This window comes from Candidatus Margulisiibacteriota bacterium, from assembly GCA_041650855.1.
GTDB lineage: Bacteria > Margulisbacteria > WOR-1 > O2-12-FULL-45-9 > XYB2-FULL-48-7 > JALOPZ01.
This window is the reverse complement of record JBAZKJ010000002.1, coordinates 1-111434: the sequence shown is the minus strand read 5'-3', so window position 1 is coordinate 111434 and position 111434 is coordinate 1. Positions and strand designations below refer to the sequence as shown.

Sequence of the window (111434 nt, the reverse complement as noted above, 5' to 3'; positions counted from 1 at the left end):
ATCGACTTTTTCCAGCGCCGCCAGTTCTTTTAACGCCTGCTCCACCGTCAGGTCGGCTAAGCCGGCGTTATGCCCGTCCGGAAAGACCAGGGCGTGGAACGCCTTGATCCCCTCGGTTTTGATCCGTTTTTCTAACCGCCGCAGCAAAGCCAGCGGCAAACCGCCGGAGAAATCAGCGGACGCGATGAATTTGGGAGTGGTCGAGACCAGGACAAGTTGACCGACCTTCTCCGGATATCTTGCTGCGACCAGCAGCGCCACCATCCCCCCCATCGACCAGCCGATCACTCTCGTTCCCCTGCCCAACCCTTGGCCGACGCGTTCCGCCTCCCGCTCCAGATCGTCAAAATGGAGAACGGGGCCGCCCGCCGGCCAGATCGCCGGCGTCGTCGCGAAGCCGTGGAGGAAGATATCCATGTTATAATTATTTTAGCATGGATCACCAGGCATTAGCAGACCGGGTCGGCGCGGGAAGCCCCGTCACGCAGGGCGAAGCGGAACGCCTGATCGCCTGTCCCGACCGGGAGATCTGGTCGCTGCTGGCCGCCGCCGACCAGGTCCGCCGCCGTTTTCACGGCAACCAGGTCAAGCTCTGCGGCATCGTTAACGCCAAGTCGGGCCGCTGTTCCGAGAACTGCAGCTTCTGCGCCCAATCCGCCCACCACCAGACCGACTGCCGGGTTTACCCGTTAATGGCCGAGCCGGAATTGGTCAACGCCGCCAAACAAGCGGAACGGAACATGTCCGCCACCTGTTTCTCCTTTGTCACTTCGGGCAAAACGATCCACTCCGACGCGGAACTGGCGACGATCGGCGCCGCCCTGGCAGCCGTGACCAGGGAAACCAAGCTCAACCGCTGCGTTTCACTGGGGACTTTGGACCGGGAACAGATCAATAAGCTGAAAAAAGCCGGCCTGAAACGCCTGCATCATAATTTAGAAACGGCGGAGAGCTTCTTCCCGCAAATGTGCACCACCCATACCTACGCCGACCGGATCAAGACGATCAAGCTCGCTCAGGAAGCGGGCCTGGAGGTCTGTTCCGGCGGGATATTCGGCATCGGCGAAACGGCGGAGCAGCGGATCGAGCTGGCTTTCGCCCTGAAAGAGCTTAATGTCCAGTCTGTCCCCATTAACATCCTCCACCCGGTACCCGGCACCCCGGCGGCCAACAATCCCCCGCTCACCCCTTTTGCCGTCCTCAAGCTGGTCGCGGCCTACCGCTTTATCCTGCCGACCCAGGACCTCGGCGTCTTCGGCGGGCGGGAAAAAGCGCTCGGCACGCTGCAGCCGCTGATGTTCGCCGCCGGGGCCAACGTCACCCTGATCGGCGATTACCTGACAACCAAAGGCCAGGCACCGGAACGCGATCGGCAAATGCTCAAAGAGCTCGGCCTGGAGATCGATGCTCGAGTTCATTAACGCCGAGCTGGCAGCGCTGAAAGCCGCGGGTCTGTATCGCGAATTGAGGACCATCGACCGGGCAACCCACAAGATCTTTTGCTCCAACGACTATCTGGGGCTCTCCCGGCACCCGCTGGTCAGGGAGAAAGCCAAGTCTGCCATTGATGAATATGGTCTTGGCGCCGGCGCCTCGCGCCTGATCTCCGGCAACACGCCGCTCCACGAAGAATTGGAAAAAAAGATCGCCGCTTTCGAGAAACGCGAGGCCGCCCTCGTTTTTCCGACCGGTTACATGGCGAACCTCGGCACGATCAGCGCGCTGGTCGGCGAACATGACACCGTTATCATCGACCGGCTGGACCACGCCTCGATCATCGACGCCTGCCGGTTGTCCAAAGCAAAACTGCAAGTCTATCCGCATAAAGATGCCGCCGCCCTGGAAGAAATACTAAAAAAGGCCGCCAAGTCGCGCCGCCGGCTGATCGTGACCGACACCGTCTTCTCCATGGACGGCGACCTGGCGCCGCTCCCCGAACTCTCCCGGCTCGCTAAACGATACGACGCGATCTTAATGACCGACGACGCTCACGCGACCGGCGTGCTGGAGTTCAACAACCCCGCCGACGTCGTGATGGGAACATTGTCCAAGGCGGTCGGCAGCCTCGGCGGCTTCGTCGCCGGCAGCGCGGAGCTGATCGACTACCTGCGCAACAAGGCGCGCAGTTTTATTTACACGACCGCCCTCCCCCCCGCCGTTTGCGCCGCCTCCCTCGCCGCCCTGGCAATAATTGAAGCTCAACCGGAGCTCAGGCAAAAGCTCTGGGACAACATCCGCCTGCTTAGCCCGCGGGCGGAGAGCTCCGTCATTCCGCTGGTCATCGGCGACGCGGCGGAGACGCTGCGGCTCTCGGCCGAGTTGTTCGACCGCGGCTTTTTTGTCTCCGGCATCCGGCCGCCGACCGTCCCGGCCGGCGGCTCGCGTTTACGCATAACGATCACGGCGGCCCACACCAAGGAGGAGATCGAATGTCTGGCGTCTTTATTACGGGAACTGACACCGGCTGCGGCAAAACTTACGTAACGGTCTGGCTGGCGCGCTATTTAAGGCGTTGCGGCCTCGACATCGGCGTCATGAAGCCGATCTCCACGGGATCGGCCAGGGACGATGATGCCCGCTTTCTCAAAAATAAATTGAAGCTAAAAGATCCACTCCGCTTGATCAATCCGATCCACCTGAAGGCTCCCTTGGCCCCTCTGGCGGCAGCTAAACTCGAAAAACGAAACCTGAAACTCGAAACCGCGATCCAGGCTTATCGGCAATTGAAAAAAAGGCACGGGATCGTGCTGATTGAAGGGATCGGCGGAGTGCTGGTCCCGATCACGGGAAAGCTATTGGTCGTCGATCTGATCAAGCGGCTAAAACTGCCGGCCATTATCGTTGCCCGGGCGGGGCTGGGGACGATCAATCATACCCTGTTGACCGTGGAAGCTTTGCGCCGGCGGAATATTCCGATCATGGGAATAATCATTAACGGTTACCGGGGAAAAGACCGCGCGGAAAAAAGCAACGCGGCGATCATCGAACGACTGACCAACCTCCCCGTCCTCGCCCAGCTCCCCTGGCGTTAAGCCTGCAGGCTGAACTCGCAGCCGCAATATTTCTGCCGGTAGATCTCATGCTGTTGGGAAAGTTCTCTCCCCCGGCGGTGCGCCAGCCCGGGGTCAAGCTCCAGCGGCACGTAAGTCAACCAAAGTTTGTTGGCCAACTCCTTGCCGTACTGGTTAATAAAAACGACGTCCTTGAAACGGCTGACGCTCAGCGTGGTCGCAAAAGCAGTAAAACCGTGCTCCCGGGCAAAAAAAGCGGTCCGCTGCAGGCGGAACTTGAAACAGGCCCGGCAGCGCTCGCCGTTCTCGGGATATTTGGCCGGCGGCTGCTCCAGTTGGCCGGCGACGAACTTCAGCCAGGCCTCGTGCTCGTACTCCCCCGCCAGGAACTTAAGTTGATAGAGCTCGGCGACTCGGCGGGTCGCCGCCAGGCGCCGGTCGTATTCCGCCCGGGGAGCGATGTTGGGGCCGTCGAAGAAAAGCGTCAGCTCGCTCCCCGCGAGCGCCTCGATGATCGGCAGGCCGCAGGGGGCGCAGCAGACGTTGAGCAGCATTATTTTTTCTTGAGCGTCGACCGCCAGTAGACCAGGCCGACCAGCAGCGCCAGCACCGCCAGCAGCAGCCAGATGTTATGGGCGACGATCGCAATGATAACGGTCACGGCCGTTAAGACCAGCGCGACCGGGAAGGTAACGATCCCGATCGTCCAGCGGCCGGCGGTGCCGAGCCACGGCAGCACTTTCAAAACGGCATTGAGCGGATTGAGGAAAAGGAACAGTCCGCCCCACATCAGCAGGAAACCGACCAGCCTGACCGCCCAGACCGCGGCGCCGTGCTCCGCCGCCAGCTCCGCGATCGCTTCGTCGCGGCTCCCTTTCACGGCGCGGTATAGTTTGTCCCGCCCTTTATACAGGAAAGGGACCAGGCTGTCTTCTTCCAGCTTGCCGAAGGCGGTCACGCCGATCTTGTTCGGCACGACCGAGTAAGTGATCCGCAGGTCGCCGACCTGCGGCGACTGCGGCGTCCCACGCCCTTTAAAGATCAGGTTGCCGGAGAGCGCCTCGCCGGGCAGCAACATGTCGGCCCGCAGGTTGAGCGGCGCCGGCTTCGGCAGCTCCATGCTTTGCGGATCGACGCTGTAGACCCCGATCTTGCCGGTCAGGGCGGTGAACGTCATGCTTTCCACCGGCAGCGGCGGATTTTCGTGGCCGTCCGGCGCTTTAAAGCGGCTGGAATCCTTGGGATTGATCGTCCACCCTTTGACGTAAGTGTAAGTGGTTTTGGTCTCGCTCCCGCCGCCCAGCTGGTCTTTTGTCTCGCTCTGGCTTTTCTCCTGCCAGGCGTACATCTCCACCCGCCGGGACAATTGCAGGTAACTCCCCGGCTTCAGGAATTGCGGATCGCCGACCAGGTCGGCGGTGCTCAGTTTGCCGGAGAGGGAGACCAGCTTGCCGCTGGCGCCGCTCTCCAGCGCGCTGGCCGAGACCGGTACGCTGGTCCGGGCCACTTTGGAGAAATCGACCGAGCCTTCGTTGTTCCAGAGCACGATAAACGAAAGGATAAAGATCAGTATCCCGATCCCCGCCCCAACGAAAGAATCCAGGATATTGCTCCCCCAGCTTTTTCTAGTCGTCACCGTATATTGATCAGCCATTTGTTTTCCTCCTTGATCGGCGCCGGTTTGATTATAGACAAAATTGACGGCGGGGTAAATAGAATTTATACTAACAGTATGCCCGACTGGCAAAAGCTCGACAAGAAACACCTCTGGCACCCGTTCACCCAGATGCAAGACTGGGCGGCGCACGACCAGCTGGTGATCGCCCGCGGCGCCGGCTCGTACCTGTTCGACACCCGGGGGCGAAAATACTTAGACGGCGTCTCGTCGCTCTGGGTCACCGTGCACGGCCACCGCGCGCGGACCATCAACAACGCGATCAAGCGGCAGCTGGACAAGATCGCCCACTCCACTTTCCTCGGCTTAAGCCACGTACCGGCGATCGAGTTGGCTCAAGAGCTGGTCAAGATCGCGCCCCGGGGCCTGACCAGGGTCTTTTATTCGGACGACGGCTCGACCGCGGTCGAGATCGCGCTCAAGATCGCTTTCCAGTACCAGCAGCAGAGCGGGCGGAAAAATAAGACCAGGTTCGTCACGCTGGCCAACGCTTACCACGGCGACACGATCGGCTCGGTTTCGGTCGGCGGGATCGATCTTTTCCATAAAATGTACCGGCCCCTCCTTTTCAAATCGTTCAAGGTGCCGGTCGGGGATCTCCCGGCGCTGGAACGGACGTTGAAAAAACATCACCGCCAGGTCGCCGCCATGATCGTTGAACCGCTGATGCAGGCGGCCGCCGGCATGCTCCTGATGCCGCCCGGCTATCTAAAGGGGGTCCGCCGTCTCTGTACCAAATATAACGTCCTGCTGATCTGCGACGAGGTGGCGACCGGTTTCGGCCGGACCGGCAAGATGTTCGCTTGCGAACACGAAGGGATCAGGCCCGATATAATGTGTGTCGCCAAGGGTTTGACCGGCGGCTACCTGCCGGTCGCCGCGACGCTGACGACCGAAAAGGTTTATCGGGCGTTCCTCGGCTCGCACGAAAGCCAGCGCACGTTCTTCCACGGCCACACTTACACCGCCAACCCGCTCGGCTGCGCTGCCGCCCTCGCCTCGCTCCGGCTCTTCCGGCAGACCGCGCTGCTGCCAAAGGTCAACCGCTCGATCGCCTTGCTAAAAAAGGGACTGCCGCGCTTTTTCCGGCTCGCTCCGGTGGCGGAGATCCGCCAGCTGGGGCTGATGGTCGGCATCGAGCTCGCCGGATATCCCGCGGCGGCCCGCCTGGGGCACCGGGTCATTCTGGAAGCGCGGAAGCGGGGCGCTATTCTCCGCCCGCTCGGCGACGTGATCATCCTGATGCCGCCGCTTAATATCTCCCGGGCCGAGCTTGCGAAATTGCTGGCCATCACTTATGATTCCATCAAGGCGGCAACCCAACAATGAAGATCAGCGTGGTCATCGGCACCTATAACCAGAAACACGTCCTGAAAAAGACGCTGGAGTCGCTCTTCCACCAGACCCTCTCCCCCGAACTCTACGAGATCGAGCTGATCGACAGCTCATCGAACGACGGGACCGAGCAAATGGTCGAGGAATTGAAGCCAACCTGCCGCTTCAACTACCAGCGGGTGGAGAACAAGGGCAAGGCTTACGCCCGCAACCTTGGCATTAAACAAGCCACGGGCGACATTATTTTCCTGACCGACGCCGATATGGAGGCGGAACCGAACCTCCTGGAAGAGCACCTGAACGCCCACCACCGCAAACCGAACGGCGCGTTCGAAGGCCTGACCGTCAATCCGGACGGCAAACCGTACATCCGGGAAAAGTTCCGGCTGCTGCAAAAGCTGAAATGGTCGTATTTCCTGACCGGCAACCTCTCGATCCGCCGGTCAGCTTTGATCGACGCCGGCCTGTTTGACGAGAACTTCAAAGGGTACGGCTGGGAAGATGTTGAGCTCGGCTACCGCCTCGCCCAGATGCGGATCAAGCTCTATTACCTCCCCCCCGCGGTCAACCACCACCACCATCCAGTCTCCCGCGCAGGGATGCTGGAAAGGAAGTTCGCAATGGGGCGCTCGGCCGCCCTGTTCTACAAAAAACACCCGAATTTAACGATCAAACTGTTCCTCGGGTTGAACCCGCTGGCAATGGCGATCTACCGCCTCATTAAAAATTACCCGAACTTACTGGCGCGCATCGAAGCCAGGGCCAACTCCTCCCCTTTTTACCAATATTTGGCCGAAGAATATCATTATCGGCGCGGGCTAGAGAGCGAGTTGCCAAAGAACTGACCATATGATAAAATGAGCCTACATGAAACCGGACATTCATCCTAAATACTTCCAGACCACGGCGAAATGCGCCTGCGGGGCGGCTTTTGAGATCGGCTCCACCCGCCAGAACATCCACGTCGACATCTGCAGCAACTGCCACCCGCTTTTCACCGGCAAGCAGAAACTGATCGACGCCGAAGGCCGGGTCCAGAAGTTCCAGAAAAAGTACGCGGGCGTCGCCGCCAAAGCGAAGAAGCCGGTCAAGAAAAAGAAACCCGCCGCCAAGAAGACCGCCGGCAAGAAGTAGGCTCCCTTGCTCCCCGAAAAACTCGCCAAGATCGAACAGCATTACCTCGAACTGGAAAAGCTCGTCAGCGACCCCAAAGTGATCAACGACCACGACACCTTCGTCAAATACACCAAGGAATACAACAACCTCAAGGAGATCGTCGATAAGTACCGGGAATACCGGGCCGTGGTGCGGGAAACCGAGGACACGGAAGGGATGATGGAAGAAGAAGGGATGAAGGAGCTGGCCGAGGTCGAGCTCGACGACCTGAAAAAACGCAAAGAGGAACTGACCAAAGAACTGGAGACCCTTCTGCTGCCCAAGGACCAGCTTGACGAAAAGAACATCATCATGGAAGTCCGCGCCGGGACCGGCGGCGACGAGGCCGCCCTCTTCGCCGGCGACCTGCTCCGCATGTACCTGCGCTACGCCGAACGGAAAGGCTGGAAGACCGAAATGCTGGAGGTCAACGACACCGGCCTCGGCGGCTACAAGGAAGCGGTCTTCAATATCATCGGCAAAGGGGCGTACAGCCGTCTGAAATACGAAAGCGGCACCCACCGCGTCCAGCGCGTCCCCAAAACCGAGGCCAGCGGCCGGATCCACACCTCGGCGGCGACCGTCGCCGTCCTGCCGGAAGTCGACGAAGTCGACGTGAAGGTCGACGAAAAGGACATCAAGTTCGAGGCGTTCCGCTCCGGCGGCGCCGGCGGCCAGAACGTCAATAAGGTCTCCTCGGCCGTCCGGCTGACCCACCTGCCGACCGGCGTGATCGTGGAGTGCCGGGAAGAGCGGTCGCAGCTGCAGAACCGGGTCAAGGCGATGAAGCTGCTCCGTTCCCGCATTTACGAGGCGGAGATCGAAAAACAGCGGAAAGACCGGGAATCGACCCGCAAGATCATGGTCGGCACCGGCGACCGCTCGGAAAAGATCCGGACCTACAATTTCCCGCAGAGCCGGGTCACCGACCACCGGATCGGCTTTACCGTCCACCAGCTCAATAACGTCCTCGACGGCGAGCTCGACGAGATCATCGACGCGCTGGCCACCGCCGATCGCGCCGCCAAGCTGGCCAAAGCGGCATGAACCTGGGGGAAGCGCTCGACTGGGCGGCCGACCAGCTGGCCGGCAAGCGGATCGCCGATCCCCGGCTGGAAGCGGAACTGCTCTTGACCCACGCCCTCAACATTAAAAAAAGCGAGTTGATCCTCAACCAGAGCCTGACGATCGAGAAGAACGGCCTGGTCCGGTTCAAACAACTGCTGGCCCGCCGCCTGAAGCACGAACCGACCGCCTACCTCATCGGCGACCAACCCTTCCTTGGTCTCAATATCGCCGTCGACCGGCACGTCCTGATCCCCCGCCCCGAGACCGAACAGCTTGCCGAGCAAGTCTTGCGGGTCGCGGGCCGCGAGTCGCGGGTCGTCATCGCTGACATCGGGACCGGCAGCGGCTGCCTCGCCGTTGCGCTCGCCAAACACCTGCCGTTAGCCGAAGTTTACGGGATCGACGCTTCCGGCGATGCCTTGAAGCTGGCAAAAAAGAACGCGGAAAACAATAAAGTCGCCGCGCGCTGTCATTTTATGGGCGGCAACTTGCTGGAGCCTTTGCCGGAAAAGGTCAATATCATCGTGTCCAACCCGCCCTATATCCCGACGGCAGAGATCAATAAGCTGCAGCCGGAGGTCAAGGATTGGGAACCGCGGGGCGCGCTCGACGGCGGCCAGGACGGCCTAAAATTCCTGCGGGAAATAATTCAGAAAGCCCCCGAACACCTGACCACCCAGCCCCCCGGTTTGCTGTTTATCGAGATCGGTTTCGATCAGGGGAATGCGGTCAAGCAACTGGCAGCCGGCCTTTACCGGTCGGTAGAGATCAAAAAAGATCTGGCCGGGAAAGAACGGTTTCTCGTAGCGCGGCAATAAGCCGCGGGTCATACGGGGTCGCCACTTCGGTCGATCTCCCCCGCTCCTCGAACTTCTGCAGCGCCTCGCTCGCCGGTTTGGCCCGTCCGTTGCGCGAAGGCCGGGGGGTGGTCAGCGCGTCGTAGAAATCGGCCGCGGAGAGGACCTGTCCCGCCAGCGGCACCGGTTTACCCGCCACCCCGTTCGGATAGCCGTCGTAATAATGGTTGTAGTGAACGATCTTGGCCACTTCGGCAAAAGAGCGGATCGCCGAAACGGCCAGCAAACTCAGTTGCAGGTGGAACGGTTTGAGCTCTTTTTCGTCCTCCGTCCAGTGCCCCTTGTTCATAATGTCCCACGGCATCCCGATCTTGCCGAAATCGTGGGTCATCGCCGCCGTCATGATCGGTTCCCCGTCAAGGCCGAGACGGTCGGCCAGGTGGCCGCTAAGCAGGGTAACCCTGACCTGATGCTGATAAAGCGCCAGGTCGTAATACCGGGACGCTTCCAGGAGGCAATCGGCCACAAAGTTCTCGTCGCGGGAAAGCTGGTTAGCTAAAAAAATAAAACCGGCCAGGCGCCGGGAAAAAGCGACCTTGAGCGCGCTTTCGTCTTCCGCTTTTTTCAAGGCAACGGCCAGCGGCGTCGGCTGGGTCAGGCGCTGGCAAAGTTCGGCAGCGACGTCCTGAATCAACCGCCGCCGCGGATAACGGATCGTGCCCGGAGTCTCCCGGTCGATCGCGGTTAGCCCGCGCCGAAAACAATAATTGCTCAGCCAGTTAATGGGGCTGTACCGGCGGGCAGTGGTTTTACCGATCATTACCCCTGTTTTTCGGCCGTTGCCGCCGGCTATTTCAGGTAATTTTAACGGCTGGTTATGGTCCGGGCGATCAGGCGGGATAGCTGGGCGGAGCACCGGCGCATCATCGCCACGACGTGATCGGGATCGATCTTGCCGGCGGTCACGCCCGCGGCGTAGTTGGTGATCACGGCGATCGCCGCGTACGGGATCCCCGCCTCTGCCGCCAGCACCACCTCGGGAACCTGCGTCATGCCGACCACGTCGGCTCCGGCCTGGCCGTACATCCTGATCTCCGCTTTCGTTTCGAACCGGGGGCCTTCCGCGCAAGCGTAGACCGCGCCGGGATGCAGCTTGATCTTGAGCGCTTTAGCGGCTTTGGCGATCCTGCCGTTCAAACCCGGATCGTACGGCCGGCTCATATCAATAAATGAATGGCTGGTAAAGGTCTCTCTTTTCCCCCGGGTGAAATCGATAAAATCGGTCAGCAGGGAAAGATCGCCCGGCTTCATTTGCTGGTTAATGGCGCCGACCGCCGCCGAACTGATGATCCCGGTCACCCCGGCCAGTTTCAGGGCGGTAATGTTCGCCCGGTAGTTGATCTCGGACGGGAGCCGGTACTCCTTGCCGTGGCGCAGCAGGAAAACCACTTCCCGGCCGGCGACTTTGCCCAGCTCCACCGGCACGCTCCCGTACGGCGTGGTGACGATCAGCGGCCGCATCTTCCCGGCAAAATCGAGCTTCTCTACCCCGGAACCGCCGATGATCGCTATTTTAGGCATTGGCCACCTCCGCTTTGATCTTTTGAGCTAACCGGTTAGCCCGGTCCAGCACTTCGTCCTCGTCGATCGTCAGCATCTCCCGGTTTTCCATCACCAATTGGCCGTTGATGACCGCCGAATCGACCTCCGAGCCGCCGGCGCTGTAGACCAGGTGGGAATACGGATTATACATCGGCGTCAGCTGCGGCCGGGCCAGATCGATCGTGATCAGGTCCGCCGTTCTGCCGACCGCGAGCGAACCGAGCGCTTTTTCCCGCCCGATAACCTTGGCCGCGTCGGTCGTCACCATCCGGACCACGCTCTTCGCCTCCATCACCGTCGGGTCGTTCCGGATCAGCTTGTGGAACTTGGCGACCGAATCCATCTCGTCGAACATGTCGAGGTTGTTGTTGGACGCCGCCCCGTCGGTCCCCAGGGCGACCGTCAGGCCGGCGAACTGCATTTCGACGACCGGCGCGTAGCCGGACGCCAGCTTCATGTTGCTCTCCTGGCAGTGGACGATCTTGACGTCGTGCCGGCGCAGGATTTTCACGTCTGCCGGCGAGACATGGACGCAGTGAACGCCCATCACGTTCTCGCCCAGGAACTTCAGCCGGGCCAGGTACTCGACCGGGGTTTGGCCGTGCTTTTGCTGGAATTCGGCCACCTCGCCGGCCGTCTCGGCTATATGGATATGCAGCAACAAACCGTGCTTATCGGCCAGGGCTTTGGCCTTGCGCAGATTCTCCTCGCCGCAGGAATATGGGGCGTGCGGCGCGACGGAGAGGCCGATCAAGTCGTCCCCACCCCATTGCGCGAACAGTTCTTCCGTCAAGCGGTTGGTCGCGTCGGCGTTCGCCGCGTCCGGGGTGGCAAAATCGAGCACCGCTTCGCCCAGGATGGACCTGATCCCGATCCGCTTGTAGACCGGAGCGGCCGCCGCCTGGAAAAAGTACATGTCGGAAAAACAGGTCGTCCCCGATTTGATCATTTCGACCGCGGCCAGCGCCGCGCCGATCTCGACGAATTCCGGGTTCAGCAGCTTCTTTTCGATCGGAAAAATGAACTTATTCCACCAGATATCGAGCGGCATGTCGTCGGCCAGGCCGCGCATCATCACCATCGCCGAATGGGTGTGGCAGTTGATCAGGCCCGGCATCACCAGCTTGCCGGCGGCATCGAGCGTCTTCTTGGCCCGGTATTTGGTCCGCGGGGAAATATCGACGATCTTCGTCCCCTTGATCGCGACGTCGGCCTGGTCATGCAGGGTGAACTTGTCGTCCAGCGTCATGACCATCCCGCCCTTAATAATTAGATCGGCGTCCATTAATAGCGTTGATTATAGCAAACTTAGTGTTCTTTGTGTTCTTCGTGTCTTGGTGGTAAAATCCGGAAAGGGAATGACCACTAAGGCACTAAGCACACTAAGGGCGCAAAGGATATTAAAAGCGGGAGGAGTAATAGCTTTTCCGACCGAGACGGTCTACGGGATCGGCGCCCTGCTCTCGAAGCCCCGGGCGATCGCCAGGATATACAAAATAAAGAAAAGACCAAAGAACAAACCCTTGCAGGTACTGGTCAGCAGCTTAAGGCAGGCCAAAGAACTGGGGATATTTAACGCTCAAGCCTTGCGCTTAGCGAAAAAGCACTGGCCTGGGCCGTTAACTCTGGTCGTTCCCGGACGTCAGGGAAAAACGGTCGGTTTACGCGTCCCCGCCCACCGGACGATCATCGACCTGATCCGCAAAGTCGGCCCGATCGCCGCCACCTCGGCCAATCTTTCCGGGGAAAACCCGTTCCTCAACGCTCAACAAGTTTCGGCCGGGCTTAAAGGAATAAATTTCGTTCTCTCCGGACGCGTTAAACTGGGAAAACCGTCAAAAGTCATCGACGCGACTAAAACGCCTAAGACCCTACGCCCCTAGAAGCTCAGCCCGATCTCGTAGTACTGCGTCGCTTCGACCTGGCCGGTGACCGGGTTATAAGACTTCTTGTAATGGGTGATCAGGCTGGTATAAGGATTGAGCTTGTAAGCGACGTCCGCTCCCAGGACCGCCCCCTGCTCCAGCGTGATCGACCGGTAGTCGACAAAGTTCGGCTGCTTGTAGTACCCCCGGACCGTCAACTGGTCGGTGAATTTCGCGGTCAGGTCGCCGGTCAGCGTGGCGTTGCTGTCCTGATACGCTTCGTAGATCAGGCTTAAGCTCGCCAACCCGAGCGCGTTGACGCCCAGCTGGGCCAGATAACCGTTCTTCGTACTGCCCGAGGCTTCCGCCGAGGCCAGGTCGACCGGGTTGTTCTCGTAATCAGCGCTGAAATAAGCGGGGACAAAACCTTTATCCAGCACCCGGTACTCGGCCAGGAACGAGGCGTTCGCCACCATCAGGTCGTAACCCCAGGAGAGGCCGGCGGCGTAACCGTTGCCGTGGTTCATTAACTGGCCGGCTTCCGCGTATCCTTCGAGGTTCAGCGGCAGCGGCATGACCGCGTCGACGCCGACCGCGGAAACGGACGGGAACAGCCTGGTCGAGCCGTCGGTCTGGACGATCTTGCGGCCGGTCGAGTCGGTAACGTAATACCCGCCCAGCGTCAGCAACGGGTTAACTCGCTGTTCCAGGCGAAGGTAGTAAACATTGGACTTGGTCGCCATGGCGCGGACCACGTTCCTGTCGAGGTCGATGTAACCCCTGATGCCGGTCTGTTCATTGACCGGCAGGACCGAATTGCCGACCCGGGTCGAATAATTCTTCATGATCAGGCCGTGACCGAGTGTCACGCCGTCCAGGATCCCGTAGCGCAGCCCTTTCTTAAAGTCATCGTATTCCACGTAACGGAGCACGGCGGTTTCGTACCCTTCCGGCTTATTGTCGCCCAACGCCAGGTTGACGTCGAACCCGGCGCCCCAGGCGCCGAACTTGAAATCGGGGTGCCAGGCCAGGGTCGCGACCTCCCGGCTCCCGACCTTGATCCAGCCAAGGCTGATCCCGCCGATGTTCGAACGCAGCTGGGTCGGTCCGCCGGTCGAGCCGGTCACGGAGGTCGTCACCGGTAAGTCTAGCGCGTTGCAGAGTGACCAAGCCCCAAGCAATAAGCACCAAATAATGACCAATGACCAATTGCTCAATTTCATAAACTATCCCCTAGTGCCTAAAGTGCCGGCGGCCGGTAAAAACCATGGCGATCCCCGCTTCGTTCGCCTTGTCGATCGACGCCTGGTCGCGCTTGCTGCCGCCCGGCTGGATGATCGCCGTCACGCCGACCTTCGCGGCTAACTCGACCACGTCGGGGAACGGGAAGAAGGCGTCGGACGCCAGGACCGCGCCCTTGACCTTCCCTTGCGACTTCTTGACGCCGATCTCCGCCGAGTCGATCCGGCTCATCTGGCCGGCGCCGATCCCGACGGTGCGGCCGTCCTTGACGTAAACGATCGTGTTCGATTTGACGAACTTGGCGACCCCCCAGGCAAAAAAGAGGTCTTCCATCTCCGCCATGGTCGGTTCCCGCTTGGTCACCACCTTGATCTCGTTGATCCCAAGTTGGGCGATATCCGGGTCCTGGACCAGCACGCCGCCGCTGATCCGCTTGTAATCCAGCCCCTTGAACGGCTTATTGATCGACCTCTCCCCCATCTCCATGATCCGGATGTTCTGTTTCGCCTTCAGGATCTCCAGCGCTTTGGGCGTATAAGAAGGGGCGATGATCACTTCCACGAACAGGGCGGCGACTTCCCGGGCGGTCAGCTCGTCGATCCGCCGGTTGGCCGCGACGATCCCGCCGTAGGCCGAGACCGGATCGCACTCCAGGGCGCGCTGGTACGCTTCCACCAACGTGGCCGCCTTGGCGACGCCGCACGGGTTGTTATGTTTAACGATGCAGACCGTCGGATCGGCGAAATAATTGGCGCAGCTCCAGGCGGCGTCCATGTCGACGATGTTGTTGAACGACAGCTCTTTGCCGTGCAATTGTTTGGCTTCCGTCACCCGGCCCTCGCCTTTCGCCCCCCGTTCCCGGTAGAGCGCCGCCTGCTGGTGCGGGTTCTCGCCGTAACGGAGCGTCTGGATCTTTTCCAGCAGCACTTCCATCTCCTGCGGGAACCGCTCTTCCCCGCCGGCCCGCGCTTTCAGGTAGCGGACGATCAGCGTGTCGTACTGGGCGGTGTGCTCGTACGCTTTCAGGGCTAATCGCTCCCTGGTCGCGAGAGAGATGCCGCCGGCCGCTTTCAATTCGTCCAGGATAACCTGGTAATCATGCGGATCGACGACGATCGCCACGTTCTGGTGGTTCTTGGCCGCGGCGCGGACCATCGCCGGCCCGCCGATATCGATGTTCTCGATCGCCTCCGCGTGGGTAAAGTCTTTTTTGGCAATGACCGCTTCGAAGGGGTAGAGATTGCAAACGACCAGGTCGAACGGCTTGATCCCGTACTTTTTGATCTCTTTCAGGTGCGCTTTGTTGGTCCGGTCCGACAGGATCCCGCCGTGGATCATCGGATGCAGGGTCTTGACCCGGCCGTCGAACATGTGCGGGTATTTGGTGATCTTCTGGACCTCCGTCACCTTGATCTTATGCTGGTGGAGGAACTTGGCCGTGCCGCCCGAAGAGACCAGGTCGAAACCGAGCCGGGTCAGCTCCTTGGCGAACGGCGCCAAGCCCGCTTTATCATAGACCGAGACCAGGGCGTATCTTTTCTCCGCGGTTTTCTTTTTCATTTTAGTTTTACCTTTCTGCCATCAATTTTAAGTTTATCTTTGGCGACAAACTCAATAGCCAACGGATAAATGTGGTGCTCCTGTTCCAGTATCCTGGCCGAGAGCGTCTCTTCGGTGTCGTTCTCCTTAACCGGGACTGCCGACTGGACGATGATCGGCCCGGTATCACACCCGGAATCGACAAAATGGACGGTGCAGCCGGTCACCGTCACGCCGTGGTCCAGCGCCTGCCGCTGGGCGTGCAAGCCGGGGAACGACGGTAAAAGCGACGGGTGAATGTTGATGATCCGCTCCGGGAAATGTTCCAGCAACACCTCACCGACGATCCTCATGTAGCCGGCCAGGCAAACCAGGCCGACTTCGCGCTCTTTCAAGGTCTTAACGATCTCCAACTCGTAGGTATTCTTATCCTGGAAGTCGCGGTTGTCGATCACGACCGCCGGGATGTTGTGTTTTTTCGCCCGTTCCAGCCCGCCGGCGTCGGGATTATTGCTGATGACGACCGCCACTTTAGCCGGGATCTTCCCCGCCTCGCAAGCGTCGATGATCGCCTGCAGGTTCGAGCCTCTGCCCGAGATCAAAACCCCCAGCTTGAGCATTAGATTATAATAACTTCCCGGTTCCCCTTGCCGATCTCGCCGATGACGTAAGCGGTCTCTTTCTTCTTCTTAAGGTAAGCCATGATCCGGTCGGCCTGTTTCGCCTCCACCACCAGGACCATGCCGATCCCCATGTTGAACGTCTTGTACATCTCCTCGTGGTCAACGTCCCCCAGCCGCTGGATCAGCCGGAAGATCTTCGGGATCGGCCACGAATTGAGCTCGATCACCGCCTGGCGCTTGGGCGGAATGACCCGCCCCAGGTTTTCCGGCAGGCCGCCGCCGGTGATGTGCGCGATCCCCTTGATCTTGAACTTTTTGATCATTTCCAGGAGCAGCCCGGCGTAGATCCGGGTAGGTGTTAGCAGCTCTTCGCCGATCGGCTTGTCAAAGCCGTCGAGCTTGTCCTTGGGCTGGATCTGCGCCTGCTCAAAAATGACCTTGCGGGCCAGCGTGTAACCGTTGCTGTGCAGACCGGAAGAGGCCAGGCCGATGATCTTGTCCCCCTCCCTGATCTTCGCTCCGTTGATGACCTTGCTCTTTTCCACGATGCCGACCGCGAACCCGGCCAGGTCGTACTCCCCTTTCTGGTACAGATCGGAGAGCTCGGCCGTTTCGCCGCCGACCAGCTCGACGTCCGCCTGCTTGCAGCCTTCCACCATCCCCTTGACCAGTTTTTCCACCAGGTTCGGGTCAACCTTGTGCAAAGCGACGTAATCGAGAAAAAAGAGCGGCTTGGCCCCCATCGCCACCACGTCGTCGACGTTCATCGCCACCAGGTCGATCCCGACCGTGTGGTGCTTGTTGAGCATGAACGCCAGCTTCAGTTTGGTCCCGACCCCGTCGGTCGCGCCGACCAGGTAGTATTTGCCGAAGGGAAAAAGCCCGCCGAACAGGCCGATCCCCTTGGCGACCTTCTTGATCCGTTTGACAACCTCGTATCCGGCCTCGATATCAACGCCGGCTTGTTTATATGTGATCATTGTTCACCTCTTTCAAACTGATTTCCCGCCCCTTAACGGGCGGCCTCCGCCGTCGCGGTGCCGTAATAAACGTCGCCGCCGCGCAGCACGATAAAGAACCGGCAATCCTTGTTGGTGCAGGCCCACGCTTTGTACTTGATCGCGACCGCGTTATTGCTGAAATCGGACAGCGGGACCAACACGCCCTTTTCGCATTTCTCGCATTTCGGAAAACACGCATCCCCCATCACCAGTCACCTCCTACTTAAAGAACAGTTTTAATGATTCCATCCGCTCCGGCACTTTGACCGGGTATTCGCTGTTGAGACAGGCCAGGCACAGGTTCTTGCTCGGCAGGCTGATCGAGCGGATCAAATTCTTTAAACTAAGATAGCCGAGCGAGTCCGCCTCCAGGTACTTCCGGATCCCTTCGACCGACAGGTTCGCCGCGATCAGCTCCGCCCGGGTCGGCGTGTCGATCCCGTAAAAGCAGGAATTGAGCGTCGGCGGCGAGGAGATCCGCATGTGGACCTCGCGGGCGCCCGCCTCCCGGACCAGCTTGACGATCTGGCGCGAAGTGGTCCCCCGCACGATCGAGTCGTCGATCACGACGACTTTCTTGCCGCGGACCGCGTCGCGGATCGGGTTCAGTTTGATCTTGACCCCCAGGTCCCTGATCTCCTGGCTCGGCTGGATGAACGTCCGGCCGATGTAGCGGTTCTTGATCAACCCCTCGCCGTACGGGATCTTCGATTCGACGGAAAAACCGATCGCCGCCGGGACGCCCGACTCGGGCACCGGCATGATCATGTCGGCGTCGACCGGGTGCTCTTTGGCCAGGTATTTCCCCATGTTGTAGCGCGCTTCATAGATGTTGCGCCCGTGCATTACGCTGTCGGGCCGGGCGAAATAGATGTACTCGAAAACGCAGAGCGCTTCCCGCTCCGCCATTTCCCAGGTGCGCGACCGGACGCCGTCCTGATCGACCACGATCAGCTCGCCGTTGGCCACGTCGCGGACGTGCTGGGCGCCGAGCATGTCGAGGGCGCAGGTCTCGGAAGCGACCAGGTACGATTTGTCCAGCCGGCCGAGACAAAGCGGCCTGATCCCGTTCGGATCGCGCACGGCGATCAGCTTGTCACGGGTCATCACCAGCAGGGCGAACGCCCCCTTGCACTGCTTGAGCGCGTCGACTAAGGCGTCCTCGAGCTCCTGTTTCTTGGAAGTGGCGATCAGCGCCGCCATCACTTCCGAATCGGTCGTGCCGACGAAACTGATCCCCTTGTCCTTGAGCTGCTGCCGCAGGTCGTCCGCGTTGACCAGGTTGCCGTTGTGGGCGACCGCGATCGGGCCGTAGCGGGTATCGATCACGATCGGCTGGGCGTTCTCCATGACCGACGAACCGGTGGTGGAATAGCGGACGTGGCCGATCGCCAGCGTCCCTTTCAGCGCGGAGAGGTTCTTTTCGTTGAAGATCTGGTTGACCAGCCCCATCCCCTTGTGGTGGCCGATATCCTTGCCGTCGGAGACCGCGATCCCGGCCGATTCCTGGCCGCGGTGCTGCAGGGCGTACAGCCCGTAGTAGACCGACTTGGCCGGCGAATCCGGCGCGAAATTATAGATCCCGAAGACGCCGCAATATTCCTTCATACGCGATAAACGTCCGTCCAGCAGGAAGTGCAGAGCTGTTCCAGCGGTTTGCCGATCGACTGGCTCAGGTCTTCCAGCGTGGCATAGGCCAGGCCGTCGACCCCGATATATTCGCGCAGCTGTTCCACCGTCTTTTCGTGGGCGACCAGTTCCTTTTTGGAACGGGTGGCGACCCCGTAAAGGCACGGCGCCCTGAGCGGCGGGCAGGCGATCATGGCGTGGATCTCCTTGACCTTGTTCTTGCGCAGTTTCACGACCAGGTCGTTCTTCATCTGCGTGCCGCGGACGATCGAATCGTCGCAGATCACCACTTTTCGCCCTTCGATCTTGGCCGGGACCGGGATCAGCTTGATCTTCGCCTCGCGGTCGCGCTCCGCCTGGGTCGGCTGGGTGTAGCTCCGGCTGGCGTAATCGTACTTGATAAAAACGTTGTCGAACGGGATCTTCGATTCCTGGGAGTAGCCGATCGCGTGGCCAATCCCCGAATTGGGCACGGCACAGGCAATGTCGGCCTTGACCGGGTAGCGCCGGGCCAGGCAAGCGCCCAGGTTCCGCCGGGCGATATCGACGGCCATTCCGTCGATCGTCGAGGCGACGTTGGCCGTGTAGACCCACTCGAACGTGCAGTACTGGATCAGGTCGGAAGAGAGGACCTTGACCGTCTTGAACTCGCCGTCCTCTATTTCCAGGATCTCGCCCGGTTTGACGTCGCGGACGATATTGTAGCCGAGGTTGACGAACGAGCACGATTCCGAAGTGACCGCCACCGCCCCCTCTTTCTGGCCGATGATCATCGGCCGGAACCCGTGCTTGTCGCGGGCGGCGTAGATCTTGCCGCGGGAGAGGATAAGCAGGGCGTAGGCGCCGCGGATCTTCCCCGCCATATATTCGATCCCGGAAACGAAATCGTCCCCCTGGGCGATCAGCTTGGCGATCACTTCGATGTCGGAAGTGGTGTAGAACGAATGGCCCTGTTTCTTCAATTCGTCGGTCAGCTCGGCCAGATTAATGATGTTCCCCTCGAAGCAGATGGTGAACTCCCCCATCTTGGAATCAAGCTTGATCGGCTGCCGGTCCTTGAGCGCCGCGTGGCCGATCCCCATCCGCCCCTCCAGCCCGCCAAGGTCGTCGGTAAAAGTCGCCCGGACCAGCCCGCGGTGGGTCCGGATCTTGATCCCGTCGCCCGCGTAGGTGGACAGGCCGCAATACTGCTGCCCCCGGTGCTGGAGGTAAAAAGTCCCCAGAAAAAGGTCGTCTAAAATATTTTCTTTAGCCGCCGAGACCGCGAAAATACCGCACATTTGCTTATCTCCCTATCTTAGCCGCCACGCCGGCCGGTTCGGTCAGGACCGTCTCGCCGGTCCGCCGCGACTTGATCTCCACTTTACCTTCCTTGAGCGCCTTGCCGATGATCACTTTGTACGGGATGCCGATCAGGTCAATATCTTTTAATTTGACCCCGAGCCGGTCTTCCCGGTCGTCGAGCAGGACGGCGAACCCGGCGGCCGCCAGGTCGCGATAAAGCTTTTCCGCGACCGCGACCTGCTCTTTTTCCGCCGTATTGGCCGGCACCACGGCGACCTCGAAGGGGGCCAGCGGCATTGGCCAGATGATCCCGTCCTTGTCGTGGTTCTGCTCGATCGCGGCGGCCACCGTCCGGCTGACGCCGATCCCGTAGCACCCCATGATCATCACTTTTTCCTGGTTGTTCTCGTCCAGATAAACGCAGCGCATCTTGTCGGAATATTTAGTCCCCAGCTTGAAGATGTGGCCGACTTCGATCCCGCGGGAAACCTCGAACTTCCCCTCCGCGCAGCGCGGGCATTTATCGGCGTGCACCGCGTAACGGAGGTCGCCGGTCGTTTCCGCCTTGTAATCCCGGCCGTAGACAATGTTCACAACGTGGTAGTCGGCCTTGTTAGCGCCGGAAGCGCCGTCCGCGATCAATTCGACCGCGTTATCGGCCACGATCCTGACCCCTTTTAAACCGACCGGGCCGGCAAAACCGACCGGCGCGCCGGTCACTTTCTTGATCGTTTCGGCGTTCGCCAGGCGGAGCTCGTCCACCCCGGCGACTTTCTTCAGTTTGGCCTCATTAATGGCGTGGTCGCCGCGGACCAGCGCCGCCAGCGGCCCTTTTTCCGTCTCGTAGATCAGCGTCTTGATCAGCTGGGCCGGCTTGATCTTGAGAAAGGCGCTGACTTCTTCCACGGTCCTGGCGTTAGGCGTCGCGACCTCTTGGGTCCCGGGTACTTGGCCCCTGGTACCTGGGGCTTTATACTCCCCGACGCCGGCCGAGTCGCGGCTCGCGGAATAGTCGCAATGCGAGCAATGGAAGATCTCCTCTTCGCCGGTCTCGGCCAGGACCATGAACTCTTGGGAGTACCCGCCGCCGATCAGGCCGGAATCGGCCTCCACGACCCGGTATTTAAGGCCGAGCCGGTCGAAGATCCGGCAGTAGGCGTCGTACATGTTCCGGTACTCTTGGTCGAGCGATTCCTGGCTGGTGTGGAACGAATAGGCGTCTTTCATGACGAATTCGCGGCCTCTCATTAACCCGAAGCGGGGGCGAATTTCATCCCGGAATTTGGTCTGGATCTGGTATAGGTTGACCGGCAATTGCTTGTACGATTTAACGATGTTTCTGACCAGGTCGGTAATGCACTCTTCGTGGGTCGGACCCAGGCAAAACTCACGGTCATGGCGGTCCTTGATGCGGAAAAGTTCCTTGCCGTAGATGTTCCAGCGCCCGGTCTCCTGCCAGAGCTCGGCCGGCAAGAGGGTCGGCATCAGCACTTCCTGGGCCCCGGCCCGGTTCAGCTCTTCGCGGATAATGTTGGCGACCTTGTTCAGGACGCGGAAACCGAGGGGTAAAAATGTGTAGACTCCAGCGGCTACTTTGCGGATGTATCCTCCGCGCAGCATTAATTTGTGGGAAACTACCTCCGCCTCTGCCGGATCCTCCCGGAGCGTCGGCGCCACCACCTGAGACATTCTCATTTAGCTCAGCACCCTCCCCATCTGACAGGAGTAATTATAGCGGAAAAACCGGCAGATTTCAAGCCCCAACCGTTTTTACTTTTTTGGCCTAAATACGCTAAAAATTAAAGAACCGCGTGTTCGAATACGGGTCCGGTTTATCCGGTTTTTTAGGCGGCGGCGGGGGCGGCGGAGCCGCGGTTATCGGCTGCTGCGGCTGGACGACCGGCTTCGGCGCCGGTTTGTACAACGTTTTTTCTTCCTGTTTGAAGATCGAGGTCTGGTAGATCGGCTTTTTCGGTCCGGTCGGCTTGCTGATCATGATCCCCGAGGTCCGCGGCTGGGCGGCCAGGTCTTTCTCGGAACCGAGGTAAACCTTGTCGGTGTCCCGGACAAAATCTTTGATCTTCAGCCCGACGTCGTCCCCTTTTTTGGCCCGCGCAATCTCCTGGCGGTTGATCTGCAGCGAATCGACCCGCTGGTAAAAATTGGTGGTGTGCCCCATGATGTGGATGACGTCGCCGACCTTGAACGGCGCTTTGACCCTGATCGCCGCGACGGAGATCTTATCGAAGTAGTGGTCGATCAAGCCCAGGAGTTTTTCCTTCGACTTAACCGGCATCTTCGCCTTTGCCTTACTTCTGGCTTTCCTGGCGATCTTCTTGCTCTTTTTCGGCTTCGCCTTCCGGGCGACCTTCTTGGTTTTTTTCGCTTTCTTAACCATATCCCTCACCTCTTACGGTAATTTTATCACTTGGTCAGGGTCTTAAGCAAATCTTCCCGCTTAAGCATTTTCAACGCTTTTGCCACTAAACGATAGTTCTTGGCCAGCTGCGGCTGGAGGAGCGCTTTCTGAAAACTGCGCTCTTCCCCCTTGGGAATATGGACTGTCTTGCCGGTGAACGGATCGAGGCCGGTGTAATACAGGCAGGTCGAGACGGTCAGCGGCGTCGGGGTAAAGTTCTGCACCTGTTCGACCCTGATCCTGTTTTTCTTCAAAAATAAAGCCAACTCCAGAGCATGCTTGAGCGTCGATCCCGGGTGGGAAGAGATAAAATACGGGACGATGAACTGTTTCTTGCCGTGCTTTTGGCTTAACTGCTCGAAGCGCTCTTTAAATTCCAGGAATTTTTCCGCCTTCGGCTTCCCCATCATCAGCAGCACTTCTTCGCAAATGTGCTCCGGGGCGACGCTTAACTGCCCGCTGACGTGGTGTTTGACCAGCTCTTCCATATATTCGTCGTCGAGCAGCGCCAGGTCGTACCTGATCCCGGAACCGATGAACAGCTTTTTCACGCCGGGGATGTTCCTGATCTCTTTGAGCAGACCAATGGCCGGTTTGAGCGAAACTTTCAGATCCTTGCAGACCGTCGGATAATTACAGCTAGCCCGGGTGCACCCCCCTGCCCTGGCACACTCCATCCCGTACATGTTCGCCGTCGGCCCGCCGACGTCAAGGATGTTCCCCTTGAAGCCGGGGTCTTTGAGCATCGTAGCGCCGATCTCCTTTTTGATCGAGCCGAGGCTCCGGCTGGTAATGTATTTCCCCTGGTGCTGGGAGATGGCGCAGAACGAGCAGCCGCCAAAGCAGCCGCGGTGGGAAACCGTCGAGAAACGGACAAAATCCCAGGCAGGGATCGGTTCTTTGTAAGCAGGATGCGGAGCGCGGGCAAAAGGCAGGGAAAACAGATCGTCCAGCTCTTTGGCGCTCAGGTTTTCCGGCGGGAAGACGACGACATACCGCCCCTGGCACGGCTGGATGATCGTCCGCGGCTTCTTCTTCCGCCCTTCCGTGTATAATAACTTGAACGCCTCGGCATACTTCTTCTTATCCGCCGCCGCTTCTTCATAGCTGGGCAAAACTAAAGCATCCGGATATCCTGATATATCCTTTTCGATAATGGCGGTGTTGCCGGCCTTCTCCCCCTTGGCAATGCCTAATATCCCTTTTTCGCCCATTCCATAGACCAAGTAGTCCGCTTTCGCGTCGAACAAGAGCGGCCTGCGCACCTTATCATCCCAGTAATCATAATGAGCAAAGCGCCTTAAGCTCGCCTCCACTCCGCCCAAGACGACAGGGACGCCAGGGAAAAGCGCTTTGAGCTTATTGGTGTAGACAATAGTCGCTCGGTCGGGCCGTTTACCGCCGACATTGCCGGGCGTGTACATGTCGGTCCGGCGGACTTTCTTGTCGGCAGTGTAGTTCGCCACCATTGAATCGAGGTTGCCGGCCGAAACACCGAAGAACAAACGGGGTTTTCCCAGCTTTAAGAAGTCTGCGTCCTTGGTCCAGTCCGGCTGGGCAATGAGCCCGACGCTGAAGCCGTGCGCCTCCAGGTAGCGGGCGATCAGGACCGGGCCGAACGAAGGATGGTCGATATAAGCGTCGCCGGTAACGATGATGACGTCGAGCTGGCCGCCGAATTCCTCCTTACTGACCGGCAGGAATTTAGGCATTGATATTGAGGATCTTCGCCTTGGGGAAACCGTTGAACGTGGTAGCCGACCCGTTGGTGTAGGCGCCGCAGTTCTTGACGTAAAGCAGGTCGCCGATGTTCAGTTCCGGCAGCATCTCGGCGGTCGAAACGGTGTCCAGCGCGTCGCAGGTCGGGCCGACGACCGCGCTCAACTTCTGCTCTCCCCGCTTGAAGGCGGTAAAGTGGTACTGGATATGGTCAAAGATCACGCCGGACAGCGTGCCGTAAACGCCGTCGTTGACGTAGTAGACCCATTTATCGTCGCGGAACGACTTGCCGACCACTTCCACGACCAGCGTCGCCGCGGTGGCGACCAGGAAACGCCCCGGCTCGGCCACCACCTCGATCTTTTTCGGGAAGAGCCGGTCGATCTCCCGGCGCAGTTTCTTGGCCAGCCCCGCAAAGTCGGGCACGTTGCCGTCGTAGGGAACGGGAAAACCGCCGCCGATGTTCAAGAGGCGCATCTTAAAGCCGCGCTTGCCGACCTCCTTAAAGATCTGGGCGGACGCTTCCAGGGCGTTGAGATAATTATCGATGTTGCAGCACTGGCTGCCGACGTGGAAGCTTAAGCCCTCGACGGTCAGGCCCAGGTTGAACGCTTTTTCGATCAGGTTCGCCGCGTCCCCCGGCTCCACGCCGAACTTGCTCGACAGTTCCACGACCGAGCCGACGTTCTGGACCCTAAGGCGGCAGACCAGGCCGGCATCGGGGCAATGCTCCTTGATCTTGGTCAACTCGTCCGGGTTATCGAACGTCATCAGCGTGTTATAGCCGGTGATCTGCCGGAGCGTGGCGATCGGCTTGATCGTGTTGGCGACGATGATCTTGTCCCAGATAAAAGCGTTCCGTTTGTGGCCGCGCAGCGCCTTGGCCGGTACGTTGGCCAGGACCGCTTCGTACTCCTGCAGCGAGGCGACGTCAAAGCCGCTGTTGAGCGGATAAAGGGTCTGGATGATCTGCGGCTCGGGGTTCGCTTTGATCGCGAAATAAAGGCCGACGCGCGGCAGGTGCTTGCGCAGGCGCTCGTAATTCGCCCTGATCACGTCGTGGTCGATGATCAAGAGCGGCGTCCCCTCTTTCCCGGCCAGCTTCTTCAGTTTGGCTAACGTCAACAAATCACTTTACCAGGAAAGAACCGAACTGCCAGACGTCCTCTTCCTTGGGGAGCGCCATGTCGAACTTGGTGAACTTGGTGTTCAGGTTCTTGAGCGGCGTCCAGTCGACCGCCTTGGAAACAAATGGTTTGATATACGGCATGGCAACTTTGAGGATCTCTTCGTGATCGAGATCGTCCGGCAGCAGGAAACCGCGCCGCGGGTTCTTGATCATCCAGATCGCGGCGGCCACGACCGAGCAAGCTACCTGCATCGTCGTCGCCTGCTGGTGCGGGACCAGTTTGCGCGAGGTGTGGATATCGAGCAGGCTGCCGCACCACCACGACTTAAAGTCGTGGCCCATCAGCAGGACGCCGAGCTGGTCTTCACCGTCGATGATCTCGTCGGCCATGATCCGCATTTTCGGCTGCATCTGGTACTGGCGCATCTCCAGTTCGCGCAGCGAATTGATGGCGACATCCGACGGGCAGTAAGCATAGTGGACGGTCGGCCGGTAAACGGCTTTGCCGTTCTCCCAGACCGTCAGCCGATCGGAAATGCTGAACGCTTCGCCGTGGCGGATGACCATGCCGGTGATCTCGCCCTGCGGCACCCAGGAGCGGACCCAGGTCCGCATGCCGAGCGAACGGAGGCAGATCTGGTTGCGCGGGCCGGTCTCGTGGAAGAACGCCCCTTCCGGCACATATTTCTCGTGCGTCCCCCACCCGAGTTCCGCCGGGGCGACACCCTCTTCGTAAAAACCTTCGATCGACCAGGTATTGACGAACTCATTGACCTTTTTCGGCTCGTCGGTGATCTGAGTATCGCGCTCGGAGATATGAATGACCTTGGTCCCGGTCAACTGCGCCAGTTTGGCAAAATTCTTGGCTGCCAGCTGGTCCTTTAACTCCGGCACCCTTTTATCTTTCGGCTTCTCGTCGATGATCTTGCTCGCGATGCCGATCAGGGCATGCTTGGTGAAGTGGGAAACAAGCCCCGGATTGGCGCCGTGGTCGACGACCGCGGTCGTCCCGTTGTTGTCTTTCCAGACGTTCTTGATCATGTCGCGGATCTCCATGTGGCGGGCGTAGAGGGTATATTTGGTCGGGTCGTTCCGCTGTTCGTCCTTATAGGGGTCCCACTCCTCGACCGAAGTGTTGGTATACAGGACCTGGTTCTCGCGGCACCAGGTGGTGATGGCGCGGCAGTCGATGTTCCAGGCCAGGTCGATGATCAGGTCGCCCGGGCCGACGTATTTGGCCAGCAGTTTCTGGTAGTTCTTCTCGGTGACCCGGTCGTTAACGTACTTGACCCCTTTTTTCAGCGAACTGGCGACCCGCTTGCGGTTGTCGACGAAATCCATGATCGTGACGTTCCTGGCCGGGACATCGATCTGCTGTAACACTATTGGGATCGCGCACTGCGACACCGACCCGCAGCCGATGATCAGGATCTTGCCGCCGAACTTAACATGTTTTTTCATGATTTTATTCTAACACATAGAGTATAATAATATCAAACGCGCCCGTAGCTCATCTGGATTAGAGCGATTGCCTTCGAAGCAATAGGTAGCAGGTTCGACTCCTGCCGGGCGCAAATCTTACTTAATGATCGCCTTCAGCTTTTGCAGCGCCCGGCCCCGGTGGCTGATCCTGTTCTTGCCCGCTGCGGACATCTGCGCAAAAGTTTTTTGGTAACCGCACGGCCGGAAGACCGGGTCGTAGCCAAAGCCTTGCGTCCCCCGCATTTCGCGGACGATCCGCCCGTTGACCACGCCCTTGACCGTCCTAACCTTGCCCGACGGCCAGGCAACAGCAATGACGCAAACGAACTTCGCCCCCCGCATTCCGACTGCCGCATTCCGCATTACCCGCAAGAGCTTGCGGCAAAGGTTTTCCGGTGTGGGAGGAGAAGCAAAACGGGCCGACTTTACGCCTGGTTTTCCCTTTAAGCTGTTGACCATTAATCCCGAATCATCCGCGAGCCCGATCTCATTGTCCTTTAACTTTAGCGCCTTGACCTTCTTGATCGCGTTGGCTTCAAAAGTCTGACCGTTCTCCCTGACCCGCGACCCGCGACCCGTGACGCTGTATCCCTTGAGGACGCGCTTGATCTCGCGGAGCTTATGCTTGTTCGTCGTCGCCACGAGCAGTTTAACGCTCATACTTCAGCGCTTTCTTGCCGATATCCTTGCGGTAATGCATCCCCTTGAACTTTATTAAATTGACGGCCTGATAAGCTTTATCGATCGCGAACTTGATCGAGCCGCCGAGCGCCGTGACACCCAACACGCGGCCTCCGGCAGTAACAACCCGCGACTCGTGACCCGCGACTGTCGACGTCCCGGCGTGGAACACCATCACGTTGTCCAGCTGATCGATCCGGTCCAACCCCTTGAGCGGGATCCCTTTTTCGTACTTGCCCGGGTACCCGCCTGCCGCCAGAACGACGCAAACCGCCGCCCGCTCGTCCCATTCGATCAAGCGGTCGTCGAGCTTTTCGTCGATGATCGCTTCCAGGATCGGGATAATGTCGCTTTTCATCCGCATCATGATCGGCTGGGTCTCCGGGTCGCCGAACCGGGCGTTGAACTCCAGCACCAGCGGACCTTTTTTCGTCACCATGATCCCGGCGTAAATGACCCCCTGGTATTTGATCCCTTCCTGCCGCATCCCGGCGACGAACGGCTTGAGGACGTCCAGGTTGATCTGTTCCATTAAGCGGTCGGTCACGATCGGCGCCGGCGAGTAAGCCCCCATGCCGCCGGTGTTCGGCCCCTGGTCGCCGTCGAAGACCCGTTTGTGATCCTGCGACGAAGCGAGCGGGATAACGGACTTGCCGTCGGTAAAAGCGATGATCGACGCTTCTTCGCCGGCCAGGCATTCTTCGATAATGACCTTGTCGCCGGCGCTGCCGAATTCCCTGGCCCCCATGATCAGGTCAACGGCCTCCAGCGCCTCTTGCTTCGTCTGGCAGACTACCACTCCCTTGCCGGCCGCCAGACCGTCGGCCTTGACGACGATCGGGGCGCCGACCTCTTCGATATACGCTTTGGCCTTGCCGGGGTCGCTAAAGATCCCCGCCTGCGCGGTCGGGATCTCGTATTTGATCATGAATTCCTTGGAAAAAACCTTGCTCCCTTCGATCCGGGCCGCCTCTTGCCGCGGGCCGAAAGCCCGCAGGCCGTTCTGTTCGAATAAATTAACGATCCCGGCGCACAGCGGTACTTCCGGACCGATGACCGTCAGGTCAACCTTGTTCTCGCGGGCGAACTTTAATAAACCCGGGAGATCTTCCGCCTTGAGCGGAACATTTTCCGCCAGGCCGGCTGTCCCGGCGTTCCCCGGCGCGCAAAAGAGCTTGTCCACTTTCGGGCTTTGCGCGATCTTCCAGACCAGGGCGTGCTCGCGCCCCCCCGACCCGACGACTAAAACTTTCATTTCGCTGCCTCCCTGATGTCGACTAACGACAGCTGGACCGATTCAAAGCCGTTGTATTCATTGGCTTCCAGGTTAACGGCCAGGTCATACTCTTTATTATAGTCCAATTTATCGGCCAGCGCGCCAAAACCGAAGCCGATCGTCTCCAGCCGGATACCGTTACTGCCGAACCACGCCTTGAGATGCTTCCCTTCTTTGCCCACCGTTTTGAGCTCCGCCAGCGCTAGGCCGCCGATCATGAAAAGCGGCGACGGGTTCCCCTCGCCGAACGGCGCCAGCTTCGCCAGTTCCCGGATCAGCGCCAGCGAGATCTCCTGCGGGTCGATCTGCGCGTCCAGCTCCAGCTTGGGGACCATGCTCTCCGGATCGATGTTCTTGGCCAGCTGCTCGCCAAGCCGCTGCTGCAGCTCCGGGACCCGCGCCGGCTCGATCTCAAACCCGGCCGCCCCTTCGTGCCCGCCGAAATCAAGGAACAAGTCGCGGCACGAATCGAGGATCGCGTAAATATTAAAGCCGGCGACCGAGCGGGCGGAGCCGCGCCCCACCCCTTCGTTGATCCCGATCAAAATGGCCGGCTTACCGTAGCGATCGACGATCTGCGAAGCGACGATCCCGATCACTCCCGGGTGCCAGTTCTCGCCGGCCAGAACGATTAACCGGTGCGCGGCCAGGTAATCGTCGCTTAGCTGGGCGAAGACCTCGTCCTTGATCGCCGCGCCGATGTCCTGGCGCCGCGAGTTGATCCGGTTCAGTTCCTGCGCCATCTCCTTCCCTTTGCTCGGGTCATCCGTCAGCAGGAGCTCGACCGCCTTGGACGCGTGTTCGAGCCGGCCGGCGGCGTTCAGCCGGGGGGCTAGCGCGAAGTAGACGCGGTCGGCGTCGATCGTCCCTTTCAGGGAGGCCGCCTCAGCCAGCAGCTTAAGGCCGAGCCGTTTGCGCTCGTTGATCAGCCGCAGGCCGCCGACCGCCAGGATCCGGTTCTCCGCGGTCAGCGGCACGACGTCGGAGAACGTCCCCAGCGCCGCCAGGTCCAGGAGCGAGGTCAGAAAAACGCTGTCCTTTTCGCCGGCTAAGCGGAGCAGGACCCAGGCGACCTTGAAGGCGACGCCAGCCCCGGAGAGATATTTCGACGGATGGTCGCCGACGATCATTTTCGGGTTGACGATGGCGGCGGCCGGCGGCAGCCGTTCCGGCAGGTTATGGTGATCGGTCACCACGACCGTCATCCCCAGTTCGGCCGCCAGCGCGATCTCTGCGGCGCTGGCAATGCCGCAATCAACGGTCACGATCAATTTTACCCCTTCGGCCGCTAATTTTTTGACCGATTCCGGGGATAGGCTGTAGCCCTCACCGTAGCGGTGGGGTATATAATATGTAACGCTGAGCCCGAGGTGCTTCAGGGTCGAGATCAGGATCGCCGTGCCGGTCACGCCATCCACGTCATAATCGCCGTAAACGACCGTTTTTTCGCCGCGCTCTTTGGCCTGCATTATCCTGTGGGCGGCCGCCTGAATATTGGGGATCTCCAGCGGGTCGCGCAGCTGGGCAAGCTTGGGATTAAGGAATTTTTCCCGATCGTCCGGAGTAATGATCCCGCGGCTGGCTAGGATCCTGTCCAGCAAGGGGGCGCCGGGATCGGCGGGCAGATTGATCAGCCATTTTTTCATGAAGTGGCAGTATAACTTAAATCCGGGCCCCTTTCAAATTGTCCCCTGGCGGCCAAAAGAAAAGGCCCCGGCTTGCGCCGGGGCCTTTGTCTAAAACAGATCCACTAATAATTAGTAGTCAGTATAGGCCGAGTTGTTGATCCAGACACGACCATTGACGGAATCATACGCCCAACCGGAGCCGGCACCGATCCCTTCCACACTGGTCACGCTGGTGACAGCGCTGGAGCCGGAATACGGTTCGGTCGGAACAGCACCGTCATGGAACATCCCTGCCGACAAAGCAGCCGGAGCGCTGGCATTGCCGTAGGCCGCGTTGCTGGCGTAAGTGATCGCCACAGCCGCCCGGATGGCGCCCAGCGAACCTTTAGCCGCGTTTTCCTTGGCTTTAGCGGAGAGGTCAATGAACCTCGGAAGAGCGGTCGCCGCCAAGATACCCAGGATCACGATAACCATAACCAATTCGATAAGAGTAAAACCGCGTTTCATCTAAAATCTCACCTCCTTTTTTACTTTATTTGATCGCGTAGAAAATGCCGTAGAATATGTACAGGCTGATGATCAGCATCAGCACGCCGATGAGCCGGCGCGCCCCCATGACCAGCTCGTCCGTGGATAAAAGCATGATGTTCGACACGCTCGACAGCCACTTAAGCCAGTTCGGCAGGACCAGAAAAAGCAGGCCGAAAGTGATCGTAACCACCCAGGCGGCGGTGATGTACGGGTCGGGATAGCTGAGCCCGACATACATCATCCAGGCGCCGATCGCCAGTAAGCCAAGGCCGATCCAGACCCGGTAATTGAAGGTCCAGCCGTTGACCGTAAAGAGGACTTTATTGAGGACCGAGCCGAGCGTTCCGAGGACCGACGGATTGAGCAGCAGCAACAGACCGAAGACCAGACTGGTAAGACCACAGACCCATAAATATTCCATCTTTTGCCTCCCCTAGCTTATCTGACCGACAGATAGGCCGAATAAAAGATGTAGATCGCTACGACGATCAGCACCACCCCAAAGCTCTTGCGCGTGCCCAGCACCAGCTCATCGGTCGACAGGAGCAGCTGGTCGGCGACCCGGGAGACGATCCCCAGCCATTGCGGCAGGAAAAGGTACAACAGGCCGAAAAAGAGGATCAGGGCGCCGATCAGGTGCAGGTACCACAGCGAGGTATAACCGAAAGCGACCGAAATTATCCAGCCGCCGACAATGACCAAAGCGATCCCGGCCGGGAGCCTGATCCCCATGACCGCGCCGTCGATGCTGGCGATCGGCTTATTGAGGACCTCGCCGATCTTTTGCAATGTATCGCTGGAGAAAACGAGCAAGATCCCGGTCAATAAACTAACGATGCCGGCGGTAATTAACCATTCCATCATTTTGCTCCTTTCAAAGTCCCCATCCAAGTGCGATTATACTCTGCCCCGACTGATTGTCAATAGGATTTATAGATCTTGACCAGGTCCCACATCGGCAGGAATATCCCCAGGGCAAAGACCAAGAGGATCATGCCGAGACCGAAGATCAGGATCGGTTCGAGCAGCGGCGTCAGGTTCTCGATCGTATAGTCGATCTCGCGATCGAAATAATCGGCCATTTTGTCCAGCATTTTCTCCAGCGTTCCGGCCTTTTCGCCGATCGCCACCATGGAGATCGAGATCGGGGGAAAGACCTTGCTCCCTTTCATCGGCTCGGTCAGGGATTTCCCCTGGGCAACGTCGTTCCGGATATCGATGATCACGTGCGAGATCACCTTATTCTCGACGGTGGCCGCGGTCACGGTCAGGGCCTCCAGGATCGGGATGCCGGAATTAAGCATCGCGGCCAGCATGCGGCCGAAACGGGAGAGGTAGATCTTGGAAAAAAGCGAGCCGAAGACCGGCGTGGACAGGATGAACCGGTCCCAGTTCAAGCGGCCTTTTTCGGTATCCAGGTACTTTTTCAGCACGTAGGCCGTGATAAAAACGACGCCGATCATCCAATACCAGTAGCCCATCATGATCTCGTTGGTCCACATCAGTATCCGGGTCGGCAGCGGCAGTTCGGTCTTGAAAGCGGCGAAAAAACTGGCGAACTTCGGGATCACGTAGATCGTCATGATAAAGAAAGCGATGACCAGGGCGATCATGACCAGCAGCGGGTAGCGGGTGGCCGTTTTGACCTTGCCGGAGGTCTCGATGTCCTTTTCCAGCAGGTTGGAAATGCGGTCCAGCACCTGGGGCAGGATACCGGCCTTTTCGCCCGCCCGGATCATGTTGATGACCAGCGCCGAGAAAATGTCGCGGTGCTTGTCCAGCGCGTCGGAAAAAGTGGAGCCCCCTTCGATCTCTTTTTTCGCTTCCAGGACGACCTGGCGGAAGCGGTTGTTCCGGATCTGCTCCGCTACGGCATCCAGGCTGTTGATCAGGGGAACGCCGGCTTCCAGCGTCGACGCCAGCTGCCGGGTAAAGACCACGATATCCTCCGGCTTGACCTTTTGCAGGACGGCCATCACCTTTTCCATCTGCAGGGAGGCGCTGGACGCTTCGTCGATCTCGATACTGATCGGGGTAAACCCTTGTTTGGCGAGCTGCGCGGCGACCGTCCGGGAATCGTCGGCCTCCATCCGGCCGGCGGCCAGCACGCCGTAACGGTCGCGGGCTTTGTAGGCGAAATTAGTCAAGCTGGGTCACCCGCAGCACTTCGTCGATCGTGGTTTTCCCTTCCAGCACCTTCTGCAGGCCGTCGTCGCGCAGCGTCTTCATCCCGTTCTGGATCGCCTGCTGCTTGATCTCGTTGGTGTTGGCCTTGCGCAGGACCAGCTCCTGAATCTTGGCATCAACGGTCAGGAGTTCGAATATTCCCATCCGGCCTTTATAGCCGGTGCTCCGGCAGGTCTTGCACCCTTTGCCCTGGAAAAACTCGTATTTTTTCTTCGGGTCCAGGCCGATCTTTTCCAGCAACTCCGGCAAGGGCGTGTAAGCGGTCTTGCAGCGCGGGCAGATCGTCCGGATCAGGCGCTGGGCAATGACCGCTGCCACCGCCGAGGAGGTCAGGAACGGCTCGATCCCCATGTCGACCAGCCGGTTCAGCGTGCCGGCCGCGTCATTGGTATGCAGCGTGGAAAAGACCAGGTGGCCGGTCAGCGCCGCCTGAATGGCGACCCGGGCGGTTTCCAGGTCGCGGATCTCGCCGACCAAGATCACGTCGGGGTCCTGCCGGAGCATGGAGCGCAGCGCGGTCGCGAATTCCATGCCCGCCTTCGGGTTGATCTGCGACTGCCGGATCCCGGCCAATTCGTACTCAACCGGGTCCTCGACCGTCATGATGTTCTTTTCCGGGGTCACGATCCGGCTCAGGGTGGCATACAGGGTCGTCGTTTTACCGGAACCGGTCGGGCCGGTCACCAGAATAATGCCGTACGGCCGCTTGATCGTTTCGTCGAACTGCTTCAAGTTGCTTTCGTTAAAACCCAGTTCCCCGAGCGTGAAGATCGCGCTGCTCTTGTCGAGCAGCCGCATGACGATCGCTTCGCCGTAAATGGTGGGGAAAGAGGAGACGCGGACATCGACCGTCTTGTTCTCCACCTTCAGTTCAAAGCGGCCGTCTTGCGGGAGACGGGACTCGGCGATATCCATTTTGGACATCACCTTGATCCGGGTCACGATGGAGGATAAAAGGTGGAGCGGCGTATTGGAAACGTCGTGCATCAGGCCGTCGACCCGGTAACGGATCCGGATATGCTGGTCGGTCGGCTCGATGTGCACGTCGGAGGCGTTCTCCATCAGGGCGCGCATCACCAGGGTATTGACCAGCTTGATGATCGGCGCCTCTTCCGCCGGCGCCTCCACGACCGTCGGGACCTGGGATTCCGGCACCGGCCCGAGATCTTTCAGGATGTCCTCGACCGAACCGGCCACGCCGTAATACTGGGAGATCGCCTGGTCGATCTCCTTGGCCGTCGCGACCATCGGCTCAACGTCCGATTTGGTCCTGGTCCGGACCTCGTCCAGGGCCAGCACGTCGAACGGGTCGACCATCGCGATGGTCAGCACGTCGCCGACCTTGAACAGCGGGATCAGGCGGTATTTCTTGGCAATGCTGATCGGGACCAGGTTAACCGTCCGCTGGTCGACCAGGTAACTGCCCAGGTCGACGCGGGGGATCTCCATCTCTTTTTCCAGGAAAGAGATCAGCGATCCTTCATCGAGCATCCCTTTGCGCAAGAGACTGCGGATCAGGGTCTCGCCGGTCCGGCGCCCCTCGTCGATCGCTTCTTTGACCTGGGCCTCGGACAGCAGGCCGCTGTTCACCAGACTGTCGCGCAACGATTTGCTTTGGTCGACCATGGCCGGTATTTTACCCCTTTTTTTCTAAAATGTCTTTGATCTTATCGAGCAGGACGGTGGTGTCGAACGGCTTGGTCAGGTAATCGTTGGCCCCCATCTCCAACCCGGTCTGCTTGTCCCGGTCCTGGATCTTGGCCGTGAGCATGATGATCGGGATGTGGCTGTAGTTCTCGTCGAACTTGAGCATGCGGGCGACTTTGTAGCCGTCCATGCGGGGGAGCATGACATCGAGCAGGATCAGGTCGGGGGCCTCGCCGCGCGCCTTTTCCAGCGCCTCCTGGCCGTCACCGGCCGTGATGACCGCGTAACCCTGTGATTTAAGCATCAGGGTCAGGAGCGAGGCAACGTCCGGTTCGTCGTCAACGACCAGGATCTTTTTTGGTGTCGCGTCGGTCATGGTTGACACGGCTGATTATAACACATGTGATATAATAGTGTAAAATGAGCGAAAAATTAATCTTGCCGGCGATCGAAAAAGCCCTGCTGGTCGGCGTCGGTTTTCCCCGCGACCAATTTCCCCTCGCCCTTTCGCTGGCCGAGCTGGAAAGGCTGACGGCCACCGCCGGCGCGGCGGTCGTCGGCACGCTGACCCAGAACCGGGAGCGGCCGGACGCAAAATATTTTATCGGGGCCGGCAAGGTCACCGAGCTGCAGGCGTTGATCGCCGCGACCGGCGCCAACCTGGCCGTTTTCGACCATGAGCTTTCCCCGTCCCAGGAACGGAACCTGGAAGACATGATCGGGATCAAAGTGATCGACCGGACCGAGCTGATCCTCGACATTTTCGCCCAGCACGCCCGCAGCCGCGAAGGCAACTTGCAGGTCGAACTGGCGCAGGCGACGTTCCTCCTGACCAGGTTGACCGGCCACGGCGCCGCCATGTCGCGCCTGGGCGGCGGCATCGCCACCCGCGGCCCCGGCGAGACCAAGCTGGAGTACGACCGCCGCCGCCTGCGGAAAAAGATCTCCCAGCTCAAGGAGCAGATCGAAAAGGTCCGGGCGGAACGGCAGTTAAAAAGGGAACAGCGGCGCTCCAGCCGGATCATTTCCGCCGTGCTGGTCGGCTACACCAACTCCGGCAAATCGACCCTGCTCAACGCGCTGACCAAGGCGGGGGTCCTGGTCCAGGATAAACTGTTCGCGACGCTCGACCCGACGGTCCGGCGCCTGTACCTGCCGTCGGGACGGACGATCCTCGTGACCGACACCGTCGGTTTCATCCAAAAGCTCCCCCACTCGCTGGTGGCCGCCTTCCGGGCAACCCTGGAGGAAGTGACGGAAGCCGACTTGCTGCTCCACGTTGTTGACCTCTCCAGCAATTATTACGAACAGCAGATCGCCGCCGTCTACCAGGTCCTGGAAGATTTGGGAGGAATAGCCAAACCGCTGATCACGGTCTTCAACAAGATCGACAAGCTGGAAGGCAAAGCGGCAAAAAAGGTCTTGAGCAAGTATCGGCCGGCGGTCGCGGTCTCGGCGCTGCAGCGGACCGACCTGGACAAACTGCTGGCTACAATTGACGCCCAACTGCCTGCGCTACGGCCCGCAAGCTAGTCATCAGCTCGGTAAAAGTATCAGGTTTAAGCGATTGCGCCCCGTCGCTCATCGCTTCTTCCGGCCGGGGATGGACCTCGATCATCAATCCGTCGGCGCCGGCGGCGATCCCCGCCCGGGCGATCGCCGGGACCAAGTACCACTCGCCCGTCCCGTGGCTGGGGTCGACAATGACCGGCAAATGGGTCAATTTCTTCACGACCGGGACGGCGTTAATGTCGAGGGTGTTCCTGGTCGCCGTTTCAAAGGTCCTGATCCCCCGTTCGCACAAGACGACCTGCTTGTTCCCTTCCGAGAGGATATATTCGGCCGACATCAGCCACTCCTGGATGGTCGACCCGGGGCCTCTTTTCAGCAAGATCGGTTTTTTGGTCTTGCCGACCTCTTTCAACAAATTAAAATTGGCCATGTTCCGCGCGCCGATCTGCAGCATGTCCGCGTACCGGGCGACCAGCTCCACGTCGCGGGTATCCATGACCTCGGTGACGAACGGCAATCCCGTCTTCTCCCGCGCTTTGGCCATGAACTTCAACCCCTGCTCCCCCAACCCCTGAAAAGCGTAGGGCGAGGTGCGCGGCTTGAAAGCGCCGCCGCGTAAAATGTTCGCGCCGGCCCGCTTGACCGCTTCCGCGACCTCCAGAAATTCCTTTTCCCCTTCGACCGAGCACGGACCGGCCATCACGGCGATCTTTTGGCCGGCGCCGATCCTCACGCCGCCCGGCAGCATCACGATCGTATCCGCTTTTTGGAATTCCCGGCTGACCATTTTGTACGGTTTGCGGATGGGAACGATCTCGGAGACACCGGGCATCATTTGCAGCGCTTCGAGCTGGATCGCCGATTTATCGCCGATCGCGCCGATCACGGTCCGTTCGGCGCCCTGGGAAAGATGGACGCCAAAACCGTGTTTTTTGAGCTTCTCCGAGATCAGGCCGATCTGCTCTTCGGTCGCGTCCGGCCGCATGATGATGATCATGAAAAAGTTACCTCCTGAGGTTGACGGCGTCGCGTAGATAGACGTGTTTCATTTCCTGCGGTTTTTTCTCGGTGTTGACCAGCAGCAGCACCCGGATGCAGTTCGCCAGGGCGCCGGGAACGGCGATCTCCTGCATGCACATCAGCGGCGTGTCTTGCCAGCCGATCTCCCGGGCCGCCACGGCCGGAAATTCCGCGTTCAAGCCGGGAGTCGCGGAAAAGAGCGCCGAAGCGATCGTTTCAACCGGCAAGGAATTATCGGCTACCAGCTTTCGCAGCAGCTCCGTGGTCGCGGCAATGATCTCCGCTTTATCGTTATTTTTGACGGTGGTCGCGCCTCTGATCCCGCGAGTGAACATTGGCTAAAATATTATCAGACTTTGCCCAGATAGGCAAGGTACTCCCGCTCCAGGGCGGCCGCCAGCAGCGCCGCGCACCGGTCAACGCGGCAGCCCCGGCCGCGCTCTTTTTTCAGGGAGGTCGCCGTGGGGAGAGCGGGAGCGGCGTTCAGGTTCAGGCCGATCCCGATGATCAGGTGTCCGGAGGGGACCCGCTCCGTCAGCACGCCGCCGATCTTTTTTCCCCGCACCAGCAGGTCGTTCGGCCATTTGATGACGACGGTCAAACGGGCGATCCCGGCCAGCGCGCGCCGGGCGGCCAGCGCGCCGATCAGGGTGATCGAGGCGAGCGCGCGCGGATCGCGGTACGGTTTGACGACCGCGGAAAAATACAGATTACCGGCCGGAGAGAGCCACCGGCTTCCCGGCTTCCCCCGCCCCTGCGTCTGGCTGGCGGCGATCACCACCAAGCCCTCCCCCTCGCCCTGCTTGATCAGGCGGCGCGCTTCCTCATTGGTGGAATCGACTTGGGCGAGGCGGACGACCTTCTTGCCGATGATCAAAATTTATAAAGCAGGCCGACCTGGGCCAGGTCGCTGGTATCGTTTTGCGCCTTGTCGTGGTAAACGCGGTAAGCGGCGTCAAAGTTCACGTTGGGCGCCAGGTTGTACCGGATGCCGCCCTGGGCGGTCAACCGCGCGAGCGGTCCCCGGTATTGGTAGTCGCCGGCCAGGCGGACGTCGCCCTTACCGACCAGCTGGGCCTTATCGGAAACGATCTGCACCAGTTCGCCGCCCAGGTTGACGGTCGCGTTCTCGTACGGCCGGTTAAAATAATCGTAGCCGGCCAGGTCGAACTTTTCGCCGGCAAAACGGGAATCGATGTATTCGGCGCCGATCTTGGCCAGCTTAACGGTCAACACCGTGCCGGTCTCCCACAGGTCGTTCAAGGCCAGCGAACCGGCAACCATCATCTGGCTGTTCTTTTTGCCGAGACCGATCGTCGTACTGGCCTGCGCTTTGTCCCCCAGCGGCGCCAGCAGGTCAACCTTGGCTTTAATGCTCCGTTCGTTGGAGGAGAACAGTCCGCTGGAAATGTAATCGCCGGTCAGGTCGATCCGGAGCGCGTTGGCCAGAAGAAAGCGCTCGAGCGTAAAGCCGAGGCCGCCGGTGATCCGGCTCGTGTTGATCTGGCCCGATGTTTCCAGGGTCGCGCTCTGCAGCGAGTAATAGCCCCCCTTGACGTCGGCGCCGAACAGCTTGGTCGAGGCCAGGATGCCGGTCTCCGGGCGGACAAAAGTGGTGCCGATCTCGCTCGGAAAAGCGCCGGTCGGATCGGCGGCGTGCTGCTTGGCGCCGGGGCCGTAGGTCAATTTCAGCGCGACCGGGTGCGCTAACCGCCAGTCGGACAGGTTCAGATTGATGTTCGATTCGATGTCGAGCAGGTCGGTCGCCAGCAAACCGCGCCCCGGTTGGCCCAGCGAGCCGTCGTCAAAATAACCGTAGTCCATCGTGTCGAGGTTGATCTTGATGTCGGCGTTCTCGCTCAGCTCTTTTTTGGCCGTCATTTTCAGGCGGTAATTGGCCACCCCTTCGCGCGAGGCGCCGCTGGACGAGAGCACGTTGCCCGCTTTCCAGTCCCCCTCGTAATGGCCGGTAACGACCAGCTCCTCCTTCGGCGCCTGCTGCAGGACCACGACCTGGTCGCGCAACTGTTTGATCTCCGCCTTGAGATCGTCGCTGCCGATCGACTTGGCCAGTTTGGACAAAAAGATCGCCGCTTCGTAGCGATTGATCGGTTTATCGCCGCGGAAAGTGCCGTCGGGATATCCCTTGGTCACTCCGAGCTTGACCAGGTCGTACACGGCGGAAGCGGCCCAGTGGTCATCGGGCAGGTCTTTGAGCTTAAAGGTTTTTTCGGCATTCTCGGCCAGGCCGGGCAATGTCAGGCAGACAATGAACAATAAAATCAGATATTTTCGCATATTATCCCGATATTTTAGTATAGCACTTTGCGACTTAAATATGCAACTCGTCCCCCAGTTTATCCTGCGCCTGTTGTTCTAGCGTTTTAGCGTTGAAGCGCGCCCCTCTTTTCAGTTTAATGAACAATTGCGCTCCCTTGGCCGCCATGCCGAAAGCCAAGGCCAAAAGAAGCAGATCGGCCGCGACCAGCGGGTAATTCCCGGCCGGCAGGTACTTGGTGAACAAGAGCAGCAGCAGCGACGCGAAAGTGGTCGCGATCATGAAAAGCGCCGGCCAAACCGTGAACCAGGCCGGTTTTCCCCGGACCATCAGCCAGGCGGAAACGGCGATCAGGGTCAGCGCCGCCAGCAGCTGGTTGCCGGTCCCGAAGATCGGCCAGATCGTGATGTAGGCGTTGGAATAGCCGAGGAACAGCATCAAGGCGACGGAGAGGAACGAATTGAACCAATAAGCCCGCAAAAGCCGGGGGACCTTTTTGAAGATCAGCCCCCACAGTTCCTCGAACAGATAACGGTTGAGTCGGACCGCCGTGTCCAGTGTCGTGATGACGAACCCTTCCACCAGCAGGATGCCGAAGATCGCGCCGATCTCCGGCGGGATGCCGAGCCCGCGGTTGAGGATATTGCCGGCGCCGAGCGCGAAGGCGAGGATCGGGTTCGACCGGGCGATCTCCGCCGGAAAAACGAGATTGACGTAATCGGTGAATTGCAAGCCGGCCGCCACCACGGAAACGACGCAGACCGAAAGAAAACCCTCCAGCAGCATGCCGCCGAAACCGATCGCCCTGGTGTGCGATTCTTTCTCCACCTGCTTGGCCGAAGTGCCGCCGGAAACGAGCGCGTGAAAACCGGAGATCGCCCCGCAGGCGACCGTGATGAACAGGACCGGCCAGATAAAACCGAGCGCCGGGCTGTTGTTCGCCGGCCACAGGTTCAGGGCCGGCGCGGTAAAAGTTACTCCCGCGACCGCGCAGCTGACGATCCCCAGCGCCAGGAGGACGATCCCGGCGTACAAGATCTGGACATTGGCCAGGTCGCGCGGCTGCAGTATGGCCCAAACCGGTACGCCGGCAGCCAGCAAAGTATAGAGCGATAAAATGACCATCCAGAGCCGGAAATCGATCGTCAGCGGGAACGCGAAACCGAGAAGGATGCTGGCGACCGCCACCAACCCGGCCAGGACCGACATCAGGGTCGTGTTGGCTTTTCTGATGAAAAGGAAATAACCGATCAGGGGCGACAGCAGCGTAATGAAGATCGTCGAGGTCGAAGCGATGCCGCCGATCCGGGCGCACTCTACCCCGTCGACCAGGACCGTTTTGACCAGGCCCTGGCCTGCCACCGCCCCCAGGATGCTGAGCGGCGCCAACGAGGTCAATGCCTTCGCGGTCAAACCGAGAAAAGCGGAAGTGACCAGGACGATCATGATGATGGTAAAAGAGATGAAGAGCGCGAAGCCCGAGCGTCCCAGCGTTTGTCCCGCCACTTCCGCCATGGAGCGTCCCCGCTCCCGGACGCTGATAAAGAGCGCGGTAAAGTCGTGCACGGCGCCGAAAAAGACGGCACCGACCACGATCCAGAGCCAGACCGGCAAGTAACCGTAGAACAGGGCGATCGTCGGGCCGACGATCGGCCCGGCGCCGGCAATGGCGGAAAAATGGTGGGCAAAGATGACCGGCGTCTTGGTCGGGACATAATCCACCCCGTCGTTGATCTCCATCGCCGGGGTCCGGCGCCGGTCGTCGGTCCCCAGCACCCGGGCCAGAAAACCGCCGTACCAAAAGTAAGCCAGGACAAAGAGCGGGGCCGTGATCAAAAGCAAGACCGCGATGTTCATATCTTAATGTTCGCCTCCAGGCCGAGCGCTTGGGAAAAACTGACCGCCGTACTGTTGTACGTCTGATAGACCAGCTGCAGGGCGTAATGATCGTCAAGGTTCCGGCCCAGGCGCCAGGCGGTCGTCAGCGCGTCGCCCGGCGTCGTCCAGTCCCCCTGCGCGCGGGCGAACCACTCCGCGCCGAACCCCAGGGCTAAACCGAAATTTGTCGATCCGTCCGGCAAGGCACGGTCAAAGACGTCAAAAATGTCGTAGCTGGCGTTCTCCCGGTAGCGCGCGCCGATCTTTTGGGCGACGAGCGTCAGCAGGCCGCGGTAGCCGACCTCCCCGCGCAGATAGAGCCCGTGCGGGTAATCGGCCGTTTGACCGACGCCGAGCAGGACCGTGCCGGCCAGCTCCGGGAACGGCCGGAGCTCGGCCGTCAGGTCGATCCGGTTATCTCGCTGGACGCCGTTGCTCCGGAAAGTCCGCGGCATAACGGCCGCCCGGCCATAGTCAAAGCTTTGGCCGAGCTCCAGGCTAACTTCCTCAAGGCCAAGCACGCCGTCGGGCGCGGTCGAGCGGGTCTGGTGCGTCAGCGCGAAATCGGTCCGGCCGACCCGGCCGCCGTAGGCGGCGCTCCGGCGCGGCCGCCGGTAATTGGTCCCCTCCTCGCCGGGAAAAAGCCCGTCGTCCTTGTGCGGCACGTCGCCCGGCCCCTCCGTCACGCGCAAGGCCCCCGGCCCCAGCTTGACCTCGCCGGCAAAGTCGAGCAGTTCGCGCGCCAGGTCGCGGTCGCCGTTATCGTAGCCGGCGTCCATCGTATCCAGGTCGAGCCGGAAACTTGCCAGGTCGGAAAAGTTCCGGATGATCGCCGTCTTCAGCCGGTAATCGGCGCGGCCGCCACGCCTGGCCGCCGCCCGCGCCGCCCGCCACTGGCCGAGCAGGTCGGCTTCCACCCGCGTCGCTTTTTTCCGCCGGTCGGCGTCGGCCTGGATGAGCGCCAGCTCCGAGCGGAGCTCCGCCACCAGTTTTTCGCTGGCGCCGCGCTGCCGGCTGAAGGACTGGGAAAACTTGGAAATGAACGCCGCGATCTCGAAGCGGCTCATGTTCTTCTTGCCGCGGTAAGTGCCGTCGGGGAAACCGCCGGTCACGCCGCGCCGGACCAGGTCGTTCACCGCGTCGTAGGCGTAGTGGCCTTCGGGCACGTCGCGCAGGTATTTTTCCTGGGCGGCGGCCGGAGCGATCAGGAGGAAAAGCAGGCTAAAGGTAACGAACGATCTCACGCGCGATGTCCAGCGCCGCCTGCGGGCGGCTGACCTTCTTGATGTTCTCTTTCATCTCGTTATACTCGTTGCTCTCGCGGATCTCCCGCACGAGCTCCACCACCCGCCGCGGGTCCTTGCTGACCCGGCCGACGTTCTCCCGGACGACGAACTCGACGTTCCCCTCTTCCTGCCCCGGCAGCCAGGAAGTGATGATGATCGGCAGGCTCATCGCCATCGCCTCGGCGATCGTGCCGGGGCCGGCCTTGGTCACGATCAGGTCCGACTCGGCCATCAGCTCCGGCACCTTATCGGTGAAACCGAGGACCGTCATCTTAAAAGAAAATTTCCGCGCTTTCAGCTGCGTTTCCAGTTTTTTGTTCCGCCCGGCAATGACGATCAACCGGCCCTTGAAGCCGGTCCGCTCGAACTCCTCGATGATCTCCGCCATCCCGCCGGCCCCCTCGCCGCCCCCCATCAGGAGGATCGTGAACAGGCCTCTGGCCTTGCTCTTCACCTTCGCTTCCGCTTTGACCATGAACTTCGGGTCGATCGGCATGCCGATGACCTTGATCTTCCGCTCCGGCATCCCGTATTTGATCGCCATCTTCTTCGCGGCCGGGGTGGCGACGATGCAGCGGTCGACGTCGGCGGTGACCCAGGCGCGGTGGAGCGTGACCGGATCGGTAATGACGACGATAAAGGGGATGCTGAGGCCGGACTCGCGGATCGCCTTGACCGTTAAATGGTTGACCAGCGGGTGGACCGAAACGATCGCGTCCGGCCGCTTCTCCAGGATCATTTTTTTCAGCTCTTTCAGGATGAACGGCCGGGAAAGTTTTTCCAGCTGTTCCAGTTTGCGCTCGTCGTCGAGCCAGTAATACAGCTGGCCCCACAGTTTGGGCGAATATTTGATGACCGGCGCGTACATCTTGGCGAATATGTTGAGGAACCCGGAGCAAGCGGCAAAAACGTCGACCATCTCCTGGTGCGGGCCGTCCTTTTTCAGCTGCTCGACCGCCCGCATGACGGCGGCGGCCGCCGAACGGTGCCCGCCGCCGGTGTCGGAAAAGAGATAGAGGATTTTCTTTTTCATGTCGCCAATTATAGCACTTGCAACCTCGTTAGCCAAAGGGTAAAATGCGCTCAAGTCCCGCTGAGGAGGAGAAAATGACCCTGCGCCGCAAGGTAATGCTGATCGTCAGTCTCGGCCTGCTCGTGTCGATCGCGCTTATTTTCCTGGCCACCCATTATTTTCTCCTGACCAACGCTCTGCGCAACGAGCGGCAGGCCGTGATCCTCGACGTCAAAAGGGCGGAGATCGCGATCAACGGCCGCCTTAACGAACTGATCCGCATTACCGCCGATTATTCCCACTGGGACGACACCTACCAATATATCAGCGACCGGAATGAGAAATACATCAAGAACAACATGACCGATTCCACTTTCACCAACCTCAAGGTCAGCTTATTTGTTCTCCTGGACCGCGATCAGCGGATCGTTTTCGCCAAATGTTTTGACCTGGATAAGGCGGAAGCCGTGCCCGTACCGTCCGATCTGGCCGCGCACCTGCGGCCGGGGCACCCGATCATGGATTTGCCCGATCCGCAAGGAGCCAATAAAGGGGTTCTCTTGCTGAAAACCGGGCCGCTACTGCTGGCCGCCGTGCCGATCCTGACCAGCGAACTGAAAGGGCCGGCCAACGGGACCTTGATCGTCGGCCGTTTCCTGGACAAGGCGCTTTTATTACAATTCATCAACCAGATCCAGGTGAACATGCACCTCCTGCCGGTCCGGGAAGATTCCCTCGCTGCCCTGGAAGGCGGCGCTTTAAAGCAACTGCAGCTCGGCCAATACCAGATCAGGCCGCAAAGCGGCAACCTGGTCGCCGGGTATTCCCTGTATCCCGACCTGCACGGCAAACCGGCCTTGCTGATCCAGGTCGACGCCCCGCGCGACATCTACCGGCAGGGCCAGCAAACGATCATCGCTTTCGCCGTCATGATCATGGTGATCGGCCTGCTGATCATTGTCTTTTCCCTGCTGATCCTGGAAAGGATCATCCTTGCCCCGCTCGCCACGCTCAGCGGCGAAGTTGTCAAGATCAGCCGGCGGGGCGATCCGACCACTCGCCTGAAAGCATCCGGCAACGACGAGCTGGCGGTCCTGGCCCGGCAGATCAACGAAGCGCTGGACGCGGTCAATCTCGCCGAGAAAAAACAGGGGGAAAGCGAGAATAAATTCGAGAAACTCTTCGCTTCGATCCCGGAGGCGATCTATCTGGAAAAGCTCGACGGGACGATCGTCGACTGCAATCCGGCCGCCGCGCAGATGACCGGCTACGCCCGGGAGGAACTGCTTCACCTGAAGTCGTACGACTTGGTGCCGCCCGAAGTAGCCAGGGGATTCCCCCGCCTGGTCGAGCAAACCTTGGTCAGCGGGAGCTTCTTCGTGGAAGGGGCCAATAAACGGAAGAACGGCGAGATATTTCCGGTCGAGGTCGGCACCAAACTGCTGGAGCTGGGCGGCGAAAAAATGGTCCTGGTAATGATCCGCGACATCTCCGAACAGAAACAGACCGCGGAAAAAATGCGGCAGCAGATCAAGGAACTGGAGGACTTCCAGCACACCGTGGTCGGCCGCGAGCTGAAGATGATCGAGCTGGAAAAAGAGATCGACACGCTCCGGGTAGAATTGGGTCGGTTGCCCAAATACCAATAGGGGGAAAAGGGAATGACGACCAGGGAAGAGATTCAGCAGCTCAGCCAGACCGCCGGCCAGGTCCGGGGCGCCACTCTGCAGACCGACCGGGAATACGTCAAACGGCACTTCGGCCCGGACACGCTGAAAAAAGTCGAGGCCCGGCTCAAGGACTGGGGCACGCCGATCGACTACGAAAAGATCGACGCCATGACCTGGTACCCGGCCGGGCTGCGGCCGATCTCCCTCCTGGCGATCAAGGAAGTTTTGGGCTTTGACGACGACCAGATCAAGGCGATGGGCAGGGAAGCGCCCAAATACTCGTTCCTGGTCAAATTACTGATGAAGTTCTTCCTGTCGCTCTCCCAAACTTTCCGCAACGCCCCGGTCTACTGGAAAAAGCACTGGACGATCGGGGAACTCGAACTGGTCAGCTTCGACGAGAAAGCGAAAATCCTGGTCCTGCGGTTGAAAGGTTTGAAGCTGCATCCGATCATCTGTAAGTATGAAGAGGGCTACTTTATCGGGATCAGCAGTTTTGTGGTCAAGACCACGCGGATCGAAGAATCCCAGTGTTCTTTCCAGGGAGCGCCTTTCCACGAATACAAGATCTATTGGGAATAAAATGAACGAGCAAAGCGAAGCGAACAGCGAGGCGCAATCGGAGATCACCGAGCTCGAACATTACATCGAGGACCTCTGGAAATTCTTCCCCACCCCCCTGGCCTACGCTAACCCGCTCGGCATCATCATGGACGCCGACCAGGCGCTCCTCGACCTGTTCGGCTACTCCAAGGAAGAGTTGATCGGCCGTTCTTTCTACGAGCTGTCGCCCGCTCCGGAGGAGCTAAAAAAGCTCATCAAGCTGACCCTGTCGCAAGGCCTGGTCGTTGACCAGGAGATCGGCCTGACCGATAAGGCCGGCGCCCTTTTTCAGGCGAATATCTCGGCCATGGCCCGGAAAAACGCCGAAAACGACATTTTCGGCCTCTTTGTCTCGATCATCGACCTCTCGCGGAGCAAACGGGCCCAGCGGCAGCTGGAGATCCTGAACCGGATCGTCCTGCTCGGCAACAAAGTTTCTTCGCCCGACGCCCTCCTGGCGGAAGCGATGACGATGGTCTTGAAACTGATGCGGTTTGACGGCGGCGGCGCTTACCTGGTCGATCCGGACGGCAAGCAAGCGACGCTCCGCTGCTCCAGCGGCCTGCCGGCCGAATTCGTCAGCGAGGTCCGCCTGGTCAACCTCAACGAGCCTTCTTATGCCGCGGTCCTGGTCAAAGGAGTACCGCTCTTCCAGGACCAATACGCCTTGCTGCGCGCCGAGCGCGCCAAGAAATACGGGTTTACCTCCATCGCCAGCGTTCCGCTCTGGGCCGGCGGGAAAGTTTCCGGCTCCCTGAACATCGTCAATCGCGCCCAGCACGCTTTCTCGTCCGAGGAAAAAGAGCTGCTGCTGGCAATCGCCCGCGAACTGAGCGGCATTTTGACCCGGCTGCTGGCGGAAGAGGCGGTCAGGACCAGGGCGGCCGAGCTGGAAAAAATGAACCGCTTCATGATCGGCCGGGAGGTCGACATGATCGAGCTGAAAAAAGAGGTCAACGGCCTGTTGGGCGAAATGGGCAGAAAGTCGAAATACCGAACATGAACGATCAGTTGGCACAAAAAGCAAGGTCCTATCTGGTTTTCAAATGGGTCGCGCTGGCGGCCATTTTGTCGGCAGAAACATTTCTGCTCGCGATCGGGACCCTGCTGTTCGCCAGGTTCTACGTCATTTGCTACGCGCTCCTGTTTTCCGTTCTCTTGACGCTGGCCCTGGAACGGCAGTCGCGCCGCCAAATCTTCCAGCTCCCGCTCCTGCACGCGATCTTCATCTCCGACCTGCTGTTGACCTTTTTTCTCCTGTACCTGAACGGCGGGGCGGAAAATCCCTGGTGGTTCTTGCCGGTGATCTTGATATTTTTGGCCGGATACATCTTCAACCTGCGGACCGCGGTCATTTACGCCGCCTTCGCCTCCTTGTCGGCAAGCCTGATCGTCGGGCTCGACTATTACGGCGTGATCCCCCATTTTAATTTTTTCCGTTACCCTCATTATTATTGGCAATTCTGGAGAGACAGTCTCTATTTAACCTCCCTGCTCGCCGGCATTTTCCTTTTTAATTTTTTAAGCGCGATAATCAGCGGCAATTTGAGCCGGATCATGAAAAACAACATCGCGGAAACGATGCGGTTGCTTAAAGAATCCGAAGCGAGCCGGGACGAGTCCGAAAAAGCGCGCAAAGCGCTGATCAATCTGATGGATGATCTGGATCGGGCCAAAGGCGACCTGGAGATCAAGGTCAAAGAGCGGACCACCGAGCTGGAACTGGCCAAGTCCGAGCTGGAAGTTAAGGTCAAAGAGCGGACCGCCGACCTGGAGGAAAGCCGCAAGGCTATCCTCCACATGATGAAGAACTTGAAAGACGATATCGCCAAGCTCCAGGTGCTGGACCAGATGAAGACCGAGTTCCTCTCTATGGTCTCGCACGAGCTGCGGACGCCGCTGACGCCGATCAAGGGGTATCTTTCCCTGCTGAGCTCCGGCAAGATGGGCGAGCTCAACGAACTGCAGCGCAAGGCGATCGACGTCCTGACCCGCCAGAGCGAACACCTCCATTCGCTGATCGACAGCATCCTCGACCTGTCGCGCATCGAACTGGGCAAAAAGATCCCCCTCAGCAAGGAACCGCTCTCGATCCGGACGGTGGTCGAGGAGACGGTCGACGCCATGAAGATCCAGGCGGACGAAAAACAGATCGCGATCGTGACGCAGATCGAACCCGACCTGCCGACCATCGCCGGCGACGTCATCAAGCTCAAGCGGGTGTTGTCCAACCTGGTCGGCAACGCCCTGAAGTTCTGTCCCGAGCACGGCACGATCACGATCCGCACGCTGAAGGAAGACTCCACGCTCCGCGTCGAAGTGCTCGATAACGGCTCCGGCATCTCGGCCGATAATCTGGCGCGCGTTTTTGAGAAGTTCTACCAGGTGGACAGCTCGGTCACCCGGGCGGCCGGCGGCATGGGGATGGGGCTGCCGATCGCCAAGGAACTGGTCGAGCTGCACGGCGGCCGCATCTGGCTGGAATCGGCAGGTTTGGGCAAAGGGACCAGGGCGGTTTTCACTCTTCCTGTGCTATAATACGAGGTGTAAACATGGCAAAGAAAGTTTTGATCGTTGAAGATTATCCGGCAACTTCCAAAATGATCGCTGAGATCCTGGAAATGGAAGGCTATCAGGCGGTGATCGCCGCCGACGGCCTGCTGGGCGTGGAAAAGGCGCTCTCGGAAAAGCCCGACCTGATCCTGCTCGACATCATGCTCCCCGGCATCGACGGGCTGGAGGTCTGCAGCCGGCTCCGCGCCAACGAGCAGACCAAGGACATCCCGGTCATCATGGTCTCGGTCAAAGCTTCGGACGAAGACGTTAAAACGGGGTTAGGCAAAGGGGCGAACGGTTATATCTCCAAGCCGTTCGATCCGTTCAAGCTGCTCGAGGTCGTCAAGAAACATCTCGGTACCACTTAAGGGTTTGCTTTAAACCTTGCTTCACGCCGCATTGCGGCTTCCAGCCCAGTTCTTTCTTGATCTTCCGGCTGCTCAGCACGCTCCGGAAAAGCTCTCCCGCCCTGGCCGGGGCATAGACAACGTCGCCCGGGAACTTCAGCAGCTCCTTGAGCACGGCGAACAACTGGTTGACCGAGGTCCCCTTCCCTGTCCCAATGTTATACGTTTCACCCATCCCCTTTTCCAGGACCAACAGGTTAGCGGCCGCCACGTCGCCGACATAGACGTAATCGCGCAGCTGCGCGCCGTCGCCGAAAATGGTCGGCGTTTCCCCTTTGAGCATTTTACCGCAAAAGATGGCGATCACCCCGGCCTCGCCAAGCGGGTCCTGCCGCGGGCCGAAGACGTTACCGTAGCGCAGCACCGTGTAGTTCAGCCCGTGATTGACCTTATAAGCGTAGAGGTACATCTCGACCGACCGTTTGGTGATGGCATAGGGCGAGATCGGCTCCTGCGGATGTTTTTCGTCGGCCCCCGCCTTTTTCTCGACCTCGCCGTAGATCGCGCCGCCGGTCGAGGCGAAGACGATCTTCTTGACCTTGGCCTGGACGGCCGCTTGCAGCAGATTCAACGTCCCCAGTTCATTGACCCGGGCGTTATAGATCGGGTCGCTGACCGATTTGCGGACATCGATCTGCGCCGCGTGGTGGTTGATGATCTCGGGAGCGTAGTCGGCCACGATCTTGGCCAGTTCGGGAGCGGTCAGGTCGGCCTGGAAAAATTTGGCCCGGGGGTTGAGGTTCTCTTTTTTGCCGGTCGAGAGGTTATCGACGATCGCGACCTCGTGGCCGGCCGCGACGTAGGCGTCGACCACGTTCGAGCCGATAAAACCGGCCCCGCCGGTGACCAGGATCCTCATTTCTTCTTGGCGAGCGCTTCCTGATAAAGGCCGACGACCTGTTTGACGATCGTCTTCCAGTTATACTTGGTCTCGACCAATTCCCGGCCGCGCTTGCCCATCGCCTTGGCCTTTTCCGGGTCGGAGAGCAGCTGGATGATGGCGTTGGCCAGCGCTTCGGGGTTCTGCTTCGGCACCAGTAAACCTGACTTTCCAACTTCCATCACCGCGTTCGGCCCCGGGATGTCGGAAGAGATGACCGCCGTGTAGTTCGCCATCGCCTCGAGCTGGACGATGCCGAACGCTTCCAGCCGGTTGATCGACGGAAAAACGTAGGCGATCGAGGTGTAATAAAGCTCGATCAGCTTTTCGAACGTCGCCGTGCCGAGGAAGGTGATGGACTGGCCGATGTTGAACTGGGTGACCAGGTCGAGGATGTGGGCTTTCTCCTCCCCATCCCCGCAGATGATCAGTTTGGTGTCGGGGAATTTGGCCAGGACCTGCGGCATCGCCTTGACCAGGTAGTCGCACCCTTTGTTCCCCGCCAGGCGGCCGAGGAACAGGAGCTGGCGCGGGTTCTTCTTGTCCAGCGTCATGCCGATCTTCTTTTGCGTCTCATCGACCTTCTCGTAGAAGTAGCCGATCGGAATGGAGCGGCGCGGCAGGTATTTCAGGACCGGCGAGGTCTCGGCGTAAGTTTCGGTCGTATTGTAGACGATGTCCGCTTTCTTCAGCAGCGTCCGGGCGTAAAGGTTGTTCGCCCCTTCGAACGCCGGCACCAGCCATTGCGGGACCGGGACGCCGAAATATTTTTCCGACACGGTCACGTCGCAATGATAAGTGACGATCAGCGGCTGTTTGATCTTGCCGGCCACCGAGCGGAGGAAGCTGAAGGCCGGGACGTGGACGTGGACGATATCGTACCCCTCCAACATTTTCAGGTTGAACTGGCCGAAGCTGGTCGGCAGGTAGCTGAACAGGTCGACCGCGTCGAGCCGGATCACCTTGATCCCTTCGGGCAGGGTCTCGTGGGCCGGGGCGTTCTTCGCTTTCGGCAGGTTATTGGTGATCACCGTCACCTCGTGCCCTTCCTGGATCATCGCCGTCGCCAGGTCGCGGACGTACTTTTCGGTGCCGCCGGTGTGGGGATAGAAATACGGGGAAAGCATCACGATCTTCATGTCAGTTTCCTCCTTGTTTCAAGCTTCGCCGAGAGCCGCTGGACCAGCGCGGTCCAGCGATCGAGCCAGAAATATTTATCCAGCCCGTTCGCGAACGATGGTAACATATACGGCCAGCGCATGCAAGAAGAACAGACGTCGGCCTTCCCCTGCGCTCCGCCCTGGTTATCGTAACAGGGGGAAACGGTCCGGCCGTCCGGCAGCAGGGTGACCGTCGTCTCCGCGGCGCGGCAGCGCGGCAAGTAGACCCGGTTGCCGCCGCTCCGGACGAACTCCAGCAGCGCGTAGTTGACCAACACGTGGCGCCGCCGGGCGTAATATTTGATGTGGTCGATCGTGGCCGACTCAAAGCCCTGCGTCCCGTTAAAATCGTAGACCGGGTTCAAGTTCAGGTACACTTTGATCTTCCCCGCCAGTTCGACCATCTCCGGCAGGAACCGGATGTTGTCGCGGGTCAAAGTGTAATTGACGATCGGCTGCTGGCCCAGGGTCCTCGCGTATTCGAGCGCCGCCAGGACGGTATGGAAACATTCTACGCCGCGGCTCCGGTCGTGTTCCGCCGCGACCGGGTAATCAAGGGAAAAGAACAGCTTATCCACCAGGCCGGCCAATGCCCGCCCCTTTTCCGGATAGAGGATCCCGTTGGTCGTCAGCTCAACGCTAAAGCCGAGCTCCTTGGCCAGCTTCAACAACTCCGGCAAGTCTTCCCTGAGCAGCGGTTCGCCGCCGGTAATGTTGAGCGTCTTAACGCCCTTGGCGCGGATCTCTTTAAGCTTCCCCCCTATTTCCCCAGCCCCCAATTCCTTAGGCCCCTCAGTCCCTTCCCTAGTGTACTGGTTCTCCAGAACGCGCCAGTGCGGGCAGAACTCGCAGGTGTCGTTGCAGCGGAGGGTAACGTAATAGTGGCAAACGCTCGGCGTCATACTGTTTTAAATTTAGGAAGGAACAGGCCCGCCACGCCCATCGCCAAGACCATCCAGCCAAGGAGCTGGATGGCGAACAAAATGCCCCAGACGTCGGCCGCGATGCCGAACAGGACGACCGGCAGGGTGAAAGCGGAGTTGACCAGCATGTTCTGCAGGCCAAATACCCGCCCCCGGATCTCCCGGGGCACATTATGCTGCAAGATGGTCTGGATGCTGGAAGTGATGTAAATATTACCGAGGCCGAGCAGCATGATCAGGAACAGCGCCAGGCGCAGGTCGTGGACGAAAGCCAGCCAGATCAGGAGCGCGCCGGAACCGAGAAAGCTGCCGACCACGATCGTCCCCATTTTCAGGTAATGGCGGATCGTCTCCAGCGTCACCATCCCGATCAGCATGCCGATGCCGACCGCGATGATCAGGTAGCCGAAGTTCTGCGCGCCGATTTTCAGGATCTCGCTGGAATAGGAGATCGCCAGGACCGATAACGTAGCGATCGCCGCGGCGGAGACGAACAGCTTGTAAAGCGAGTAGCGGACGATCTGGTTGCGCCGGATGAACTCAAAACCGAGCAGGATATCGGCCCAGATCTCCTTGCGGGTCTTGGTCGGCTCGTGCGGCTTGAGCGGGATCAGCACGATCGCCACCGCGGAAAAGAAATAAAGAGTAGCGGCAATGATAAAGGTCGTCTTTTCGCCGAACAGGTTGACGATCGGCGCTCCCAGTCCAAGCCCGACGACCGAAGACGCCATCCAGGTGATCATGAAGAGCGAATTGGCGACGATCAGGTTGTTCTTTTCCACCAGGTCGGGGATCGAGGAACTCTCGGCCGGCGCGAAGAACTGCGCAGCCGTGTAGATCAGTAAGCTGACCAGGAAGATCCAGAGAAGCGATTTGGCGATCAGCGGGATCAATAATAGGATTAACAGGCCGCGGACCACGTCGCTCACCACCAGTATCCCTTTCCGGTCGAGCTTATCGACCAGCACGCCGGCCCAGGGAGCGACCAGGACCGACGGGATCCCGAAGGCCAAAAGCGGCAGAGAAACTCCCAGGTTGGAGCGGGTCGATTGGTAAACGATGATCATCAGAACATAAACGAAGATCCGGTCGGCCAACTGCGAAGTTAGCTGGCCGAGCCAGAGGAGCATGAAGCCGAGGTTGGAAAAAACGGCGCCAAAGCTCTTTACCATTTGGTCAAGTCTACTCCCATATGCTCGCTCAGGCAATACTTCGGCTCCACTCCTTCGCGGTAGATCCCTTCCCGCCGCATGAACGCCTTTTCGAAGCGGAGCTCGACGGTGCGCGGGTCTTTCCCCTGTTTCAGGGCGGTCAAACCTTTGAGCAGCAGGTCGAACAGTTCCGGGTTGTGCTGCCCTTCCGACGTGCCGGAGTCGACCAGCTTCAGGAAATAGAGGCCGATCAGCAGGGTGGCCGGATTATCGCGCACGCTCTGGAAGGACTCGATCACCTCGCACTGGGAGACGATGTCGATCGACTTCCCCTGGGCGACGTAGTAATCGGCGTAAGTAAAGCTCTCGACCCGGCCGCCAAAGCGGGACGGCACCCGCCGCGCCCCTTTGGCCAGCACCCGGATCTTTCCCCGCTCCTGCGAAAAGATCGTTACCATCTTGTCCGCTTCGGCGAACGGGGCGGACTTGATGCTGATCGCCCGGGTCTTGAAAGGGGGCATGTCAGCGCAGCCTCAGGTCGCGCCGGATCTTGTTGATCGCCCGGTGGGCGGCGATCTCGCCGGCGGTGATCAGTTTTTTCGCCTTATGGAAATCGAGGTGCCAGATGTCCTCTTCCATGTCGAGCTCGATCAGGGCGTCGGCCCGGTGAGCCTCCTCGGCGCTCAACCGCTTCAGGATCATGTCGAGCGAACGGCCGAGCATCTGCAGCGGATCGGCCGGGACCGCTTTGACCGTGCGGGACGGCACCGCGTCGGAAGCGATGATGTACTGCGCTCCCAGCTCCCGGGCGGAATCGACCGGGACGTTACCGGCAATGCCGCCGTCGATCAAATGCTTGCCGTGGAATTCCTCGGGGGCGAAAAAGCCGGGGAAGGTGGCGCTGGCGGCGACCGCTTTGGCGATCCGCCCTTCCCTGATAACCACCCGGTTGCCGGTCCGCAGATCGGTCGCCACCGTCGCGAACGGGATCTTCAGGTCGGAAAAGCGGTAATCGCCGATGTATTTGACGACGAATTCCTCGATCGCTTCAGCGGAAGCTAAACCGGGCCGGAAAAAAGCGAACTTGAAGAATTCCCCCCACTTGATCCGGAGGACGATCTCTTCGATCATCTGCTGTTCCAGCCCGGCGGCCAGCGCCGCGCCGACCAGGCTGCCGGACGAGGTCCCTACGATCAGGTCGATCGGCACGCCGGCTTCCTTGAGGGTCCTGATCACGCCGACATGCGCGATCCCGCGGGCGACGCCGCCCCCCAGGACCAGACCGACCGATTTCTTCTTAAAAAGCCACCAGACCATTGCTTGATTACATAGTAGCAGACCGAAATTGCTCTTGCAACCGAACGGCCGTTTTGCTAAAATTAAGCCCGGTATGAAAACATACCCCCCCGACAAGATTCGCAATGTTGCAGTCATCGGGTCCGGCGGAACCGGCAAGTCCTCCCTATGCGAAACCATCCTTTTTAAAGCCGGCGCTTTGCCCCGTCTAGGCAAGGTCGACGACGGCACCAGCGCCAGCGACCACGACGCCGAAGAGCTCCGCCGCAAGATCAGCATCCACGCCTCGCTCCTGCCGCTCGAGTTCGACGAGCACAAGATCAACCTGCTCGACACGCCCGGCTATATCGATTTCGTCGGCGAAGGGTTCGCCGCCCTCAGCGTGGTGGAGGGGGCGATCGTCGTCGTCGACGGCGTCTCCGGCGTCGGCGTCGGCCTTGACCCCCTCTGGCAGGAAGCCACCCGGCGCAACATCCCGAAAGTGATCGTCATCAACAAGCTGGACAAGAACCAGGCCGATTTCGCCGCCCGGGTCGAAGAGGTCCGCGCCAAGCTCGGCAAACAGTGCGTGCCGGTCCAGATGCCGGTCGGGCGGGAAGCGGCTTTTTCCGGCGTTTTTAACCTCCTCAAGCCGGACGGCGTCCCGGCTGAACTCGAATCCGAATATAGCGCCTTTCGCGAGATGTTGATCGAAGGGACCGCCGAGGTCGACGACACGATCCTCAACGAATACCTGGACAACAAACCGATCAGCGAAGAGGAGATCATCGCCGCCATCCACGCCGGGATCGAAGAGAACAAGATCACCCCGATCCTCTGCACCTCGGCCACCAAGGAGATCGGGATCAAGGAGCTGCTCGACGAGATCGATTACTTCCTCCCCGACGCGAACCACCACCACCCGGCCGGCGGCGGCGCCCTGCGCGCTTTCGTTTTCAAGACGATGCTCGAGCCGCACGTCGGCGAATTGAGCTTTATCCGGGTCTACGACGGCGAGATCAAGCCTTCTTCGTCGATCCTGAACATCACCAAGGGGAAAGAGGAGCGCGTCGGCCAGGTCGCCACCCTGCGGGGGAAGACCCGGGTGGACCTCGCCTCCGCCGGCCCCGGCGACATTTGCGTCCTCCCCAAGCTTAAATTGACCCATACCGGCGACACTTTGGGCGATAAGGGAGCGGTGCCGCTGCCGGCCGTCGTTTACCCGGAGCCGGTCGTCTCCCTCTCCGTCCGGCCCAAGAGCAAGGCCGACCAGGAAAAAATGGCCCTCGGTTTTTCCGCTTTCATGAACGAGGACCCGACCTTCAAGATGCATTACGACCCGGAGACCAGGGAGAGCGTGATCTATGGCATCGGCGACGTTCACCTGGAGATCATGCTCCACCGGCTCAAGGAGCGCTACGGCGTCGAGGTCGAGACCGGCGCGCCGCGCGTCCCCTACAAGGAGACGATCCGCGGCAAGGCCAAAGGCCAGGGCAAATATAAGAAGCAGACCGGCGGCCGCGGCCAGTACGGCGACACCTGGATCGAGATCGAACCGCTCCCCGAAGGAAAAGGTTTCGAGTTCGTCGACCGGATCGTCGGCGGCGCCATCCCCAAGAACTACATCCCGTCGGTGGAAAAAGGGATCCGCGAGGCGATGCAGCACGGGGTGATCGCCGGTTACCCGGTGGTCGATCTCAAGGTCACCCTCTACGACGGCTCCTACCACGAGGTCGACTCCTCGGACCTCGCCTTCCAGATCGCCGCCTCGATGGGCTTTAAAAAAGTCTTCACCGAAGCGCGGCCGGCCATCATGGAACCGATCGTCGACATCACCGTTTACGCCCCGCCCGAGTTCATCGGCGACGTGACCGGCGACCTGAACAAGCGCCGCGGCCGGATCACCACGATCGAGACCGACAAGGTCGCGGCCAAGGTCCCGCTCGGCGAGCTGACCAAATACGCCACCGACCTGCGCTCCTTTACCCACGGACGCGGCAGCTACAGCTTCAAGTTTTCCCACTATGAACAGGTGCCGCCACCGACCCAGGAAAAGCTGATGGCGGTCTATACCAAATTAAAGGAGGAAGGAGGACTCCACGAAAAGCAGTAAAACGGGAGGTGTTTTCCATGCGCGTAAGTGAATGCGGCCGGGAAATGATCTTGTCCTACACTGTCAATGTGACCCGCCCCGAAGAAAGAAAGCAGCTTGATACCCTAGGCAACGCGATCGCCACCCAGAAAGGCCTCAAATACGAAGGCTACAACGTCTCGACCATCGAACCTTACACGATCGAGAAAGCTAAAGCGGTCCTATATTTTAACTAGGGTCGCGCCAAAGATCCCTTCGAGCTTGGTGAATTCATTGAGGACCTTGTCCGACAGGGAGTTGTCCACGTTCAGGACCATGACCGCCTTTTCGCCAACTTTGACCCGGCCGACATCCATCGCGGCAATATTGATGTTATGCTGACCGAGAAAGGTCCCGACCTTGCCGATCATCCCCGGCTTGTCGATGTTCTGTAAGATGACCATGTAGCCCTCCGGCACCGCGTCGACCCGGAAGCCGTCGATCATCACCAGCCGGTCCCCGACGCCGGTAAAGACCGTCCCGCCGATCGTCCTGGTCTCCTTTTCGGTCACCACTTTCAGGGTTATTAGACTGGCAAAATCCTTGGTATCCTGGCTCTTGCTTTCCACGATCTCGATCCCCCGCTCTTTCGCCACGAACGGCGCATTGACGAAATTGACCTTAACGTCGAGCATCGGGGTCAATAAGCCTTTCAGCACGACGGTCGTGAGCGGCGACACGTTGTTTTCCGCCACTTCGCCGGCGTATTCCACTTCCACCTTGGTGACCGCCCCTTTCACGATCTGCGCGGCCAGGGCGCCGAGCTTTTCCGCGATCCCCATGTACGGCCGGACCGGCGCGATCAGCTCCGGTTTCATCGACGGGATATTGACGGCGGAGCGGGCGGCTCCGCCTTTAAGCACTTCGACGATCTGCTCGGCGACGTCGATCGCCACGTTGACCTGGGCTTCGACCGTGGAGGCGCCCAAGTGCGGCGTCACGATGATATTGTCCAGCTCGAACAACGGGCTGCTTTCGGTCGGTTCTTTCTCAAAGACGTCGAGCGCGGCGGCCTTGACCTGGCCGCTTTTCAGCGCTGCGTAAAGGTCCTGTTCGTTAATGATCCCGCCGCGGGCGACGTTGACCAGCCGGACCCCTTTTTTCATCTTGGCGATCGTGGCCGCGTTGATCAGCCCGGCGGTCTCTTTTGATTTGGGGATATGGAAAGTGATAAAGTCCGACTCCTTAATGACGTCGTCAAAGCTTTTGAGTTCCACGCCCAGGCCCTTGGCGTAATCGGCGTTGACGAACGGATCGGAGCCGATCACCCTCATCCCCATGCCGAGGGCGTAAGAGGCGACCCGCCGGCCGATCTTGCCGAGGCCGACGACCCCCAGGGTCTTGTTCAGCACTTCAACCCCTTTGAACGATTTCTTGTCCCAGACCCCGGCCTTGAGCTTGCCGTGGGCTTGCGGGATCGAGCGGGTCATGGAGAGGAGCATCGCCCAGGTGTGTTCAGCGGCAGCGACGGTATTTCCTTCCGGCGAATTGACGACGATCACGCCGTTCTTGGTCGCGGTCGGCAGGTCGATATTGTCGACCCCCACCCCGGCCCGGCCGATGATTTTCAGGTTCTTCCCCGCTTCGATGATCTTGGGAGTCGCCTTGGTCTCGGAGCGGACGATCAGCGCGTCGTATTGCGGAATGATCTTGATCAGTTCTTCTTCGCTTAAACCGGCTTTTGCGTCAACTTCGATCCCGGCATCACGCAGGATCTTTAACCCTTCCTCGGCGCATTTGTCCATGGCTAATACTTTCATGAAAACACCTCTTTCTATCTTAATTATATCAAAAATAACCACGAAGGGCACTAAGGGCACTAAGAAACACTAAGAAGTCAATAATCGATGCGTAGCAAGCAGAGGCCTTGGGCGGTGGCAGTTTTCCCGGCCGTCCGACGGTCCTTGGCTGCTAACATCCGCTTCATTTCTTCCGGCTTCCTCCGCCCTAGCCCGACTTCCACCAGGGTGCCGACCAGGTTGCGGACCATCTTATATAAAAAGCCGTTCCCTTTCACCCGGAGGCTGATCAGGGAAACCGTGAGGCTGGAACTAATGACAAATGTCAAATGACCAATGACCAATGAATGTATTGTCCGGACAAAATTGGTATCGTCAGAATTAGCGGCGCAGAAGGAGGAGAAGTCGTGTTTGCCAACCAGGTATTTAACGGCTTTCTTCATCGTCGCGAGGTTTAACTTAGGTTTAACGTGCCAGGCCAAATAACGTAAATGAGGCGGCATGACCGGGCCGTTGTAAATGAGGTATTCGTATTCCTTCCCTTTCGCCCCGTACCGGGCATGGAAAGACTTCGGCTTCGCTTCCGCCTTAATGACCCTGATGTCAGCCGGTAAAACGCCGTTCAAGGCGACCGGAAGCTTATCTAAGGGGATAGTAAAAGGCGGTTGATAGCTGATGACCTGACCGAGCGCGTGAACGCCGGCATCGGTCCGGGAAGCGGTAATAAAGGGGATTTGTCGTTTATACAGCGTCTTGAGGGCTTTGGCCAGTTCGGCGCGGATCGTCCTTTGTCCCGGCTGCAGCTCCAGACCGGCAAACCCGGTCCCGTCGTACTGGAGCGTTAACTTGACATTCGGCAAGGGAACTTAAAGCATCTCCATCGCCGCTTTGACGCCGGCGCCGAAATTGATCTTGGCCCCCAGCCGCTTGAAGAGGACCTCGACCGCCGCCCAGGCCCCGATAATATCGAGCGAATCGATATAGCCGAGATGGCCGATCCGGAAGATCTTCCCCTTCAGCTCGCCCTGCCCCGGAGCGACTTCGACGTTGAACTCGTCGCGCATCGCCGCGCGGACCGCTTCGCCATCGACCCCATCGGGCGGGCAGATCGCGGTGACCGCCGGAGAAGCGTGCGAATCGTCGGCCAGCAGTTTAAGGCCGAGCGCCCTGGCCGCCGTCCGGATCAGGTCGCGGTTGAATTTGTGCCGGGCGAAAACGTTTTCCCTACCTTCTTCTTTGAGCATCTTCAGCCCTTCGGCCATGCCGAAGATCAGCGACTCGGGCGGCGTGGTGTAAGTGTGCCCCTTGGGGGCTTCCGCTTTCATCAACGCCCAGTCCCAGTAATGCTTGGCGCACTTCGAGGTTTCGTGGGCTTTCCAGGCGCGGGCCGAGATCGAAACGGCGGAAACACCGGGCGGCACCATGAATGCCTTTTGCGAGCCGGAGACGACAACGTCCAGCTCCCACTCGTCGGTCTTGAGCGGGGCGGCCATCATCCCGGAAACGGCATCCACCATGACCAGCGCGTCGGGCTGGAGCCGGCGGACGGTCTTGGCTAAAGTCTCAACGTCGTTCAGGACGCCGGTCGAGGTCTCGTTCTGCTGCATGAAGACCGCTTTGACCGGTCCCTTTTTCAGTTCCGCTTCCAGGACCTTGGGGTCAGCGGCCTGGCCGCGCTCGAATTTGACGTCGTTGACGTCCGCGCCGTACGCCTTGCAGATCTTGGCCCAGCGCGAGCCGAAATTACCGATATTGAGAACGATCACCTTGTCGCCCGGCGACAGGACGTTGACCACGGCGGCTTCCATGCCGCCGGTCCCGGACGAAGGATAGATAAAGATGTCGTTCTTGGTCTCGTAGGCCCACTTGAGGTCGGCCATGACGTCCTTCATCACGGCGGAGAACAGCGGGCCGCGGTGGCCGATCATGTCGTGGTTCATCGCCGCCAGGACGCGGGTCGGGATCGGCGTGGGGCCCGGGATCATTAAATTGTATTTGATCAGCTTTCTCGCCATCTTAGTCGTCTCTCCTCCAATCTACTTCGACATATTTTTCGCCTTTGAGGAATTTGTATTCGTGTTTGCCCTGATAAGCGTGGGACAGCGCCTTGCCGATGTGCAGGGCCAGGTTGTGATCGGAGATCGCGGCCACGATCCCGCCGTCGGCCTTATCGATGCTGACGACCTTATGGCCGGGGTTCTTCTGCTCCGCCAGATTCCCCTCGTGCTTGATCAAATTGACGATCTCGTTCTCGTGGTCCAGCAGGAACTTGCCGGAGATCCGGAGGATGCCTCCCTCTTCGACCTTCTTGGGGTCCATGAACCCTTCGTAATGCCTTTCCACTTTCATTGGTTTTACCTCTTCGAATACTGGAAGCCGCGACGGGCGCGCTTGCGGCCGTACTTCTTCCGTTCTTTGGTCCGCGGATCGCGGGTCATGAGCCCTTCCCGCTTCAGGAGCGTCTTGAGCTCCGGGTTCAGCTTGATCAGCGCCCGGGCGATGCCGAGCCCGACCGCGGTCGCCTGGGCGGCGATGCCGCCGCTGTACGCCTCCGCGATGATGTCGTATTGGCCGGCGACCTGCGCGACCGTCAACGGACGGCTGGCGTTATGTTCCAGGACCCGGCGGCCGGAGAAATACTGGCTCAGCGGCTTGTCGTTGACCGTGACCTTGCCGGTCCCGGGGACCAGCCAGACCTTGGCGATCGCTTCCTTGCGCCGGCCGGTGCCGTAGAATTTGGGCCCGGGCAGTTTGGCCTTTTTCGGTTTGGCAACATAGGTCGGCTTGACCGGGGCCGCAACGGCTTCCGGCTTGACCGCCTCAACCGGAGCAACAACCGCTTCCGGCGCGGCGGCTTTCTTTTTCCGGACCGCGGGCTTGGCCGTTTTGGCCGCGGCAGCCTTTTTCTTCGGCGCGGCCTCTTCCTTATGCGCTTTTTTCTTCGCTTCTCCCATTCTTACACCTCAAGCTTCTGCAATTTAGAGTATTGCACCGGCTGACCTTTAAAGATTTTTAATTTTTTGATGATCTGCGCTCCCAGCTTGGTGTGGGGCAGCATCCCCCGGATCGCCAGCTGGACCACTTTTTCCGGTTTATCGGCCAGCATTTTCTCCAGCAGAACGATCTTGTCGCCGCCGGGATAACCGGAATGGGTAAAATACGTTTTGCCTTTCAGCTTTTTGCCGGTCACCCTGACCTTGTCGCAATTGACGATAACGATGAAATCGCCGCAGTCGGTCTGCGGAGTGTAGCTTGGTTTGTGCTTGCCGCGCAGGTAGACCGAGACCTTGGTCGCCAGGCGCCCCAGGACCCGGTCGGTCGCGTCGACCAGGTACCAGCTCCGCTTGACCCCCGCGTCGTTGGTGAACAATGTCTTGCGCTTTTTCATATCAGCTCCAGTACGGCCATCGGCGCCGCGTCCCCCAGCCGCCGGCCTAATTTAATGATCCGGGTGTAGCCGCCCGGCCGCCCTTCGTAGCGCTCCGGGATCGTCTTGAAGATCTTGGTGACCAGTTTCCGTTCGGCCATCACCTTTTCGACCTTGCGCCGGGCGTTCAGGTCGTTCTTCTTGGCGGCGGTGACCAGGCGCTCCGCCATGCGCCGCGCCTCCTTGGCCCGGGTCAGCGTCACGGTGACGCGCCCGTACAGGAACAGCGAGCGGACGATCGACCGGAGCAGCGCCAGGCGCTGGTCGGTCGGCCGGCTTAATTTAGCGTTCCCTTTGCGATGCCTCATTTCCCTTACTCTCCCTTGAGCTTAAGCTTGTACTCTGACAGCTTGCTGCGCACCTCGGTCAGCGATTTGGAGCCGAAATTCTTGAACTTCATCAGCTCCTCTTCCGAATACTGGACCAGCTCGCCGACCTTTTTGACCCCGGCCTTCTTCAGGCAGTTCAGCGAACGCGACGAGAACTCCAGGTCCTCGATGTTCATCTCCAGGGCCGCCGTCGGGGCTTCGTCCTTGCGTTCCAGCTCGAGCGCCGTCTCGCCCTTTTCGCCCAGGTGGACGAACAGGTCCACGTGCCGCGCCAGGATCCGGGCGCTCTCCTTGACCGCTTCGTCCGGGCGGATCGCGCCGTTCGTCCAGACCGACAAGACCAGCCGGTCGTAATTGATCTCCTGGCCGACGCGGACCTCTTCGGTCGCGATGTTCACTTTCGAGACCGGCGAAAAGATCGAGTCGGTCGGGATAAAACCGACCGCCAGGCCCGGCTTCTTGTTGCGCTCCGCGGTCACGTAGCCGCGGCCGCGCTCCACGATGAACTCGATGTGCAGTTTGCCGTTGGTGTCGAGCGTGGCGATCTTCTGGTCGGGGTTGACGATCTCGATCTCGGCGTCATGCTCGATGTCGCCGGCCTTGACCTCCCCTTTCCCCTTGGCCTTGAGCGTGACCGTTTTCGGCTGGTCGGAGTGGGAGCGGAAAACGATCTCCTTGATGTTCAGCATGATGTGGAGCACGTCTTGTTCTACGCCGGTGATGGTCGTGAATTCGTGGGCCACCCCTTCGATCTTGACCGCGGTGCAGGCCGCGCCGGGCAGCGAAGAGAGCAGGATCCGGCGCAGCGGATTACCGAGCGTCGCGCCGTAGCCGCGCTGCAGCGGCTCCACCACGAACTGCCCGAACTTGTCGTCCGCCTCCGCCACTCTCACCCAGGGATTTTCACCGATACTAACCATTTAAAATTACCTCCTTAACGTGAATAGTACTCAACGATCAAGTTCTCGGCGATCGACGTGTCGATGTCGTCGCGCTTAGGCAGGTTCAGGACCTTCCCTTCCACTTCGCCCGACAGGGCGATCCAGGCGGGCAGGACCCGGTCCGGGAACTTTTCCAGCGAATCCTTCGCCAGCTTGACCATGCGCGGCGCGATCACCAGCTGGTCGCCAACCTTCACTTCGCAGGACGGGATGTTGGTCTTGCGGCCGTTGACCAGCACGCCGCCGTTACGGACCAGCTGCCGGGCCGCCTGCCGCGAAGTGGCAAAACCGAGCCGGTAGATGACGTTGTCCAGCCGCCGCTCCAAATACTGGAGGAGCTGTTCGCCGGTCGCCCCTTTGCGCTTAGCCGCCCGGTCAAAATAGTTGGCAAATTGCCGTTCGCCCAGGCCGTAGATCCGCCGGGCTTTCTGTTTTTCCCGCAGCCGGATCTGGTACTCGGAGGCGCGGATCGGCAGTTTGCCGTGCTGTCCCGGAGCGTAAGAGCGCCGGGCGTACGGGCATTTTTCGGTGTAGCACTTTTCGCCCTTGAGGAAAAGCTTCGCCCCTTCCCGGCGGCAAAGTTTGCAGCTGGCGTCCGTATGTCTGCCCATTAGACGCGCCTCCGCTTCGGCGGGCGGCAGCCGTTATGCGGGATCGGCGTCACGTCCTTGATCGAGCTGATCTCCAGGCCGGCCGCCTGCAAAGCGCGGATCGCCGTCTCCCGGCCGGAGCCCGGCCCCTTGACCAGGACGCTGATCTCGCGCACGCCCATTTCCAGCGCCTTGGCGGCCGCTTTTTCCGCCGCCGAGGAAGCCGCGAACGGCGTCCCTTTCTTCGTCCCCTTGAAGCCGCAGTTGCCGGCCGACGACCAGGAAACCAGCGCGCCGGTCGGGTCGGTGATCGAAATGATGGTGTTGTTGAAGGTCGCCTGGATGTGCGCTACCCCGGTCGACGGGACCTTCCGTTTTTCTCTCTTCTTTACTACTTTTTTAGGCTGTTCTTCTGCCATGCTTTACTCCTTCTTCTCCTTGTCTTCTTCTTTCTTCTTGCCGAGGCCGACGGTCTTGCGCTTGCCGCGCAGCGTGCGGGCGTTGGTCCTGGTCCGCTGGCCGCGCACCGGCAAACCTTTGCGGTGGCGGGTCCCGCGGTAAGAGCCGATATCGATCAAGCGTTTAATGTGCAGCTGGACGTCCTTGCGCAGGTCGCCTTCCAGCCGGTAATCCTTGATAATGTCGCGGATCGCCAGCATCTCCGCGTCCCCCAGGTCCTTGACCTTGTGGTCCGGTTTGATGTTCGCTTTCGAGAGGATCTCCCGGCTGAGCGCGTCCCCGATCCCGTAAATATAGGTCATTGCCACCACGATCCGTTTGTTCGGCGGCAGATCAACGCCAACTAATCGCACCATTTTTATTTATCCCTGCCTTTGTTTGTGCTTTGGATTCTCGCACAGGATGTAGACCCGGCCGCGCCGGCGCACTACCTTGCATTTATCGCAGATCTTTTTTACCGACGATCTTACTTTCATTGTTGCCTTACTCCTTATTTCATCCGATAGGTGATCCGGCCGCGCGTCAGGTCGTAGGGCGACAGCTCCACTCTCACTCTGTCTCCCGGCAGGATCCGGATAAAATGTTTCCGGATCTTGCCCGAAACGTGCGCCAGGATCAGCTGCCCGGTCTCCAGCTTGACGCGGAACAGGGCGCTGGGGAGAGCCTCGGTGATCTCCCCTTCCAGTTCAATTACGTCTTTGTCTTTGACCATGTTAATATTTCCGGTTCGCCGTCCGTGATCAGAACCGTGTGCTCAAAGTGACAGGACAACGAGCCGTCCTCCGTCACCACCGTCCAACCGTCGCCCAGCGTCCTGATCCGCCAACCGCCCACGTTGAGCATCGGTTCGATCGCCAGGACCATCCCCGGTCTAAGCTCCGGGCCTTCTCCCGGCCGGCCGAAATTCGGGACCAGCGGATCTTCGTGCAGTTCGCGGCCGATCCCGTGACCGTACAGGTCGCGCACGACCGAGAACCCGTGTTTCTCCGCTGTCTGCTGCACGGCGGCGCCGATGTCCCCTAAACGTTTTCCGGCCCGCGCCTGCTTGATGCCCGCGGCTAACGCCTGCTTAGCCGTGCGCAGCAATTTTTCCGCCTTCCCTCCGGCTTTGCCGACCGGCACGGTCAGCGCGGAATCGCCGCAATAGCCGTCCTTCTTGACCCCGACGTCCAGGCTGACCAGATCGCCTTCAGCCAGCCGCCGGTCCCCCGGTATCCCGTGGACCACCTCGTGGTTGATCGAGATACAGGTCGCGTGCTTGTAACCGCGGTAACCGAGAAAGACCGGTTCCGCGCCGCGGGCCCTGATCATCTTTTCGCCGAAAGCGTCAAGCTCGGCGGTGCTGATCCCGGCCTGCGCCGCTCCGGCCAGTTCCGCCAGCACGGCCGCGGTGATCCGCCCGGCGACCCTCATCTTTTCGATCTCGTCGCCCGCTTTTATCTTTATGCTGCCCATCAAGGAACTACAGCAGTTGCTGGAAGACCAGATCGATCGGTTGGGCCGCGTCGATCTCTTTTAACTTTCCCTGCCGCCGGTAATAATCGATCAGCGGCCGGGTCGTTTTCTCATAGACCTCGAAACGCGTGCGGATCGCGGCGGCGTTATCGTCCGCCCGGCCTTCGATCTGCGCGCGCAGCAGCAGCCGCTTGACCACTTCTTCTTCGGCGACCTTGAAGTAGATCACCCGGTCAAGGTCGAGCTTTTGCGCGGCGAACATCGCCGCCAGCGCCTCGGCCTGCGCCATTGAACGGGGAAAACCGTCAATGATAAAGCCGTTCTGGCAGTCCGGCTGCGCGATCCGCTGCCGGGTCAGCTCAATGGTGACTTCGTCCGGCACCAGCTTGCCCGCGTCCATGAACGCCTTGCACTTTTGCCCGATCGCCGAACCTAACCTGACCTCTTCCCGCAAGATATCGCCGAGCGAGATATGCGGCAGCTTTTTCCGCTCCGCCAGCTTTTTCGCCTGGGTCCCCTTGCCGGAACCGGGCGGGCCCAAGAAGATCAGGATCACGCCAGCAATCCTTCGTACTGGCGGGTGACCAGGTGGGTCTCGATCTGGCGGACCAGGTCGAGCGCCACGCCGACAACAATCAGCAGGGAGGTCGACCCTAACCCCTGGAACGAGGTAATGTGGGTCAGGCCTTCAACGATCGTCGGGATCACGGCGATCGTCGCCAAAAAGACCGCCCCGACCAGGGTCAGCCGGGTGATCGTGTATTCCAGGTACTGGGCGGTCGGTTTGCCCGGCCGGATACCGGTCACGAAACCGCCGTATTTCTTGATGTTCTCCGCCAGTTCGTTCGGGTTGAACGTAATGGCGGTATAAAAGTACGTAAAGAAAAAGATTAGGGCGAAATAAAAGACCATGTACAGGCTGCCCGACGGCGACAGCCAGCCGACCACCCGCTGGACCAGCGGATTGGGAATGAACTGGGCAATGGTCGCCGGGAACAGGAGCACGGACGAAGCAAAGATGATCGGGATCACGCCCCCCTGGTTGATGCGGAGCGGGATATAGGTCGATTGGCCGCCGTACATCTTGCGGCCGACGATCCGTTTCGCGTACTGCACGTTGATCCGTCGCTGACCCTCTTGCACGATGACGATCGCCACCAGCATGAACAGGAACGACAGGAGCAGGATGATCACGCCGATCAGCGAGGCGCCCCCCTTGACCAGGGTGACCGTTTGGCCCACGTAAGCCGGGATCCGGGAGACAATGCCGACAAAGATCAGCAGTGAAGCGCCGTTGCCGATCCCCTTGTCGGTGATCAGCTCGGAGAACCACATGACCAGCGTGGAGCCGGCGGTCAGGGCGACGACCGTGCCCGCCAGGAAGAAAATGAAACTATACCCTTCGACCATGACGCCGCGCAGCCAGAACGACATGCCGAAAGCCTGAAAAGCGGCCAGCACGACCGTCAGATAACGGGTATAACTGGCGATCTTCTTGCGGCCGGCCTCCCCTTCCTTGGCCAGCTCTTCCAGCTGCGGGATTACGACTTGCAAAAGCTGGAGGATGATCGAGGCGTTGATGTAAGGGACGATCCCCATGGCGAAGATCGAGAACCGCATCAGCGCGCCGCCGGTGAACAGGTCGAGGAAATTCAGGATATTCCCCTGGCCGAACAGTTGCTCCAGCTTCAGCGTGTCGATGCCGGCGACCGGGATGTGCGCTCCCAGCCGGAAAAGGACGATCATGCCCAGCGAGAAAAGCAGTTTTTTCCGGAGGTCGGCGATATTCAGGAAGCCCGAGACGATGTTAAGCATTGAGGATTATCGCTTTGCCTCCGGCCGCTTCAATCTTTTTCTTGGCCGCCGCGCTGAACTTGTGGGCGGAAACTTCGACCGCTTTCTTGACCTCGCCCACGCCCAAGACCTTGATCAGCCCGGTCGCGCTCTTGACCTGGTCCAGCTGGTCGAGGTTGAAGATCTGGTATTCCTGGCGGAACGGATAGTTCTTAAAACCGCGTTTGGGCAAGCGGCGGTAAAGCGGCGTCTGCCCCCCCTCGAAACGGCGCCCCTTGGTCCCGCCCGACCGGCTGGTCTGGCCCTTGTGCCCGCGGCAGCAAGTCTTGCCGTGCCCGGAGCTGGTGCCGCGGCCGACCCGTTTCCGCCGGTGCTTGGAGCCCGAAGCCGGCTTTAAAGTGTTAAGCTTCAACATAGTGGACCTTTGGTTCCTTTCCTCTTTCGGCCGCGACCTGTTCGAAGCGCTTCAGCAAGCTGAGCGCGTCCAGCGTGGCCCGCGCCACGTTGATCGCGTTGGCCGAACCGATCTTTTTCGCGACGATGTTCTTGAAGCCGCAAAGCTCTAAAATGGTGCGGACCGAGCCGCCGGCGATAACCCCGGTGCCGCGCGGCGCCGGCCGGAGCACGACGGAGCTGGCGGAAAATTTCCCGATCACGTCATGCGGCACGGTCCCGGCGTACAGCGGGACGTCCATCATGTTCTTCTTGGCCGAGTCGACCCCCTTGCGGATCGCCGCGGAAACCTCGGCCGCCTTGCCGATCCCCAGGCCGACCCGCGACTTCATGTCGCCGATCACGACCACCGCCCGGAAACCCATTTTCTTACCGCCCTTGACCACTTTGGTCACCCGGCGGATCTGCACCACTTTTTCCTTGAACTCCGATTGTTCCCTTTCGTATTGTCTCGCCATTAGAATTCCAGCCCTCCTTCACGGGCAGCATCAGCTAACGCTTTAACGCGGCCGTGATAAAGGGACTTGCCGCGGTCGAAAACCACTTTTTTGAAACCCTTGGCGATCGAGCGCTCGGCGATCAGCTTACCGATCGCTTTGGCCGCGGCGACGTTGCCGCCGTACTTGACGACCCCTTTTTCGACCGTTGACGCGGCGGCCACTGTCCGGCCGTCCAGGTCGTCGATCACCTGGGCGGTGATGTTTTTCAGGCTCCGCTTGACCGACAAACGCGGCCGTTCCGCGGTCCCGATGATCTTCCGTTTTTTCATGTTACGACCCACCTCCGGTCCCGGCCGCCTTGGCGGCCTTACCGGCCTTGCGCCGAACTATCTCGCCCAGATACTTGATCCCTTTGCCTTTGTACGGCTCAACTTCGCGGGTTTGCCTGATCTCGGCCGCGATCTGGCCGACGACCTGGCGGTCGGCGCCTTTAATAATGACCCGGGTATTGCCCTGCACGGCGAATTCGACGCCGGCCGGCGGCTCGAACTCGACCGGGTGGGAGAAACCGAGCTGCAGCTGCAGCTTTTTTCCCTGCATCTGGGCGCGGTAGCCGACCCCGACCAGGTCCAGGTCCTTTTGGAAACCGGTCGTGACCCCGGTGAACATGTTCTTGATCAGGGCGTTGTACATCCCCTGCATCGCCTGCGCGAGCCGCTCCTCGGTCGTGCAGACCGTCAACAGCTTTTTATCTTCGACCTTGACCGCGACCTGCGGCCGCAGCGCCTGGACCAGGGTCCCTTTCGGCCCCTTGACCTGGATCTGCCCGTTGTCGATCTTGACCTCGACCCCGGCCGGTATTGCTAACGCTCTTTTGCCTATTCTACCCATTGTTCCCTACCACACATAACAGATGACCTCGCCGCCGATCTTTTGCTCGCGCGCGGTTTGGTCGGTCATCAGCCCCTTGGGGGTGGAAATGATCGCGGTGCCGAACCCGGAGCGGATCCGCGGGATCTTATCGGCCCCGACGTAGATCCGTTTGCCCGGCCGGCTGACGCGCTTTAGTCCGCTGATCACGCCCTGCTTGCCGCCGGTGTATTTGGGGACCAGGCGGAGCTGCTTCTTGTTCAGCCGGGTCAGCACTTCGCATTTCTCAATGTAACCCTCGGCCAGCAGAAGCTTGCCGATCTCTTCCTTCATGCGGGAGTGCGGCATCTCCACCGTTTCTTTATTTACTTTAATACCGTTGCTTAACCGTACGAGCATATCTGCGATCGAATCCATTATTATCTCCTTGCTACCAGCTTGATTTGGTCACGCCCGGTATCTGCCCCTTGTGCGCCAGGTTGCGGAAGCAGATCCGGCAGAGCCCGAACTTGCGAATGTAAGCGCGGGCGCGCCCGCACTGGGAACAGCGGTGCTTGGCTCGCGTGCTGAACTTCGGTTCCCGCTTCAATCTTTCCAACCAGCATTTCTTTGCCATTATGCTCCCTCTTTCCTGAACGGCAGGCCGATCAGCTCGAGCAGCTGCCGGGCATCGTCGTCGGTTTCCGCCGAGGTGACAAAAGTGATGTCCATCCCCCGGACCCGGTCAACGTTCTCATAATCGACCTCGGGGAAGATCAGCTGTTCCTTGAGCCCCAGAGTGTAATTGCCGCGCCCATCGAACGACTTCGGGTTGATCCCCTTAAAGTCGCGGATCTTGGGGAGGCAGAGATTGACCAGCTTGGTGATGAACTCGTACATCCGGTCGCCCCGCAGAGTTACCTTGAGACCGATCGGGATGTTCCCGCGCAGCTTGAAAGCGGAGATCGCCTTTTTGCTGTTGGTGACCAGCGGCTTCTGGCCGACGATCGCCGTCAACTCCGCGGCCGAGATCTCGATCGCCTTGGCGTTCTCGCGGGCTTCCCCGACCCCGCGGTTGATGACTAGCTTGACCAGGTGCGGCACCTGCATCGGGTTCTTGTATTTGCGCTCTTTCATCATTTTCGGCACGATCTCTTTGAGATATTTATCTTTTAATACCGTCATGTTTACACCTTATCCACGATCTCGTTGCAGCTTTTGCAAACGCGGACCTTTTTCTCGTTCGTTTCCTTGTAGGCGATCCGGGTCGGCTCGCTGCAGCGCGGGCAGACCAGCATGACGTTGGAAGCCTGCAGCGGCATCGGTTTTTCGATGATCCCGCCCTGGAAGTTGCGGCTCGGCCGCTGGTGCCGTTTCGCGACGTTGACCCCTTCGACCGTCACCTTGTCCCGTTCCGGGTACACCTTGATAACCTTACCTTTTTTCCCTTTGTTCTTGCCGGCCAGGACCAGGACCGTGTCGCCCTTCTTGATCGCCATTAGACTACCTCCGGCGCCAGCGAGATGATCTTCATGTACTCTTTTTCGCGCAGTTCCCTGGCGACCGGGCCAAAGACCCGGGTGCCGCGCGGATTTTTATCTTCGGTAATGATCACGATCGCGTTATCGTCAAAAGTGACGTAAGAGCCGTCCGGCCGGCGGAGCGGCTTGCGGGTCCTGACGATCACGCCAAAAACGACCTCGGATTTCTTGACCGTCATATTCGGCAAGGCTTCCTTGACCACCCCAACGATCATGTCACCGATCCCGGAATACTTGCGATTTGACCCGCCCAGGCAGCGGATGCACATCACGATGCGGGCCCCGGTATTATCGGCCACTTTGACCATACTACGCGGCTGAATCAATTTTAGTCCTCCTCACGACCCGCCAGCGTTTATCGCGGGACATCGGCCTCGTCTCCATGATCTCCACGCGGTCGCCGACCTTGCACTCGTTAAGTTCGTCATGCGCCTTGAACTTCTTGGCAACTTTCATGACTTTCTGGTAAAGCGGGTGGCGGTAGACGCGTTCTACCTTGACCACGACGGTCTTTTGCATCTTATCGCTGACCACGATCCCTTCTCTGATCTTAGTCCGTCCTCTATCCAAGTTACTTAGCCCCCTTTTCCTGAATGATGGTCAAGACCCGGGCAATGGCACGCCGGACCTCTCTGAGCTTAAGCAGGTTCTTGAGCTGCTGGTTCGCCCGCTGGATCCGCAGCGTCAGCAGTTCGCGCCGCAGTTCGGCCGCTTTTTTCTGCAATTCGGCGACCGTCAGTTCTCTTAATTCCTTGGTTTCCATTATTTGGTCACCAGCCTGGTCTCGACCGGCAATTTATAAGCGGCCAGCCGGAGCGCTTCTTTCGCCTCTTCCGGGGTCACGCCGGCGACCTCGAAAATAATGTGGCCGCGCTTGACCGGCGCCACGAAACGGACCGGCGCCCCCTTACCCCCGCCCATGCGGGTCTCGGCCGGGCGGGCGCACATGATCTTATCGGCAAAAACCCGCAGCCAGATCTTGCCGCCCCGCTTAAAGTAATGGGCCAGCGTTTTGCGGGCCGATTCGATCTGGTTGACCGTCAGCATCCCCATCTCCAGCGCCTGCAGGCCGTACTCGCCGAACATGACCGAATTGCCGCGGCAAGCCACGCCCCGGACCCGGCGGCGCTGGTGCTTGCGAAATTTAGTTTTGGCCGGTACCAGTACCACTTGTCACCTTCTCCTTCTTGACCGGGAGGACGTCTCCCTTGTAAACCCAGCACTTGACGCCGATCTTGCCGTACATGGTCATCGCTTCGGCAAACCCGTACTGGATGTTCGCCCGCAGGGTGTGCAGCGGCACGCGGCCCATGCGGTACCATTCGCTCCGGGCGATCTCCGCCCCGTTCAGGCGGCCGCCGACCATCACTTTGACCCCTTTGGCCCCGGCACGCAGCGCGCGGGACACGGTCTGTTTCATCGCCCGCCGGGTGGAAATGCGCCGCTCCAGCTGGCCGGCGATATTCTCGGCCAGCAGCGTGGCGTTCGCCTCCGGGCCTTTCTCTTCGTGGACGTTGAGCTGGACCTGTTTACCGAATTTCTTGACCAGGTCGTCGCGGATCGCCGCCACTTCCTTGCCGCCCTTACCGATGATCAGGCCGGGCTTGGCGGTGTACAGGTCGATCTCGACCTGGTTCGCCTTGCGGCTGATCTTGATCTGGGAAATGCCGGCCTTGTACAGGCTTTCCTTCAGGTATTTCCGGATCGCGACATCTTCCGCGAGCAGCCGGCCGAACTCGAACTTGCTGGCGTACCAGAAGCTGTCCCACCCTTCGATGATCCCGAGCCGGAAACCCCGCGGATTAACTTTTTGGCCCATTACTTATTTCTCCTCCAGACAGATCGTGACGTGCGACGTCCGTTTCTTGATCGGGAAAGCCCGGCCGCGCGCCCGCGGCTGGAAGCGTTTCATGATGACCCCTTTATTGGCGTAACATTCGCTGACCATCAGTTTGGCCTCGTCCAGCTTGAAGTTCTGCTTGGCGTTGGCAACGGCGGATTTCAGGACCTTGGCAATGATCCGCGCCCCTTTTTGCGGCATGAACTTGAGCAGGGTCAGCGCTTCCGCGGCCGGCCGGCCGCGCACCACGTCCAGCACCCGCTGGATCTTGCGGTCGCCGCTCTTCACCCATTTGACTTTCGCGATCACTTTCGTCATGTCAGTGTCGTTGCCTTGTCGGTCGGCGCGCTGTGGCCGCGGAACACGCGGGTGTGGGAAAATTCCCCCAGCTTGTGGCCGACCATGTTCTCGGAAACGTAGACCGGGATGTGCTTAACGCCGTTGTGCACCGCGAACGTGTGCCCGATGAACTCCGGGATAATGGTGCAGGCGCGCGCCCAGGTCTTGATGATCTTTTTCTCCTTGCTCATTTCCATTTTCTGGACCTTACGCAGCAGTTTTTCGTCCACGTACGGCCCCTTTTTAATTGAACGTCCCATTTAACTTATTTCCTCCTGGTCAAAATGAAGCGCTCGCTCCGCCGGCGCGGTTTCCGCGTCTTTTTGCCGAGCGACGGATTGCCCCACGGGTCGACCGGCTGCTTGCGGCCGATCCCGGCCTTGCCTTCGCCGCCGCCGAGCGGGTGATCGCACGGGTTCATGACGACGCCCCGGACTTCGGGGCGGCGGCCCAGATGCCGCTTTTTGCCGGCCTTGCCGAGGATCACGTTCTTGACGTCTAAATTGCCGACCTGGCCGATCGTGGCGCGGCAATTCAGGTGGATCATCCGCTGTTCGCCGGACGGCAGTTTAACGATCGCGTAGCCGTTCTCCTTGCCGAGCATGACCAGGGCCGCCCCAGCCGACCGGGCGATCTGTCCGCCGCGGCCCGGCTCCAGCTCGACGTTATGGATCGTGGTCCCGATCGGGATCGAGCGGAGCGGCAAAGCGTTCCCCGGCTTGATGTCGACTTCCACGCCCGACATGACGGTATCGCCGTCGGTAAGCCCCAGCGGGGCCAGAATATAGCGCCGTTCCTTGTCCTGATATTCGAGCAGGGCGATCCGGCAGTTCCGGTTCGGGTCGTATTCGATCCCGATCACGGTCGCGGCCATATCGTCCTTGGTCCGCTTGAAGTCGATCAGCCGGTAATGCTTCTTGTTCCCGCCCCCCCGGTGGCGCATGGAGACAAAGCCGCGCCAGTCGCGGCCCGAGGTCTGGTGCTTTTTCGCCAGCAATTTCTTTTCCGGAAAATTCTTGGTAACATCCGCGTAATCGTCGGAGATCCGGAACCTGGTCCCGGGACTTCTGGGATTGAATTGTTTTACGCCCATTTTACGCTTCCAACTCCTGGATCTTCTGGCCTTTTTGCAGCGTCACGTACGCTTTCTTCCAGCCCGAAGTATGCCCGATCGAACGGCCCATGGCCCGGCGTTTGGGCCGGACCATACAGGTGCTGACCCCGGCCACCTTGACCTTAAAACATTTTTCCACCGCTTGCTTGACCGCGGTCTTGGTCGCATCTTTGTTAACGCGAAAAACGTAGCAGGCTTTTTCCTTGGCCCGCAGGCTCTTTTCGGTCAGGAGCGGCGCCACGATGATCTGTTCGTGTTCCATTAAACTAACTGTGCCTCCAAATGTTTGACGGCGGCCGCGTCGGCCACGACCCATTCCGCCTTGAGCAACTCGTAAATATTAAGGTCTTTCGCCGGCAAGACCTTGACCCCGGCGATGTTGCGGATCCCGCGGACAAAATCCGGGTTCTCGCTCCCCATCAGGACCAAAACGTTCCCGCTGACCCCTAACCCTTTGAGGAATTTGACTCCCTCTTTCGTCTTCGGCTGCGGCAGCGCCAGACTGTCCGCCACCTTGACCCGTTCCTCCCGGTTCATTGCGGAAAGCGCGACCCGCAGGGCGAGCCGGCGCATCTTGACCGGCAGCGCGTAAGCGTAGCTGCGCGGTTTCGGCGGGAAGATCACGCCGCCGTGCCGCCAGAGCGGCGAGCGGCTGCTGCCGGCGCGGGCCCGGCCGGTCCCCTTCTGCGCCCACGGCTTTTTGCCGCCGCCGGACACTTCGGTCCGGGTCTTGGCGCTGTGGTTCCCCTGGCGTTGCGAAGCCAGGAACCAACGGAGCGTTTCGTGCACCACCGCCTCATTCATTTTTTCCTGGAAGATCTTACTTTCTAATGACGACATAATTGCCTTTTTTCCCCGGGACCGCTCCGCGGAGCAGGATCAGGTTCTTTTCGGGAATGACCTGGATAACCGTCAAACTCTTTTGGGTCACTATGCTGTTGCCCATCCGGCCCGGCATTTTCCGCCCCTTCCAGACGCGGCCGGGCGTGGTGCCGGAACTGGCCGAGCCGACCAGCCGGTGCGATTTGGAACCGTGCGACATCGGACCGCGGTGAGTGTGGAACCGCTTGATGTTCCCCTGGAAACCTTTGCCGATCGACCGGCCGGTGACCTTGACCACGTCGCCGGGCTTGAACATGTCGACCTTCAGCTCCTGGCCGACCTGGTAATCTTCCGTCTTGTCGACCCGGATCTCCCTTTTCTTCTTGGCAAACTCCAGCTGGACCGCCTTGTAGCCTTCTTTCTCGGCGGTCTTGACCTGGGTAACTTTGCACGGTCCGGCCTCCAGGACCGTCACGCCGTGCATGACCCCCTGTTCGTCGAAAACCTGCGTCATTCCTTTTTTAATGCCGATCATTGTCTTAGTCCATCTTGATTTCGATGTCGACGCCGGACGGCAAGTCGAGCTGCATCAGCGCGTCAACCGTCTGCGGCGGCGGATCGAGGATATCGATCAGTCGCTTGTGGGTCCGGATCTCGAAGTGCTCGCGGGATTTCTTGTCCACGTGCGGCGAGCGGAGAACGCAATATACTTCCTTATCGGTCGGCAGCGGCACCGGACCAGAGACCAGGGCCCCGGCCCGCTTGGCGGTGTCCACGATCTTCACCGACGACGCGTCCAGGATCCGGTGGTCGTAACTTTTCAATTTTATCCTGATCCTCTGTTTTACCATCTTGTTTATTTCCCCTGTGACTTGCCGGACTTTTCGATCAATTGCTCCGCGATGTTCTTCGGCACCTCGCGGTACTCAGAGAACTCCATCGTGTACGTGCCGCGCCCCTGGGACAGCGAGCGCACGTCGGTCGCGTAACCGAACATGTTCGCCAGCGGCACCTTGGACTTGATCGTCTGGACCCCCAGGTGCGACTCCATCTCTTCAACATGACCGCGCCGCCCGCTCAAATTGCCGATCACGTCCCCCATGTACTGTTCGGGGACGACCACTTCCACTTTCATGACCGGTTCCAGCAAGACCGGCTTGGCCTTGAGCACCGCCGCCTTGAACGCCATGGAGCCGGCGATCTTGAAGGCGATCTCCGACGAGTCTACTTCATGGTAAGAGCCATCAAATAGGGTCGCCTTGATGTCCAAGACCGGGTAACCGGCCAGGACACCGCTCGACATCGCTTCCTTGATCCCGTTCTCGACCGCCGGTATGTACTCGCGCGGAATAGTCCCGCCGACGATCCCATTCTCGAACTCGAACCCTTTGCCCGCTTCCAGCGGTTCGATCTTGATCCAAACGTGGCCGTACTGGCCGCGGCCGCCGGTCTGGCGGACAAACTTCCCTTCCTGTTCCGCCACGCCGCGGATCGTTTCGCGGTAAGCAACTTGAGGTTTACCGACGTTAGCCTCGACGCGGAATTCGCGCAATAGGCGGTCGACAATGATCTCCAGGTGCAGCTCGCCCATGCCGGAGATGATGGTTTGCCCGGTCTCGGGGTCACCTTTGACCTTGAAGGTCGGGTCTTCCTCCGCCAGCTTGGCGAGCGCCATGCCGAGCTTCTCCTGGTCGGCCGAGGTCTTCGGTTCGATCGCCACGAAGATCACCGGCTCCGGGAACTGGATGGATTCCAGGATGATCGGCTTGCTCTCCTCACATAGTGTATCACCGGTCGTCGTATCTTTCAATCCCACCGCCGCCCCGATGTCGCCGGCGTAGATCTCCGAGATCTCTTCGCGCTTGTTGGCGTGCATCTGCAGCAGGCGGCCGATCCGCTCCTTGCGTCCCTTGACCGAATTGTGCGTGTACGACCCCGTCGACAAAACGCCGGAATAGACCCGGAAAAAGGTCAAGCGCCCGACGAACGGATCGGACATGATCTTGAACGCCAGCGCGGCGAACGGCTGGTCGTCGGACGGCGGGCGGCTCTCGGTCGCCCCGGATTTCGGGTTGACGCCCTCCACGGCCTGCTTGTCCAGCGGCGACGGCAGGTAGTCGATGATCGCGTCGAGCAGCGGCTGCACGCCGCGGTTCTTGAAGGAAGAGCCGCAGAACACCGGGACGACCTTGCCATCGATCGTCAGCTTCCTGATCCCCTTCATGATATCTTCTTTGCTGAGCGAGTGATTGCCCAGGTATTTCTCGAGCAGCTCGTCGTCGGCCTCGGCTGCCGCTTCGACCAGCTTCTCGTGCCACCCTTTGCAGACCTCCATTAGTTCGGCCGGGATCGGGCCGCGCTTGAATTCCATCCCCAGCTCATCTTGATAGGTGATCGCTTCCATCGCGACCAGGTCGACCATCCCGCTGAACTGGTCTTCGGCGCCGATCGGCACCTGCATGACGATCGGGTTCGTCTGCATCCGCTCCCGGATCTGGGTGACGACCCGGAAGAAATCGGAGCCGAGCCGGTCCATCTTGTTGATAAAGGCCATGCGCGGCACCCGGTAGCGGGTCGCCTGCCGCCAGACCGTTTCCGACTGCGGCTGGCAGCCGCCGACGGCGCAGAAAATGACGACGACCCCGTCCAGGACGCGCATCGAGCGCTCCACTTCGACGGTAAAGTCGACGTGGCCGGGGGTATCGATGATATTGATCCGGTGGTCGCGCCAGAAAGTGGTCGTGGCGGCGGAAGTGATGGTGATGCCGCGCTCTTTTTCCTGGATCATCCAGTCCATGGCGGTGTTCCCCTCATCGACGTTGCCGATGCGGTGCAGGCGCCCGCTGTAAAAGAGCACCCGCTCCGTCGTGGTGGTCTTGCCGGCGTCAATGTGCGCGGCAAACCCCATGTTCCGGTATTTACTTATGTCCGTTTCTCTCGCCATTTACCACCTAAAGTGCGCGAACGCCTTGTTGGCCTCCGCCGTCTTGTGCAACGTTTCCTTGTTCTTGATCGCCACGCCGGCGTTGTTCGCGGCGTCGATCAGTTCGCTCGCCAAATTCTCGACCATCGACCGGCCGCCCCGCTCCCGGGCCCCTTCCCGCAGCCACTGCATCGCCATCGCCTGGGCGCGCTCCCGGGAGATCTCCACCGGGACCTGGTAAGTGGCGCCGCCGACGCGGCGCGCCTTGACCTCGAGCAGCGGGCTGACGTTGGTCATCGCTTTCTCGAAGGTTTCCAGCGGCTCCTTGTTCAGCCGCTTCTTGATCTCGTCCATCGTCCGGTAGAAAATGTTCTCCGACTTGCTCTTCTTCCCCTGGATCATCATCTTATTGATGAACTTCTGCACCATGACGCTGTTGTAAATGACGTCGGGCTGCGCTTTCCGTTTGGGGGTCTTTCCGTGCCTAGGCACTGGCGCCACCTCCCGCTTTCGGCCGCTTCGCCCCGTACTTGCTGCGGGACTGGCGGCGGCCTTCAACGCCGGCCGTATCGAACGCGCCGCGCACGATGTGGTAGCGGCAGCCCGGCAGGTCCTTGACGCGGCCTCCCCGGACGAGCACGACCGAGTGTTCCTGCAGATTATGGCCGACGCCCGGAATGTAGGCGGTGACCTCGATGTGGTTGGTCAGCCGGACGCGGGCGACCTTGCGCAGCGCCGAGTTCGGTTTTTTCGGCGTGGTCGTGTAAACGCGGGTGCAGACGCCGCGGCGCAGGGGCGAACCCTGCAAGGCCGGCGCCTTGCTCCTTGTTGATTTGAAACCTCGTCCTTTCCGGATCATTTGGTTGGTAGTCGGCATTTACTCCTCCTGCTTGGTCGTTTCTTCTTCCATCTCGGTCACGTCGCCCACGGTCGGGACCAGTTCTAAATTGCGGTACCCGATAAAGCCGGTCCCGGCCGGGATGATCTTGCCGATGATGACGTTCTCTTTCAGGCCGTACATCTCGTCGATCCGCCCCTTGACCGCGGCATCGGTCAGGACCCGCGCGGTTTCCTGGAACGAAGCGGCCGAGAAGAAGCTGTCGGTCGAGAGCGATGCTTTGGTGATCCCGAGCAGGACCTCCGTCCCTTCGGCCTTCTCGCCCTTGATCTTTTCGTTGGCTTCTTCCAGCACCTTGGTATCGATCAGCTCGCCCGGCAAGAGGGTCGTGTCGCCCGAGTTGACGACGCGGACCTTGCGGGTCATTTGCCGGACGATCGTTTCAATGTGCTTGTCGGCGATGGTCACGCCCTGGGCCCGGTAGATCTTCTGGATCTCGTCGACCAGGAAGCTCTGGGCGGCCCGCACGCTGAGGATCCGCAGGACGTCATGCGGGTTGACCGTCCCTTCGGTGATCTGCATGCCGCAGTGGACCTTGTCGTTGGTGGTGACGCGCAGGCGGGTCTCGTACGGCACCAGGTATTCTTTGGCCGGGTCCTTGGCGTTCTTGATCGTCACGACCCTGACCCCTTCGCGCTCCGACACGTTGACCAGACCGTCGATCTCGGAGAGGATCGCCGGTTCTTTCGGCCGGCGCGCCTCGAAGAGCTCTTCGACGCGGGGCAGACCTTGAATGATGTCCCGCGTCTTGGAGGGATCGCGGCGGATCGATTCGACCCGGGCGATGAAATCGTAGCTTTCGACCGCGTCGCCGTCTTCGACAAAGAGCCGGGAGCCGGCGATGATCATGTAGCTTTCGCCCGGCGCCACCGTGACCGCGCTCTTGCTCGCCGCGATGATCGAGCCGATCGTTTTGCAGACCAGGCCGGCCGCGAGCTCGTCGCCCGCCTTGGCCTTGTCGCCGACCTTGACGAAGAGCTGGGAATCCTTGGGTACGTCGTATTCCTTGACGACCTTCGGGTTATAAACGAAAACTTCGCCGTCCTTCTTGGCCACCCGCTCCTTGCGCTGGGTGGTGAGGTCGAGGCCGAGGAACATGACCTTGCCCGGCGAGCTGGAAACGACGTGCTCAAAGGTCGGATCGTACTCGGCCAGAGTGTCGCCGTGGCTGATCTTGTCCCCTTCCTTAATCTTGAGGATCGAGCCGAGCGGCATGATGTACTCTTCTTTCTTGTCCTTGATCTTGATGTAGATGGTGGAGCTGCGGGAGATCACTTTCTGTTTGGTCCCGAGCTCGTCGGCTACGTCGCGGATCTCGATCCCTTCGCCGAAGTGAACGGTGCCGGTGTGCTTCGCCTTGATCGCCGTCTTGGCCGCCTTGTGCAGCGCGACGCCGCCGATGTGGAAGGTTCTCATGGTCAGCTGGGTGCCCGGCTCGCCGATCGACTGGGCGGCAATGGTGCCGACCGCTTCGCCGATGTTGACCATGCCGAGCGTCGACAGGTCGCGGCCGTAGCACTTCTGGCACAGGCCTTTCTTGGTCTGGCAGGTCAAGACGGAACGGACCTCGACCCTCTCCACCCCGGCCTCGGCGATCAGGCGGGCGGTTTCCGCGTTCATCATCTCGCCCGCCTTGGCCAGTGTTTTACTGGAGAGGATATCCTTGACATCCTTGGTCGGGATCCGGTTGACCAGCCGCTGCGCCAGCGGAATGACCTCTTCGTACCCTTCGCGGACGGTTAATAGATCAATGCCCTTGTCGGTCCCGCAATCTTCCTCGGTCACCATAACGTCCTGCGCCACGTCCACGAGGCGGCGGGTCAGGTAGCCGGAATCGGCGGTACGCAGGGCGGTGTCGACCAACCCTTTGCGCGCGCCGTATGAGGAAATGAAATATTCGGTGACGTTCAGGCCTTCTTTAAAGTTCGCTTTGATCGGGATGTTGATGATGTTGCCGAACGGATCGGCCATCAGGCCGCGGATACCGTTCAGCTGGCGGACCTGCTGGACGTTGCCGCGGGCGCCGGAGAACGCCATCATGTAAACGGAATTGAGCTTGTCCATCTCCTTCAGCATCAGGGCGGTGATCTCTTCGGTGACCGCGCCCCAGATGTCGAGCGAGCGGATGAATTTTTCCTTGGACGACAGCGACCCTTCGCGGAAATGCTGCTCCAGCCGGGCGATCTGGTGGTCGGCCTTCTCGACGATCTCTTTTTTCCGGGCCGGGACGATCAGGTCGTCGATGGCGATGGAGACGCCGGCCAGCGTGGCGTACTTGAAGCCGAGCCGCTTGATCTCGTCGGCGATCCCGGCCGTGGCGGCCGCGCCGTAACGGACGTAGCAGTCGGAAACCAGCGCTTCCAGCTCTTTCTTGCCGAGCACTTTGTTCAAGTAAGGATATTCTTCGGTGATCCCCCGCTGGGCGAGGACCCGGTTCAGCGTGTTGTTGAACTTGATCCGGCCGACGGTCGTCTCGATCACCTGGCCGTGGCGGCGGACCTTGACCGGCGCGTGCAGGTGGACCTCTTCCAGGTCGTTGGCGACCATCGCCTCCCAATCGTTGGCGAAGATCAGCCCCTTGCCGAGCGTCTCGCGGTCGTTCTCTACCGTCATGTAATAAGTGCCGAGGACCATGTCCTGGGTCGGGGTGATGACCGGGCGGCCCGACGCCGGCGACAGGACGTTATTGGACGAAAGCATCAGGATCCGCGCCTCGACCTGCGCTTCCGGCAGGAGCGGCACGTGCACGGCCATCTGGTCGCCGTCGAAGTCGGCGTTGAACGCCGGGCAGACGAGCGGATGGATCTGGATCGCCTTGCCTTCCACCAGGACCGGCTCGAACGCCTGGATGCCGAGGCGGTGGAGGGTCGGCGCGCGGTTCAGCATGACGGGATGCCCCTTGATGACCTCTTCCAGGATATCCCAAACGAGCACTTCCTGCCGCTCGATCATCCGCTTGGCGGACTTGACGTTCTGGGCGATCCCCCGGTCAACGAGCTTGCGAATGACGAACGGTTTGAAGAGCTCCAGCGCCATCCCCTTGGGGAGGCCGCACTGGTGGAGCTTGAGCGACGGGCCGACGACGATGACCGAGCGGCCGGAATAGTCGGTCCGTTTACCGAGCAGGTTCTGCCGGAAGCGGCCCTGTTTGCCTTCGATCCCATCGGTCAGGGACTTGAGCGGGCGGCCGGACGAGCCGGTCACGGCCCGTTTGCGGCGGCCGTTGTCGATCAGGACGTCGACGGCCTCCTGCAGCATCCGCTTCTCGTTGCGGATGATCATTTCGGGCGCGCCCATGTTGATCATCTTTTTGAGCCGGTTGTTCCGGTTCAGCACGCGGCGGTAAAGATCGTTCAGGTCGGAAGTGGCGAAACGGCCTCCTTCGAGCTGGACCATCGGCCGCAGGTCGGGCGGGATGACCGGCAGGACTTCCATGATCATCCATTCCGGCCGGTTGCCGGATTTCTGGAACGATTCGGCGACGCGCAGCCGCTTAATGATCTTCATCCGCTTCTGGCCGACCGAACCTTTCAGGTCGCGGCGGAGCTTGGCCACCAGGGCGGGCATGTCGACTTTGGCCAGCAGTTCGCGGACGGCGCGGGCGCCGGTCTCGGCCTTGAACTTGTTGCCGTATTTTTCGACCGCTTCCTGGTAATCGGCTTCGCGCAGGATGGTGCCGACCTTAAGCCGTTTAACTTCGCCGGTGATCTCGGTGATAATGTAAGCGTCGTAATAAATGACCTCTTCCAGCGCCCGGGTGGAAACGTCGAGCAGCAGGCTGATGTAGCTCGGCACGCCGCGCAGGAACCAGATGTGGGCGACCGGCTCAACGAGGCGGATATGCCCCATCCGCTCGCGGCGGACGCGGGAAGTGGTGACCTCGACGCCGCACCGTTCGCAAACGATGCCGCGGTAGCGGACCCGGCGATACTTGCCGCAATGGCACTCCCAGTCCTTGACCGGGCCGAAGATCTTTTCGTCGAACAGGCCGCGGCGCTCCGGCTTGAAAGTGCGGTAATTGATCGTCTCGGGCTTTTCGACCTCGCCGTGCGACCAGGAGAGGACCTGTTCGCTCGACGCGATGCCGATCTTGATGTAGCTGAACTCTTTTTCCTCGTATTTCTTAATCGCCAAGTTTACCAGCTCCTGTGCCGCGGCCGAAGATCTGCGGCACGCGTTCGCCTGACGCCCTGACCTCCTCGTCAACGTTGACCTCGCGGCCATCCGCACTCATGGTCTTGATATCCAGGCAAAGCCCGCGCAACTCCTTGATCAGGACCTTGAACGATTCCGGCGTGCCCGGTTTGCCCATGCTCTTCCCCTTCAGGATCGCTTCGTAAACTTTGGACCGGCCGACGACGTCGTCGGACTTGACGGTCAGGATCTCCTGCAGCGTGTGCGCGGCGCCGTAAGCTTCCAGCGCCCAGACCTCCATCTCACCGAAGCGCTGGCCGCCGAACTGCGCCTTGCCGCCGAGCGGCTGCTGGGTGATCAGCGAGTACGGGCCGGTGGAGCGGGCGTGCATCTTGTCGTCCACCAAGTGGATCAGCTTTAACAGGTACATGTAACCGACGGCGACCTTGCGGCCGAACGTCTTGCCGGTGCGGCCGTCATAAAGATCGACCTTGCCGGTCTTATCGAGCCATTTGAGCCCGGCTTTTTCCGCCGCCGCTTCCAGCTCGCCTTCGACGATCTTGATCGAGGCATTGTCCTCGTACGCTTCGTCAAAAGGCGGCAGCTCGTAATGCTTGCCGAGGATCTTGCCGGCATGCCCGAGCAGCAGCTCAAAGATCTGGCCGATGTTCATCCGGGAAGGAACGCCGAGCGGGTTCAGGATAACGTCGACCGGGGTGCCGTCCGGCAGGAACGGCATGTCTTCTTCCGGCAGGACCCGGGAGATCACGCCCTTGTTACCGTGGCGGCCGGCGACCTTGTCGCCGATCGAGATCTTGCGCATCTGCGCGATGTAAACGCGGACCAGCTCGTGCACTCCCGGCGGCAGCTCGTCGCCCTGTTCGCGGGAGAAAGTGCGGACGGCAATGACCTTGCCGCTCTCGCCGGGCGGGACGCGCAGCGAGGTGTCGCGCATGTCGCGGGCCTTGTCGCCGAAAATGGCGCGGAGCAGTTTTTCTTCGGCCGGCAGTTCGGTCTCGCCTTTCGGGGTGACTTTGCCGACCAGGATATCGCCGGCCTCGACTTCGGCGCCGGCCACGATGACGCCGCGCTCATCGAGATTGGCGACCGCGTCTTCCCCGACGTTGGGGATCTCGCGGGTGATCTCTTCCATGCCCAGCTTGGTGGCGCGGACCTCGACCTCCAGCCGCTGGATGTGGATCGAGGTGAACAGGTCTTTCTTGACCAGCCGTTCGGACAGGATGACCGCGTCTTCGTAGTTATAGCCTTCCATCGGCATCATGGCGACCAGGACGTTCTTGCCGAGCGCCAGTTCGCCGTCGCGGGTGGCGGCGCTGTCGGCCAGGACGTCGCCGTCCTCGACCTTGTCGCCGACCTTGACGCGCGGCCGCTGCATCAGCATGGTGTCCTGGTTGCTCCGGCCGTAGGTCAGTAGGCGGTAGACGTCTTTGGTCGAACCGCGGGTCACGGTGATCTCGGTCGCGTCGACCTTGGAAACCTTACCGGCGTTCTTGGCGGTGATCAGGGTGCGGGAATCGCGGGCGACCTTCCCTTCCCACCCGGTGCCGACGATCGGCGCTTCGGTCTCGAGCAGCGGCACCGATTGGCGCTGCATGTTGGCGCCCATCAGGGCGCGGTTGGCGTCGTCGTGTTCGATGAACGGGATCAGGGCGCTGGTAATACCGACGATCTGTTCCGGCACGACGCCGACATAGTCGACCTCGTTCGGTTGGGCGTAGACGAATTCCCGCTTGTAGCGGACCGGCACCTGGTCCTCGATGATCTTGCCGTTATCGTTGACCTTGACGTCGCAGGAACCGATCCGGTGGAGGTCTTCAATATCGGCGGTCAGGTACTCGAGGCGGCCGGAAACGATCCCTTTATCGACGCGGCGGTAAGGGGTCTCGATGAAGCCGTATTTATTGACCCGGGCGTAGGTCGAGAGCGACGCGATCAACCCGGCGTTCGGGCCTTCGGGCGTCTCGATCGGGCAGATGCGCCCGTAGTGGGACGGGTGGATGTCGCGGACCTCGAAACCGGCCCGTTCGCGGTTGAGACCGCCGGGGCCGAGCGCCGAGAGCCGCCGCTTGTGAGTCAGTTCTGCCAGTGGGTTGGTCTGGTCCATGAACTGGGAGAGCTGGCTCGAGCCGAAAAATTCCTTGATGACCGCTTGCAGCGGGCGGATGTTGACCAGCTGGCTCGGGGTGACCGGTTCGTTCCCCCTGACCATCATCTGTTCCTTGACCAATTTTTCCACGCGGGCCAGGCCGACGCGGATCTGGCGCTGCAGCAGCTCGCCCACCGCGCGGATGCGGCGGTTGCCCAGATGGTCGATGTCGTCCGAGATCCCTTCACCGGCGTTGATCATGATCAGGTAGCGGACCATCGCCAGGATGTCGTCCTTGGTCAGCGTTTGCTTCTCTTCCGGCACCTTGATGCCGAGCTTGCGGTTCAGTTTGTACCGGCCGACCTTCCCCATGTCGTACCGGCGGGCGTTGAAGAAGAGGTTGTTCAGGTAAACCTGGGCCCCTTCCTGGGTTACCGGATCGCCGGGCCGGAGCCGCTTGTACAGCTCGACCAGGGATTCGTCGTGGGGCATGATCGGGCATTCCTTCAGGGAGCGCCGGCGAAACTCGCCTTCCGGCAGGGCGGCCAGGATCTCTTTCTCGGTCGCGCCGATCGCCGACAGGAACATGGTGACCGGGATCTTGCGGGTCCGGTTGATGCGCGCGAAAATGGCGCCGCCCGCGTCGGTCTCGATCTCCAGCCAGGCGCCCCGGTCGGGAATGACCGTGGCGTAGTAAATGACCCGGCCGGTCCGCTCGTTCCGCTTGGATTCGCGGTAGTAGACGCCGGGCGACCGGACGAGCTGGGAAACGATCACGCGTTCCGCCCCGTTGATGATGAACGTCCCGCGCTCGGTCATCATCGGCAGGTCGCCGATAAAGACTTCCTGCGCTTTGACCTCTTTGCTCTCCTTGTTCAGGAGGCGGGACTCAACCTTGATCGGGACGGCATAGGTGGTCTCGCGGATCAGGCAATCTTCCGGCGCGTACTTCGGTTTCCCGAAGGAACACTTGCCGGAAAAAGAGAGCTCGAGCTTCCCCTGGAAGCCCTTGATCGGCGAAACGAGCTTGAGCTCTTCCGCGAGCCCCTCTTCGAGGAACCAGCGGAAAGAGTCGCGCTGGAGCTCCAGCAGATCTGGCGGCTCCACGGCCTTTTTATGCGGACCGTAAACCTTTTTGCGTGTTATCACTTGATCTCGACCTTCGCTCCTTCAGCTTCGAGCTTTTTCTTCAGCTCTTCGGCCTCTTCCTTCTTGATCTTATCCTTCACGGTCTTGGGCGCGTTGTCGACCAGGTCTTTCGCCTCTTTAAGGCCGAGACCGGTCAGTTCGCGCAGGACCTTGAGGACCTGGATCTTCTTGTCGCCGGCCGCGGTCAGCACGACGTCAAAGTCTTCCTTGACGGCGGCTTCGGCGGCTCCACCGGCTGCGCCTCCCCCGGCCATCATGACCGGAGCGGCAGCGGTGACACCGAACTTCTCTTCCAGCTTCTTGACCAGATCGTTCAGCTCCAGGACCGTCATCCCCTCTACTGCGGTAATAATCTCTTCAACTTTTGCCATCACTATTCGCCTCCTTTCTGTTTCTTGATCGCGTCAATCGCGTAAACCAGCTTGCGGATCGGGCCACTCAACACGTTAGCCAGGCCGTAGAGCGGCGACTTGAAGCCGCCGACCACTTTCCCGATGAGCACTTCCCGGGACGGCAGCTTGGACATCTCGTTCAACTCTTTATCATTAAAGAGGGTCTTGTCCACCAGGCCGGCGCGGATGCTCCCTTTTTCATTATCTTTTATGAACTTGACCAGGACCTTGAGCGGGGCGACCGCGTCCTTGTAGCCGAGCAGCAGCGCCGTGGAACCTTTGAGATGCTCCTTGATCTGGCCGAGACCGCTTTCGTCCACCGCCCGCTCGATCAAAGTGTTCTTGATGATCCGCAGTTCCGACCCTTCCGGCCGCAGTTTTTTGCGCAGCTCGGTGATCTGCTTGACCGAATAGCCGTGGTAATCGGAAACGACCATGACGGTCGCCCGGGAGATCTTCTCTTTCAGCTCGTCAACGACCTTTTTCTTGACCGCTATCGCTTTCTCGCTCATGCCGTCGCCTCTTCCACCGCGAGCCGCGGGTCGATCTTGATGCCGGGGCCCATGGTCGTGGAGATCGTGACCGATCTGATGAAAACGCCGCCCTTGAAGCCGCTCGGCTTGGCGTGGCTGATGGCCGCGATGACCGCCTTCAGGTTCTGGTGGAGCGCTTCGGCGGTGAAGGAGACCTTGCCGATCCCCAGGTGGACGGCGCCTCCCTTGTCCATCTTGAACTCGACCTTGCCCCCCCGGAATTCGGCGACCGCTTTGCCGATCTCCGGCGTCACGGTGCCGGCTTTCGGGTTCGGCATCAAGCCCTTGGTACCAAGGATCTTGCCGAGCTTCCCGACCTCGCCCATCATGTCCGGGCTGGCGATAACGATGTCAAAATCGAAGAAACCGCCCTTGATCTTTTCGATCAGATCGGCGGCCCCGGCGATCGAAGCGCCGGCCTCTTCCGCTTCCTTGATCCGGGTCGAATTGGTGATGACGGCGACCTTCTTGGTCTTGCCGCTGCCGGCCGGCAGGACAACGGTCCCGCGGATCGACGGGTTCTTGACGGTGTCGACGCCAAGCTTAAGCGCCAGGTCGACCGATTCGTCGAACTTGGCCCGCTTGGTCTGCGGCAGCAGCTTGAGCGCCGCTGCGGGGGTCAGTAATTTTTCCCGGTCCACCAGCTTGGCGACCGCTTCGTACTTTTTGGCTTTTTTCATTGGACCACTATCCCCATACTGCGCGCCGTGCCGGCCACGATCTTGGCGGCGGCGTCAATATCATTGGCATTGAGATCGGGCAGCTTGATCTTGGCGATCTCCCTGACCTTGTCCAGCGTTACCTGGCCGACCTTGGTCTTGTTCGGCACGCCGGACCCTTTTTCGACCCCGGCCGCTTTCCTGAGCAGGTCGGCGACCGGCGGGGGCTTGAGGATAAAAGTGAAAGAGCGGTCCTTAAAGATGGAGATCTCCACCGGCACGATGCTGTCGCCTTTGTCCTTGGTGGCGGCATTGTACTGCTTGCAGAACTCCATGATGTTGATGCCGTGCTGGCCGAGCGCGGGACCGATCGGCGGCGCCGGGTTGGCTTTGCCGGCCGGGATCTGGAGCTTCACTTTGACTAATAGTTCTTTTGCCATGTTAGTTTATCTTTTGCGCGTGCTCAAAGTTGACCTCGACCGGCGTATCCCGGCCGAAAATGTTGATCAGGACCTTGAGCTTCCCTTTCTCCGCGTTTATCTCGTCGACCACGCCGGTATATCCGCGGAAAGCACCGGAAATGACCCTGACCCCTTCGCCCTGCTCGAAAGAGACTTCCAGCTTCTCTTCCTTGCCGAGCTGCTTGAGGACCCGCTGCATCTCTTTTTCCGAGACCGGCGTCGGCTTGACCTTGGTCCCGATGAACCGAGCGACCCCGGAGGTCTGCCGGATCAGGTACCAGGTCTCCTCGTCCAGGATCATGTCGACGAAAACGTACCCCGGGAACATTTTGCGGACCTTTTCCAGCCGCTTGCCGTTCTTGATCTCGATCGTCTCTTCCAGCGGGACCAGGATCTGGAAAACCCGCTCTTTGAGCCCTTCGTCGACGATCGTCTGTTCCAGCGCCGACTTCGCCTTATCTTCCTGGCCGGTCAACGTCTGGATCACGTACCATTTGCGCTCGCCTTCGATGATCTTCGGTTTGGCCTTCTCCTTGGCCGGAACCGGCTCGGCCGGGACCTCGGCTTTGACTTCGGGCGCAACGACCGGTTCTACCGCCGGCTGGGCCGGTTCGGCGGCCGGCGCGGCGTTCTCCGCGGCCTGTTCTGCTGTCTTTCCCTGCTCGATGTTTTCTTCCATTTTTACTTCAGCAACGCCTTGAAAAGCGCCGCCAGCCCGTAATCGACGATCATGACAAAGAGCGACGTCGCAATGACGATCACCAGAATTATCACGGTCGCAACCGCGACGTAACGCCGGTCGGGCCAGACGACCTTCCGCATCTCGGCCAGGGTCTCTTTAATGTAACCGAGTATCTTATCTTTCATTTTTAAGGATCGGGCCTGCCCCGACTTGAACGGGGAGTCCCGGTTTTGGAGACCGGTGGTTTGCCATTAACCGACAGGCCCGGGCAAAAACCTACTTCTCCTCCTTATGTTTGGTCGTCTTACGGCACCAGGGACAGAATTTGGAGAGCTCGAGCCTCTCCTTGGTATTCTTTTTGTTCTTCGTCGACGTATAGTTCTTACGTTTACAGACGGTACAAGCTATAGTAATGATTTCTCGCATTTATCTCTCCAAACGCACAAACCCTCCCTATCCCGCCTTTACGGGCAAAATAGAGAGGGGAAATTCAACCTATCCTCGCGTAACCTCAGGAAGGCGTTTGACCTCGACTAAACCAGATCCCGGGCATTGAAGCGTGCCAGAGACGAGCCGATCCCCGATTAGCCAAACAACAAGGGTTAATTTTACGCTACCGGCCGCGGATTGTCAAGGGGTATTTTACGGATTCGGGATATATTTGAGGATCGTGCCGTTATCCCCCACGGCCCACCCTTCGGTCGCGCTGCGGAACTGGACCTCGTTCAGGCTATCGTTGACCCCGGTCGGTCTTTCCTGCCAGGTTTCCCCGGCATCGGTCGTCCGAAGCGCTTTGCCGCCCGCGCCAACCAGCCAGCCCTCCAGAGTATTAATAAATGAAAGAGAATAATAGGTCGTGTTGACCCCGGTTTCCCTGGTAACCCAACTGGTCCCCCCATCGGTCGTCTTTAAGATCCAGCCGTTGGCTACGCTCCCGGCCGCGAAACCGTGGTTTTGATCGACAAAATCGACCGTATTAAGGTCGACGCTGACCCCGCTCGTCTGCACTCCCCAAGTAAAACCGCTATCGGTGCTCTTTACGATCTGCCCGCTCGAACCGACCGCCCAACCGTAGTTAGCATCGACAAAATCGACCGCATATAACGTTCCGGTCGTTCCGGTCGTCATCGGCCCCCAGCCGACCCCGGCATCGGTCGTCTTATACAATTGCTGGTTCGCAGTCGAGGAGTTGCCTACTACCCACCCATTGTCCGAATCATAGTATTGGATATCCTGGATGGTTATAACGCCGATGCTTGGGGTGTCTACCGCCCAATCGGTTCCGCCGTTGGTCGTTTTGACGATCTCGTGATTGTGGCCGGCGACCCAACCGTTATTGGCGTTAAGAAAAGAGAGCGCGTAAGCGTAATTGAGGATCTGGCTTTCCTGGGTCGCCCAGCTCGTCCCGCCGTTGGCCGTATGCAGGATAGTGGAATCGTCGACGCCGTAGTTCCTGATCGCCGCGATCCAGCCATTATTATCGTCGGCAAAACAAATCCCCTGCAGGCTGTTGGTCGTACCGCTCGCACGCCCTTCCCACCAGATCACGGTCGTGGTGGTCGTGGCAGTGGTCGTGGTGGTCACGATCGTCGTAGTGGGCACCGTGGTGGTAGTAGAGGATGGCGGCTTGGTCGTCGTCGTGCCCGTGGTCGTCGGGACCGCCGGGGCCGTGGTGGTTGGAGCGGCCGTAGCGGTCGTGGCCGGGGCCGCCGTCGTCGTGGTGATCGTGGTGGTGGCCGGCGCCGCCGTAGTGGTCGCGGCCGCGGTCGTTGTGGTGGTGCCGACGACGATCGAACCGCCGCCCCCGCCGCCGCAGCCGGCCAGCAGCCTAAGCGCTGACAGGACAACGACTACTGTCAATAAGAATAGCGCCGACCGTTTTAGCAAAAGCCGCTCCGTTTACCGGCGCCGCATGATCAGGCCGCCGCCACCGATTGCCAGCGCCCCGGCTCCGCCGCTGTCATCCTGGGCGTAGAACGCCCGGATCGGATAAGGAATACCGCTTAAAACCCTGTGCCAATCTGTCGGGACATCCAAGCTGCCGTTGCAATAATAGATCGAACCGTTTTCCGAGCCGAGCGCGGCATCGCCCCCGCCGACTCCGGTGACGATCACGGCCGCGCCCAGGGTTTCGGTCCCGTCACCGATCTGGAAGGCGCTGGTAGTCCAGGCGCCGGCGGTGTAATACCTGACCCGCCCGCCGGTGCCGGCGATCAGGACATCGGGATTGCCGCCGTTAAAAGCAAAGAGCCCGCGCCAGTAAGTATCTACTTCGCCGCTCAAAGCGCTAAAACTGTTCCCAAAATCGGTCGTATAATAGAGCTTACCGTCGTCGGGGATAACGAACTGGCCGTCGGTAAAAGCAATGTTGCGCAGGGCAGTCGCTCCGGCAATGTTCTGAATAAGCGGGTTCGTGATCGGCGCCGAAGCGAAAGCGAAAGCGTCGCTTTCAAACGTGCCGGTTACCCAGACGCCGCTCTTCGCATCAGAGAACGCTATGCCAAAGGGAGTGCTCCCGCGATTCTCCAAGCTGACCGAGAGCAGGTTGATCCCCGCCTCCGGGGTCGGGCAGCCGCCGTAAGGATAATTGCTCCAGCTCGCCAGGTTGGTCGGATCGTTACAAATGTAAACGATCCCCTGACCGCCGGCGTCGGTCCCGCAAAGGTACATCTTACCGGTCGCGTCGGAGCTGACGATACTGTTGAACGTCTCTGTCCCGGTCTTGATCACTTCCCAGCTCATAGGATAGAGGGCAAGATGCGCGGCCGTATCGCCGAGACTAAAGCTCTCGCTCGATGTAAGCCAGTCTGGTCTGCGGGCCGACAAATTGTAACTCCCGGCCGACAAACCGGTGATCTCATAGGTGCCGGTCGCCGCGTCGGCGGTAACGACGCCGTTGACCGCTCCGGTGTAAACGATCTCCACTCCGCCCCGGATCCCGTCGTTGGTGCCGGCGAATTTAATCTTGCCGGCGATAATAGCCAGGACCGTGGTGGTGGTCGTCGTCGTGGTCGTCGTGACCGTGGTCGTGGGCGCCCCGGTCGTCGTTACGACGGTCGTGGTGGTCACGACAGTCGTCGTAGTGGTGACGCGCGGATCGGTCGCCGAACCCTGGCCGCAGCCGCTTTGGGAAATGACCAGAAGACAAGCAACAAGGACCAAACTGATCAATGGCAGTTTATTCATTAGAATGCCCTCCTGGCGACCAGCGTTATACCCGAAGCGGAGCTAAAACCGGCCTGGACCCCGAACGCGCCGAATTCCTTGTTCAGGAAGACGCCAAGGCCGATCCTGGCCCCTTTGTCGATGACCGCCGGCATCAGCGGCAGGTTTTGTACGTAAGCGGAATAATTGCAGATATCGAGGCCGATCCCGCCCGCAACCTGGCCAAAGTTCTTAACGACCGAGCCTGACCCGTATATTAATGTATAAGAGTTCCCTAACCCCGCTCCGAGGCCGAACTGGAGCTGCAGGTCGCCGGACAGCGGCCGGACAAAGGCGGCGCCAATGACCCCCGCTCCGCCGCGCGTTCCCGCTTCAGCGATGATCGACCCTGCTTTAACCTTGGGGAGAGGGGCTTGAACCGGCGTGGCGATGACGCGCGGTCCGGCTTCCGCCGTCGGCACGGCGCCGACTACCCGCGCCGCGTGAGCAAACCCAGCCGTCAAGATAACCGCCAACCCGATCAATATCGCCTTTTTCATTTTTTCGCTCCTTTTAATAAGAGTTCCAGTCCAGCAAGCCTCTGTTCAACAGCGCCTGGACGTAGCCGGTCTGATAAAGCAACTCGACCGTCTCCGCCCGGGTCAGGGCCCGGTTCGGCTCGAACCGTTTCCCTGCCAGATATTTTAGCATACCTTCCTTCTTAGCCGCAGAGATAAATTCGGCCGCCCAGTGATCGTAGCCGACGTCGGAGAACTCGTCGGCATACGCCCACTCTTTCACTTTCGCGAACCGGACGATCATCGCCACCCCTTCGGCGCGCGTGATCTTGCCGTTCGGTTTGAATAAATTGCCGGGATATCCTTTAACGATCCCCGCCGCCGCCGCTTGCGCAATATAGCCGGCGGCCCAATGCGCCGTTTTGACATCCTTAAAATCGGTCTCCAGACCGGATTCCGGACTGCTGTAACCCGTTTTCATCAGGAGGGTGGCCATTTCGGCCCGGGTAATGTTCCCTTCCGGCCGGAACGTCCCGTCGGGATAACCGGTGATGATGTTCGACATCGCGAGCAGCGATGTCGGCACGGCGACCCAGTAGTCGCGGGCAACGTCAGGGAAGTTCTTCAGGCGCAGGACCCGGACCGCTTCGGCGGTCAGCGGGCTGACCCCGCTCCGCCCCTCGACGACCAGTTTATTCTTCCCTTCGGCCAGCTCGGCGATCGCGTCGAACGTCCCCTCCAGCGTGATCCGGACCTTTTGGCCGTTGAGCGCCAGGGTGTTGATCCGGTTGTCGAAGATGTCGCCGGTCAGCCGGGTGGACTGATCAAAGGTGATCGTCTTATCCTTGGGGAGGTTAACTCTCATTTTCAGCAACGGCGCCGCCCGCTCCGGCAAGGTCGGCCCGTAGGTCAACGAGAAAAAGCTGTTATCAATACCGGGTAAGCCGGGGAATTGGTGGAACGCGTAGTCGAAACGGAACCCGCCGTACATCAGACCGACGCCGTAGGCCAGGCCGCTCTCCGTCACGTAGCTCCCGCCGCCGTCGGTCGAAACGTCCTGGTCGAGACCGGCCCGGACGGCGATCATCGGGATCGGCTGCCATTCGGCGCCGACATGGTAGAGGAGCGGATACCCGCTCTTCAGGTCGGCGTCGAGCAGCAGGTCGACCCGCTGCTGGCCGTATTTGAGCAGCGCGTTCTTGTCGCCGATCAGCGTCAGCGCGGAACCGAGACCGAACGTGGCCGGATAACTTTCACTGTAACCGGAGGCGTAATTCAAGCGGCCTCCCATGCTGTACGGCAAGACGTTGTGGCCGACGGCGCCGACGCTCAGGTACGGCAGCGGCCTCATTTTCAAGCCGAGATCGAGCTCGGTGCCGGTGCCGACCCCGTCGATAATGCTGTCGCCCGACAGGGAAGTGTTGAACAGTTTGAGCGAGGAACCGAGTTCGATGTTCCAAAACTTCTTCGCCCAGGTAAAGAAGAAAACGTTGTTAAAATAATCGATCGCCGGCTGGCTGCCGTCAACGACATAGATCGGGTCCGCCTCCGTCCCTTCCAGGACCTTGGTGACCGGAACGCCGCCGGTCGACGAGCCGACGAACGAAGCGCCAAGCACCCCGTATTCGGTCGGATACGCGCCGGAAAAGAGGAGATAATTGTAATCTTCCATGAACTTGCCCGACATCGAGGTCCCCTGCCACTGCTTCAGCTCGGCCAGGCCGGCCGGGTTGGAGAAGACGGCGGTAGAATCGTCCGCCAGGCCGATAAAGGTCCGGCCGAGGCCGATCGCCCGGCCGCCGATCGCCAGTTTGGAGGGATCGAGCGCCGTTTGCGCGCAAACAACGGTGCCGCTAAGCAGGCAGGCCAGCAGGAGGGCGGCTATTCTCTTCATGGCGTCCTCCTGGCGTTGACGATCCTGATCTTTTTACTGATGATCTTACCGCCGTTCAACTGCCGGATAAAACCGGTAAAGACGCCGCGCGGCTGGTCGCCGATATTGATCTGGATCGTGTTCCCTTTCCCCGTTTCCAGCGTGACCGGCAGGCGGAGCGTCGGACCAAGCCCCGGCGAGGCGAGAACGAACTCGGCCGGGCCGCTGTAGGCGGGATCGTATAATTCGTACTGGATGGTGCGGACCGGGTTATCGGAGACCGACGGATAAACGACCGCGTTCTTGACCGGTTTGTCTTCCACGGCCGGCGACGGCGGGGTCGGCGTATTGACGGTCAGGGTGAACGTTTCGCTCGTCATTTCGCCGGCGGCGTAGCAGCGGACAATGCAGGTATAAGCCCCGACTTCCAGCGAGGCGCTGAACTGCCGGGCTTCCAGGGAAGCCAGTGCGCCGTTAACGGCCAGGGTCCCCGCGGCGTAAGCATCCACGGTCGCGCCGATCGTTACTTCGCCGCTGACCGAGCCGCCGCTTAAGGGGGTCGGTGCCAGCGCCTCGAAAAAGAGCGTCGGTCCCTGGCCGCTCCAGTTGCGCTGGTCGATCGTCAGCGTCCCGTCGAGCGGCGAGCGGGCGATCCCGTCGAACTTGATGTTCTGCAAAATTAACCGCGCCGGGGCGATCGGCCAGGCGGCGGCGGCAGAAACGCCGCCGTCCGGATTGGCAACCGTGACGCCGACATTGCCGGCGGCGTTCGCTTCGACGGTGACCAGCGCTTCAAGCTTTTGGGCGCTGATCAACCTGACCGGTCCGCTACTCGCTTCCACGGTGGAGAAAGCGACGGCCGGCGCCAGGTCGGACGAACCAAGCAAACCGAGGAAATGGGTCCCTTCGATCGTCATGATCAGCGTCTGGGCTTCCGTGGAAGAGACCAGCCGGGCCGGACTAAGCGCAGTGACAGCCGGCTCGATCACATATTTATATAACGTACCGCCGGACGCGCCGCTGCCGGCGATCCAGATCGAAGATTCATTGGTCCCGTTGACCGCCAGGAGATCGGTGCCGGCGCTGAACCCGCCGATCCGGCTCCAGCCGGCGCCGGCGCTCGTGCCGTTGGTAGTCCGGTAAACCTCGCCAGACGAGCCGACCGCCCAACCGTTGTCGGGATCGGTAAAGTGGATCCCCTTGATGTCGGTCGTTGCCGGGATCCCGCTGGAGCGGGAATTCCAGGCCCCGTCGTAATAAAACACCGCCCCGCCGTCGCCGGCCGCCCAGACCGAATTGACCGCGAACATCTGGACGTCGTTAAAATAACCGGTCCCGCCGGTAAAAGCCGAAACGATCCAATTGGCGCCGCCGTCGCCCGAACCGTAGACCACTTTGGCGCTGCCGTCGGCCAGGCCGCCGACCGCCACCAGGATATTCGGGCTCACGTAAGCGATCTGGCGAAAATGGCAATTGCCGGCCACACCGGCCGCCGATTGGGTCCAGGTGTCGGTCGCCGCGGTATAAGTGTAGAGGGAATTGCTGCCGCCGGGATTGTCGCCGGCCGCCCAGCCGTTCCCGTTCGGGAGGAAATAACAGTTGCGCAGCGTCACCAGCGTGCCGCAATCGGCCTTCTGCTCAAAAGCGAAAGTGCCGGTCGCCTGGTTAAAGGTGATCTTGGCCGTCTTGGAATTGGCGCCGACCATGAAACCTTCGATCGTGCCGTAAAAATTAACGCCGCGCCAATCGTTGGTCAAGAAGCGGGCAAAGTTCCAACCGGCGCCGTAATTGGAGGTGCCGGCGACCAGGCCGCCGGCGCCGACCGCCAGCGCGCCCTGCCCGGTGACCAGCGGGGCCGCATTAACGAGCGCTTCGCTCGTCGCCGCCTGGTTCGACCAGGAAGCGGCGAACGCTCCGCCGGCCAGCACGATCAATAAAAGCAAGTTCACCGATCCTTTTATTAAAGTATTCATTTTTCTCCTTTCAGAAAATCGAGCAGCGGCTCAATCTTGGCCCTGGCCGGCTTGGTCCGGGCGACGATGCCGGCCGCTTCCGCGCGGGTCAGCGCCTTTTTCGGTTGGAATTTCTGGTCGCGCAGATAATCGAGGGTCCCCTCTTTTTGCAGCGCGAAGATCGCCTCAACCGCCCAGTGCCGCCCCGGGATATCGGGGAACGGCGCCGCGGTCACGGTCACCGGCAGGAGCCGGTCGTATTTCGCCACGATCGTCGCCCCCTCGGCCCGGGAGATCGTCTTGTTCGGTTTGAAGGTCCCGTTGGGATAACCGGTCACGACCCCCTGCACCGCCGCCGCCTTGACGAACGGCGCCGACCAGCTGTCGGCCGCCACGTCTTTGAACGGCGGTTTGGCCGGCTGTTCGGGCGCTGTCTCTTGCAAAGTGTAAAGCAGCTTGGTCAGCTCCGCGCGGGTCACCGGTTTCTCCGGCTGGAAGGTCCCGTCGGGATATCCGCCGAGGATCTCGAGCAGGGCAAGAAAGCCGATCGCTTCGCGCGCCCAGAGGTCGGGCGGCACGTCGCGGAAATCGCGCAAACGGACGATCCGCGCCTCCGCGGTAGCCAGCGGCCGCTCGCGATTGTCATACGCCGCCAGCGGAATGGCATTCTTCCCCGGATCGGCCGCCAGCGTAACGGTAAATTTATTGTCTGCGGAGATCGGGATCTCCGCCCCCAGCACGGTCAGCCGGGCTACCGCCGGGTCGACCGCGCCTTCGAGCGTCACGATCTCCGTAAAAGTAATCGCCTGGTAGCCACCCAGGGCAATGTACTCCTTGCGCACGACGATCGGCTTGATCTCCGGCCGGTAAGCGATCGAAAAATAATGGGAGGTGAGGCTCGGATCGTTGGCGTAAGTGTGATAAGCGTAATCGAAACAAAAGCCGGAGAGGTTCAGGCCGAGACCGAAAGCGAGGTTATTGATCGTTTCGTTCACGCCCTCGCCCTGGTCCAGACCGCCCCGCAGGGTCAGGAGCGGAACCGGCGTCCATTCCACGCCGGCGTGGGCCAGGCCGGACGGCGACGCGGCGGTCAGCGCCTTTTCGTAATCAAGGGCGAAGAGCAGTTCCTGCGGGCTCTCGACCTGCGCTTCGCGTCCCAGCAGTTTATAAGCCAGCCCGATCCGGGAAACGGTCGGAAATCCCTCTTCCACCCCGTCGCTCCATTTCAACCGGCCGCCGGCGGTGGCAGGCAGGAAATTTTGCTGCGTAAAACCGAGCTTAAGTTGCGGCAGGTAACGGTAGATCACGCCGAGGTCGGATTCCAGGCCGGTCGCCGTCAGGTCGCCGAGCCCGGGCCGCGTCAGCGACGAATTGAAGAGTTTGAAGTTGACGCCGGCCGACAGGTCCTTGACCAGGAAGTTATCGCCGGTGCCGTAAGAAACCACCATCGCCAGGCGGCTGACGCCGCTCGTGGCGCCGGTCGTCGGCGCGTAGGTCAGCGAATTGGAAGCAAGCCCCAATCCGACCCCGCCGCCGGCCAGCGGCAGCGCCAGATCGAGCGCCAGGACATCATAAGAATCCAGGTGCTTGGCGGTCAGCGTGTTCAGCTCAAAGTTTTTGATCTGGCCGAGGCCGGCCGGATTGGTGAAGACCGCGGCCGGGTCGTCGGCCAGGGCGCAGAACGCCCGGCCCAGGCCGAGCTGCCTGGCGCTGCCGCCGATCTTGGTGATATCATCGGCGTCGGCCGCCAGGGCCGCGCCGCCCAGCAGCCACAGACCAAGCGCGATCGCCAACGCCTTGAAACTTCCCGTCATCTGCTCTCCTCGTTAATAAACGGTCACGAAATTCTTGAAATATTTATTGTCGAGCCGGTTGATAACCGTGACCACGCCGCGCCGCAGCTTGCTGGCCGGCAGCACGACTTCCAGATCGCGTTCGGCGCTCGAGCCTTCGGCGGCCGCGTAAGAAGCCAGCACGTTCCCTTCGCTGTCGACCACTTTAATGTCGACCGTCGTGTAAACCGCCTTTTCCCGGATCCGCTTGCTCCCCGCGTCCCAGTACGGCACGGTCGTCAGCAAGCCGGAGCCCGACCCGGTGGTCGTGGTCGTCGTGGTGGTGGTCGTGGTGGTCGTCGAAGACGCCAGGTAAGAGAAAAACAGCCCGTTCAGGCTTGAGGTCGTACTCTGGTCACCCAGGGAGCCGAGCAGGACCTGCGCCTGGATCCAGGATTCTTCGCTGGCGGTGATCGAGCCGGCATAGCTTTTCGCCGCCAGGCCGGTCTCGCTGCTCGCCGTCCGGAAACCGATCAAGTACGCTCCGGTCGTTTCCGCCGTAGCGCCGGTCCAGAAAGAGGGGGCGGCGGGACGTTCTACCGCGGCCGACTCATACGTGCCGATGGCCGAATAGCGGTCGGTCATCTTTTGCAGACGGATCCGGCCGGCATCGTCAAGCCAGGCGACCAGGAAGCGGTTGGTCGACGCCGCGTCGATGTTCCCGCTCTCCCAGGTCTCGCCCGGATAGAGGAGCTTGGCGTTTATATTGTCCAGGAGCGAACTGCCGTTCGGCCCGTAGAGCGCCCGGCCGCTGGTATCGATCTCCTGGCATTTAACGGTCAACAATAAGCCGGCCGGATCGAGCGTCAGCGTTCTGATCCCGACCAGGAAAGTGTTGCCCGCGCCGTCTGCGGTCACATCGATCGGGTAAAAGGTCGATGCCGAGCCGAGCAGCGCGCCGGAACTGTCGTAAAGCCGCCAATAACCGGTCTGCAAAGTCACGTCGGTCGGATCGCCGTAACAGACCGCGATCCCGCCGGCACCGGCCGCCACCCTGGTAAATGGGGTATAGGCCGCCGTCCACGTCTGAACCGGATTGGCGCCGAACGCCTCCCAGGTCCCGCTGCCGCCGGAATCATAGAACCTTTTCAGGAACAGGTTCGCCCCGGCGGGCGGCCCGCCGAACGTTTCCACGTAAGCGACGTAGAGCGAACCGTTGTAAGCGGCCATGCCGATCATGTCGATATTCTTAGTGGCCAGATCGTTGCCGACCGGTAAACCGCTATCGCCCCAGCGCCGGGCGGAAAGGCCGCTGCATTTCTGGACGTAATAATTGGTGTGGCCGGTCACCGGATCGGTCATCCGGACCAGGACGTACGCGTTGCCGAGATCATCGCAGGTCAATTGCGGGTCGAAACCGCCCCCTTCGGGCGTGACCAGCTGCAGTTTAGCGGCGCCGGCGCCGAACAACCGGGTACCGGTCGAATCGAATTTCTGGACCAGCACTTCGGGGGTAGTAGTTGAGTTCAAGTAATCTTCCCAGGCGATCCAGGTCTCGCCGGCTATCGAGCTCCCCAGGCTGTGATGGCGCATCGGTTCGGTCGAATCGGTCGGCGAGACCGGCCCCGACCAGGTTTGGGTCGACCAGATCGGCGTCACGTAGATCTTCGGCTTGACCCCGAAGGCCTGGGAAAGGACCGCCCCCTCGCCGCCGTCGGGCGCCAGGCGGAGCGATTCAAAATTGGCGACGCTGGCGGCGGCGGAGAATTCCCGCGGGTCGCCGGACGCGCCGAAGATCTGGGTTTTCAGCTTGGCGTCGGTATCCGGGTTGCCGTCGATCCAGGCCAGGATCGTCCGCTCGCCCTGGGTCGTTTTAACGACCTGGGGAAGGCGGTAAGCCAGGCGCCCCGCTTCCGCGGAAACGCCGGCGCCGGCCGTGCCGCCCCATTGGCGGACGCCGTAAAGCCTTTGCAGGATGACCGCGCCCGATTCGAAAGTCGTCTGGTTGAAAACGGAACCGGCCGCCAGCGTCACCGCGACGGTCGCGGCGCCGGCCGGCGCGACCAAACCGAAGATCACCAGCAGAACCGCTGCCAATTTTAATCTTGACACTACGAACACCCCTTTTTTATTCGATTATCGCGATCTTGACCTTGGCCAACACGCGATTTTCAAAGCGCGCTAAAATGCTGCCCGCGTAGACCCCCGCCCCGGCCTGCCGGCCGTCCTGGGCGACGGTATCCCAAACGACCTTGTTCGTGCCGGCCGAGCCGCCCTCGCTCAGCTTCGCGCAGTTGATCTTTTTGACGATCTTCCCTTCGACGCTGTAGATGTAGATGTCGATGTCGGCGTCGCCGGAGAGGGTATATTGGATCGTGACTTTCTTATCCGCGTCGCGCAGGCGGACCGGCGCCGGGAAGGTAAGCGGCGCGCCGATGACGCGGAGCGGCCCGCCGGCCACTTCCACCGACGCCAGTTCGGTGACGGACGCAGCGGCGCCGAGCGCCCCACTGCTCCGGGCGGCAAAGGCGAAAACGTGTTCGCCGGACGCGAGCTTCTCCGCTTCCGACACGGTGTATTGCAGGGTGAACGATTTGAGCGCGCTGCCCGCTGCCGCGGTCTTGAGCGTCATGTGCGAATCGTTGAGCGCCAGCACCCGGGCGGCGGTCGAACCGGGGTCGACGACGATCGAATAATCGGCAACGCTGCCGGACAGGCCGTACGGCGTTTCGATGGTGACGTCCGCCCGGATCTCCGGCTGGTCGGAAATGACGAATTTGCCGCCGGCGGCCAGGATCGCCGGCTGGTAAAGCCGCCGCCCGAACCAGATCTGCAGTTTAGGCGCCGGCTCGTTGAGCGCTCCCGGCGGAATGATCCCGCCGCCCGCCTTGATCTCCATCTCCGGCAGAAGGTCGTAACCGGAACCGGTCACGGTAAACTCGACCGGCCCGCCCCCCTGCCCGTCCACCTGCGCCGTAGCGGCGAAATGCTTCTGGCCGACGGCCAAGAAGGTCTGATTGAGCCCGAAGCCGTTGATAACGTAATTGCCGCTCCCGTCGATGAGGCCAAGCGTGTATTGCGGCTCGGTCCCCTGAAGCGCGGCCGCGTCCCTATAAAAGTAGACGGTCGTGTCGACTCCCGGCCGGACCCCTTTGACGAAACCGGAGAGGAAATAGACCGGCATGTAGCGGTTATAGGCCGACGCGCCGGCGACCGCCAATAGTAAAATTATTCCGATCAGGAGCCGTCGTTTCATTTAACCTCCAGGTTCTCCACCCGGTTCTTGAGATAGACCTGATAGCCGATCCCCGGGACCAGTGCGAAGTCGTCGCCGCTCACTTTTTCGCCGGCGGCGCTGTAGGCGACGCCGTAGCCGGCGCCGCTCTTGTTCCAGCCGTAGATGCCGATCACTTCGCCCCGCTTGCCGTTGATGAGGGCGGCCAGGTCGCTCGCCCGTTTGCCGCGCCAGCTGGTCGGCACGGCGATCGTGTTGACGATCAGCTTGTCAGCCTGGTACGGCTCCAGCGTGTAAACGAACGGTTCGCTGCTGCCGGCGCTGACGCCGAGCGTTTCGTAGTCGACGACCGCCCCGTCGGTGCTGCCGAACCAGTTGGTGGCGACCGGTTTGAACTTATATTTGCCGGACGGGGTATTTTGCAGGGTCACGGACGAGCCGCTCCGCGTCTCCGCGGAACCGCTCGGGTACGTGATGACGACCGAGAAGCCGGTCGTTTCCCGTTTATATCCGTCGCTGCCGGTTTCGTTATAATTGACCGGTATGCCGAGCTGGAGGTTCATATTGCTGCCGCTCCGCTGCAGCGATTCGCTGATCGTGCCGATCGTCGGGACGTTCGGTTTATCGGCTTTATAGGTCGCCCGCAGGTCCGTTAAGTTATTGGGGGTCGGCGGGATGTTCCGGGGCGTGGCGGAATAGCTGAACTTGCCGTAGAACGAACCGGCGGTCCGCGGCGTCCCTTTCCAGGTCCGGGCGCCGACCGAGCCGCCGTTCAGGTTCATATCCTCGAACTGGTAATAAAGCGTGGTGCCGCCGTCTTTGACCTCGGTCAGATTTAAAGTCAGCGATCCGGCGGCAGACCGCGGGTCGGACGGCGTGGAGGAAAAGAACTCGAGATTCGTTCCCTGTGTTGGGTTCGCTCCATTGGCGCCGTCCTTATCCCTGATCGCTCCGGGGTGGACGCGGAGAATGATGCCGGCCTCGGCGGTGACCGCCAAGACTACCAGCGCGGCCAGGAGCAGCGTGATCTTTACCCCCCATTTATTAATGTTCATCTTCATGTTCACAATTCCTCCTTATGGATAGATCAAGGTCCAGTCGAAAGCGCTTCCCGAATAGTAGAACTTGCTTTCGGCCGGCTTCAAGGCGGTCTGGGCCGCGTCGCCCCAGGCCCCGCCGCTATATGTCGTCAGGGTGAACTGCTGTCCCGCCCGGTCCCAGGTCAGCAGCAGGTCGCCGGTCGTTAAGGCGGTCAAGCCCGCTTGGGCGGTCGTCCGCTGCCGCGGGTACGGGAAGGCGATCAGGTTGTAGCCGGTGATGACCGGCCGCGTGTTGGTCGTCGCCAGCTTGCCGAACCGGCCGGTCAGGGAGACGCTCTTGGCGCCGGCCGCCGCGTCGGTATAAAGGATAAAGCCTTCGGCCAGTTTCAAGCTATGGTCGCCGGTCCAATCGCCGGACGAGAAAGTCGCCAGTTCGTACTGGCTGCCGTTCCACCAAAGGAGCATGGAGCCGGCGACGTTGACCTGGTCGGCCACCAGCGCTTTGAGCGAGACGCCGTCTTCCTGGAACGGCAGGGAGGTAAAGACGAAACCGCCAGCAGCATTGGTTGTAACCTCGACTTTGCCGACGGTGATCGAGTTGTTCTGTTCGTTTAGCAGGTCGGTCCCGGTAACCAGCGGGTTCGGCACGACCCGGTAGTAATGGTTATTGCCATCCTTGCCGGCGCCGGTCAGAGTCAGACTGGTCTGCGAGTTCGGGAGCGGCGCCGCCGCCGTCAGGTCAACGGTAAAGGCAGCCGCGCTCGGCTGATATTCGCTCCCGGCCCCGCTCTCCGCGTAGACCTTGACCCCGGCGGGAAGCGGTTTGCTTGGATCGTAGCCCCAGGTCAGGACCAGATCGTTCCCTTCGCGGCGGATATTCGTCTCCCTGATCCAGCCGCTGTCGGCGACTTCGGGCCCCGTCTGGGTCGTGGTAGTCGTGCCGGTCGTTGTCGTGGTGGTAGTCGCCGGCCCGCTCGTAGTGGCCGTGGTAGTTGTGGTGGAGGTCGTGGTCGTCAGCCCGGGCGGGATCAAGGTATAGATGCCGCCGAGGCCGAGACCGTTGGAATAACCGATGACCGGTTCGCCTTTGATGTCGATAATGGCCGTCTCCACCGTCCCGCCGGAAGAGATGAAAGGATCGGCGGCAAATGCCATCGACGCGGCAATTAAAACCGCAACAATAATAATAATCGACTTTACTCTGGATATCGGCATTAGTTATTCACTTTTTTTCGCCTGTCATCCCAAATCACGTCTTAACTTACTCAAGCGTCATTTATGATCTTTAATTGCTGGTATCAACCACGAGAAAGGAAACCGCCGCATGAGCCGGGACCTTTACGCTGAATTCACCCCAATCAATTCCCTGCACGACCGGCATCGGTATAGAGTTTTCATCCCCTTGCATCGAAACGGACATCGTGATAAGGACGATCGAAGTAGGCGTAACGCACGAATTCTTTACCTTTACCCATTGAGTGCTGGACAGAGTATTCCTAATTTTCCCGACAGTCCCCTCCATCGCTACTTCTCCGGTAAAGCCGGAACCTATCCCTTGCCCCGTGCTCCCTTCCAATTTAATGCGTCCCTGCCCAACTGCCAGGGCAACGCTTGGTGTATTGGAGGAATTTTTATAAGTATTTTCGGCATACACTCCATAGCTTAAATGCGTCCCTTTCCCCATTACCCCGGACCACTGCCCATCTCTTCTCGCTCCAAGCCATCCGGTGGCCTTAACCCCACCCACCGAATCTTTCCCAAGCCCTTTGACGGCTGCGGTATCAGCCGTATTGTTAGGCGCACTTTCCGCCAAAATCCCATTTGCTGTTCCGCTGGCTCTGACGCCGTTGCTGCTCGGGCCAAAGACCGCGCTGCTCGCCGTAATACCGCGGGATACTTCCACCTCACCATTCACCTTCAAACCCTTACCGCCGCTAAACAAACCGGAATAACCAGTCGGAGATTCTGCGGTTGCGCTTAAACCAGTCGAGTAACCCTTGGCATCCAATCCTATGATACCTTCCCCCCTAACCCCGATCGCGGACCCCACCCCATGAACCCCTATGCCAACCGGAATTAACACCAACATCCTGTCGTTTTTAAAATATCCCGCGGCACCGGCGCTATTAGTCACAGCACGGATATTTCCATTAACGTCCAAGCCTGCCGACGGATTGCTTGTACCAATTCCCACCTTGCCTCCGGCTAATTGCAAAATTAGCGCTCCACTTTGTCCGCCAGCGCCAATGTAACCGCTGGCTACCTGGTCAGCGCCCTGGAGGGTCATTCTACCCCCCTCTCCCGCTACATCTAATCCCCCTTCAGCTTCAACAGTCAGTTTCCCGGTAATCTTATCCCCCGTTTTTTTGACAAAGTTAGAAACGTTGGCAGAGGTGTTTTGGATCGTACCGTCAGAAAACTTTAAGCCGCCGGACTTGATCTCCACCGTCCCGGCCACGGTGACCTTACTGTTCCCCGCATCGACCGATCCGATAACCATCTTTGAGGCGGACGCGCTCTGAACGTATAAAACATTAGAGTAGCCGGTAGCGTCAACATAGGCGGCGCCGAATTGGTCCCCGCCAACGAGCCGCAGGGTACCGCCCTCACCCGCAACATTTAACTGTTTGCCTTCAACGGTCAAATCGCCGGTCATCTTATCGCCGGTCTTTTTGACAAAAATCCCCGCCCCGGTACCTGCGGCAGTCGTTTGGACCGTGCCATCAGCGAACCGATACCCGCCGGCCGTGATCTCGATCGTCCCGGCAACGCTCAACCGTTCCGCCGGATTGGCCGAACCAATACCGACTTTGCCGGAAAAATAATTCTTTGGCGCCTGTGAATAGACGCCATGATTGCCGCTGCTTTCAAATTTCCCGGCGATGCCCGAACCGCTGTTAAAGTACCCGCCGGTCCCGCTCGTGGCCAGGAATTCGCCGCCGCCGCCCGTACCGTCATTTTGCCCGCGGATCGCCGGACTTGTGCCCGAAGCGCCGCCGGAAACACCTACCCCGTTCTTGCTATAACCCATAACCCCGGTACCTTCCCCCGTGCCGCGCATTCCGACCGTACCACCACCGCCATAAACAGCGATGTATGTCCCCTTGCTTACCACTCCATATAAACCGGGGCTCTCAACCGTCAATGTCCCGGTCATCCGGTCGCCCGCTTTTTTGACAAAAGATCCGTCACCCCCGACTGAACCGCCGATAATGCTTAAAGTTTCCCGGGTGGCCAGGGAAATGATCTCCCGGCTGCTCGCTCCGCCCAGGTAGCTGGCGTTCTCCGCCACAAAGGCATAAGGAACGGAATTTAAGCTTTGGGTGATCTCGTTCCGTCCGCCCGAATGGTCGATCGTGATCCTGACTTGGGTACTGCTAAAATTTTTGATGTTGTTGACCGGCACGGAAAAATTGAAGATGCCGGTCGTCCGGTCGTAATTGACCGATTCCCCCTCAAGCCCGGTTTGAAAACCGATAAAATCGACAAAGATATCGTCGATATCACTCGGCGGAGTGCCGGCGGCGGTCAAGATCCTCCCTTGGACGTTCATTCTGGCCGGCACCGCCGCAGCGGCCCAACCGGCCAGCACCGCCAGCGCGAACACGACAACAACGAATACAGCAAATCCCTTTTTCATTTTATGCCTCCTAATTGAGAATGAACTAGATGATCCGGATAACGTTACCGATCTTTTTAACAACTGAGAGCCGCTCGATCTTTTTCAATGCAGCCTTCAGGTTGGCTTCTTTCACCTGGTGGACCAGGACGACGATCGTCGCCGTGTTCCCTTTGGTCTCTTTCTGCGTTACCGCCGCAATGCTGACCTTTTGGTCGGCGAACGCCCGGGAAATACCGGCTAAAACGCCGTGCCGGTCGGGCGCTTGCAGCCTGATGTAATACCGGCTTTCGATCTGGTCGATCTGGCGCAGGGGATAGGTCCTAAGGGCTGAGGACTGAGGAGCCAGAGGCGAGTCGTCGATCGATAAAATATCATTAATTACTGCCGAAGAGGTTGGATCGCCGCCGGCGCCGGGACCGTAGAACATCAGCTCGCCGACCGGGAAGCCTTTTACATATATAGCGTTGTTATTGGCCGAAACATTGGCCAGCGGATGGGCCTTGGCGACCAGCGCCGGGTGAACGCGGACGTCGAGCTCCCCTTCGATCCGCCGGGCGACAGCCAGCAGTTTGATGACGTAACCGATATCGCCGGCATAAGTGATATCTTCGGCCGCGATCTTTTCGATCCCCTCGCGGTAAACAGCGGCCCATTTGACCTTGGCGCCGAAAGCGACCGAGGCCAGGATGGCCGCCTTGTAAGAAGCGTCGTAGCCTTCCACGTCCGCTTTAGGGTTAGCTTCGGCATAACCGAGCTTTTGGGCATCTTTTAACGCAACCGCGAATTCTTTCCCGGCCGCGGTCATGCTGGAGAGGATATAGTTCGTCGTCCCGTTGACGATGCCGTAGACCTCTTCGATGATGTTGCCCGAAAGCTCGTCCCTGAGCGTATTGAGGATCGGGATACCGCCGCCGACCGCCCCTTCGAACAGGAGAGAAACGCCCGCTTTGTCGGCGGCAGCCAGCAGTTCTTCCAGATGCAGGGCGATCAACTGCTTGTTGGAGGTGACGACATGTTTGCCGGCTTTAAGCGCCGCCAGGACCAGCTGTTTGGCCGGGTTGACGCCGCCGATCGTTTCGACGATCACGTCGATCGCCGGATCGTTGATCAGGGTCTGCGGGTTGCGGGTCATAACGCAGGCGGACTCGACATTGCGCAGGTCACACCCCATCTTCACCTGGACCCCGGGAACACGGGCCAGGTTGCGGACGACCGCGGAACCGACGGTCCCGAGGCCGAGCACGCCGACTTTAATCGAAGAGCGAGGTGATCGACTTGTTTTCATAGTTCCTCCGAATTGCCTGGGCAAGCAGGTCCGCCGCCGAGAGGATCTTGAGCCCCTTGAACTGCTTTTCTTTGGGGATCGGGACCGAATCGGTGACCACGACCTCGGCAAAGCCGGCCTTGCTCATCCGCTCGACCGCCGGGCCGGAGAAGATGCCGTGCGTGGCGACCACGTAGATCTCGGGATTGCAGCCGTTCGCCTTGAGCGCCTTCACCCCGTTGGTGATGGTGCCGGCGGTATCGATCATGTCGTCGGTAATAATGACGGTCTTCCCTTTAACGTCGCCGACGACGTGGGTGACCTCCGACTGGTGGTGCTCGGCCCGGACTTTATGCAAGATGGCCAGCTTGGCGCCGACCCGGTCGGCCAATTTCTTGGCGACCTTGGCGCGGCCGGTATCCGGCGCAACCACGACCATTTCCTTCATCTTCTTTTCATCGATGTAGTTCGCCAGGATCGGCAGGGCGGTCAAGGTGTCCACCGGGATGTTAAAAAAGCCCTGGATCTGGTCGGAGTGGAGGTCCATGGCAACGACCCGGTCCGCCCCCGCTTTTTCGATCAAGTTAGCTACCAGCCGGGCCGAGATCGGCTCGCGCGAAGCGGCTTTGCGGTCCTGCCGGGCGTAACCGAAGTGCGGGATAACGGCGGTGACCGACCTGGCCGACGCCCGTTTCATCGCGTCGATAATGATGAACAGTTCCATCAGGTCGTCGTTGACCCGGTCGGTGCAGGTCTGGACGATAACGCAGGAGGCGCCGCGGATATTCTCGTTGATCCGGGCGTAGATCTCGCCGCCGGAAAAGCGGGAGATCTTGATCTCTCCCGGCTTGATCCCCAACTGCTTGATGATCTTATCTCCCAGCTCCGGATGTGACGTACCGTGAAAGACCCGCAATTCGGAATTTACCATGTTATCCCCTTCCCTTTTTATGGACCTGGCGAGAATTTCTTGACTTTACCAATGCTGCTGCCGTTGTCCAGAACATAGACGTTGCCGGCGCTGTCGACCGCCGCGTCATACAGGAATCCCTCAAAATCGCTGGCGCCGGCCGCCCTGGTCCCGATCTCGGTCAGGAAGCTGCCGGACGAAGAGAATTTATCGACCCGGTAATACATGTAGCTGCCGACCACGAAAACATTGCCGGCGGCGTCGACCCCCAGGCCGGGGTCGGCCGCGGGGGTGGTCCTGCCTTCCAAGCTGGCCTGGTAGGTGCCGTCCGTGGTGTATTTATAGGTTTTTATCGACGGGACAGAGACAAAGACCTGGTTGGCGGCCGTGACCGCGATATCGTACGGCCCGAGCGCGCCGAGGACCGGGTCGGTCAGCGCCCATTTCCGGGAGAACGAGCCGGAATCGGAAAAGACCTGGACCCTTTTGTTGTTCAAGTCGGCCACAAAGACCTCACCGGACGGGCTAACGGCCACCCCGGTCGGCCGCCAGAGATTCCCTTCCTGTGTCCCGTAACGGCCCCACTGGCCAAGATAGGAGCCGGAAGTGTTAAAATACTGGATCCGGTTGTTCCCGTCGTCGGCAATGTAAACTTCACCGGACAGACCGAACGCGATGCCGGCGGGCGCCGAGAACTGGCTTTCTCCCGTCCCGCTCACCCCCCACTTGGTCAGGAAATTGCCGCTGGAGTCGAACTTCTGGACCCGGTTGAGCCCCGAGTCGGTAACGTAAATGTTGCCGCCGGCGTCGATCGCGATCCCCTTGGGGGTGGAGAACTGGCCATTGCCGGTGCCGGATGCGCCCCAGCTGGCGACCAGGGTATATTTGCTGATGACGATCGTCGTCGTAGTGGTCGAAGAGCCGGGCGTGGTGGTCGTGGGAGTATCGCTGACCGAAGCGCAGCCGAGAATATCAAGGATAAGAGGGAGACACAACAGGGCAACAAGTACAACCAGGGCCAGGAAGCCGAGCTTTCTGTTCATACGGGGCTATTATAACATATCAATTGGCGATTTCTTTCGATCAGTTTTTGCAGACGCGCCTGTTTTACTTCGTCCGGCACCTGGCCCGGCATTTTGGCCGCCGCGGTCACCGGCCGGGGCGAATAAGCGAACATGTTAACGGCCTTAAAGCGGGCCTGCTCCAGCCGCCTCAAGGTGTTCTCGAATTGCCCCTCTGTCTCGCCCGGAAAACCGACCATCAGGTCGGAAGTGATCCGGGCAGCCGGCATCAGCTCGCGGATCTTTTTGAGCCGGCCGAGGTAATAATCGACCGTGTAGCCGCGATTCATCGCCTTAAGTATTGCGTCATCCCCCGATTGGAGCGGGAGGTGGAACTCCTTGGCGACGTAGGGGAGCCGGGCGACGGTCTCGATCAACTCGTCGCTAAGATCTTTGGGGTGAGAGGTCATGAACCTAATTAAAAATTTAGAGTTTAAAGTTGATAATTGTTGTATTGCCATTAATAGATTGGACAATCCGAACCGATACGAATTGACGTTTTGGCCCAATAGCGTGATATCGGCAACGCCCTGCTCTATCAGCCCCTTGATCTCGGCGAGGACTTCGTCCAGCGGCCGGCTGGTTTCACGCCCGCGGACGTAAGGAACGACGCAGTATGAACAATAGTTGTCGCAGCCATTCATTATGGAGACAAAACTCGAAGCACGAAATCCGAAATCCGAAGCAACTTCAAAATTCGAAATTCGAATTTTCTCTCTTTGCTTCGTATTTCGAGATTCGGATTTCGTATTTAGAGCCAAGAAATGCTGCAGCGTCTCCGGCGAATTTGGTGGAACGAACAGATCAACGTGCGGGAACTGCTTTTTGACGTCGCGATCGGGCTCGGTGACCAGGCAGCCGCACAGGCCGATCTTTAAATTGGGATTCTGTTTTTTCGCCCCTTTAAGCGACTGCGTGAACCAGGCGGCCCGGTCCTCCGCGTTCTGCCGGACCACGCAAGTCATGACCAGGATAAAATCAGCGTCGGCCTCGTCCGCCGCCGGTCGATACCCCGCCCCCTCGAAAACGCCGGCCAATTTGGCGGCGTCATGGACATTGGCCTGACACCCGTAGGTCTTGATGAAGTAGCGGTTCACTTACCAATTATACCCGATAAAAGAGCGTTCGCGACACATGGTCTTTGCCCTCTGGATGTCGCCCTTTACGGGACAGCAAGATCGTCCTTCTTTATAACGAAGCGCCAACCATTCTATCTATTTTTTCCATGTCGATCTCATCCTGTCCGGGATTCAGGTAATTCCAGAGACCCTGGCCGAAAAACGCGGCCGCGCTGAGATACATGACATCCTTATATGATTGGGTGGCATTCGTGGCCAGCGATGTTAACAGTAAATAGCCAAGTCCGGTGGCCATCAGCATCATGCCGGAATTCAGCCTGTTCACCCGGCTCCGGGCGGCGTTATATTTCAAGATCGAATAAGCCACCTCCTCCGCCTCTAGCCCGGTCAAGTCCAGGTCGCGGAGAGTATCTTTCTGGACCACCGGGTCGCCGGAGGTAAGGTAAATGATGGCGCCGGTCGTCAACAGGGTAAAACCCTGGGTAAGGTTCCCCAGCTTCGCGTCGCCGCTCATGCCGCCGCTATTGTTCCAGATGACCCCCAGAAGCGCCAGGCCGGGCCCCACGTTCGCCCAGAGCCGGTTATTCTGGAAGGCTGCCGACTGATGGGTGACCCTTTGCGTACAGGGCGGATCGAGGGCCATCAGCTTTTTCTTATCGAATGCCCGGGCAAACAGCACCGAATGGCTGCCCAACAAGACGACCAGGACGCAGGCCAAGAACTGCTTCATGATCCGATCAGAAATAATATCCGACCTGGAACTGCAGCCGGCCGGACTTGGCCGCGTCGATGCCGACCTCCAGGAATAACGGCGCAACATCGAGCAGGCGTTCAAAGATCAGGGAAATGTAGGGACCGGCCGCGGTATTATTGCCCAGATATCCGACCAGGCCGCCGCTGATGAACATCGGCGATCCGCCGCGCAGGTTGCTCAGGAACCATTTGCCGCCGACAAAGACGATCCCCGGGGTATTGGAGGTATTGGCTTCAAAACCGAACCGTAACGCGGTGTTGCTGTTAAGGCTGTTCTCCGCCATTAGCCCCAGCGCCAGACCATCCCTGATCCCACCAATGACGGCAGGTTGATAAGCCAGGCATTCCGAGCTAAACAAAATGACCAATAGAGCAACGGCAATAAACATGGATTTTCTCATTTTCGTTCCCCCCTTAAAACATAAATAAAAAGAAACGGGGACCAACCCGTTTTTAAAGTATCCAAGTTCTCTTTAAAAAGAATTAGGTCCCCGCTCTTATTACAGACCGATCGGCTGGCTAACGGACAGAGACAAGCCCTTCGACGTAACGGTCTTCGACCGGACCACGGAATAACCGAGTTCGAAACCGGTTTTCCCGAGCCCTAAGCCTAAATCAGCTTTGATGCCCAAAGCGGCATCGCCGCCGATATTGCCCGAGGTCGTGCTATTGCCGTAAACGACGTAGTTCAAGCCTCCGGCCAGGTAAGAATCCAGACCAGCCAGCGGCAGCGCGATGATCCCACCCGCGCGAACCGGGATAGCCTTTAAGCCTCCACCTCCGTAGAAACCACCCAGACCAACGGTGTAGTTGATGCTCTTAGCACCCAGACCAACCATTGAGCCGAGGCCCACGAAGTCATCCAACACCAAGC

Annotated in this window: 122 protein-coding genes, 2 tRNA genes and 1 pseudogene (1 of these 125 running past the window's edge); 18 read left to right on the top strand and 107 right to left on the bottom strand. The window is 60.0% G+C overall.

Annotated features, from left to right (window positions below; translation table 11 throughout):
• Window positions 1-417, bottom strand: partial view of an alpha/beta hydrolase gene (locus WC529_05190; GenBank protein ID MFA5113673.1) — the 5' portion only. 204 nt of this gene lie to the left of the window's left edge; only the first 417 of its 621 coding nucleotides appear in the window; it begins with the start codon at window positions 415-417; its stop codon lies beyond the left edge, outside the window.
• 17 nt (window positions 418-434) lie between these two features.
• Between WC529_05190 and bioB the strand changes: the two genes are divergently transcribed.
• The 3 genes from bioB to bioD are packed head-to-tail and all read left to right on the top strand — an operon-like array spanning window position 435 to window position 3032.
• Window positions 435-1421: a biotin synthase BioB gene (gene bioB, locus WC529_05185; protein MFA5113672.1), complete on the top strand. Its 987-nt coding sequence runs from the start codon at window positions 435-437 to the stop codon at window positions 1419-1421.
• A complete protein-coding gene (gene bioF / locus WC529_05180; GenBank protein ID MFA5113671.1) occupies window positions 1405-2484 on the top strand; it encodes an 8-amino-7-oxononanoate synthase in 1080 nt (359 codons plus the stop codon). Before bioB ends, bioF begins: the two co-directional genes overlap by 17 nt.
• Entirely contained in the window at window positions 2430-3032 is a 603-nt protein-coding gene (gene bioD / locus WC529_05175) for a dethiobiotin synthase (protein ID MFA5113670.1), read from the top strand. The genes bioF and bioD overlap by 55 nt, the downstream gene beginning before the upstream one ends.
• Here the strand turns inward: bioD and WC529_05170 are convergent.
• Together WC529_05170 and WC529_05165 are read right to left on the bottom strand one after the other, a co-directional pair.
• The gene (locus WC529_05170; protein MFA5113669.1) at window positions 3029-3565 is read right to left on the bottom strand and encodes an epoxyqueuosine reductase QueH; all 537 of its coding nucleotides are present in this window, start codon (window positions 3563-3565) and stop codon (window positions 3029-3031) included. The genes bioD and WC529_05170 overlap by 4 nt on opposite strands.
• On the bottom strand, window positions 3565-4647 hold the full coding sequence (locus tag WC529_05165; GenBank protein ID MFA5113668.1) for a TMEM43 family protein: 1083 nt from the start codon (window positions 4645-4647) through the stop codon (window positions 3565-3567). The genes WC529_05170 and WC529_05165 overlap by 1 nt, the downstream gene beginning before the upstream one ends.
• 96 nt (window positions 4648-4743) lie before the next feature.
• Here WC529_05165 and bioA point away from each other — a divergent pair, with 96 nt between their 5' ends.
• Genes bioA through prmC form a run of 5 tightly spaced genes read left to right on the top strand, consistent with a single transcriptional unit; the run spans window position 4744 to window position 9062 of the window.
• Window positions 4744-6015, top strand: a complete 1272-nt coding sequence (bioA, locus tag WC529_05160; GenBank protein MFA5113667.1) for an adenosylmethionine--8-amino-7-oxononanoate transaminase — start codon at window positions 4744-4746, stop codon at window positions 6013-6015.
• Window positions 6012-6866, top strand: coding sequence for a glycosyltransferase family A protein (locus WC529_05155; protein ID MFA5113666.1), 855 nt, complete (start codon window positions 6012-6014; stop codon window positions 6864-6866). Before bioA ends, WC529_05155 begins: the two co-directional genes overlap by 4 nt.
• 22 nt (window positions 6867-6888) lie before the next feature.
• Entirely contained in the window at window positions 6889-7155 is a 267-nt protein-coding gene (gene rpmE / locus WC529_05150; GenBank protein MFA5113665.1) for a 50S ribosomal protein L31, read from the top strand.
• A 6-nt stretch (window positions 7156-7161) separates the two neighbouring features.
• A complete protein-coding gene (prfA, locus tag WC529_05145) occupies window positions 7162-8223 on the top strand; it encodes a peptide chain release factor 1 (GenBank protein MFA5113664.1) in 1062 nt (353 codons plus the stop codon).
• Window positions 8220-9062, top strand: a complete 843-nt coding sequence (prmC, locus tag WC529_05140) for a peptide chain release factor N(5)-glutamine methyltransferase (GenBank protein ID MFA5113663.1) — start codon at window positions 8220-8222, stop codon at window positions 9060-9062. Before prfA ends, prmC begins: the two co-directional genes overlap by 4 nt.
• On the opposite strand, the gene WC529_05135 is transcribed toward prmC, so the two are convergent.
• The 3 genes from WC529_05135 to WC529_05125 are packed head-to-tail and all read right to left on the bottom strand — an operon-like array spanning window position 9013 to window position 11928.
• The gene (locus tag WC529_05135) at window positions 9013-9861 is read right to left on the bottom strand and encodes an HD domain-containing phosphohydrolase (GenBank protein ID MFA5113662.1); all 849 of its coding nucleotides are present in this window, start codon (window positions 9859-9861) and stop codon (window positions 9013-9015) included. The genes prmC and WC529_05135 overlap by 50 nt on opposite strands.
• A gap of 44 nt (window positions 9862-9905) precedes the next feature.
• A complete protein-coding gene (locus WC529_05130) occupies window positions 9906-10622 on the bottom strand; it encodes an MTAP family purine nucleoside phosphorylase (protein ID MFA5113661.1) in 717 nt (238 codons plus the stop codon).
• A complete protein-coding gene (locus tag WC529_05125) occupies window positions 10615-11928 on the bottom strand; it encodes an amidohydrolase (GenBank protein MFA5113660.1) in 1314 nt (437 codons plus the stop codon). The genes WC529_05130 and WC529_05125 overlap by 8 nt, the downstream gene beginning before the upstream one ends.
• A 73-nt stretch (window positions 11929-12001) precedes the next feature.
• On the opposite strand from WC529_05125, the gene WC529_05120 reads away from it, so the two are divergent.
• Window positions 12002-12526, top strand: coding sequence for an L-threonylcarbamoyladenylate synthase (locus WC529_05120; GenBank protein MFA5113659.1), 525 nt, complete (start codon window positions 12002-12004; stop codon window positions 12524-12526).
• Here the strand turns inward: WC529_05120 and WC529_05115 are convergent.
• The 12 genes from WC529_05115 to WC529_05060 all read right to left on the bottom strand — a co-directional run bounded on the left by WC529_05115 (window position 12523) and on the right by WC529_05060 (window position 26554).
• On the bottom strand, window positions 12523-13647 hold the full coding sequence (locus WC529_05115; protein MFA5113658.1) for a hypothetical protein: 1125 nt from the start codon (window positions 13645-13647) through the stop codon (window positions 12523-12525). The genes WC529_05120 and WC529_05115 overlap by 4 nt on opposite strands.
• 94 nt (window positions 13648-13741) lie before the next feature.
• A complete protein-coding gene (gene purH / locus WC529_05110) occupies window positions 13742-15310 on the bottom strand; it encodes a bifunctional phosphoribosylaminoimidazolecarboxamide formyltransferase/IMP cyclohydrolase (protein MFA5113657.1) in 1569 nt (522 codons plus the stop codon).
• Complete coding sequence (gene purN, locus WC529_05105) at window positions 15307-15909, bottom strand: phosphoribosylglycinamide formyltransferase (protein MFA5113656.1); 603 nt, start codon at window positions 15907-15909, stop codon at window positions 15307-15309. Before purN ends, purH begins: the two co-directional genes overlap by 4 nt.
• Window positions 15909-16892 carry a phosphoribosylformylglycinamidine cyclo-ligase gene (gene purM, locus WC529_05100; GenBank protein ID MFA5113655.1) on the bottom strand — a complete coding sequence of 328 codons (984 nt, stop codon included), beginning with the start codon at window positions 16890-16892 and terminating at the stop codon, window positions 15909-15911. The genes purN and purM overlap by 1 nt, the downstream gene beginning before the upstream one ends.
• Window positions 16893-16924: 32 nt before the next feature.
• Window positions 16925-17071, bottom strand: a complete 147-nt coding sequence (locus WC529_05095; protein MFA5113654.1) for a hypothetical protein — start codon at window positions 17069-17071, stop codon at window positions 16925-16927.
• A 61-nt stretch (window positions 17072-17132) separates the two neighbouring features.
• On the bottom strand, window positions 17133-18521 hold the full coding sequence (purF, locus tag WC529_05090) for an amidophosphoribosyltransferase (GenBank protein MFA5113653.1): 1389 nt from the start codon (window positions 18519-18521) through the stop codon (window positions 17133-17135).
• The gene (locus tag WC529_05085; GenBank protein MFA5113652.1) at window positions 18518-19822 is read right to left on the bottom strand and encodes an amidophosphoribosyltransferase; all 1305 of its coding nucleotides are present in this window, start codon (window positions 19820-19822) and stop codon (window positions 18518-18520) included. The genes purF and WC529_05085 overlap by 4 nt, the downstream gene beginning before the upstream one ends.
• 4 nt (window positions 19823-19826) lie before the next feature.
• Complete coding sequence (locus WC529_05080) at window positions 19827-21515, bottom strand: proline--tRNA ligase (GenBank protein MFA5113651.1); 1689 nt, start codon at window positions 21513-21515, stop codon at window positions 19827-19829.
• Between the two features lie 103 nt (window positions 21516-21618).
• A complete protein-coding gene (locus WC529_05075; protein MFA5113650.1) occupies window positions 21619-22224 on the bottom strand; it encodes a hypothetical protein in 606 nt (201 codons plus the stop codon).
• Window positions 22225-22250: 26 nt separating this feature from the next.
• On the bottom strand, window positions 22251-23957 hold the full coding sequence (locus tag WC529_05070; GenBank protein MFA5113649.1) for a YgiQ family radical SAM protein: 1707 nt from the start codon (window positions 23955-23957) through the stop codon (window positions 22251-22253).
• Window positions 23950-25089 carry a type III PLP-dependent enzyme gene (locus tag WC529_05065; GenBank protein MFA5113648.1) on the bottom strand — a complete coding sequence of 380 codons (1140 nt, stop codon included), beginning with the start codon at window positions 25087-25089 and terminating at the stop codon, window positions 23950-23952. Before WC529_05065 ends, WC529_05070 begins: the two co-directional genes overlap by 8 nt.
• A gap of 4 nt (window positions 25090-25093) precedes the next feature.
• On the bottom strand, window positions 25094-26554 hold the full coding sequence (locus tag WC529_05060) for a saccharopine dehydrogenase C-terminal domain-containing protein (protein ID MFA5113647.1): 1461 nt from the start codon (window positions 26552-26554) through the stop codon (window positions 25094-25096).
• A 38-nt stretch (window positions 26555-26592) separates the two neighbouring features.
• On the opposite strand from WC529_05060, the gene WC529_05055 reads away from it, so the two are divergent.
• Window positions 26593-26667 (top strand) — tRNA-Arg (locus WC529_05055).
• Window positions 26668-26671: 4 nt separating this feature from the next.
• Here WC529_05055 and rdgB read toward each other — a convergent pair.
• The 9 genes and pseudogenes from rdgB to WC529_05010 all read right to left on the bottom strand — a co-directional run bounded on the left by rdgB (window position 26672) and on the right by WC529_05010 (window position 34901).
• Window positions 26672-27235, bottom strand: coding sequence for an RdgB/HAM1 family non-canonical purine NTP pyrophosphatase (rdgB, locus tag WC529_05050; GenBank protein MFA5113646.1), 564 nt, complete (start codon window positions 27233-27235; stop codon window positions 26672-26674).
• The gene (gene purD / locus WC529_05045; GenBank protein MFA5113645.1) at window positions 27225-28511 is read right to left on the bottom strand and encodes a phosphoribosylamine--glycine ligase; all 1287 of its coding nucleotides are present in this window, start codon (window positions 28509-28511) and stop codon (window positions 27225-27227) included. Before purD ends, rdgB begins: the two co-directional genes overlap by 11 nt.
• Window positions 28508-30178 (bottom strand): single-stranded-DNA-specific exonuclease RecJ, encoded by a 1671-nt coding sequence (gene recJ / locus WC529_05040; GenBank protein ID MFA5113644.1) that lies wholly within the window; start codon window positions 30176-30178, stop codon window positions 28508-28510. Before recJ ends, purD begins: the two co-directional genes overlap by 4 nt.
• A 324-nt stretch (window positions 30179-30502) precedes the next feature.
• A pseudogene (locus WC529_05035) lies at window positions 30503-30667 on the bottom strand (prepilin-type N-terminal cleavage/methylation domain-containing protein).
• Between the two features lie 25 nt (window positions 30668-30692).
• Window positions 30693-31112 carry a hypothetical protein gene (locus WC529_05030; GenBank protein ID MFA5113643.1) on the bottom strand — a complete coding sequence of 140 codons (420 nt, stop codon included), beginning with the start codon at window positions 31110-31112 and terminating at the stop codon, window positions 30693-30695.
• 17 nt (window positions 31113-31129) lie between these two features.
• Complete coding sequence (locus WC529_05025) at window positions 31130-31552, bottom strand: hypothetical protein (protein MFA5113642.1); 423 nt, start codon at window positions 31550-31552, stop codon at window positions 31130-31132.
• Window positions 31553-31611: 59 nt separating this feature from the next.
• On the bottom strand, window positions 31612-32838 hold the full coding sequence (locus tag WC529_05020; protein ID MFA5113641.1) for a type II secretion system F family protein: 1227 nt from the start codon (window positions 32836-32838) through the stop codon (window positions 31612-31614).
• Window positions 32831-34504: a type II secretion system ATPase GspE gene (gene gspE / locus WC529_05015; protein ID MFA5113640.1), complete on the bottom strand. Its 1674-nt coding sequence runs from the start codon at window positions 34502-34504 to the stop codon at window positions 32831-32833. The genes WC529_05020 and gspE overlap by 8 nt, the downstream gene beginning before the upstream one ends.
• Window positions 34505-34514: 10 nt before the next feature.
• On the bottom strand, window positions 34515-34901 hold the full coding sequence (locus WC529_05010; protein MFA5113639.1) for a response regulator: 387 nt from the start codon (window positions 34899-34901) through the stop codon (window positions 34515-34517).
• 44 nt (window positions 34902-34945) lie between these two features.
• Between WC529_05010 and hflX the strand changes: the two genes are divergently transcribed.
• On the top strand, window positions 34946-36058 hold the full coding sequence (gene hflX, locus WC529_05005; GenBank protein MFA5113638.1) for a GTPase HflX: 1113 nt from the start codon (window positions 34946-34948) through the stop codon (window positions 36056-36058).
• Here hflX and aroF read toward each other — a convergent pair.
• Genes aroF through WC529_04970 form a run of 7 tightly spaced genes read right to left on the bottom strand, consistent with a single transcriptional unit; the run spans window position 36015 to window position 43532 of the window.
• Window positions 36015-37034: a 3-deoxy-7-phosphoheptulonate synthase gene (gene aroF, locus WC529_05000; protein MFA5113637.1), complete on the bottom strand. Its 1020-nt coding sequence runs from the start codon at window positions 37032-37034 to the stop codon at window positions 36015-36017. The genes hflX and aroF overlap by 44 nt on opposite strands.
• Window positions 37035-37041: 7 nt before the next feature.
• A complete protein-coding gene (gene aroH / locus WC529_04995; protein ID MFA5113636.1) occupies window positions 37042-37392 on the bottom strand; it encodes a chorismate mutase in 351 nt (116 codons plus the stop codon).
• Window positions 37393-37406: 14 nt separating this feature from the next.
• A complete protein-coding gene (locus tag WC529_04990; GenBank protein ID MFA5113635.1) occupies window positions 37407-37934 on the bottom strand; it encodes a biotin--[acetyl-CoA-carboxylase] ligase in 528 nt (175 codons plus the stop codon).
• Window positions 37931-39355, bottom strand: a complete 1425-nt coding sequence (locus tag WC529_04985; protein ID MFA5113634.1) for an S-layer homology domain-containing protein — start codon at window positions 39353-39355, stop codon at window positions 37931-37933. The genes WC529_04990 and WC529_04985 overlap by 4 nt, the downstream gene beginning before the upstream one ends.
• A 34-nt stretch (window positions 39356-39389) precedes the next feature.
• Entirely contained in the window at window positions 39390-41192 is a 1803-nt protein-coding gene (locus WC529_04980; GenBank protein MFA5113633.1) for a carbon starvation CstA family protein, read from the bottom strand.
• Window positions 41189-42457, bottom strand: a complete 1269-nt coding sequence (locus tag WC529_04975) for an S-layer homology domain-containing protein (GenBank protein ID MFA5113632.1) — start codon at window positions 42455-42457, stop codon at window positions 41189-41191. Before WC529_04975 ends, WC529_04980 begins: the two co-directional genes overlap by 4 nt.
• Window positions 42435-43532: a glycosyltransferase gene (locus WC529_04970; GenBank protein ID MFA5113631.1), complete on the bottom strand. Its 1098-nt coding sequence runs from the start codon at window positions 43530-43532 to the stop codon at window positions 42435-42437. The genes WC529_04975 and WC529_04970 overlap by 23 nt, the downstream gene beginning before the upstream one ends.
• A 74-nt stretch (window positions 43533-43606) precedes the next feature.
• Between WC529_04970 and WC529_04965 the strand changes: the two genes are divergently transcribed.
• The 5 genes from WC529_04965 to WC529_04945 are packed head-to-tail and all read left to right on the top strand — an operon-like array spanning window position 43607 to window position 48708.
• Complete coding sequence (locus WC529_04965; protein ID MFA5113630.1) at window positions 43607-45160, top strand: CHASE4 domain-containing protein; 1554 nt, start codon at window positions 43607-43609, stop codon at window positions 45158-45160.
• A gap of 12 nt (window positions 45161-45172) precedes the next feature.
• On the top strand, window positions 45173-45763 hold the full coding sequence (locus WC529_04960; GenBank protein ID MFA5113629.1) for a hypothetical protein: 591 nt from the start codon (window positions 45173-45175) through the stop codon (window positions 45761-45763).
• A 1-nt stretch (window position 45764) separates the two neighbouring features.
• Window positions 45765-46787: a GAF domain-containing protein gene (locus WC529_04955; protein MFA5113628.1), complete on the top strand. Its 1023-nt coding sequence runs from the start codon at window positions 45765-45767 to the stop codon at window positions 46785-46787.
• Complete coding sequence (locus WC529_04950) at window positions 46784-48322, top strand: ATP-binding protein (protein MFA5113627.1); 1539 nt, start codon at window positions 46784-46786, stop codon at window positions 48320-48322. The genes WC529_04955 and WC529_04950 overlap by 4 nt, the downstream gene beginning before the upstream one ends.
• A 14-nt stretch (window positions 48323-48336) precedes the next feature.
• Window positions 48337-48708, top strand: a complete 372-nt coding sequence (locus tag WC529_04945) for a response regulator (protein MFA5113626.1) — start codon at window positions 48337-48339, stop codon at window positions 48706-48708.
• Here WC529_04945 and WC529_04940 read toward each other — a convergent pair.
• The 6 genes from WC529_04940 to WC529_04915 are packed head-to-tail and all read right to left on the bottom strand — an operon-like array spanning window position 48683 to window position 54178.
• The gene (locus tag WC529_04940; protein ID MFA5113625.1) at window positions 48683-49606 is read right to left on the bottom strand and encodes an NAD-dependent epimerase/dehydratase family protein; all 924 of its coding nucleotides are present in this window, start codon (window positions 49604-49606) and stop codon (window positions 48683-48685) included. The two genes, WC529_04945 and WC529_04940, sit on opposite strands and share 26 nt — an antisense overlap.
• On the bottom strand, window positions 49603-50766 hold the full coding sequence (locus WC529_04935) for a glycosyltransferase family 4 protein (GenBank protein MFA5113624.1): 1164 nt from the start codon (window positions 50764-50766) through the stop codon (window positions 49603-49605). Before WC529_04935 ends, WC529_04940 begins: the two co-directional genes overlap by 4 nt.
• Window positions 50763-51689, bottom strand: coding sequence for a radical SAM protein (locus WC529_04930; GenBank protein ID MFA5113623.1), 927 nt, complete (start codon window positions 51687-51689; stop codon window positions 50763-50765). Before WC529_04930 ends, WC529_04935 begins: the two co-directional genes overlap by 4 nt.
• On the bottom strand, window positions 51686-52882 hold the full coding sequence (locus tag WC529_04925; GenBank protein MFA5113622.1) for an MFS transporter: 1197 nt from the start codon (window positions 52880-52882) through the stop codon (window positions 51686-51688). Before WC529_04925 ends, WC529_04930 begins: the two co-directional genes overlap by 4 nt.
• A complete protein-coding gene (gene recO / locus WC529_04920; protein MFA5113621.1) occupies window positions 52876-53382 on the bottom strand; it encodes a DNA repair protein RecO in 507 nt (168 codons plus the stop codon). Before recO ends, WC529_04925 begins: the two co-directional genes overlap by 7 nt.
• Before the next feature lies 1 nt (window position 53383).
• Window positions 53384-54178, bottom strand: coding sequence for a patatin-like phospholipase family protein (locus WC529_04915; protein ID MFA5113620.1), 795 nt, complete (start codon window positions 54176-54178; stop codon window positions 53384-53386).
• 73 nt (window positions 54179-54251) lie between these two features.
• Between WC529_04915 and fusA (WC529_04910) the strand changes: the two genes are divergently transcribed.
• A complete protein-coding gene (gene fusA, locus WC529_04910; protein ID MFA5113619.1) occupies window positions 54252-56249 on the top strand; it encodes an elongation factor G in 1998 nt (665 codons plus the stop codon).
• A gap of 17 nt (window positions 56250-56266) precedes the next feature.
• On the top strand, window positions 56267-56464 hold the full coding sequence (locus WC529_04905; GenBank protein ID MFA5113618.1) for a hypothetical protein: 198 nt from the start codon (window positions 56267-56269) through the stop codon (window positions 56462-56464).
• Here the strand turns inward: WC529_04905 and serA are convergent.
• From serA to WC529_04570, 67 genes are all read right to left on the bottom strand, one after another.
• A complete protein-coding gene (gene serA / locus WC529_04900) occupies window positions 56450-58027 on the bottom strand; it encodes a phosphoglycerate dehydrogenase (GenBank protein MFA5113617.1) in 1578 nt (525 codons plus the stop codon). The genes WC529_04905 and serA overlap by 15 nt on opposite strands.
• Window positions 58028-58104: 77 nt before the next feature.
• Window positions 58105-58866, bottom strand: coding sequence for a tRNA pseudouridine(38-40) synthase TruA (gene truA, locus WC529_04895; GenBank protein ID MFA5113616.1), 762 nt, complete (start codon window positions 58864-58866; stop codon window positions 58105-58107).
• Between the two features lie 6 nt (window positions 58867-58872).
• Window positions 58873-60021, bottom strand: a complete 1149-nt coding sequence (locus tag WC529_04890) for an alanine--glyoxylate aminotransferase family protein (GenBank protein ID MFA5113615.1) — start codon at window positions 60019-60021, stop codon at window positions 58873-58875.
• Between the two features lies 1 nt (window position 60022).
• Window positions 60023-60355 carry a hypothetical protein gene (locus WC529_04885; protein ID MFA5113614.1) on the bottom strand — a complete coding sequence of 111 codons (333 nt, stop codon included), beginning with the start codon at window positions 60353-60355 and terminating at the stop codon, window positions 60023-60025.
• 5 nt (window positions 60356-60360) lie between these two features.
• Window positions 60361-60960 (bottom strand): 30S ribosomal protein S9, encoded by a 600-nt coding sequence (gene rpsI / locus WC529_04880; protein ID MFA5113613.1) that lies wholly within the window; start codon window positions 60958-60960, stop codon window positions 60361-60363.
• Between the two features lie 2 nt (window positions 60961-60962).
• Complete coding sequence (gene rplM / locus WC529_04875; GenBank protein MFA5113612.1) at window positions 60963-61394, bottom strand: 50S ribosomal protein L13; 432 nt, start codon at window positions 61392-61394, stop codon at window positions 60963-60965.
• The gene (gene rplQ / locus WC529_04870) at window positions 61391-61741 is read right to left on the bottom strand and encodes a 50S ribosomal protein L17 (protein ID MFA5113611.1); all 351 of its coding nucleotides are present in this window, start codon (window positions 61739-61741) and stop codon (window positions 61391-61393) included. The genes rplM and rplQ overlap by 4 nt, the downstream gene beginning before the upstream one ends.
• Before the next feature lie 5 nt (window positions 61742-61746).
• On the bottom strand, window positions 61747-62682 hold the full coding sequence (locus WC529_04865) for a DNA-directed RNA polymerase subunit alpha (GenBank protein ID MFA5113610.1): 936 nt from the start codon (window positions 62680-62682) through the stop codon (window positions 61747-61749).
• 14 nt (window positions 62683-62696) lie between these two features.
• Complete coding sequence (gene rpsD, locus WC529_04860) at window positions 62697-63314, bottom strand: 30S ribosomal protein S4 (protein ID MFA5113609.1); 618 nt, start codon at window positions 63312-63314, stop codon at window positions 62697-62699.
• On the bottom strand, window positions 63314-63712 hold the full coding sequence (rpsK, locus tag WC529_04855) for a 30S ribosomal protein S11 (protein ID MFA5113608.1): 399 nt from the start codon (window positions 63710-63712) through the stop codon (window positions 63314-63316). Before rpsK ends, rpsD begins: the two co-directional genes overlap by 1 nt.
• Before the next feature lie 3 nt (window positions 63713-63715).
• Window positions 63716-64108: a 30S ribosomal protein S13 gene (gene rpsM, locus WC529_04850; GenBank protein ID MFA5113607.1), complete on the bottom strand. Its 393-nt coding sequence runs from the start codon at window positions 64106-64108 to the stop codon at window positions 63716-63718.
• A gap of 6 nt (window positions 64109-64114) precedes the next feature.
• Complete coding sequence (gene rpmJ / locus WC529_04845) at window positions 64115-64228, bottom strand: 50S ribosomal protein L36 (protein ID MFA5113606.1); 114 nt, start codon at window positions 64226-64228, stop codon at window positions 64115-64117.
• A 14-nt stretch (window positions 64229-64242) separates the two neighbouring features.
• Window positions 64243-64464, bottom strand: a complete 222-nt coding sequence (gene infA, locus WC529_04840; protein MFA5113605.1) for a translation initiation factor IF-1 — start codon at window positions 64462-64464, stop codon at window positions 64243-64245.
• Complete coding sequence (gene map / locus WC529_04835) at window positions 64443-65207, bottom strand: type I methionyl aminopeptidase (protein ID MFA5113604.1); 765 nt, start codon at window positions 65205-65207, stop codon at window positions 64443-64445. The genes infA and map overlap by 22 nt, the downstream gene beginning before the upstream one ends.
• A 7-nt stretch (window positions 65208-65214) precedes the next feature.
• Window positions 65215-65763, bottom strand: coding sequence for an adenylate kinase (locus tag WC529_04830; GenBank protein MFA5113603.1), 549 nt, complete (start codon window positions 65761-65763; stop codon window positions 65215-65217).
• Window positions 65760-67022, bottom strand: coding sequence for a preprotein translocase subunit SecY (gene secY / locus WC529_04825; GenBank protein ID MFA5113602.1), 1263 nt, complete (start codon window positions 67020-67022; stop codon window positions 65760-65762). The genes WC529_04830 and secY overlap by 4 nt, the downstream gene beginning before the upstream one ends.
• A complete protein-coding gene (rplO, locus tag WC529_04820; protein ID MFA5113601.1) occupies window positions 67015-67413 on the bottom strand; it encodes a 50S ribosomal protein L15 in 399 nt (132 codons plus the stop codon). Before rplO ends, secY begins: the two co-directional genes overlap by 8 nt.
• Window positions 67403-67912 (bottom strand): 30S ribosomal protein S5, encoded by a 510-nt coding sequence (rpsE, locus tag WC529_04815; GenBank protein ID MFA5113600.1) that lies wholly within the window; start codon window positions 67910-67912, stop codon window positions 67403-67405. The genes rplO and rpsE overlap by 11 nt, the downstream gene beginning before the upstream one ends.
• Window positions 67912-68223 (bottom strand): 50S ribosomal protein L18, encoded by a 312-nt coding sequence (rplR, locus tag WC529_04810; protein MFA5113599.1) that lies wholly within the window; start codon window positions 68221-68223, stop codon window positions 67912-67914. The genes rpsE and rplR overlap by 1 nt, the downstream gene beginning before the upstream one ends.
• A gap of 1 nt (window position 68224) precedes the next feature.
• Complete coding sequence (gene rplF / locus WC529_04805) at window positions 68225-68785, bottom strand: 50S ribosomal protein L6 (GenBank protein ID MFA5113598.1); 561 nt, start codon at window positions 68783-68785, stop codon at window positions 68225-68227.
• A gap of 6 nt (window positions 68786-68791) precedes the next feature.
• Window positions 68792-69181, bottom strand: a complete 390-nt coding sequence (gene rpsH / locus WC529_04800) for a 30S ribosomal protein S8 (GenBank protein MFA5113597.1) — start codon at window positions 69179-69181, stop codon at window positions 68792-68794.
• A 13-nt stretch (window positions 69182-69194) separates the two neighbouring features.
• On the bottom strand, window positions 69195-69380 hold the full coding sequence (locus tag WC529_04795) for a type Z 30S ribosomal protein S14 (protein ID MFA5113596.1): 186 nt from the start codon (window positions 69378-69380) through the stop codon (window positions 69195-69197).
• A complete protein-coding gene (gene rplE, locus WC529_04790) occupies window positions 69380-69928 on the bottom strand; it encodes a 50S ribosomal protein L5 (protein ID MFA5113595.1) in 549 nt (182 codons plus the stop codon). The genes WC529_04795 and rplE overlap by 1 nt, the downstream gene beginning before the upstream one ends.
• Before the next feature lie 2 nt (window positions 69929-69930).
• On the bottom strand, window positions 69931-70242 hold the full coding sequence (gene rplX, locus WC529_04785; GenBank protein MFA5113594.1) for a 50S ribosomal protein L24: 312 nt from the start codon (window positions 70240-70242) through the stop codon (window positions 69931-69933).
• Window positions 70242-70610: a 50S ribosomal protein L14 gene (gene rplN, locus WC529_04780; protein MFA5113593.1), complete on the bottom strand. Its 369-nt coding sequence runs from the start codon at window positions 70608-70610 to the stop codon at window positions 70242-70244. The genes rplX and rplN overlap by 1 nt, the downstream gene beginning before the upstream one ends.
• Window positions 70594-70854 (bottom strand): 30S ribosomal protein S17, encoded by a 261-nt coding sequence (rpsQ, locus tag WC529_04775; protein ID MFA5113592.1) that lies wholly within the window; start codon window positions 70852-70854, stop codon window positions 70594-70596. Before rpsQ ends, rplN begins: the two co-directional genes overlap by 17 nt.
• Window position 70855: 1 nt before the next feature.
• Window positions 70856-71047, bottom strand: coding sequence for a 50S ribosomal protein L29 (rpmC, locus tag WC529_04770; GenBank protein MFA5113591.1), 192 nt, complete (start codon window positions 71045-71047; stop codon window positions 70856-70858).
• Window positions 71047-71454 carry a 50S ribosomal protein L16 gene (rplP, locus tag WC529_04765; GenBank protein ID MFA5113590.1) on the bottom strand — a complete coding sequence of 136 codons (408 nt, stop codon included), beginning with the start codon at window positions 71452-71454 and terminating at the stop codon, window positions 71047-71049. The genes rpmC and rplP overlap by 1 nt, the downstream gene beginning before the upstream one ends.
• Window positions 71429-72103 carry a 30S ribosomal protein S3 gene (rpsC, locus tag WC529_04760; GenBank protein ID MFA5113589.1) on the bottom strand — a complete coding sequence of 225 codons (675 nt, stop codon included), beginning with the start codon at window positions 72101-72103 and terminating at the stop codon, window positions 71429-71431. Before rpsC ends, rplP begins: the two co-directional genes overlap by 26 nt.
• Window positions 72104-72106: 3 nt before the next feature.
• Window positions 72107-72442, bottom strand: a complete 336-nt coding sequence (gene rplV / locus WC529_04755) for a 50S ribosomal protein L22 (GenBank protein MFA5113588.1) — start codon at window positions 72440-72442, stop codon at window positions 72107-72109.
• A complete protein-coding gene (gene rpsS / locus WC529_04750) occupies window positions 72439-72723 on the bottom strand; it encodes a 30S ribosomal protein S19 (protein MFA5113587.1) in 285 nt (94 codons plus the stop codon). The genes rplV and rpsS overlap by 4 nt, the downstream gene beginning before the upstream one ends.
• 5 nt (window positions 72724-72728) lie before the next feature.
• A complete protein-coding gene (gene rplB, locus WC529_04745) occupies window positions 72729-73556 on the bottom strand; it encodes a 50S ribosomal protein L2 (protein ID MFA5113586.1) in 828 nt (275 codons plus the stop codon).
• A gap of 1 nt (window position 73557) precedes the next feature.
• On the bottom strand, window positions 73558-73839 hold the full coding sequence (locus WC529_04740; protein ID MFA5113585.1) for a 50S ribosomal protein L23: 282 nt from the start codon (window positions 73837-73839) through the stop codon (window positions 73558-73560).
• Window positions 73839-74417: a 50S ribosomal protein L4 gene (gene rplD, locus WC529_04735; protein MFA5113584.1), complete on the bottom strand. Its 579-nt coding sequence runs from the start codon at window positions 74415-74417 to the stop codon at window positions 73839-73841. The genes WC529_04740 and rplD overlap by 1 nt, the downstream gene beginning before the upstream one ends.
• Window positions 74398-74934, bottom strand: coding sequence for a 50S ribosomal protein L3 (gene rplC / locus WC529_04730; GenBank protein ID MFA5113583.1), 537 nt, complete (start codon window positions 74932-74934; stop codon window positions 74398-74400). Before rplC ends, rplD begins: the two co-directional genes overlap by 20 nt.
• A 4-nt stretch (window positions 74935-74938) precedes the next feature.
• The gene (rpsJ, locus tag WC529_04725) at window positions 74939-75250 is read right to left on the bottom strand and encodes a 30S ribosomal protein S10 (protein ID MFA5113582.1); all 312 of its coding nucleotides are present in this window, start codon (window positions 75248-75250) and stop codon (window positions 74939-74941) included.
• Window positions 75251-75255: 5 nt separating this feature from the next.
• Window positions 75256-77343, bottom strand: a complete 2088-nt coding sequence (gene fusA / locus WC529_04720; GenBank protein MFA5113581.1) for an elongation factor G — start codon at window positions 77341-77343, stop codon at window positions 75256-75258.
• Window positions 77344-77814 (bottom strand): 30S ribosomal protein S7, encoded by a 471-nt coding sequence (rpsG, locus tag WC529_04715; protein MFA5113580.1) that lies wholly within the window; start codon window positions 77812-77814, stop codon window positions 77344-77346. It lies immediately after the preceding gene.
• Complete coding sequence (gene rpsL, locus WC529_04710) at window positions 77807-78199, bottom strand: 30S ribosomal protein S12 (GenBank protein MFA5113579.1); 393 nt, start codon at window positions 78197-78199, stop codon at window positions 77807-77809. Before rpsL ends, rpsG begins: the two co-directional genes overlap by 8 nt.
• Window positions 78200-82354: a DNA-directed RNA polymerase subunit beta' gene (gene rpoC, locus WC529_04705; GenBank protein MFA5113578.1), complete on the bottom strand. Its 4155-nt coding sequence runs from the start codon at window positions 82352-82354 to the stop codon at window positions 78200-78202.
• Complete coding sequence (gene rpoB, locus WC529_04700) at window positions 82344-85568, bottom strand: DNA-directed RNA polymerase subunit beta (protein MFA5113577.1); 3225 nt, start codon at window positions 85566-85568, stop codon at window positions 82344-82346. Before rpoB ends, rpoC begins: the two co-directional genes overlap by 11 nt.
• A 38-nt stretch (window positions 85569-85606) precedes the next feature.
• Window positions 85607-85981 carry a 50S ribosomal protein L7/L12 gene (rplL, locus tag WC529_04695; protein MFA5113576.1) on the bottom strand — a complete coding sequence of 125 codons (375 nt, stop codon included), beginning with the start codon at window positions 85979-85981 and terminating at the stop codon, window positions 85607-85609.
• A 2-nt stretch (window positions 85982-85983) separates the two neighbouring features.
• Entirely contained in the window at window positions 85984-86514 is a 531-nt protein-coding gene (rplJ, locus tag WC529_04690) for a 50S ribosomal protein L10 (protein MFA5113575.1), read from the bottom strand.
• The gene (rplA, locus tag WC529_04685) at window positions 86511-87215 is read right to left on the bottom strand and encodes a 50S ribosomal protein L1 (protein ID MFA5113574.1); all 705 of its coding nucleotides are present in this window, start codon (window positions 87213-87215) and stop codon (window positions 86511-86513) included. Before rplA ends, rplJ begins: the two co-directional genes overlap by 4 nt.
• Window positions 87212-87634 carry a 50S ribosomal protein L11 gene (rplK, locus tag WC529_04680; GenBank protein MFA5113573.1) on the bottom strand — a complete coding sequence of 141 codons (423 nt, stop codon included), beginning with the start codon at window positions 87632-87634 and terminating at the stop codon, window positions 87212-87214. The genes rplA and rplK overlap by 4 nt, the downstream gene beginning before the upstream one ends.
• Before the next feature lies 1 nt (window position 87635).
• Complete coding sequence (nusG, locus tag WC529_04675; protein ID MFA5113572.1) at window positions 87636-88334, bottom strand: transcription termination/antitermination protein NusG; 699 nt, start codon at window positions 88332-88334, stop codon at window positions 87636-87638.
• A gap of 2 nt (window positions 88335-88336) precedes the next feature.
• Complete coding sequence (gene secE / locus WC529_04670) at window positions 88337-88522, bottom strand: preprotein translocase subunit SecE (protein ID MFA5113571.1); 186 nt, start codon at window positions 88520-88522, stop codon at window positions 88337-88339.
• Window positions 88523-88532: 10 nt separating this feature from the next.
• Window positions 88533-88603: transfer RNA gene (locus tag WC529_04665), tRNA-Trp, on the bottom strand.
• Between the two features lie 10 nt (window positions 88604-88613).
• Window positions 88614-88763 carry a 50S ribosomal protein L33 gene (gene rpmG, locus WC529_04660; GenBank protein ID MFA5113570.1) on the bottom strand — a complete coding sequence of 50 codons (150 nt, stop codon included), beginning with the start codon at window positions 88761-88763 and terminating at the stop codon, window positions 88614-88616.
• 216 nt (window positions 88764-88979) lie between these two features.
• Window positions 88980-90197, bottom strand: a complete 1218-nt coding sequence (locus tag WC529_04655; GenBank protein ID MFA5113569.1) for a YCF48-related protein — start codon at window positions 90195-90197, stop codon at window positions 88980-88982.
• 39 nt (window positions 90198-90236) lie between these two features.
• Entirely contained in the window at window positions 90237-91508 is a 1272-nt protein-coding gene (locus WC529_04650) for a hypothetical protein (GenBank protein MFA5113568.1), read from the bottom strand.
• 14 nt (window positions 91509-91522) lie between these two features.
• Window positions 91523-92041 (bottom strand): hypothetical protein, encoded by a 519-nt coding sequence (locus WC529_04645; protein MFA5113567.1) that lies wholly within the window; start codon window positions 92039-92041, stop codon window positions 91523-91525.
• Window positions 92042-92054: 13 nt separating this feature from the next.
• A complete protein-coding gene (locus WC529_04640) occupies window positions 92055-93893 on the bottom strand; it encodes an S-layer homology domain-containing protein (GenBank protein ID MFA5113566.1) in 1839 nt (612 codons plus the stop codon).
• Window positions 93890-95821, bottom strand: coding sequence for a hypothetical protein (locus WC529_04635; GenBank protein MFA5113565.1), 1932 nt, complete (start codon window positions 95819-95821; stop codon window positions 93890-93892). Before WC529_04635 ends, WC529_04640 begins: the two co-directional genes overlap by 4 nt.
• A gap of 20 nt (window positions 95822-95841) precedes the next feature.
• The gene (locus WC529_04630; protein ID MFA5113564.1) at window positions 95842-97638 is read right to left on the bottom strand and encodes an S-layer homology domain-containing protein; all 1797 of its coding nucleotides are present in this window, start codon (window positions 97636-97638) and stop codon (window positions 95842-95844) included.
• A 12-nt stretch (window positions 97639-97650) separates the two neighbouring features.
• Complete coding sequence (locus WC529_04625) at window positions 97651-99708, bottom strand: hypothetical protein (GenBank protein ID MFA5113563.1); 2058 nt, start codon at window positions 99706-99708, stop codon at window positions 97651-97653.
• A 16-nt stretch (window positions 99709-99724) separates the two neighbouring features.
• A complete protein-coding gene (locus tag WC529_04620; protein ID MFA5113562.1) occupies window positions 99725-100852 on the bottom strand; it encodes a FlgD immunoglobulin-like domain containing protein in 1128 nt (375 codons plus the stop codon).
• Complete coding sequence (locus WC529_04615; protein ID MFA5113561.1) at window positions 100849-101892, bottom strand: hypothetical protein; 1044 nt, start codon at window positions 101890-101892, stop codon at window positions 100849-100851. The genes WC529_04620 and WC529_04615 overlap by 4 nt, the downstream gene beginning before the upstream one ends.
• 15 nt (window positions 101893-101907) lie before the next feature.
• Window positions 101908-103026: a hypothetical protein gene (locus WC529_04610; protein ID MFA5113560.1), complete on the bottom strand. Its 1119-nt coding sequence runs from the start codon at window positions 103024-103026 to the stop codon at window positions 101908-101910.
• 130 nt (window positions 103027-103156) lie between these two features.
• Window positions 103157-105511 carry a hypothetical protein gene (locus WC529_04605; GenBank protein MFA5113559.1) on the bottom strand — a complete coding sequence of 785 codons (2355 nt, stop codon included), beginning with the start codon at window positions 105509-105511 and terminating at the stop codon, window positions 103157-103159.
• Between the two features lie 25 nt (window positions 105512-105536).
• Window positions 105537-106736: a homoserine dehydrogenase gene (locus WC529_04600; GenBank protein ID MFA5113558.1), complete on the bottom strand. Its 1200-nt coding sequence runs from the start codon at window positions 106734-106736 to the stop codon at window positions 105537-105539.
• A 7-nt stretch (window positions 106737-106743) separates the two neighbouring features.
• Window positions 106744-107688 (bottom strand): ribose-phosphate pyrophosphokinase, encoded by a 945-nt coding sequence (locus tag WC529_04595; GenBank protein MFA5113557.1) that lies wholly within the window; start codon window positions 107686-107688, stop codon window positions 106744-106746.
• 17 nt (window positions 107689-107705) lie between these two features.
• Entirely contained in the window at window positions 107706-108710 is a 1005-nt protein-coding gene (locus WC529_04590) for a hypothetical protein (GenBank protein MFA5113556.1), read from the bottom strand.
• Window positions 108707-109825: a tRNA (N6-isopentenyl adenosine(37)-C2)-methylthiotransferase MiaB gene (gene miaB / locus WC529_04585; GenBank protein MFA5113555.1), complete on the bottom strand. Its 1119-nt coding sequence runs from the start codon at window positions 109823-109825 to the stop codon at window positions 108707-108709. Before miaB ends, WC529_04590 begins: the two co-directional genes overlap by 4 nt.
• Window positions 109826-109916: 91 nt before the next feature.
• Window positions 109917-110537 (bottom strand): hypothetical protein, encoded by a 621-nt coding sequence (locus tag WC529_04580; protein MFA5113554.1) that lies wholly within the window; start codon window positions 110535-110537, stop codon window positions 109917-109919.
• A gap of 7 nt (window positions 110538-110544) precedes the next feature.
• On the bottom strand, window positions 110545-110949 hold the full coding sequence (locus tag WC529_04575) for a hypothetical protein (GenBank protein ID MFA5113553.1): 405 nt from the start codon (window positions 110947-110949) through the stop codon (window positions 110545-110547).
• Window positions 110950-111060: 111 nt separating this feature from the next.
• Window positions 111061-111434: hypothetical protein (locus WC529_04570; protein ID MFA5113552.1), on the bottom strand; the 374-nt coding region annotated here is incomplete at its 5' end.

Excerpts from the sequence above, each read along its gene's own strand:
- bioB (MFA5113672.1), top strand. The coding sequence starts at position 435 with ATGGATCACCAGGCATTAGCAGACCGGGTCGGCGCGGGAAGCCCCGTC.
- bioF (MFA5113671.1), top strand. The coding sequence starts at position 1,405 with ATGCTCGAGTTCATTAACGCCGAGCTGGCAGCGCTGAAAGCCGCGGGT.
- bioD (MFA5113670.1), top strand. The coding sequence starts at position 2,430 with ATGTCTGGCGTCTTTATTACGGGAACTGACACCGGCTGCGGCAAAACT.
- WC529_05170 (MFA5113669.1), bottom strand. The coding sequence starts at position 3,565 with ATGCTGCTCAACGTCTGCTGCGCCCCCTGCGGCCTGCCGATCATCGAG.
- bioA (MFA5113667.1), top strand. The coding sequence starts at position 4,744 with ATGCCCGACTGGCAAAAGCTCGACAAGAAACACCTCTGGCACCCGTTC.
- WC529_05155 (MFA5113666.1), top strand. The coding sequence starts at position 6,012 with ATGAAGATCAGCGTGGTCATCGGCACCTATAACCAGAAACACGTCCTG.
- rpmE (MFA5113665.1), top strand. The coding sequence starts at position 6,889 with ATGAAACCGGACATTCATCCTAAATACTTCCAGACCACGGCGAAATGC.
- prmC (MFA5113663.1), top strand. The coding sequence starts at position 8,220 with ATGAACCTGGGGGAAGCGCTCGACTGGGCGGCCGACCAGCTGGCCGGC.
- WC529_05135 (MFA5113662.1), bottom strand. The coding sequence starts at position 9,861 with ATGATCGGTAAAACCACTGCCCGCCGGTACAGCCCCATTAACTGGCTG.
- WC529_05130 (MFA5113661.1), bottom strand. The coding sequence starts at position 10,622 with ATGCCTAAAATAGCGATCATCGGCGGTTCCGGGGTAGAGAAGCTCGAT.
- WC529_05125 (MFA5113660.1), bottom strand. The coding sequence starts at position 11,928 with ATGGACGCCGATCTAATTATTAAGGGCGGGATGGTCATGACGCTGGAC.
- WC529_05120 (MFA5113659.1), top strand. The coding sequence starts at position 12,002 with ATGACCACTAAGGCACTAAGCACACTAAGGGCGCAAAGGATATTAAAA.
- purH (MFA5113657.1), bottom strand. The coding sequence starts at position 15,310 with ATGAAAAAGAAAACCGCGGAGAAAAGATACGCCCTGGTCTCGGTCTAT.
- purN (MFA5113656.1), bottom strand. The coding sequence starts at position 15,909 with ATGCTCAAGCTGGGGGTTTTGATCTCGGGCAGAGGCTCGAACCTGCAG.
- purM (MFA5113655.1), bottom strand. The coding sequence starts at position 16,892 with ATGATCACATATAAACAAGCCGGCGTTGATATCGAGGCCGGATACGAG.
- purF (MFA5113653.1), bottom strand. The coding sequence starts at position 18,521 with ATGAAGGAATATTGCGGCGTCTTCGGGATCTATAATTTCGCGCCGGAT.
- WC529_05085 (MFA5113652.1), bottom strand. The coding sequence starts at position 19,822 with ATGTGCGGTATTTTCGCGGTCTCGGCGGCTAAAGAAAATATTTTAGAC.
- WC529_05080 (MFA5113651.1), bottom strand. The coding sequence starts at position 21,515 with ATGTCTCAGGTGGTGGCGCCGACGCTCCGGGAGGATCCGGCAGAGGCG.
- WC529_05075 (MFA5113650.1), bottom strand. The coding sequence starts at position 22,224 with ATGGTTAAGAAAGCGAAAAAAACCAAGAAGGTCGCCCGGAAGGCGAAG.
- WC529_05070 (MFA5113649.1), bottom strand. The coding sequence starts at position 23,957 with ATGCCTAAATTCCTGCCGGTCAGTAAGGAGGAATTCGGCGGCCAGCTC.
- WC529_05060 (MFA5113647.1), bottom strand. The coding sequence starts at position 26,554 with ATGAAAAAACATGTTAAGTTCGGCGGCAAGATCCTGATCATCGGCTGC.
- rdgB (MFA5113646.1), bottom strand. The coding sequence starts at position 27,235 with ATGAGCGTTAAACTGCTCGTGGCGACGACGAACAAGCATAAGCTCCGC.
- purD (MFA5113645.1), bottom strand. The coding sequence starts at position 28,511 with ATGAAAGTTTTAGTCGTCGGGTCGGGGGGGCGCGAGCACGCCCTGGTC.
- recJ (MFA5113644.1), bottom strand. The coding sequence starts at position 30,178 with ATGAAAAAATGGCTGATCAATCTGCCCGCCGATCCCGGCGCCCCCTTG.
- WC529_05030 (MFA5113643.1), bottom strand. The coding sequence starts at position 31,112 with ATGGAATATTTATGGGTCTGTGGTCTTACCAGTCTGGTCTTCGGTCTG.
- WC529_05025 (MFA5113642.1), bottom strand. The coding sequence starts at position 31,552 with ATGGAATGGTTAATTACCGCCGGCATCGTTAGTTTATTGACCGGGATC.
- gspE (MFA5113640.1), bottom strand. The coding sequence starts at position 34,504 with ATGGTCGACCAAAGCAAATCGTTGCGCGACAGTCTGGTGAACAGCGGC.
- WC529_05010 (MFA5113639.1), bottom strand. The coding sequence starts at position 34,901 with ATGACCGACGCGACACCAAAAAAGATCCTGGTCGTTGACGACGAACCG.
- hflX (MFA5113638.1), top strand. The coding sequence starts at position 34,946 with ATGAGCGAAAAATTAATCTTGCCGGCGATCGAAAAAGCCCTGCTGGTC.
- aroF (MFA5113637.1), bottom strand. The coding sequence starts at position 37,034 with ATGATCATCATCATGCGGCCGGACGCGACCGAAGAGCAGATCGGCCTG.
- aroH (MFA5113636.1), bottom strand. The coding sequence starts at position 37,392 with ATGTTCACTCGCGGGATCAGAGGCGCGACCACCGTCAAAAATAACGAT.
- WC529_04985 (MFA5113634.1), bottom strand. The coding sequence starts at position 39,355 with ATGCGAAAATATCTGATTTTATTGTTCATTGTCTGCCTGACATTGCCC.
- WC529_04980 (MFA5113633.1), bottom strand. The coding sequence starts at position 41,192 with ATGAACATCGCGGTCTTGCTTTTGATCACGGCCCCGCTCTTTGTCCTG.
- WC529_04970 (MFA5113631.1), bottom strand. The coding sequence starts at position 43,532 with ATGAAAAAGAAAATCCTCTATCTCTTTTCCGACACCGGCGGCGGGCAC.
- WC529_04965 (MFA5113630.1), top strand. The coding sequence starts at position 43,607 with ATGACCCTGCGCCGCAAGGTAATGCTGATCGTCAGTCTCGGCCTGCTC.
- WC529_04960 (MFA5113629.1), top strand. The coding sequence starts at position 45,173 with ATGACGACCAGGGAAGAGATTCAGCAGCTCAGCCAGACCGCCGGCCAG.
- WC529_04955 (MFA5113628.1), top strand. The coding sequence starts at position 45,765 with ATGAACGAGCAAAGCGAAGCGAACAGCGAGGCGCAATCGGAGATCACC.
- WC529_04950 (MFA5113627.1), top strand. The coding sequence starts at position 46,784 with ATGAACGATCAGTTGGCACAAAAAGCAAGGTCCTATCTGGTTTTCAAA.
- WC529_04945 (MFA5113626.1), top strand. The coding sequence starts at position 48,337 with ATGGCAAAGAAAGTTTTGATCGTTGAAGATTATCCGGCAACTTCCAAA.
- WC529_04940 (MFA5113625.1), bottom strand. The coding sequence starts at position 49,606 with ATGAGGATCCTGGTCACCGGCGGGGCCGGTTTTATCGGCTCGAACGTG.
- WC529_04935 (MFA5113624.1), bottom strand. The coding sequence starts at position 50,766 with ATGAAGATCGTGATGCTTTCCCCGTATTTCTATCCCCACACCGGCGGC.
- WC529_04930 (MFA5113623.1), bottom strand. The coding sequence starts at position 51,689 with ATGACGCCGAGCGTTTGCCACTATTACGTTACCCTCCGCTGCAACGAC.
- WC529_04925 (MFA5113622.1), bottom strand. The coding sequence starts at position 52,882 with ATGGTAAAGAGCTTTGGCGCCGTTTTTTCCAACCTCGGCTTCATGCTC.
- recO (MFA5113621.1), bottom strand. The coding sequence starts at position 53,382 with ATGCCCCCTTTCAAGACCCGGGCGATCAGCATCAAGTCCGCCCCGTTC.
- WC529_04915 (MFA5113620.1), bottom strand. The coding sequence starts at position 54,178 with ATGGTCTGGTGGCTTTTTAAGAAGAAATCGGTCGGTCTGGTCCTGGGG.
- fusA (MFA5113619.1), top strand. The coding sequence starts at position 54,252 with ATGAAAACATACCCCCCCGACAAGATTCGCAATGTTGCAGTCATCGGG.
- WC529_04905 (MFA5113618.1), top strand. The coding sequence starts at position 56,267 with ATGCGCGTAAGTGAATGCGGCCGGGAAATGATCTTGTCCTACACTGTC.
- serA (MFA5113617.1), bottom strand. The coding sequence starts at position 58,027 with ATGAAAGTATTAGCCATGGACAAATGCGCCGAGGAAGGGTTAAAGATC.
- WC529_04890 (MFA5113615.1), bottom strand. The coding sequence starts at position 60,021 with ATGGCGAGAAAGCTGATCAAATACAATTTAATGATCCCGGGCCCCACG.
- WC529_04885 (MFA5113614.1), bottom strand. The coding sequence starts at position 60,355 with ATGAAAGTGGAAAGGCATTACGAAGGGTTCATGGACCCCAAGAAGGTC.
- rpsI (MFA5113613.1), bottom strand. The coding sequence starts at position 60,960 with ATGGGAGAAGCGAAGAAAAAAGCGCATAAGGAAGAGGCCGCGCCGAAG.
- rplM (MFA5113612.1), bottom strand. The coding sequence starts at position 61,394 with ATGAAAAAGCGCAAGACATTGTTCACCAACGACGCGGGGGTCAAGCGG.
- rplQ (MFA5113611.1), bottom strand. The coding sequence starts at position 61,741 with ATGAGGCATCGCAAAGGGAACGCTAAATTAAGCCGGCCGACCGACCAG.
- WC529_04865 (MFA5113610.1), bottom strand. The coding sequence starts at position 62,682 with ATGGTTAGTATCGGTGAAAATCCCTGGGTGAGAGTGGCGGAGGCGGAC.
- rpsD (MFA5113609.1), bottom strand. The coding sequence starts at position 63,314 with ATGGGCAGACATACGGACGCCAGCTGCAAACTTTGCCGCCGGGAAGGG.
- rpsK (MFA5113608.1), bottom strand. The coding sequence starts at position 63,712 with ATGGCAGAAGAACAGCCTAAAAAAGTAGTAAAGAAGAGAGAAAAACGG.
- rpsM (MFA5113607.1), bottom strand. The coding sequence starts at position 64,108 with ATGGTGCGATTAGTTGGCGTTGATCTGCCGCCGAACAAACGGATCGTG.
- rpmJ (MFA5113606.1), bottom strand. The coding sequence starts at position 64,228 with ATGAAAGTAAGATCGTCGGTAAAAAAGATCTGCGATAAATGCAAGGTA.
- infA (MFA5113605.1), bottom strand. The coding sequence starts at position 64,464 with ATGGTCAAAGACAAAGACGTAATTGAACTGGAAGGGGAGATCACCGAG.
- map (MFA5113604.1), bottom strand. The coding sequence starts at position 65,207 with ATGGGCAGCATAAAGATAAAAGCGGGCGACGAGATCGAAAAGATGAGG.
- secY (MFA5113602.1), bottom strand. The coding sequence starts at position 67,022 with ATGCTTAACATCGTCTCGGGCTTCCTGAATATCGCCGACCTCCGGAAA.
- rpsE (MFA5113600.1), bottom strand. The coding sequence starts at position 67,912 with ATGGCGAGACAATACGAAAGGGAACAATCGGAGTTCAAGGAAAAAGTG.
- rplR (MFA5113599.1), bottom strand. The coding sequence starts at position 68,223 with ATGAAAAAACGGAAGATCATCGGGACCGCGGAACGGCCGCGTTTGTCG.
- rplF (MFA5113598.1), bottom strand. The coding sequence starts at position 68,785 with ATGGGTAGAATAGGCAAAAGAGCGTTAGCAATACCGGCCGGGGTCGAG.
- rpsH (MFA5113597.1), bottom strand. The coding sequence starts at position 69,181 with ATGGATTCGATCGCAGATATGCTCGTACGGTTAAGCAACGGTATTAAA.
- WC529_04795 (MFA5113596.1), bottom strand. The coding sequence starts at position 69,380 with ATGGCAAAGAAATGCTGGTTGGAAAGATTGAAGCGGGAACCGAAGTTC.
- rplE (MFA5113595.1), bottom strand. The coding sequence starts at position 69,928 with ATGACGGTATTAAAAGATAAATATCTCAAAGAGATCGTGCCGAAAATG.
- rplX (MFA5113594.1), bottom strand. The coding sequence starts at position 70,242 with ATGGCGATCAAGAAGGGCGACACGGTCCTGGTCCTGGCCGGCAAGAAC.
- rpmC (MFA5113591.1), bottom strand. The coding sequence starts at position 71,047 with ATGGAAACCAAGGAATTAAGAGAACTGACGGTCGCCGAATTGCAGAAA.
- rpsC (MFA5113589.1), bottom strand. The coding sequence starts at position 72,103 with ATGGGCCAAAAAGTTAATCCGCGGGGTTTCCGGCTCGGGATCATCGAA.
- rplV (MFA5113588.1), bottom strand. The coding sequence starts at position 72,442 with ATGACGAAAGTGATCGCGAAAGTCAAATGGGTGAAGAGCGGCGACCGC.
- rpsS (MFA5113587.1), bottom strand. The coding sequence starts at position 72,723 with ATGGGACGTTCAATTAAAAAGGGGCCGTACGTGGACGAAAAACTGCTG.
- rplB (MFA5113586.1), bottom strand. The coding sequence starts at position 73,556 with ATGGGCGTAAAACAATTCAATCCCAGAAGTCCCGGGACCAGGTTCCGG.
- WC529_04740 (MFA5113585.1), bottom strand. The coding sequence starts at position 73,839 with ATGGAACACGAACAGATCATCGTGGCGCCGCTCCTGACCGAAAAGAGC.
- rplD (MFA5113584.1), bottom strand. The coding sequence starts at position 74,417 with ATGTCGTCATTAGAAAGTAAGATCTTCCAGGAAAAAATGAATGAGGCG.
- rplC (MFA5113583.1), bottom strand. The coding sequence starts at position 74,934 with ATGATCGGCATTAAAAAAGGAATGACGCAGGTTTTCGACGAACAGGGG.
- rpsJ (MFA5113582.1), bottom strand. The coding sequence starts at position 75,250 with ATGGTAAAACAGAGGATCAGGATAAAATTGAAAAGTTACGACCACCGG.
- fusA (MFA5113581.1), bottom strand. The coding sequence starts at position 77,343 with ATGGCGAGAGAAACGGACATAAGTAAATACCGGAACATGGGGTTTGCC.
- rpsL (MFA5113579.1), bottom strand. The coding sequence starts at position 78,199 with ATGCCGACTACCAACCAAATGATCCGGAAAGGACGAGGTTTCAAATCA.
- rplL (MFA5113576.1), bottom strand. The coding sequence starts at position 85,981 with ATGGCAAAAGTTGAAGAGATTATTACCGCAGTAGAGGGGATGACGGTC.
- rplJ (MFA5113575.1), bottom strand. The coding sequence starts at position 86,514 with ATGAGCGAGAAAGCGATAGCGGTCAAGAAAAAGGTCGTTGACGAGCTG.
- rplA (MFA5113574.1), bottom strand. The coding sequence starts at position 87,215 with ATGAAAAAAGCCAAAAAGTACGAAGCGGTCGCCAAGCTGGTGGACCGG.
- rplK (MFA5113573.1), bottom strand. The coding sequence starts at position 87,634 with ATGGCAAAAGAACTATTAGTCAAAGTGAAGCTCCAGATCCCGGCCGGC.
- nusG (MFA5113572.1), bottom strand. The coding sequence starts at position 88,334 with ATGGAAGAAAACATCGAGCAGGGAAAGACAGCAGAACAGGCCGCGGAG.
- secE (MFA5113571.1), bottom strand. The coding sequence starts at position 88,522 with ATGAAAGATAAGATACTCGGTTACATTAAAGAGACCCTGGCCGAGATG.
- rpmG (MFA5113570.1), bottom strand. The coding sequence starts at position 88,763 with ATGCGAGAAATCATTACTATAGCTTGTACCGTCTGTAAACGTAAGAAC.
- WC529_04645 (MFA5113567.1), bottom strand. The coding sequence starts at position 92,041 with ATGAAAAAGGCGATATTGATCGGGTTGGCGGTTATCTTGACGGCTGGG.
- WC529_04640 (MFA5113566.1), bottom strand. The coding sequence starts at position 93,893 with ATGAAGAGAATAGCCGCCCTCCTGCTGGCCTGCCTGCTTAGCGGCACC.
- WC529_04630 (MFA5113564.1), bottom strand. The coding sequence starts at position 97,638 with ATGACGGGAAGTTTCAAGGCGTTGGCGATCGCGCTTGGTCTGTGGCTG.
- WC529_04620 (MFA5113562.1), bottom strand. The coding sequence starts at position 100,852 with ATGAAACGACGGCTCCTGATCGGAATAATTTTACTATTGGCGGTCGCC.
- WC529_04615 (MFA5113561.1), bottom strand. The coding sequence starts at position 101,892 with ATGAAGATGAACATTAATAAATGGGGGGTAAAGATCACGCTGCTCCTG.
- WC529_04610 (MFA5113560.1), bottom strand. The coding sequence starts at position 103,026 with ATGGCATTTGCCGCCGATCCTTTCATCTCTTCCGGCGGGACGGTGGAG.
- WC529_04605 (MFA5113559.1), bottom strand. The coding sequence starts at position 105,511 with ATGAAAAAGGGATTTGCTGTATTCGTTGTTGTCGTGTTCGCGCTGGCG.
- WC529_04595 (MFA5113557.1), bottom strand. The coding sequence starts at position 107,688 with ATGGTAAATTCCGAATTGCGGGTCTTTCACGGTACGTCACATCCGGAG.
- WC529_04590 (MFA5113556.1), bottom strand. The coding sequence starts at position 108,710 with ATGAACAGAAAGCTCGGCTTCCTGGCCCTGGTTGTACTTGTTGCCCTG.
- WC529_04580 (MFA5113554.1), bottom strand. The coding sequence starts at position 110,537 with ATGAAGCAGTTCTTGGCCTGCGTCCTGGTCGTCTTGTTGGGCAGCCAT.
- WC529_04575 (MFA5113553.1), bottom strand. The coding sequence starts at position 110,949 with ATGTTTATTGCCGTTGCTCTATTGGTCATTTTGTTTAGCTCGGAATGC.